The organism is Knoellia sp. p5-6-4, from assembly GCF_029222705.1.
Lineage (GTDB): Bacteria > Actinomycetota > Actinomycetes > Actinomycetales > Dermatophilaceae > Pedococcus_A.
In genome coordinates, this window is sequence record NZ_JARGZF010000001.1 from 2143040 (window position 1) to 2252191 (window position 109152).

At 72.0% G+C, this 109152-nt stretch carries 116 protein-coding genes, 2 tRNA genes and 2 riboswitches (2 of these 120 only partly in view); of the genes, 69 read left to right on the forward strand and 49 right to left on the reverse strand.

What is annotated here, in order from left to right; translation table 11 throughout:
• Window positions 1-970: the 5' portion of a pirin family protein gene (locus P2F65_RS10395; RefSeq protein WP_275806542.1), read on the reverse strand. 29 nt of this gene lie to the left of the window's left edge; the window shows 970 of its 999 coding nt (coding positions 1-970); its start codon is at window positions 968-970; the stop codon falls past the left edge of the window.
• 86 nt (window positions 971-1056) lie between these two features.
• Here P2F65_RS10395 and P2F65_RS10400 point away from each other — a divergent pair, with 86 nt between their 5' ends.
• Window positions 1057-1812, forward strand: coding sequence for a phosphodiesterase (locus P2F65_RS10400; protein ID WP_275806545.1), 756 nt, complete (start codon window positions 1057-1059; stop codon window positions 1810-1812).
• A gap of 42 nt (window positions 1813-1854) precedes the next feature.
• Here P2F65_RS10400 and P2F65_RS10405 read toward each other — a convergent pair whose 3' ends face one another.
• Window positions 1855-2508 carry a hypothetical protein gene (locus P2F65_RS10405; protein WP_275806548.1) on the reverse strand — a complete coding sequence of 218 codons (654 nt, stop codon included), beginning with the start codon at window positions 2506-2508 and terminating at the stop codon, window positions 1855-1857.
• Window positions 2509-2684: 176 nt separating this feature from the next.
• Here P2F65_RS10405 and P2F65_RS10410 point away from each other — a divergent pair, with 176 nt between their 5' ends.
• A complete protein-coding gene (locus tag P2F65_RS10410; protein ID WP_275806551.1) occupies window positions 2685-4847 on the forward strand; it encodes a sensor histidine kinase in 2163 nt (720 codons plus the stop codon).
• Window positions 4840-5496, forward strand: coding sequence for a response regulator transcription factor (locus tag P2F65_RS10415; protein WP_275806554.1), 657 nt, complete (start codon window positions 4840-4842; stop codon window positions 5494-5496). Before P2F65_RS10410 ends, P2F65_RS10415 begins: the two co-directional genes overlap by 8 nt.
• Before the next feature lie 13 nt (window positions 5497-5509).
• Here the strand turns inward: P2F65_RS10415 and P2F65_RS10420 are convergent, their stop codons facing one another.
• Window positions 5510-6424 carry a hypothetical protein gene (locus P2F65_RS10420; protein WP_275806557.1) on the reverse strand — a complete coding sequence of 305 codons (915 nt, stop codon included), beginning with the start codon at window positions 6422-6424 and terminating at the stop codon, window positions 5510-5512.
• Between the two features lie 88 nt (window positions 6425-6512).
• Here P2F65_RS10420 and P2F65_RS10425 point away from each other — a divergent pair, with 88 nt between their 5' ends.
• Complete coding sequence (locus tag P2F65_RS10425; protein WP_275806559.1) at window positions 6513-7307, forward strand: alpha/beta fold hydrolase; 795 nt, start codon at window positions 6513-6515, stop codon at window positions 7305-7307.
• On the opposite strand, the gene P2F65_RS10430 is transcribed toward P2F65_RS10425, so the two are convergent.
• Entirely contained in the window at window positions 7276-7704 is a 429-nt protein-coding gene (locus P2F65_RS10430; RefSeq protein ID WP_275806562.1) for a cyclic-phosphate processing receiver domain-containing protein, read from the reverse strand. The genes P2F65_RS10425 and P2F65_RS10430 overlap by 32 nt on opposite strands.
• A 38-nt stretch (window positions 7705-7742) precedes the next feature.
• Window positions 7743-7852, reverse strand: a riboswitch (SAM riboswitch).
• A gap of 100 nt (window positions 7853-7952) precedes the next feature.
• Here P2F65_RS10430 and P2F65_RS10435 point away from each other — a divergent pair.
• Window positions 7953-8711, forward strand: coding sequence for a class I SAM-dependent methyltransferase (locus tag P2F65_RS10435; RefSeq protein WP_275806565.1), 759 nt, complete (start codon window positions 7953-7955; stop codon window positions 8709-8711).
• Between the two features lie 199 nt (window positions 8712-8910).
• Complete coding sequence (locus tag P2F65_RS10440) at window positions 8911-9231, forward strand: GYD domain-containing protein (RefSeq protein WP_275806568.1); 321 nt, start codon at window positions 8911-8913, stop codon at window positions 9229-9231.
• A gap of 545 nt (window positions 9232-9776) precedes the next feature.
• Here P2F65_RS10440 and P2F65_RS10445 read toward each other — a convergent pair.
• Window positions 9777-9849, reverse strand: a tRNA-Lys gene (locus P2F65_RS10445).
• Between the two features lie 291 nt (window positions 9850-10140).
• Between P2F65_RS10445 and P2F65_RS10450 the strand changes: the two genes are divergently transcribed.
• Window positions 10141-10455, forward strand: coding sequence for a cupin domain-containing protein (locus P2F65_RS10450; RefSeq protein ID WP_275806571.1), 315 nt, complete (start codon window positions 10141-10143; stop codon window positions 10453-10455).
• A 192-nt stretch (window positions 10456-10647) separates the two neighbouring features.
• Here P2F65_RS10450 and P2F65_RS10455 read toward each other — a convergent pair whose 3' ends face one another.
• Both P2F65_RS10455 and P2F65_RS10460 read right to left on the reverse strand, forming a co-directional pair.
• Window positions 10648-11154 carry an SRPBCC domain-containing protein gene (locus tag P2F65_RS10455; RefSeq protein ID WP_275806575.1) on the reverse strand — a complete coding sequence of 169 codons (507 nt, stop codon included), beginning with the start codon at window positions 11152-11154 and terminating at the stop codon, window positions 10648-10650.
• On the reverse strand, window positions 11151-11501 hold the full coding sequence (locus tag P2F65_RS10460) for a metalloregulator ArsR/SmtB family transcription factor (RefSeq protein WP_275806578.1): 351 nt from the start codon (window positions 11499-11501) through the stop codon (window positions 11151-11153). The genes P2F65_RS10455 and P2F65_RS10460 overlap by 4 nt, the downstream gene beginning before the upstream one ends.
• Window positions 11502-11881: 380 nt before the next feature.
• Between P2F65_RS10460 and P2F65_RS10465 the strand changes: the two genes are divergently transcribed.
• The gene (locus P2F65_RS10465; protein ID WP_275806581.1) at window positions 11882-14542 is read left to right on the forward strand and encodes a SpoIIE family protein phosphatase; all 2661 of its coding nucleotides are present in this window, start codon (window positions 11882-11884) and stop codon (window positions 14540-14542) included.
• A gap of 25 nt (window positions 14543-14567) precedes the next feature.
• On the opposite strand, the gene P2F65_RS10470 is transcribed toward P2F65_RS10465, so the two are convergent.
• Entirely contained in the window at window positions 14568-15002 is a 435-nt protein-coding gene (locus tag P2F65_RS10470; RefSeq protein WP_275806584.1) for an SRPBCC family protein, read from the reverse strand.
• Window positions 14911-16386 carry a wax ester/triacylglycerol synthase family O-acyltransferase gene (locus P2F65_RS10475; RefSeq protein ID WP_275806587.1) on the reverse strand — a complete coding sequence of 492 codons (1476 nt, stop codon included), beginning with the start codon at window positions 16384-16386 and terminating at the stop codon, window positions 14911-14913. The genes P2F65_RS10470 and P2F65_RS10475 overlap by 92 nt, the downstream gene beginning before the upstream one ends.
• Before the next feature lie 160 nt (window positions 16387-16546).
• On the opposite strand from P2F65_RS10475, the gene P2F65_RS10480 reads away from it, so the two are divergent.
• The 3 genes from P2F65_RS10480 to P2F65_RS10490 all read left to right on the forward strand — a co-directional run bounded on the left by P2F65_RS10480 (window position 16547) and on the right by P2F65_RS10490 (window position 19142).
• Complete coding sequence (locus tag P2F65_RS10480; RefSeq protein WP_275806590.1) at window positions 16547-16978, forward strand: SRPBCC family protein; 432 nt, start codon at window positions 16547-16549, stop codon at window positions 16976-16978.
• 77 nt (window positions 16979-17055) lie between these two features.
• A complete protein-coding gene (locus P2F65_RS10485) occupies window positions 17056-17625 on the forward strand; it encodes a flavodoxin domain-containing protein (protein ID WP_275806594.1) in 570 nt (189 codons plus the stop codon).
• Window positions 17622-19142, forward strand: a complete 1521-nt coding sequence (locus P2F65_RS10490; protein WP_275806597.1) for a DUF4389 domain-containing protein — start codon at window positions 17622-17624, stop codon at window positions 19140-19142. The genes P2F65_RS10485 and P2F65_RS10490 overlap by 4 nt, the downstream gene beginning before the upstream one ends.
• Before the next feature lie 103 nt (window positions 19143-19245).
• On the opposite strand, the gene P2F65_RS10495 is transcribed toward P2F65_RS10490, so the two are convergent.
• The gene (locus P2F65_RS10495) at window positions 19246-19638 is read right to left on the reverse strand and encodes a hypothetical protein (protein ID WP_275806600.1); all 393 of its coding nucleotides are present in this window, start codon (window positions 19636-19638) and stop codon (window positions 19246-19248) included.
• Window positions 19639-19708: 70 nt separating this feature from the next.
• Here P2F65_RS10495 and P2F65_RS10500 point away from each other — a divergent pair, with 70 nt between their 5' ends.
• Together P2F65_RS10500 and P2F65_RS10505 are read left to right on the forward strand one after the other, a co-directional pair.
• Window positions 19709-20005: a zf-TFIIB domain-containing protein gene (locus P2F65_RS10500; protein WP_275806603.1), complete on the forward strand. Its 297-nt coding sequence runs from the start codon at window positions 19709-19711 to the stop codon at window positions 20003-20005.
• A gap of 144 nt (window positions 20006-20149) precedes the next feature.
• Complete coding sequence (locus P2F65_RS10505; RefSeq protein ID WP_275807384.1) at window positions 20150-20734, forward strand: hypothetical protein; 585 nt, start codon at window positions 20150-20152, stop codon at window positions 20732-20734.
• Between the two features lie 222 nt (window positions 20735-20956).
• Here the strand turns inward: P2F65_RS10505 and P2F65_RS10510 are convergent, their stop codons facing one another.
• The gene (locus P2F65_RS10510; RefSeq protein WP_275806606.1) at window positions 20957-21145 is read right to left on the reverse strand and encodes a hypothetical protein; all 189 of its coding nucleotides are present in this window, start codon (window positions 21143-21145) and stop codon (window positions 20957-20959) included.
• A 141-nt stretch (window positions 21146-21286) separates the two neighbouring features.
• On the opposite strand from P2F65_RS10510, the gene P2F65_RS10515 reads away from it, so the two are divergent.
• The 3 genes from P2F65_RS10515 (at window position 21287) to P2F65_RS10525 (ending at window position 23284) form a co-directional block, all read left to right on the forward strand.
• Window positions 21287-21499, forward strand: coding sequence for a hypothetical protein (locus tag P2F65_RS10515; protein ID WP_275806609.1), 213 nt, complete (start codon window positions 21287-21289; stop codon window positions 21497-21499).
• Between the two features lie 149 nt (window positions 21500-21648).
• Window positions 21649-22281 carry a DUF47 family protein gene (locus P2F65_RS10520; protein ID WP_275806612.1) on the forward strand — a complete coding sequence of 211 codons (633 nt, stop codon included), beginning with the start codon at window positions 21649-21651 and terminating at the stop codon, window positions 22279-22281.
• Window positions 22282-22285: 4 nt separating this feature from the next.
• Entirely contained in the window at window positions 22286-23284 is a 999-nt protein-coding gene (locus tag P2F65_RS10525; protein ID WP_275806615.1) for an inorganic phosphate transporter, read from the forward strand.
• 87 nt (window positions 23285-23371) lie between these two features.
• Here the strand turns inward: P2F65_RS10525 and P2F65_RS10530 are convergent, their stop codons facing one another.
• The 8 genes from P2F65_RS10530 to mshD form a co-directional block, all read right to left on the reverse strand.
• The gene (locus P2F65_RS10530) at window positions 23372-24415 is read right to left on the reverse strand and encodes a hypothetical protein (RefSeq protein WP_275806618.1); all 1044 of its coding nucleotides are present in this window, start codon (window positions 24413-24415) and stop codon (window positions 23372-23374) included.
• A 181-nt stretch (window positions 24416-24596) separates the two neighbouring features.
• Entirely contained in the window at window positions 24597-25373 is a 777-nt protein-coding gene (gene pstB, locus P2F65_RS10535) for a phosphate ABC transporter ATP-binding protein PstB (protein WP_275806621.1), read from the reverse strand.
• Window positions 25374-25416: 43 nt separating this feature from the next.
• On the reverse strand, window positions 25417-26349 hold the full coding sequence (gene pstA / locus P2F65_RS10540) for a phosphate ABC transporter permease PstA (protein ID WP_275806624.1): 933 nt from the start codon (window positions 26347-26349) through the stop codon (window positions 25417-25419).
• Window positions 26346-27353: a phosphate ABC transporter permease subunit PstC gene (gene pstC / locus P2F65_RS10545; RefSeq protein WP_275806627.1), complete on the reverse strand. Its 1008-nt coding sequence runs from the start codon at window positions 27351-27353 to the stop codon at window positions 26346-26348. The genes pstA and pstC overlap by 4 nt, the downstream gene beginning before the upstream one ends.
• Window positions 27354-27434: 81 nt before the next feature.
• Entirely contained in the window at window positions 27435-28556 is a 1122-nt protein-coding gene (pstS, locus tag P2F65_RS10550) for a phosphate ABC transporter substrate-binding protein PstS (protein ID WP_275806630.1), read from the reverse strand.
• Window positions 28557-28763: 207 nt separating this feature from the next.
• Window positions 28764-29714 (reverse strand): NUDIX hydrolase, encoded by a 951-nt coding sequence (locus P2F65_RS10555; RefSeq protein ID WP_275806633.1) that lies wholly within the window; start codon window positions 29712-29714, stop codon window positions 28764-28766.
• A gap of 28 nt (window positions 29715-29742) precedes the next feature.
• Window positions 29743-32016 carry an RNA degradosome polyphosphate kinase gene (locus P2F65_RS10560; RefSeq protein ID WP_275806638.1) on the reverse strand — a complete coding sequence of 758 codons (2274 nt, stop codon included), beginning with the start codon at window positions 32014-32016 and terminating at the stop codon, window positions 29743-29745.
• Between the two features lie 3 nt (window positions 32017-32019).
• Window positions 32020-32982 (reverse strand): mycothiol synthase, encoded by a 963-nt coding sequence (gene mshD / locus P2F65_RS10565; protein WP_275806641.1) that lies wholly within the window; start codon window positions 32980-32982, stop codon window positions 32020-32022.
• Window positions 32983-33087: 105 nt separating this feature from the next.
• Between mshD and P2F65_RS10570 the strand changes: the two genes are divergently transcribed.
• Entirely contained in the window at window positions 33088-34902 is a 1815-nt protein-coding gene (locus P2F65_RS10570; protein WP_275806645.1) for a bifunctional metallophosphatase/5'-nucleotidase, read from the forward strand.
• Window positions 34903-34980: 78 nt separating this feature from the next.
• Here the strand turns inward: P2F65_RS10570 and P2F65_RS10575 are convergent, their stop codons facing one another.
• Window positions 34981-35685, reverse strand: coding sequence for a response regulator transcription factor (locus tag P2F65_RS10575; RefSeq protein WP_275806648.1), 705 nt, complete (start codon window positions 35683-35685; stop codon window positions 34981-34983).
• A gap of 87 nt (window positions 35686-35772) precedes the next feature.
• On the opposite strand from P2F65_RS10575, the gene P2F65_RS10580 reads away from it, so the two are divergent.
• Window positions 35773-36033 (forward strand): MoaD/ThiS family protein, encoded by a 261-nt coding sequence (locus tag P2F65_RS10580; protein WP_275806650.1) that lies wholly within the window; start codon window positions 35773-35775, stop codon window positions 36031-36033.
• Between the two features lie 16 nt (window positions 36034-36049).
• Window positions 36050-36943 (forward strand): hypothetical protein, encoded by an 894-nt coding sequence (locus P2F65_RS10585; protein WP_275806653.1) that lies wholly within the window; start codon window positions 36050-36052, stop codon window positions 36941-36943.
• Between the two features lie 28 nt (window positions 36944-36971).
• On the opposite strand, the gene P2F65_RS10590 is transcribed toward P2F65_RS10585, so the two are convergent.
• Complete coding sequence (locus P2F65_RS10590; RefSeq protein ID WP_275806655.1) at window positions 36972-37343, reverse strand: DsrE family protein; 372 nt, start codon at window positions 37341-37343, stop codon at window positions 36972-36974.
• Window positions 37344-37468: 125 nt separating this feature from the next.
• Here P2F65_RS10590 and P2F65_RS10595 point away from each other — a divergent pair, with 125 nt between their 5' ends.
• The 5 genes from P2F65_RS10595 to P2F65_RS10615 are packed head-to-tail and all read left to right on the forward strand — an operon-like array spanning window position 37469 to window position 41053.
• On the forward strand, window positions 37469-37969 hold the full coding sequence (locus P2F65_RS10595) for an FABP family protein (RefSeq protein ID WP_275806658.1): 501 nt from the start codon (window positions 37469-37471) through the stop codon (window positions 37967-37969).
• A 20-nt stretch (window positions 37970-37989) separates the two neighbouring features.
• Entirely contained in the window at window positions 37990-38568 is a 579-nt protein-coding gene (locus P2F65_RS10600; protein WP_275806661.1) for a low molecular weight phosphatase family protein, read from the forward strand.
• Entirely contained in the window at window positions 38568-39542 is a 975-nt protein-coding gene (locus tag P2F65_RS10605; protein ID WP_275806664.1) for a hypothetical protein, read from the forward strand. The genes P2F65_RS10600 and P2F65_RS10605 overlap by 1 nt, the downstream gene beginning before the upstream one ends.
• 45 nt (window positions 39543-39587) lie before the next feature.
• Window positions 39588-40010, forward strand: coding sequence for a Fur family transcriptional regulator (locus P2F65_RS10610; protein WP_275806667.1), 423 nt, complete (start codon window positions 39588-39590; stop codon window positions 40008-40010).
• Complete coding sequence (locus P2F65_RS10615; RefSeq protein WP_275806669.1) at window positions 39992-41053, forward strand: glycine cleavage T C-terminal barrel domain-containing protein; 1062 nt, start codon at window positions 39992-39994, stop codon at window positions 41051-41053. The genes P2F65_RS10610 and P2F65_RS10615 overlap by 19 nt, the downstream gene beginning before the upstream one ends.
• A 73-nt stretch (window positions 41054-41126) precedes the next feature.
• Here P2F65_RS10615 and P2F65_RS10620 read toward each other — a convergent pair whose 3' ends face one another.
• On the reverse strand, window positions 41127-42545 hold the full coding sequence (locus tag P2F65_RS10620; RefSeq protein WP_275806672.1) for a polysaccharide biosynthesis tyrosine autokinase: 1419 nt from the start codon (window positions 42543-42545) through the stop codon (window positions 41127-41129).
• A 128-nt stretch (window positions 42546-42673) separates the two neighbouring features.
• Between P2F65_RS10620 and P2F65_RS10625 the strand changes: the two genes are divergently transcribed.
• The 7 genes from P2F65_RS10625 (at window position 42674) to P2F65_RS10655 (ending at window position 47345) form a co-directional block, all read left to right on the forward strand.
• Entirely contained in the window at window positions 42674-43525 is an 852-nt protein-coding gene (locus P2F65_RS10625) for a 3-keto-5-aminohexanoate cleavage protein (protein WP_275806675.1), read from the forward strand.
• Window positions 43526-43716: 191 nt separating this feature from the next.
• Window positions 43717-44268, forward strand: coding sequence for a helix-turn-helix transcriptional regulator (locus tag P2F65_RS10630; protein WP_275806678.1), 552 nt, complete (start codon window positions 43717-43719; stop codon window positions 44266-44268).
• Window positions 44269-44278: 10 nt separating this feature from the next.
• Complete coding sequence (locus P2F65_RS10635) at window positions 44279-44965, forward strand: hypothetical protein (protein ID WP_275806681.1); 687 nt, start codon at window positions 44279-44281, stop codon at window positions 44963-44965.
• A gap of 161 nt (window positions 44966-45126) precedes the next feature.
• Window positions 45127-46125 (forward strand): asparaginase, encoded by a 999-nt coding sequence (locus P2F65_RS10640; RefSeq protein WP_275806684.1) that lies wholly within the window; start codon window positions 45127-45129, stop codon window positions 46123-46125.
• Window positions 46126-46134: 9 nt separating this feature from the next.
• Window positions 46135-46560: a D-aminoacyl-tRNA deacylase gene (dtd, locus tag P2F65_RS10645; RefSeq protein WP_275806687.1), complete on the forward strand. Its 426-nt coding sequence runs from the start codon at window positions 46135-46137 to the stop codon at window positions 46558-46560.
• 29 nt (window positions 46561-46589) lie between these two features.
• Complete coding sequence (locus P2F65_RS10650) at window positions 46590-46916, forward strand: DUF2516 family protein (RefSeq protein WP_275806690.1); 327 nt, start codon at window positions 46590-46592, stop codon at window positions 46914-46916.
• A 63-nt stretch (window positions 46917-46979) separates the two neighbouring features.
• Window positions 46980-47345 carry a phosphomannose isomerase type II C-terminal cupin domain gene (locus tag P2F65_RS10655; RefSeq protein ID WP_275806692.1) on the forward strand — a complete coding sequence of 122 codons (366 nt, stop codon included), beginning with the start codon at window positions 46980-46982 and terminating at the stop codon, window positions 47343-47345.
• On the opposite strand, the gene P2F65_RS10660 is transcribed toward P2F65_RS10655, so the two are convergent.
• Complete coding sequence (locus tag P2F65_RS10660; RefSeq protein ID WP_275806695.1) at window positions 47333-48139, reverse strand: class I SAM-dependent methyltransferase; 807 nt, start codon at window positions 48137-48139, stop codon at window positions 47333-47335. The genes P2F65_RS10655 and P2F65_RS10660 overlap by 13 nt on opposite strands.
• Before the next feature lie 56 nt (window positions 48140-48195).
• Between P2F65_RS10660 and P2F65_RS10665 the strand changes: the two genes are divergently transcribed.
• The 4 genes from P2F65_RS10665 to P2F65_RS10680 all read left to right on the forward strand — a co-directional run bounded on the left by P2F65_RS10665 (window position 48196) and on the right by P2F65_RS10680 (window position 51624).
• Window positions 48196-48969: a hypothetical protein gene (locus P2F65_RS10665; RefSeq protein ID WP_275806698.1), complete on the forward strand. Its 774-nt coding sequence runs from the start codon at window positions 48196-48198 to the stop codon at window positions 48967-48969.
• 89 nt (window positions 48970-49058) lie between these two features.
• Complete coding sequence (gene mshA, locus P2F65_RS10670) at window positions 49059-50366, forward strand: D-inositol-3-phosphate glycosyltransferase (protein WP_275806702.1); 1308 nt, start codon at window positions 49059-49061, stop codon at window positions 50364-50366.
• The gene (locus P2F65_RS10675; RefSeq protein WP_275806705.1) at window positions 50363-50857 is read left to right on the forward strand and encodes a YbjN domain-containing protein; all 495 of its coding nucleotides are present in this window, start codon (window positions 50363-50365) and stop codon (window positions 50855-50857) included. Before mshA ends, P2F65_RS10675 begins: the two co-directional genes overlap by 4 nt.
• 23 nt (window positions 50858-50880) lie before the next feature.
• Window positions 50881-51624, forward strand: coding sequence for a phosphoglyceromutase (locus P2F65_RS10680; protein ID WP_275806708.1), 744 nt, complete (start codon window positions 50881-50883; stop codon window positions 51622-51624).
• A gap of 96 nt (window positions 51625-51720) precedes the next feature.
• Here the strand turns inward: P2F65_RS10680 and P2F65_RS10685 are convergent, their stop codons facing one another.
• The 3 genes from P2F65_RS10685 to phoU form a co-directional block, all read right to left on the reverse strand.
• On the reverse strand, window positions 51721-53136 hold the full coding sequence (locus P2F65_RS10685; RefSeq protein WP_275806711.1) for a hypothetical protein: 1416 nt from the start codon (window positions 53134-53136) through the stop codon (window positions 51721-51723).
• Window positions 53133-53654 carry a SigE family RNA polymerase sigma factor gene (locus tag P2F65_RS10690; RefSeq protein WP_275806715.1) on the reverse strand — a complete coding sequence of 174 codons (522 nt, stop codon included), beginning with the start codon at window positions 53652-53654 and terminating at the stop codon, window positions 53133-53135. Before P2F65_RS10690 ends, P2F65_RS10685 begins: the two co-directional genes overlap by 4 nt.
• Window positions 53655-53823: 169 nt before the next feature.
• The gene (phoU, locus tag P2F65_RS10695) at window positions 53824-54516 is read right to left on the reverse strand and encodes a phosphate signaling complex protein PhoU (protein WP_275806717.1); all 693 of its coding nucleotides are present in this window, start codon (window positions 54514-54516) and stop codon (window positions 53824-53826) included.
• Between the two features lie 183 nt (window positions 54517-54699).
• On the opposite strand from phoU, the gene P2F65_RS10700 reads away from it, so the two are divergent.
• The gene (locus P2F65_RS10700) at window positions 54700-55878 is read left to right on the forward strand and encodes an ATP-binding protein (protein WP_275806720.1); all 1179 of its coding nucleotides are present in this window, start codon (window positions 54700-54702) and stop codon (window positions 55876-55878) included.
• Window positions 55875-56558, forward strand: coding sequence for a response regulator transcription factor (locus tag P2F65_RS10705; protein ID WP_275806723.1), 684 nt, complete (start codon window positions 55875-55877; stop codon window positions 56556-56558). Before P2F65_RS10700 ends, P2F65_RS10705 begins: the two co-directional genes overlap by 4 nt.
• Before the next feature lie 31 nt (window positions 56559-56589).
• Here P2F65_RS10705 and P2F65_RS10710 read toward each other — a convergent pair whose 3' ends face one another.
• Complete coding sequence (locus P2F65_RS10710; protein ID WP_275806726.1) at window positions 56590-57066, reverse strand: hypothetical protein; 477 nt, start codon at window positions 57064-57066, stop codon at window positions 56590-56592.
• A gap of 196 nt (window positions 57067-57262) precedes the next feature.
• Between P2F65_RS10710 and P2F65_RS10715 the strand changes: the two genes are divergently transcribed.
• Window positions 57263-57745 carry a CarD family transcriptional regulator gene (locus P2F65_RS10715; protein ID WP_091758412.1) on the forward strand — a complete coding sequence of 161 codons (483 nt, stop codon included), beginning with the start codon at window positions 57263-57265 and terminating at the stop codon, window positions 57743-57745.
• Complete coding sequence (ispD, locus tag P2F65_RS10720) at window positions 57742-58425, forward strand: 2-C-methyl-D-erythritol 4-phosphate cytidylyltransferase (protein WP_275807387.1); 684 nt, start codon at window positions 57742-57744, stop codon at window positions 58423-58425. The genes P2F65_RS10715 and ispD overlap by 4 nt, the downstream gene beginning before the upstream one ends.
• On the opposite strand, the gene P2F65_RS10725 is transcribed toward ispD, so the two are convergent.
• Window positions 58422-59039 (reverse strand): GNAT family N-acetyltransferase, encoded by a 618-nt coding sequence (locus tag P2F65_RS10725; protein WP_275806732.1) that lies wholly within the window; start codon window positions 59037-59039, stop codon window positions 58422-58424. The two genes, ispD and P2F65_RS10725, sit on opposite strands and share 4 nt — an antisense overlap.
• Window positions 59040-59213: 174 nt before the next feature.
• Between P2F65_RS10725 and P2F65_RS10730 the strand changes: the two genes are divergently transcribed.
• Both P2F65_RS10730 and ispF read left to right on the forward strand, forming a co-directional pair.
• Window positions 59214-59684 carry a hypothetical protein gene (locus P2F65_RS10730; RefSeq protein WP_275806735.1) on the forward strand — a complete coding sequence of 157 codons (471 nt, stop codon included), beginning with the start codon at window positions 59214-59216 and terminating at the stop codon, window positions 59682-59684.
• Window positions 59685-59708: 24 nt separating this feature from the next.
• Window positions 59709-60203 (forward strand): 2-C-methyl-D-erythritol 2,4-cyclodiphosphate synthase, encoded by a 495-nt coding sequence (gene ispF, locus P2F65_RS10735; protein ID WP_275806738.1) that lies wholly within the window; start codon window positions 59709-59711, stop codon window positions 60201-60203.
• A gap of 69 nt (window positions 60204-60272) precedes the next feature.
• On the opposite strand, the gene P2F65_RS10740 is transcribed toward ispF, so the two are convergent.
• Window positions 60273-60668 (reverse strand): hypothetical protein, encoded by a 396-nt coding sequence (locus P2F65_RS10740; RefSeq protein WP_275806741.1) that lies wholly within the window; start codon window positions 60666-60668, stop codon window positions 60273-60275.
• Between the two features lie 220 nt (window positions 60669-60888).
• Between P2F65_RS10740 and P2F65_RS10745 the strand changes: the two genes are divergently transcribed.
• The 6 genes from P2F65_RS10745 (at window position 60889) to P2F65_RS10770 (ending at window position 66449) form a co-directional block, all read left to right on the forward strand.
• Entirely contained in the window at window positions 60889-61974 is a 1086-nt protein-coding gene (locus P2F65_RS10745; RefSeq protein ID WP_275806745.1) for an S-(hydroxymethyl)mycothiol dehydrogenase, read from the forward strand.
• Between the two features lie 14 nt (window positions 61975-61988).
• Window positions 61989-62642 (forward strand): MBL fold metallo-hydrolase, encoded by a 654-nt coding sequence (locus tag P2F65_RS10750; RefSeq protein WP_275807390.1) that lies wholly within the window; start codon window positions 61989-61991, stop codon window positions 62640-62642.
• Window positions 62643-62818: 176 nt separating this feature from the next.
• Window positions 62819-64261, forward strand: a complete 1443-nt coding sequence (gene cysS / locus P2F65_RS10755) for a cysteine--tRNA ligase (protein ID WP_275806748.1) — start codon at window positions 62819-62821, stop codon at window positions 64259-64261.
• Window positions 64262-64270: 9 nt separating this feature from the next.
• Window positions 64271-65260 carry a 23S rRNA (guanosine(2251)-2'-O)-methyltransferase RlmB gene (gene rlmB / locus P2F65_RS10760; RefSeq protein ID WP_275806751.1) on the forward strand — a complete coding sequence of 330 codons (990 nt, stop codon included), beginning with the start codon at window positions 64271-64273 and terminating at the stop codon, window positions 65258-65260.
• A gap of 66 nt (window positions 65261-65326) precedes the next feature.
• Window positions 65327-65722: a hypothetical protein gene (locus P2F65_RS10765; protein ID WP_275806754.1), complete on the forward strand. Its 396-nt coding sequence runs from the start codon at window positions 65327-65329 to the stop codon at window positions 65720-65722.
• A 136-nt stretch (window positions 65723-65858) separates the two neighbouring features.
• A complete protein-coding gene (locus P2F65_RS10770) occupies window positions 65859-66449 on the forward strand; it encodes a hypothetical protein (RefSeq protein ID WP_275806757.1) in 591 nt (196 codons plus the stop codon).
• Window positions 66450-66474: 25 nt separating this feature from the next.
• Here P2F65_RS10770 and P2F65_RS10775 read toward each other — a convergent pair whose 3' ends face one another.
• Both P2F65_RS10775 and ugpC read right to left on the reverse strand, forming a co-directional pair.
• Window positions 66475-67737, reverse strand: a complete 1263-nt coding sequence (locus P2F65_RS10775) for a DUF4032 domain-containing protein (protein ID WP_275806760.1) — start codon at window positions 67735-67737, stop codon at window positions 66475-66477.
• 115 nt (window positions 67738-67852) lie between these two features.
• Entirely contained in the window at window positions 67853-68971 is a 1119-nt protein-coding gene (gene ugpC / locus P2F65_RS10780; protein ID WP_275806763.1) for a sn-glycerol-3-phosphate ABC transporter ATP-binding protein UgpC, read from the reverse strand.
• A gap of 306 nt (window positions 68972-69277) precedes the next feature.
• On the opposite strand from ugpC, the gene P2F65_RS10785 reads away from it, so the two are divergent.
• The 5 genes from P2F65_RS10785 (at window position 69278) to P2F65_RS10805 (ending at window position 76169) form a co-directional block, all read left to right on the forward strand.
• Window positions 69278-70597, forward strand: a complete 1320-nt coding sequence (locus P2F65_RS10785; RefSeq protein WP_275806766.1) for a maltose ABC transporter substrate-binding protein — start codon at window positions 69278-69280, stop codon at window positions 70595-70597.
• Window positions 70598-70779: 182 nt separating this feature from the next.
• Window positions 70780-72363 carry an ABC transporter permease subunit gene (locus P2F65_RS10790; protein ID WP_275806769.1) on the forward strand — a complete coding sequence of 528 codons (1584 nt, stop codon included), beginning with the start codon at window positions 70780-70782 and terminating at the stop codon, window positions 72361-72363.
• 1 nt (window position 72364) lies between these two features.
• Window positions 72365-73291, forward strand: coding sequence for a sugar ABC transporter permease (locus tag P2F65_RS10795; RefSeq protein WP_275806771.1), 927 nt, complete (start codon window positions 72365-72367; stop codon window positions 73289-73291).
• The gene (locus P2F65_RS10800) at window positions 73288-75156 is read left to right on the forward strand and encodes a glycoside hydrolase family 13 protein (protein WP_275806774.1); all 1869 of its coding nucleotides are present in this window, start codon (window positions 73288-73290) and stop codon (window positions 75154-75156) included. Before P2F65_RS10795 ends, P2F65_RS10800 begins: the two co-directional genes overlap by 4 nt.
• A complete protein-coding gene (locus P2F65_RS10805; protein ID WP_275806777.1) occupies window positions 75153-76169 on the forward strand; it encodes a LacI family DNA-binding transcriptional regulator in 1017 nt (338 codons plus the stop codon). The genes P2F65_RS10800 and P2F65_RS10805 overlap by 4 nt, the downstream gene beginning before the upstream one ends.
• A gap of 4 nt (window positions 76170-76173) precedes the next feature.
• Here P2F65_RS10805 and otsB read toward each other — a convergent pair whose 3' ends face one another.
• A complete protein-coding gene (gene otsB / locus P2F65_RS10810; protein ID WP_275806780.1) occupies window positions 76174-76953 on the reverse strand; it encodes a trehalose-phosphatase in 780 nt (259 codons plus the stop codon).
• Complete coding sequence (locus tag P2F65_RS10815; protein WP_275806783.1) at window positions 76953-78476, reverse strand: trehalose-6-phosphate synthase; 1524 nt, start codon at window positions 78474-78476, stop codon at window positions 76953-76955. Before P2F65_RS10815 ends, otsB begins: the two co-directional genes overlap by 1 nt.
• A gap of 194 nt (window positions 78477-78670) precedes the next feature.
• On the opposite strand from P2F65_RS10815, the gene P2F65_RS10820 reads away from it, so the two are divergent.
• From P2F65_RS10820 to P2F65_RS10840, 5 genes are all read left to right on the forward strand, one after another.
• Window positions 78671-79099 carry a CBS domain-containing protein gene (locus P2F65_RS10820; protein WP_275806786.1) on the forward strand — a complete coding sequence of 143 codons (429 nt, stop codon included), beginning with the start codon at window positions 78671-78673 and terminating at the stop codon, window positions 79097-79099.
• 43 nt (window positions 79100-79142) lie between these two features.
• Window positions 79143-80843: a serine/threonine-protein kinase gene (locus P2F65_RS10825; RefSeq protein ID WP_275806789.1), complete on the forward strand. Its 1701-nt coding sequence runs from the start codon at window positions 79143-79145 to the stop codon at window positions 80841-80843.
• Between the two features lie 10 nt (window positions 80844-80853).
• Complete coding sequence (locus P2F65_RS10830) at window positions 80854-82362, forward strand: threonine/serine exporter family protein (RefSeq protein ID WP_275806793.1); 1509 nt, start codon at window positions 80854-80856, stop codon at window positions 82360-82362.
• Window positions 82363-82564: 202 nt separating this feature from the next.
• Window positions 82565-82744, forward strand: a riboswitch (cyclic di-AMP (ydaO/yuaA leader).
• 9 nt (window positions 82745-82753) lie between these two features.
• On the forward strand, window positions 82754-83479 hold the full coding sequence (locus tag P2F65_RS10835; RefSeq protein WP_275806796.1) for a transglycosylase family protein: 726 nt from the start codon (window positions 82754-82756) through the stop codon (window positions 83477-83479).
• A 147-nt stretch (window positions 83480-83626) separates the two neighbouring features.
• Window positions 83627-83699: transfer RNA gene (locus P2F65_RS10840), tRNA-Thr, on the forward strand.
• Window positions 83700-83793: 94 nt separating this feature from the next.
• Here the strand turns inward: P2F65_RS10840 and P2F65_RS10845 are convergent.
• The 4 genes from P2F65_RS10845 to P2F65_RS10860 form a co-directional block, all read right to left on the reverse strand.
• Window positions 83794-84501 carry a GAF and ANTAR domain-containing protein gene (locus P2F65_RS10845; RefSeq protein ID WP_275806798.1) on the reverse strand — a complete coding sequence of 236 codons (708 nt, stop codon included), beginning with the start codon at window positions 84499-84501 and terminating at the stop codon, window positions 83794-83796.
• Window positions 84502-84595: 94 nt separating this feature from the next.
• Window positions 84596-84829, reverse strand: a complete 234-nt coding sequence (locus P2F65_RS10850; protein ID WP_275806801.1) for a hypothetical protein — start codon at window positions 84827-84829, stop codon at window positions 84596-84598.
• Window positions 84830-84837: 8 nt separating this feature from the next.
• Window positions 84838-85239: a hypothetical protein gene (locus P2F65_RS10855; RefSeq protein ID WP_275806804.1), complete on the reverse strand. Its 402-nt coding sequence runs from the start codon at window positions 85237-85239 to the stop codon at window positions 84838-84840.
• Window positions 85240-85507: 268 nt separating this feature from the next.
• Window positions 85508-85771 (reverse strand): hypothetical protein, encoded by a 264-nt coding sequence (locus P2F65_RS10860; protein WP_275806807.1) that lies wholly within the window; start codon window positions 85769-85771, stop codon window positions 85508-85510.
• A 444-nt stretch (window positions 85772-86215) separates the two neighbouring features.
• On the opposite strand from P2F65_RS10860, the gene P2F65_RS10865 reads away from it, so the two are divergent.
• Window positions 86216-87346, forward strand: a complete 1131-nt coding sequence (locus tag P2F65_RS10865; RefSeq protein WP_275806809.1) for a CapA family protein — start codon at window positions 86216-86218, stop codon at window positions 87344-87346.
• A 63-nt stretch (window positions 87347-87409) separates the two neighbouring features.
• Window positions 87410-88426, forward strand: a complete 1017-nt coding sequence (locus P2F65_RS10870; protein WP_275806812.1) for an FUSC family protein — start codon at window positions 87410-87412, stop codon at window positions 88424-88426.
• 7 nt (window positions 88427-88433) lie between these two features.
• Here the strand turns inward: P2F65_RS10870 and P2F65_RS10875 are convergent, their stop codons facing one another.
• The 3 genes from P2F65_RS10875 to P2F65_RS10885 form a co-directional block, all read right to left on the reverse strand.
• Window positions 88434-88853 (reverse strand): GNAT family N-acetyltransferase, encoded by a 420-nt coding sequence (locus P2F65_RS10875; RefSeq protein ID WP_275806815.1) that lies wholly within the window; start codon window positions 88851-88853, stop codon window positions 88434-88436.
• A 25-nt stretch (window positions 88854-88878) separates the two neighbouring features.
• Window positions 88879-90333 carry an MATE family efflux transporter gene (locus P2F65_RS10880; protein WP_275806816.1) on the reverse strand — a complete coding sequence of 485 codons (1455 nt, stop codon included), beginning with the start codon at window positions 90331-90333 and terminating at the stop codon, window positions 88879-88881.
• 215 nt (window positions 90334-90548) lie between these two features.
• A complete protein-coding gene (locus P2F65_RS10885) occupies window positions 90549-91682 on the reverse strand; it encodes a helix-turn-helix transcriptional regulator (protein WP_275806819.1) in 1134 nt (377 codons plus the stop codon).
• Window positions 91683-91820: 138 nt separating this feature from the next.
• On the opposite strand from P2F65_RS10885, the gene P2F65_RS10890 reads away from it, so the two are divergent.
• Both P2F65_RS10890 and P2F65_RS10895 read left to right on the forward strand, forming a co-directional pair.
• Window positions 91821-92240, forward strand: coding sequence for a Rid family hydrolase (locus tag P2F65_RS10890; protein WP_275806822.1), 420 nt, complete (start codon window positions 91821-91823; stop codon window positions 92238-92240).
• A 39-nt stretch (window positions 92241-92279) separates the two neighbouring features.
• On the forward strand, window positions 92280-93695 hold the full coding sequence (locus P2F65_RS10895) for an FAD-binding oxidoreductase (RefSeq protein WP_275806825.1): 1416 nt from the start codon (window positions 92280-92282) through the stop codon (window positions 93693-93695).
• A 94-nt stretch (window positions 93696-93789) separates the two neighbouring features.
• On the opposite strand, the gene P2F65_RS10900 is transcribed toward P2F65_RS10895, so the two are convergent.
• Complete coding sequence (locus P2F65_RS10900) at window positions 93790-94332, reverse strand: DinB family protein (RefSeq protein WP_275806828.1); 543 nt, start codon at window positions 94330-94332, stop codon at window positions 93790-93792.
• A 225-nt stretch (window positions 94333-94557) separates the two neighbouring features.
• Between P2F65_RS10900 and P2F65_RS10905 the strand changes: the two genes are divergently transcribed.
• From P2F65_RS10905 to P2F65_RS10915, 3 genes are all read left to right on the forward strand, one after another.
• Window positions 94558-94977, forward strand: a complete 420-nt coding sequence (locus P2F65_RS10905; protein ID WP_275806832.1) for a YciI family protein — start codon at window positions 94558-94560, stop codon at window positions 94975-94977.
• A 114-nt stretch (window positions 94978-95091) separates the two neighbouring features.
• A complete protein-coding gene (locus P2F65_RS10910; protein WP_275806835.1) occupies window positions 95092-96402 on the forward strand; it encodes an RNA polymerase sigma factor in 1311 nt (436 codons plus the stop codon).
• 142 nt (window positions 96403-96544) lie between these two features.
• On the forward strand, window positions 96545-97858 hold the full coding sequence (locus P2F65_RS10915) for an HNH endonuclease signature motif containing protein (protein ID WP_275806838.1): 1314 nt from the start codon (window positions 96545-96547) through the stop codon (window positions 97856-97858).
• A 114-nt stretch (window positions 97859-97972) separates the two neighbouring features.
• On the opposite strand, the gene ligD is transcribed toward P2F65_RS10915, so the two are convergent.
• A complete protein-coding gene (ligD, locus tag P2F65_RS10920) occupies window positions 97973-98968 on the reverse strand; it encodes a non-homologous end-joining DNA ligase (protein WP_275806841.1) in 996 nt (331 codons plus the stop codon).
• 206 nt (window positions 98969-99174) lie between these two features.
• On the opposite strand from ligD, the gene P2F65_RS10925 reads away from it, so the two are divergent.
• The 3 genes from P2F65_RS10925 to P2F65_RS10935 all read left to right on the forward strand — a co-directional run bounded on the left by P2F65_RS10925 (window position 99175) and on the right by P2F65_RS10935 (window position 102351).
• Window positions 99175-100062: a glycerophosphodiester phosphodiesterase family protein gene (locus P2F65_RS10925; RefSeq protein ID WP_275806844.1), complete on the forward strand. Its 888-nt coding sequence runs from the start codon at window positions 99175-99177 to the stop codon at window positions 100060-100062.
• A 154-nt stretch (window positions 100063-100216) separates the two neighbouring features.
• Window positions 100217-101548, forward strand: coding sequence for a 4-aminobutyrate--2-oxoglutarate transaminase (gabT, locus tag P2F65_RS10930; protein WP_275806847.1), 1332 nt, complete (start codon window positions 100217-100219; stop codon window positions 101546-101548).
• A 5-nt stretch (window positions 101549-101553) separates the two neighbouring features.
• Window positions 101554-102351, forward strand: a complete 798-nt coding sequence (locus P2F65_RS10935) for an SDR family NAD(P)-dependent oxidoreductase (RefSeq protein ID WP_275806850.1) — start codon at window positions 101554-101556, stop codon at window positions 102349-102351.
• Window positions 102352-102384: 33 nt separating this feature from the next.
• Here P2F65_RS10935 and P2F65_RS10940 read toward each other — a convergent pair whose 3' ends face one another.
• The 7 genes from P2F65_RS10940 to P2F65_RS10970 all read right to left on the reverse strand — a co-directional run bounded on the left by P2F65_RS10940 (window position 102385) and on the right by P2F65_RS10970 (window position 107990).
• Window positions 102385-103149, reverse strand: a complete 765-nt coding sequence (locus P2F65_RS10940) for an SDR family NAD(P)-dependent oxidoreductase (RefSeq protein WP_275806853.1) — start codon at window positions 103147-103149, stop codon at window positions 102385-102387.
• 6 nt (window positions 103150-103155) lie between these two features.
• Complete coding sequence (locus tag P2F65_RS10945) at window positions 103156-104325, reverse strand: acyl-CoA dehydrogenase family protein (protein ID WP_275806856.1); 1170 nt, start codon at window positions 104323-104325, stop codon at window positions 103156-103158.
• Window positions 104326-104394: 69 nt separating this feature from the next.
• On the reverse strand, window positions 104395-105585 hold the full coding sequence (locus tag P2F65_RS10950; protein ID WP_275806860.1) for a molybdate transporter family protein: 1191 nt from the start codon (window positions 105583-105585) through the stop codon (window positions 104395-104397).
• Complete coding sequence (locus tag P2F65_RS10955; protein WP_275806863.1) at window positions 105582-105977, reverse strand: TOBE domain-containing protein; 396 nt, start codon at window positions 105975-105977, stop codon at window positions 105582-105584. The genes P2F65_RS10950 and P2F65_RS10955 overlap by 4 nt, the downstream gene beginning before the upstream one ends.
• A gap of 53 nt (window positions 105978-106030) precedes the next feature.
• Window positions 106031-106831 carry an SGNH/GDSL hydrolase family protein gene (locus P2F65_RS10960; protein WP_275807394.1) on the reverse strand — a complete coding sequence of 267 codons (801 nt, stop codon included), beginning with the start codon at window positions 106829-106831 and terminating at the stop codon, window positions 106031-106033.
• A 68-nt stretch (window positions 106832-106899) separates the two neighbouring features.
• Window positions 106900-107577, reverse strand: coding sequence for a uracil-DNA glycosylase (locus tag P2F65_RS10965; protein WP_275806866.1), 678 nt, complete (start codon window positions 107575-107577; stop codon window positions 106900-106902).
• A 98-nt stretch (window positions 107578-107675) separates the two neighbouring features.
• On the reverse strand, window positions 107676-107990 hold the full coding sequence (locus P2F65_RS10970; RefSeq protein WP_275806869.1) for a metalloregulator ArsR/SmtB family transcription factor: 315 nt from the start codon (window positions 107988-107990) through the stop codon (window positions 107676-107678).
• A 56-nt stretch (window positions 107991-108046) separates the two neighbouring features.
• Here P2F65_RS10970 and P2F65_RS10975 point away from each other — a divergent pair, with 56 nt between their 5' ends.
• Together P2F65_RS10975 and P2F65_RS10980 are read left to right on the forward strand one after the other, a co-directional pair.
• Window positions 108047-108721, forward strand: a complete 675-nt coding sequence (locus P2F65_RS10975) for an HAD-IA family hydrolase (RefSeq protein WP_275806872.1) — start codon at window positions 108047-108049, stop codon at window positions 108719-108721.
• 34 nt (window positions 108722-108755) lie between these two features.
• A protein-coding gene (locus tag P2F65_RS10980; protein ID WP_275806874.1) for an MFS transporter crosses the window boundary here: on the forward strand, window positions 108756-109152 show its beginning. It continues 1295 nt past the right edge of the window; 397 of the gene's 1692 nt are visible here — the first part of the coding sequence; the start codon lies at window positions 108756-108758; its stop codon lies beyond the right edge, outside the window.

The following is a 109152-nucleotide window of genomic DNA, read 5'->3' on the forward strand; positions in this document are numbered from 1 at the left end:
GCGGACGGATCCTCACCGGCGGCAGCTCCGGCGCGGGGAGCCGGGCAGTCCGGCCCTCGTAGCCGACCACCTCGCCGAACCGGTCGCTGCCGTCCTGCCACTCCTGCCGGAACCGCTCGATCTCCTCGTGGGAGCGCCCGACGAAGTTCCACCACATGAGGATGTCCTCCTCGAAGGGTGTGCCGCCGAGCAGCACGAGCCGGCCGGGCTCGGCCGAGTCGTTGCGCAGCGTCAGGGACCGCAGACCGCTGCCGATGAAGCCCAGCGCGGCCCGGGGGACGGGCACACCCTCGAGGCCGAGTCCCTCGGTGTCGGCCAGGACACCGTGCTCGAAGGCAGGGTCGACGCCGATGGTGAGGTGCGCGCCCGGGTCGAGCACGACTTCCGCCCCGAGGAGCGGCGTGAACGTGCGCACGGGCGAGGACTGCCCGAGCAGCGTGCCCAGGAAGACCCGCACGGTGGCGCCCCCGACGTGCACCGCCGGCGGCACGTGGTGCTGGAACATCCGGGGCTCGTCGCGGGCGTCATCGGGCAGCGCGACCCAGAGCTGCACGCCGTGCAGGACGCTGGTGCCGGGGGTGGAGACCTCCGAGTGCGCGATACCGTGGCCGCCGGTCATGAGGTTCATCTCGCCGGGCCGGACCATGGCGTGGTGGCCCCCGCTGTCGCGGTGCTCGATCTCGCCGGAGAACAGCCAGCTCACCGTCTGCAGCCCGGTGTGCGGGTGCGGCGGGACGTCCATCCCGCCCGAGCTGCTGACGTCGTCCGGTCCGTAGTGGTCGGCGAAGCACCAGGCCCCGATGAGCGAGCGCTGCCGCTGCGGGATGGTGCGGCGCACGGTCATGGCGCGGGGCCCACCGAGGGGCACCTCGCGTGCCTCGAGCACCTCGACGACCGGCCGCCCGCCGGCCTCCGGCGCCGGCTCGTGCTCGCACTCGGTCTCCACCGGCCGGGTCTCGAGGTTGCTCATGGCGCCCAGTCTCGCACCGGCCGCAAGCGGGACCGGCCGATCCTTGGCATGGTGGGTGGCCGGGTCACGACATGGAGGAGGAGCCGATGGCGCACGCACTCGTGAGCACGGCCGGACGCACCGCGGGCTTGGCAGCGGGTCTCGGACTCGGTGCGCTCTTCGGCGCGCTCGCGGTGCTGCGCCGGGGCCGTCCCCTGCACGCCCGGGGAGTGACACTGCGCGCGAGCCTGCGGTGCGACGGCTCCGGCAGGAGCGGGGTGCCACTGCTCGACGACGCGGGCGCGTGTGAGGTCACCGTGCGGGTGTCGCGGGCGGCGGGCCTGCCGGCGTGGCTGCCTGACGTCTACGGCCTCGCGCTGCGGCTTCCGGGGCCGTCCGCCGGCGAGGGGGCCCCGGCAGACCTGCTCTTCGCGTCCACCGGCGACTCCGGGCTGGGCCGCTTCGCCCTGCTGGTCCACTCGCAGCTCACCGACGGCCCCCTGACGACGCTCCTTCCGGTCAGGTCGCCGGCGGGGCCGCTGGTGCTCCGCCTGGCGACGCTGCCCGGGGCCTCCGAGCGCGAGGTCGGACCCAGCCTGTGCGTCCCCGAGCGGCTGTCCCTGTCGTATGCCGTGGGCACCGGTCCCTGGGTCGCCGTGGGCGAGGTGTCGCTGGCCGAGGGGGTCGAGGGAGAGGACGACCAGCGCCGCCACGACCCCGTGGTGCACAGGCTGCCGGGGACGTCGCAGTACCCGGTGGTGCGGGCGCTGCGCGAGCCGGCCTACGCCGCGGCCCGGCTCCAGGAGGTCGAGGGTGGGCAGACACGGGTTCGGGGTGTCACCGAGCGCCACAGCACTCGGTAACACCCCGAACCGCGAGGGAGGGGTCCCCCGAGGGTGACGGCGTCACTCCTCGGAGGCGCCGGTCAGCTCGGGGCGACGGGCGAGCAGGAGGCCCAGCGCGGCATACCCGATCACGAGGTGGGCGCCGCCGACCCAGCGGGCCACGCCGTCACCGAGGAGGAGGAACGTCGGCACGGTGACGACGGCCCAGGTCTCGGCCACCATCGGCCAGATGGACAGGGCGCCCTGCCAGCGACCGGCGACGGCGACCTTGATGCCGATGACGAACATGCCGAGCATCGACAGGGGCCAGAACACGTCGAGGACCAGCACCGGGGTGCTGTCGCCGATGCTGGCCGGCATCAGCCCGTGGATCAGGGACCACAGCGAGGCCAGGCCCAGCAGCACGTACTCGACGCGGATCATCGCGCGGGCCTTCCTCGTGACTCCGGTGGCGCCCGTCTTGAGCATCGCGGTCAGCAGCGCGAAGACGCCGACCTGGAAGAAGAAGCCGGTGATGTCGCCGACCCGGGAGCCGATGCCCTCGCCGTTCGGGCCGAAGACGAAGGTGCTGGCTGCCCAGAGCAGGGTGCCCGTCATCAGGGTCAGGCCCAGCCGGCGGATGGTCCGCGGGTCGACCGCGGGTGCGGCCGAGGACTGCGGCCGGTGGGTGTCGGTGCGGGCGAGGGCCGGCTGGGTGGTGAGGGTGTCGCTCATGGTCGTTCCTCTGCGTCTCGTCGCGGTGCCCCTTGCACCGCCTGGCACCACAGTCGAGGTCGGGCGTCCCGGCCCACAGGTGCCGGAGTCCGCAATCGAGTCCCCTGAGTTGTCCCGGGTGTCCCGGGACTGCGATCCCGGGACAGCGGGACTCCACGCTTGCGACCATGTCGCCTGTGACCACGCAGACCACCAGCAGCGCCCCCGCCGAGGCGGCGGCCGTCGCGGCCCGCGGCAGCCGGGCCGGAGCGGCGCTGGCCGCCGTCGCGGTGCTGCTCACGCTGGCGACCGTGGCGCTCGACATCGCCAACGCGCGCGCCGGCATCCCCGAGGTGGCTGAGCTCGAGCCAGGATGGGTCGGCTGCCTGACCGGGCTGGCCCAGGTGGTCCCGGGGGCCCTGCTGCTGCGCCAGCTGCCCCGACACCCGGTGGCCTGGTTGCTCGTCGGCTCGGGCCTCTTCTGGGTGGTCGACTCGTTCTGCAGCAGCTGGACCGCCTACGCCGTCTACACCGAGCCGGGGCTGCCCGGCGCGTCGGCGTCCTTCTACTTCTACCAGCGGCTCGGCGCCGGGCTGCTGCTCGGGCTCCCGCTCATCCTGCTCGTCTTCCCGCACGGCCGGCTGCCCCGGGAGCCGCTCTGGCGGCGCCTGTCGCTGGCGAGCATCGGGCTCACCGCCCTGCTGCCGGTGCTGCTCGCGGTGGTGCCGGCCGAGACGGCCGAGCGGATCGCCGGCGAGTCCCTGGACCCGGCTCTGGACGCCTTGAACCTCGACCCGTTCAGCATCCCGCTGCCCTACGGGGTCTGGCAGGTGCTGCTCACGGTCGCCTACGCAGGCATCTTCCTCAGCCTCGTCGTGCCGCTGATGGTGGTGGTGCGGCGCCACCGCGCCGCCGATCCGGTGGGCCGCGCCCAGACGCGGTGGCTGGTCTGGGCGGCGGTCGTCAACCTGGTCGTCATCGTGCTCGGGATGCTGACCGCCGACCCGGTTTCCGGGGTCCTCCTCGGCGTCGGCGTGGGTGTCACGTCGGCAGCGATCGTCGTCGCCGTCACCCGCCACAACCTGTATGCCGTGGACCGCCTGATCTCCGCGACGCTCGTCTACGCGCTGCTCGCCGCGGCCGTGGTGGTCATCGACGTGTTGGTCTTCGCTCTCGCGGGGGCCGTTCTGGGCCAACGTGACTCGGCTCTGGTGGCCATCGCGGTGGTGGCTGGGCTGTACGCGCCGCTGCGCGACCGGTTGGCCGCGGCGGTGCGTCGCCTGCGCCGCGGCTCCCGGGAGGACCCGTATGCCGTGGTGTCGGCGCTCGCCGAGCAGCTCGAGGTGTCGGCGTCGCCCGACCAGCAGCTCGTGGCGGTCGCCCGCGCGGTCGGTGAGGCGTTCCGCTCGCCCTACGTCAGGGTGGAGATCGACGGCCCGTCGGGCGAGAAGCAGGCGGTCGAGCACGGACGTCCAGCAGGCCGGTCGGTGGAGCTGCCGGTGGTCTACCGCGGCGAGCGGGTCGGCCTGCTGACGCTCTGCCCCGCCGGCAGCACCGAGCTGTCGGAGCACGACCAGCGGCTGCTCGGCGACGTGGTGCGCCAGGCAGCCGCGGCGGCGCGGGCGAGCGAGCTGAGCGCGAACCTGCAGGCCATCCGCGAGCAGCTCGTCACGGCGCGTGAGGAGGAGCGCCGTCGGCTGCGGCGCGACCTGCACGACAGCCTCGGTCCCAGTCTGGGGGCCGTCACGCTGCGCATCGAGACGGCGCGAAACCTGGCCTCCCGCAACGCCGCCGAGGCAGACCGCCTCCTCGAGCAGGCGACCGCGGACGTCGCCGCGGTGCTGGCCGACGTGCGCCGGCTGGTCCACGACCTGCGGCCGCCCGCCCTCGACGAGCTGGGCCTGCAGCGGGCGATCGCGCAGCTGGCCCGACGGCTCGAACCGCCGGACCTGTCGATCACCGTCGAGGGCGACGGAGTGGACGGCGCGTCCCTGCCGGCCGCTGTCGAGGTGGCGGCGTTCCGGATTGCCTCCGAGGCGGTCAACAACGTCGTGCGCCACTCGGGTGCCCGGCACTGCTCGGTGCGTCTCGGCCTCCACGGGAAGGGCCCGGGGGGCGGTGCTGCGCACCTGGGCAACGCGCTCGTGGTCGAGGTGCGCGACGACGGCCACGGCATCCCTGGTGATGTCGCGGCGGGGGTCGGGATGCTGTCCCTCCGGGAGCGGGCCGCCGAGCTGGGCGGGACCGTCGCGGTGGAGTGTCCGCCATCTGGCGGGACCGTCGTGCGGGCGGTCCTGCCCTGCACCGTGATTCCCGGCGCCGGAGCGCCGCAGACGACAGGAGCCGCTGCTGATGCCTGAGCCGATCCGGGTGCTGTTGGCCGACGACCACCCCGTCTACCGCGACGGGCTGGCCGCCCTGCTCGCCTCGGTCGACGGCCTCGAGGTCGTCGCCACGGCAGAGGACGGAACCGCCGCCGTGGCGCTGGCCACCGAGCTCCAGCCCGACGTCGTCGTCATGGACGTGCAGATGCCCGGGCTCGACGGCATCGAGGCGACTCGCCGACTCACGGCCGCGAGCCCGCACATCGGCGTGGTCATGCTCACCATGGCCGAGGAGGACGCCACCCTGTTCTCCGCGATGCAGGCCGGGGCCAGGGGATACCTGCTCAAGGGCGCCAACCAGGCTGAGATCACACGCGCCGTGACCGCCGTGGCGCGAGGAGAGGCGATCTTCGGCCCGGCCATCGCCCGTCGCATCGCCGACTTCTTCGCCGCGGGGCCAGCGGTGGGATCCGCTGCCGAGCAGGCCTTCCCGCAGCTGACGGCACGGGAGCGGGAGATCCTCGAGCTGGTCGCCGCAGGGAGGTCCAACGCCCAGATCGCCTCGACGCTGTTCCTGTCGCCGAAGACGGTGCGCAACAACGTCTCCAACATCTTCGCGAAGCTGCACGTGGCCGACCGGGCCGAGGCGATAGTGCGCGCGAGGGAGGCGGGCCTGGGCCTCTAGAGGTCCCGCCGCGTCACCGGTCCGGCAGGACCTGGGGAAGGAGTGGCCGACCTGAGGCGGCATCGAGCACCGGACGGTCGCCCAGCTCGGTCCTCAGCGGCACGGTGACCTCCTCGAGGCGCAGCATCGCGTTGCACGCCTGGTCCGGCGGTGGGGCGAGGGCCGTCCCGCCGACCACGACGACCTCGTCGGTCTCGAGCACGTGTTCTCTTCGCTCGGTGTCGCAGTCGCCGCTGCCAATCGTCACCGTCAGAGAGTCGGCGGTGTCCGAGACGACGTCCTGTCCGTAGAGCAGGCGGCGCCTGCCGTCGCTAGGCGCCTCGGAGAGGCTGCTCGGCTCGAAGTCGCCCGGCTCTGCGGCCTCCGCGACGGCGACGCGCACCAGCGAATCGGACAGGCCCTGCACCGTGAACGCCCACGCCGGCACCTGCGCCGGGCCCCGGGCCGTGGCGAGGGTGGTCCTGACCGCTCGCGCGCCGGTGATGGTGACCCACTCACAGCCCGTGCCGGATGCCGGGGTGGGGCAGGGGCCCGAGCGGGGGTTCACCATCGCCTCGTAGGCCGCTTGCGCGTCGAGCGTGTAGACCTCCACGGTCGTGCCGTCCAGGTGGCGCACCTGCCCGGTGCCCGGCGTGGTGGGCAGGGCGGTTGCGGTGCGGACCCAGCCCCCGTAGAACGCGGCCTTGAGGGTCTCACGCGGGGTCCAGTCGGGCTCGATGGTGAGGCCCTGTGCGGGGACGATGCTGGTGCGCCACCGCTCGAGGAGGTCACCCTCCGTCCAGACGGCCGCCACCTCTCGGGCGCGCCGGTCGAAGAGGGCGGAGGCATCGCCCGCCGGAGCGCCATCTCCGTTGCTGGAGCCGCACCCGGTGACCAGGCTCACCGCGAGGAGGGCGACGGCGGTGAGCACGATGGTCTGGCGCGGCATGCCGGTTGGACGTCGGCCGCACCTCAGGAGTTCCTTCGACCCGCGCTGAAGAGGTGGACGGCGCTGGTCACACCTACGCTGGCTGGCAATGAATGAAGCGACCGCGCCCCCCGAGGGCGAGACCCGGAAGCGGGAGACCTGGATCCGGGTGGGCGCGGCCTGGGTGCAGGCGATCGAGGTCGCCCCGATGACGCCGGCGCGCGCGACGGTGGTGCTCCTGCCCGGCTTGGGGCTGCCGCGCTACACCCTGCCGACCGTCGAGGTGCTGGCCCGGCGCGGGCTGCGCTGCGTCGTGCTCGACCTGCTGGCGTGGCGACGTCCCCGACTGAGGGTGCCACCGCTGGTCGAGCCGATGGGCGAGGCCGCAGCACGCTGGACCAGGGAGGCCGACCTCGCCGGTCCCGTTGTCGTCGTGGGGCACTCGACTGGCGCGCAGGTCGCCCTCGGCGCAGCCCTCCGCCTCCAGCACGACCGCCCCGACCTGTCTCTGGTGCTGGCAGGGCTGACCTTCCGGCCCGAGCACCGCTCATGGCCGGGGCTGCTGCGAGGCGCGGCCACGGCATACCGCAAGGACAGCCCGGCAGAGCTGGTGGTCGCGGCCAGGGACGTCGCGCGCCTGCGCGCCGACCTGGTCAGCGTCATCGGGTCGGGGCGGCGCGACCGCCCGGAGGAGCGGGTGCGCGACCTCGAGGTGCCGCTCGTGCTCACCGCCGGTGAGGCGGATTCGTTTGCGCCACAACAGTGGATGGCCGATGTCGCAGCGGCTGCGGGCAGTCCGTCGGCACGGGTGGAGGTGCTGCCGGGTTCGCACAACAACCTCTTCACCCACCCCGAGGAGGTCGCCGACGTGGTCAGCGCGGCGGCGCCTGCCACCGCACCCTGACCCACATGTTCGCGGCGTAGCTGCGCCGCGCGGGGTAGCCCGCTGCGACGAGCTCGGCGCAGATCCGGTGCCCGTGGTGGATATTGGAGCTGTGCACGCGGATGGTGCTGATCGACTGGGGGCTGCCGGCTGCGGCCAGCTCGACGAGGTGGTCGACGACGGGTTGGGCCGTGTCGCCGAGACCGAGGTCGTAGTCGAGCCAGAGGTCGTCGATGGGGGTGTCGACGAGCCCGCGGAGGAGGGCGAGCGCCTCCTCGGAGGTGCGAGCCGTCAGCGCCGGCCTGCCGTCCTTGAAGTCGCGCGTGTCGTCGACGAGAACGGTCAGTGGCCGCCGGGGTGGTCGGCGGTCGGCGGAGTGGTCGCCGGACGGCTGGGCGGATGCGTGGCTGGAAGGCACAGGACCTCCTGGTGACGGGGATCCCTTGGCGCGCTGCGGATCCGCTGTTACCGGCCGGGTTCGGCACGGTCCGCTCTTCCCCTGGGGCACCTCCGCGGTGGAGGTTGCCGGGCAACAAGCCAGGTACTTGTCGTTGCCTCTCCTGAGCTGTCTCCACTGTAGGAGAAAGCGCCGACAGGGCTCCTTCGTCGGGGACAAGGCCGCCTCGTGCCAGACTCTGCGAGTCGTCTGAGGCAGGAGGAATCCCGGTGCGCGTGACCACCTACGGCCAGCTGATGGAGCTGCTCGACAGTCTCTATGCCGACGGGGCCGAGCGGACCAGCGACGCGGCTTCGGCGTTCTGGGACGGGCTGTTCCAGCGAGAGGGGCACCCGCTGACCTCCGAGCTGCCCGACGCGGCGCTGCCCGCGTGGCAGGCGGAGGGCCTGCTGCCGGGTGGACGGGGGTCCTCCGCCCTGGACGTCGGGTGCGGATTGGGGCGCAACAGCACGTGGCTGGCGGCCCAGGGATTTGCCGTCACCGGCATCGACATCTCCCCGTATGCCGTGGAGACGGCTCGGTCGCGGAGGGAGAGGGCGGGTGCCGCCGGTCCGGGGGCGTCGAGGCCGGGGCCCGACTACCGGCTGGTGGACTTCGTGCGCGAGCCGGTGGCCGGCGGTCCCTTCGACTTCGTCTACGACTCGGGGTGCTTCCACCACCTTGCGCCGCACCGGCGGATCTCCTACATGGAAGGGCTGTCGGCTGCCCTGGCGCCGGACGGCGTGTACGGCATCTGCACCTTCACGGCCGGGGCGATGGGGAGCACGGCGTCGGACAAGGACCTGCTGCTCCACGGGCACCTCGAGGGCGGGGTCGGGTACACGCTGGATGAGCTGGCGGAGATGTTCGCCTGGCTGGAGCTGGTGGACGCCCGGCTCATGCCGCCCGGCCACACCCACGAGGAGCCGACCTTCTCGCACGACTTCCTGCAGGTGGCGCTCTTCCGGCGGCCGTCTACGTCTTCCTGACGGGTGAGCCGCCTTGCCGCCCGGCTGCCTTCGTGGTGAGCGGCGGCAGTACCGGTCATCGGACCGTCCTATCCGCGTGCTCGAAGCGCTCGCTTTCGCGTGGTCCCGGTTCACCCGTCGCTCACCACGATGGGGGTTGTTGCGCAGGTGTGGTGGTTGAAGCGTGGCTCCCATCCGTGGCGACCTGGAGGAGGACCACATGAGCCGTTACATGATCATTGCGCGCTACGACAGCGCTGGAGCCAAGGGAGTCCTGGCCAAGGGCGGCAGCGCCCGAGCGGCTGTCGTGGAGAAGCTCGCTTCTGACCTGGGCGGACGCATGGTGACCTTCGACTTCGCCTTCGGTGAGGACGACGTGTACACCCTCTGCGAGCTGCCGGACAACAAGGCCGCGGCCGCTGTCGCCCTGGCCGTGAACTCCAGCGGGCTGGCCCATGTCCGGACCGTCGTCCTGATGACTCCTGAGGAGGTTGACGAGGCGACCGAGCAGAGGGTCGACTACACGCCTCCGGGCCAGTGAGCTGGGAGCCCGGGCGACCAGGATCAGCCGCGGCCGGCTGCAATGCCGATAGAACACCGCGCACGATGTCTCTCTGCCAGGGCGGTCGTTGACGGGCGTCTGGTCATCAATGAGTCCTGATTCGATGGCCTCGAGGAGCCGGCCAGGCCGCAGGAGCTCCAACAGAGGATCGAGTGCGCCACGGAGGGTCGAGGTCATCCGGACGCAACCGACGCCGCCTGCTCGACTCCATCAACGGTCCAAGCGGCGTCGGATCTGCCTTTGCCTCCAGCGGGCGCTGAACGGATCCGGTACAAGCCATCCCACTCGCGAGCCCTGCCCTTCGGGCTGTCGCTGCCCCACGGGGTGTCACCAGCGCACTCATGAGTCCGTGCCCACCAGGCGGCCGGAACGATGGAAAGGTCGACGTGGAAGTCGCCGAAGCCACCTTCGTTGTACTGGCCTGACTGGATGTCGACTACCGCCACGTCGTCACCCTGCTGAAGCCGCCCTGTCGGACACGCGCCTCGGAGGCCAAGGCGGCGGCTTTCTGACCTGTGCGTTTGTGGGCCCCGTGGGGCTCGAACCCACAACCTACGGATTAAAAGTCCGCAGCTCTGCCAATTGAGCTAGAGGCCCGGGGGGTCAGGGTTTGTGGTCACTAGAACCTCGGATGACCATGGTGTAGTTCGACCGTCCTGACCGCGAGGAGACCATACCCCGTTGTGGCCTTCGGCCGGTGGGTCCGTCTGCTGCGTGGGGTGCGTGCCCCAGACCGACCCCGTCACAGGCGCCTTGACATTGCGTCGCGCTCGAGAGCAGCGTCGAAGGTGGGCAAGTCGCGGCAACAGGGAGCGCGCAATGGGCGACGAAAAGCGGGTGAAGCTGATCCGGCCAGCAGATCGCTCAGAGGGCCAGGTGACACCAGGCATGCACCGGGAGCAGGCCGCCAGCACGGATCGCAGCTGGGCAGGCCACGTCACGACCGAGGCCGGGATGGTGTCCGGGTGGCACCACCACGGAGACTACGAGAGTCACATCTACGTCCTCTCGGGGCTGTTGCGCATGGAGTCCGGACCTGGCGGGCAGGACGTGATCGACGCGCAACCCGGTGACTTTGTCTTCGTGCCGCCGCACACCGTGCACCGCGAGGGGAACCCGGCATCGGAAGAGGCCGCGGTGATCGTGGTGCGAGCCGGACGCGGGGAGGCAGTGGTCAACGTCGACGGACCCGACGAGGCCTGAAGCGGGATGCCGCGCCCAGGCGGACGGATCGTTTCCGACCCAGGCCCACGCCATGTGGTGCGGGAGCCGCGGGCGGCCCGTCGCGGCATACCGACTCTGTTGAAGCCCGGGGGACGATGGTGGTGTGTGTCGCGCCGGCGCGGGCCACACCCCGGAGCGTCGTGGCGCCCCGGGGTGGACCTGTGGTGGCCGTCAGGAACGGGCCCGGGCGGGCTCGCCGGCGAGGATCGCGTCGATCTGGCCCATGGCCTGCGTGAGGCCCTCCTCCATGCCCATCTGGAGCAGCTGCTCCATCGCCTCGAGCGAGGGGAATCGCGACGAGATGGTCACGGTGACCCCACCCGGCCGGTCGGTGATCTCCACCCGCATCACCATGGTGGGCATGTCGGAATTGGGTGCTCCGGACTCGTCGGCGAAGCCGTCCTCGACCACCAGCACGCGCGGCGCCTCGACCTCGCGCACGTTCCACCACCCGCGGTGCCGGTCGCCCTCGGGGCCGGTCATGTAGTAGTCCACGTGCCCGCCCTCGCGGAGGTCGTGCTGCTCCACGGTGGCGGGGTAGGTCGGTGGTCCCCACCAGCGCTCGAGCTGGCGGGGGTCGGCCCACAGCTGCCAGGCCCGATCCGCGGACACGTCGTAGTCCGCGGTCACGGTCATCGTGAGCTGGTCGGTGTCCTTGCTGATGCTGGTGATGCTCATGCGTTCTCTCCTTGCTTGTCCTCGTCCAACAGGTCGGCCATGCGCTCGAACCGGCCGCGCCACAGGTCCTCGTAAGCAGCAAGCAGCTCCTGGGCCCGTCGGATGGCGTCCGGCTGGCCCGAGACCCGCTGCTCTCGTCCGTGCCGGTGCTTGACCACGAGCCCCGCCTCCTCGAGGACGGCCACATGCTTCTGAACCGCCGTGAGGCTGAGGGGGTAGTTGCGCGCGAGGGCCGAGACCGAGTACTCGCCCACGAGCACCCGCCTCACGATGTCGCGGCGCGTACGGTCGGCCAGCGCGTGGAAGAGCCGGTCGACGTCGTCATCGGTGGACTGATCTACAACCATCAGGTTGTAAATACTCCTCCGGCTCGCCGCAATACGCAAGCCCCCGGCGGGGGCTGGGCTCGACAGTGGGCCGCTCCTGACGCCCTCAGGCCGCTATCGCCCGGTCTGGGTCGATATGGCGTACGGGGCACACCGCCCGGGGTATCAAAGAGGGTCCAACGGCCTAGCGAATGCCCCTGCCGCGACCACACACTGAGGAGGCAGATCGCGACGTCGACCTCACAGGCGGATGCCCCCGATCACCCAACCGGGGTGATGAGTCCGCCTGGCGTCAGCCCCCTGCAGGTGCACACCCCGGTGCGCCGGTCGAGGGGGGTGCACGTCGCCAGAGGAGTGCCGATGACCGCTCGCCCCGTCGCCGACCCGGCAGGCGATCCAGCATGAGCGTTCGCGACGCCACCCTCACGCGGCCGGCCACCTGGGAAGTCGACCCGCGCCGGCCGCGGCCGGAGCGCAGGCTCGACCTCTACGCCGCCGTGGCGGTGGCCGCCCTGGCCTCGGTGGCCTATGTGGTGGCCCTGCTGCTCGAGGCGGTGCCACCCCGCGGCCTCTCGGTCGTCTTCTTCGCTGCGGCGCCCATCAGCGCTGCCTTCGCGCTCGTGGTGCTTGCGGCCCGTTGGCGGGCCGAGCGCGACCCGGCCCTGAGCTGGGTGAGCACCGGCCTGGCAGTCGGGTGGCTGGCGATGGTCCTGCAGCTCATCTCGTTCCCGACGGTCAACCCCGGCGGGGGCCCCCTTGGCACGAACGACCAGAGCAACGCCGCGCTCTACCTGATGTTCCACCTGGCCCTCCCGCTGGGTGCACTTGCCGGAGCCCTCAGAGCACCTGTGGTGTGGCGCCTGCCCGCGGCGGGTCTCGGCGCCGGCCTCACGGTGCTTCTCGCCGTGAACGCAATCCCGCTTCCCACTCTCCTGCGGCCGGACACGTCGTTCACCCCACCCCTCCTCAGCATCGAGTACGCCATGGCGGCGTTCACCGCGATCGTCGCGGTGACGTGGATCAGGCGCTCCGGACGCGACGCCACCACGCTCCGGGGCTGGGTCGGGGTCGCCCTTTCGCTCGCGGTCTACGACCTGCTGTTCAACGCCTTCGCAGCCGAGCGGTTCAGTGCTGTGTGGTGGGCGAGCCTGTCCATGCGCGTGGCGACCTACTCCGTGCTCGCCATCGGCGCCGTGGCCAGCGTCCTGATCCGTCTCTCCGAGACCGAGTCCTACACCCAGAGCGAGCTGGACCGGCGCGAGGGCGAGCTGCGCACCTCCCTCGGCCTGACCAGCCAGCTCCTCGGCTGCGCCCAGGACCTGGCCAAGGCCGTAACCCCGCCCGAGGTGGCCGAGGCCCTGTGCCGCGACGCCGTGGCCGCCAGCGGCCTGCGCCGTGCCGTCGTCCTGGTCAGCCGGGAGGGCGAGCCGACCGCGGTCCTGGGCCACGCGGGCTATGGGTCCCGGCCGGGTGACGAGCTCGCGGGGAGCGGTTGGGACGCCCCGTACGCCTCGACCTTCGCACCACTGGCCAGAGAGCCGCTGTTCCTCGAGTCCACCGAGGCCGTGCGCGCCAGGGTCCCGGCTGTCGGGTCACCCCTGGAGGAGGCTTCCGTGCTCGTGGTGCTGCCCATCCGAGTGGCCGGCCAGCGGCTGGGGACCCTCCTCGTGTGGGACACCGAGCCCCGGACCCTCGAACCGCACCAGCGGGAGGTCCTGACCGGACAGGCCAGCCAGGGCGGTCAGGCCCTGCGGCGGGCGCTCGCGTTCGAGAGCGAGGCCAACGCAGCCTCCACGCTCCAGCGGTCGCTGCTCTCCCCGACGCTCCCGGCCCGCGACGACCTGGCCATGGCGGCCCGCTACGTCCCGGGTGAGGCCGGCCTGCGAGTCGGCGGTGACTGGTACGACTGCGTGCCGGTCGACGACCACAAGGTCGCCCTCGTCGTCGGCGACGTCATGGGTAAGGGGCTGCGTGCCGCCGCTGTGATGGGGCAGATGCGCACCGCCGTCCGCTCCCTCGCCAGCGCCGACCCCTCGCCGGCCGCCGTGCTCTCGGGCCTCGACCGCCTGCGCTCCATGCTCGACGTCGACGAGATCGCCACTGTCGTCTACGTGCTCCTCGACGCGGAGTCGGGGGTGGTGCGCATGGCCAGGGCGGGCCACCTCCCGCCCATCCTCGTCGACCGTGAGGGCCGGGCCACCCTGCTCGAGGAGGGTGGGTCACCACCCCTCGGCTCACCCACGCCGCAGCGGGTCGAGGCTGAGGTGAGGGTGCCGCCGGGCAGCGTGCTGGCGCTCTACACGGACGGCATCGTCGAGGACCGGGCCAGCGGCCTCGACGGCCTCGAGGCCTTCGTCGACCTCGTCGGCGAGACAGCCCGCCGCAAAGGCTCCGACGTCGAGGCCCTCGCCACCGAGCTCCTCGTGCTCACCTCCGCCAACCAGCGGGCGGACGACATCGCCCTGCTCGTCGCGCGGCTGCCGAGCGTCCCCACGGGTGGAGGGCAGGAGGCTGCCACCGAGCCGGCCCTGAGCCGGGCCGGTGCCGTTGCCGTCCTCGGAGCGGCAGGTCGTGAGCCGCTGAACCAGCCGCAGGGGCTCCAGCCCGTGCCGGCGGTGGCGCTCGCGCCCCACGAGTCCGCTCCCACCGGCGCCGGAGCGGTGCACGTCGGCCGGGTGCCGTCGCACAGCCTCGCCCCGTACGAGGCGACGTTCCCGCAGAGCCCCCAGACGGCCGCCAAGGTGCGCCGGTGGATCCGCCAGGGCTCGCACGGCGTCGACCGGGCCCTGCGCGAGGACACTGTGCTCTTGGCCACGGAGCTGGTCACCAACGCCGTCCGGCACGGCCACGGCGACGTCAGCGTGCGACTGTGGCCCCGGCCGGACGTGGTGCGGGTGGAGGTCAGTGACGCGAACCCGCACCGTCCGGAGCCCGGCGACCTCGACCTCGACGCCGAGGACGGACGCGGCCTGCTCATCGTCGGTGCCCTCAGCTCGCGGTGGGGCACGGCGCCGCGGCCCGGTGGCGCCGGCAAGACGGTCTGGTTCGAGCTCGACCGCTGACCAGCGGGTATGCCGGGTGGCCCGGTCAGCCGCCGAAGCGGCCCTGCAGCCCGGTGAGGGTGTCCGAGACGAGACCCTTGATGACCCGCGAGCGGAGGAACCCGGGTAGCGGCAGGTTGTGGTGGATCGTCAGCTGGTAGGTCACCTTCGTGCGGCCCCGGCCGGCCGACTCCAGCGTGTAGACACCCTCCTGCCCCGTCTGCAGCCGGCCCTTGACCATCGACCAGCGCAGGCCGTGCGGCGAGTGCTCGTAGGCGAGGATGTAGCGGTCTGTGCCCACGCTGCTCGAGGCGGCGAACCTGGCGGTCAGCGGCCGCCCGTGCCCGTCCGACGTCAGCACCTCGGCCTCCTTGATCTCGGGGATCCACTCAGGCTGGCTTGCGACGTCGCGCAACAGCGCCAGCACGTCGGCCTGGGTGGCTGGTACCTCGACGGACTGGGTTGCGGTGTCGGTGGGCATGCCGGCTCTCTTCCTCTCCATCACGGCCGAGGCGCACCAGCGCCTCCACCTCGTCCTCGAACGCCGCGAGCAGGGTCTGGGGCTCGGGGACGACGCCGGCGTCCACCATGAAGCCGACCCTGACGCTCCCGGCATACGTGAAGATGCACACCCCCACCGTCTGGGAGCCGGACCCGGGCACCCAGCCCAGCACGCCGGTGACCGGCACCCCCGCGAAGGTGCGCGGCTCGCGCGGGCCCATCACGTTGGTGGTGACACCGATCGCCTTGTCGGCGAAGAAGTCCACCACTGGGCGCTCCAGCGCGGGCGTGCTGAAACCGATGGCGGTGATGAGCCCGAAGGTCAGCACGGACTCGGGGGAGCTCTTGAGCCAGTCCATCCGCCGCTTGGTCTCGGCCAGGCGCTCCAGCAGCCCGGCGCTCGAGCTCGGGAAGGTGAAGAAGACGAGGGCGAACTGGTTGCCGAGCTCCCGGGGGAGCGGCTTGTCCAGCGGGCGGAGGTTGACCGGCACCATCGTGACGAGGTCGACCGGCGTGGCGTCGTGCTCGACCTGGTAACGGTGCAGGGCGCCGGCGACCGCGCTCATGAGCACGTCGTTGAGCGTGGCGCCCGCCAGACGGCCGACGTGCTTGAGCGGGGCGAGCGGCACCGGCTGGGTCCACACGACCCGCTTGTGCAGGCCGGGCGTCCCGGCGACGACGTTGGCCGGGTTGCCGAGGAAGAGCAGGTCGCGCACCACCTGGCCGGTCCGTGCGCCGGTGCCGACCGACCTCGCCAGGGCGGAGGGGTGGGTCAACCGAGCCGCCTGCTCCACCGCGCTGCGGGCGAGAGACACCCCCGTCGACGCCCTCGTCGACACCTCCTTCGACACCTTCGTCGACACCGCCGACGGCGCTGCGGGGCCGGCAGGGTCTCCGTGGAGCGGTGGGGTGTCGACGAAGGCCCCGTTGTCGGTCAGCGACATGAGCACCCGGGCCAGGGCGATGCCGTCGGCCAGGGCGTGGTGGATGCGGAAGAAGACGACCGCCCCGGTGCCGTAGCCCTCGATGAGGTGCACCTCCCACAGCGGGTGCCGGCGGTCGAAGGGCCGGTGGAGGTGGTCCTCGACGTGGGCCTGGAGGGCTGCGTCGTCGCCCGGCTCCGCGAGCGTCTCGCGCACGAGGTGGCGTGCGAGGTCGAAGCCGGGGTCGTACTCCCACGACGGCAGCCCGATCGGTAGCGGAGGGGCAACCGGCCGCTGGCTGAAGACCGGGTAGCGGTCGATGAAGCGCTCCTGGGCGATGCGCCGGACCTCGTCCCAGTCGGGCACCGACTCGAGGAACACCAGGCTCGTGATGACCATGAGGTTGTTGGGCCGGTCCATGTTGAGCCAGAGGGCGTCCACGGGCCCGATGCGACGCCTCCCGGTGATGGACACGTGCCCTCCCTCCCGGGACGCCGCCGCAGGGTGCAGCCGGGTGCCGTCCGGGCCTCTGCGCCCAGCGTGGTCCGCGCCTAGGCTGGGCAGGTAGGGGCGATGGTCCCCCACACCTCCAGGAGCCGCCGTGCACGCCAGCGTCACCATCGACATCGACGCCCCTCCCGAGCGTGTCTGGGCCGTGATGACCAACGTCGAGGCGTGGCCGCAGTGGACGGCGTCGGTCACCGAGGTCGAGCGCCTCGACACCGGTCGCTTCGACATCGGCTCGCGGGTGCGGATCCGACAGCCACGGCTGCCCGTGGCGGTCTGGACCGTCGACGGCCTCGAGTCGGGGAGGTCGTTCACCTGGGTCGCCGGCCTGCCCGGGTTTCGCAGCACGGCGAGGCACGTCGTGGAGCGTCGGCGCACCGGGTCCCGGGTGACACTCGAGATCGACCAGCGCGGCCTCGTCGGTGAGCTCGTCGGCCGCTGGATGGCCGGCCTCACCGAGCGCTACCTGAACCTCGAGGCGGTCGGCCTGAAGCGCCGCTCCGAGGAGGGCGCACCGGCGTCCTGAGCCTCCACGTAGGGCCATCCGGCCCTGTGCCCTGCCCTGCCTCGGTCGAAGACTGGCCGCGAGGACAGGAGGTTCTGATGACAGTCCTCGTCACTGCGGCGAGCCGTCACGGCGCCACCCAGGCGATCTCGCACGAGGTCGCCCGTCAGCTGCGGTCCGCCGGGCACATCGCCCACGTGCTCGACCCCGTGGAGGTCGACACCCTCGACGGAGTCGATGCCGTGGTGCTCGGCAGCGCCGTCTACCACGGCCGCTGGATGCCCGAGGCCCGCAACCTCGTCGCCCGTCTCGAGCAGCAGCTCGAGGGCCAGCCCGTCTGGCTGTTCTCCAGCGGACCGGTGGGTGAACCCGCCCGGCCACTCGGGGCGGTCACCGACGCCGACAGGGCCGCCCGGTCGACCCACGCCCGCGACCACCGCGTCTTCGCCGGGCGACTCGACCTGGCCTCACTCTCGCGCGGCGAGCGCCTGGCCGCCCGGCGACTCCGCGCCGGTGACGGCGACTACCGCGACTGGTACCAGATCCGTTGCTGGGCAACGGAGCTCGCGAGCCAGCTCGCCACGCACACCAGCACCGACAGCGGCCCCGAGGTCCGTCACGCAGGCGAGCCGGACCATGGGGCCGATAGAGGAATGACGCAGCAATGACCACTGCAACAGCCCCTCCGCGGCCCAGCTACCCCGTTCACCTTGACGCCGCCACCGAGCCAGTCGCCTCGCGCTGGCTCTGGCTGGTCAAGTGGCTGCTGGCGGTGCCGCACTACATCGTCCTGGCGTTCCTGTGGGTGGCTTTCGCCGTCCTCAGCGTCGTCGCCTTCTTCGCCATCCTGTTCACCGGCCACTACCCGCGCGCGATCTTCGAGTTCAACGTCGGTGTCCTGCGGTGGTCCTGGCGGGTGGCCTACTACGCCTACGGAGCGCTCGCGACCGACCGCTACCCGCCGTTCTCCCTCGCCGAGGTGCCCGACTACCCGACGCACCTCGAGATCGACTATCCCGAGCACCTCTCCCGCGGCCTCGTGCTCGTCAAGTGGTGGCTCCTGGCCATCCCGCACTACCTGGTGCTGGCCATCCTCATCGGCGGCGGTCGCTGGGTCTTCGAGGACCAGCGGTGGCAGTACGTCAGCAGTGGAGGCCTGGTCGGGCTGCTCGCCTTCATCGCTGCCGTCGTGCTCGCCTTCACGGGGTCCTACCCGCGCCCCATCTACGACCTCTTGCTCGGGCTCAACCGCTGGGTGCTGCGCGTGGCCGCCTATGTCGGCCTGATGACCGACCAGTACCCGCCGTTCCGCCTCGACATGGGTCCGCACGAGCCGGACCACGCCCTCGTGCTGACCAGCCAGGCGGGCACCCAGCCACCCGCGTCCCAGCCACAGGCGGGCCTCCAGCCCTACCCGGGTGCCCAGCCCTACCCGGGTGCCCAGCCCTACCCCGAGCAGCCGTATGCCGGCGGGGGAGGGGCACCGCCGCCTCCCGGCGCACCGGGGGCGCCACCGCGCTCGGGGTGGACGGCCGGACGGACCATAGCCGCGGTCGTCGGCGTCCTGGTCGGGCTGTTCTCCCTCGGTGGGGTGGCCGGGGGCGGCGCCATGATCATGGCCGACCGCGTCTGGCGCCAGGACGGCTTCGTGACGACACCGGCGGAGACCTGGCGTTCGGCCGGTCACGCCGTGCTCGGCGACATGCTCCTCGAGGCACCGGGAGCCGACCGGGGCCTGCCCGGACGGTTCTTCGGCGACCTGCGGATCGAGGCCACGTCGACCACAGCCGGCGTGCCGGTGTTCGTCGGCATCGGCCGGCAGGGCGACGTCGCGGCCTACCTCGCCGGTGTCGCCCGGTCGGACCGCAACGAAGCCGGCGGCGACGGGCAGGAACAGCCGGGCGGGTCGCCCGTGGCGGCGCCGACCGACCTCGACATCTGGGTGGCGCAGGCCAGTGGTGACGGCGCCCAGACGGTCGTGTGGACGCCGGAGGCCGGGAACTGGTCCGCCGTGGTGATGAACGCGGACGGCTCCCGAGGAGTCTCGGCGGCGATGCGGTTCGGTGCCGAGGTGCCTTGGCTGGACGAGGCCGGCGCCGGGCTGCTCATCGTCAGCCTGCTGTTCCTGGGTGGCGCCATCACCCTCGTGGCCTTCGCGGTGGCGCGAGCCTCGCGTCGGGCCTAGCTCCTGAGGCGGCGCACGGCCGGCTGCCGCAGCCAGCGGCAGCCGGCAGCGTCGCGGCTCGGCGTCTGCTCCCGCCATGGGAGGCCGTGCGGCGGGCACCGGCTCAGTGGCCCCGCTCCTCCTGGCACGTCGCGGTGGAGATGGTGCGCGGGCAGCCGTTCCAGTCGGCGCCGATGACCAGACCCACGAGGATGGCGCCCAGCGCGGCCGCCGCCACGGCGGCCAGGGCGAGGCGGGCGCGCCGCCGCCACACGGCATACAGCAGGACCGGCAGGGCGAGGGCGACCCCCGCTGCGACGATGAGCATGAGCGTCAGCGGCGGGTCGGTCGACCGGCCGAAGCCGCCCCCGGAGCAGCCCGAGATCCCGCACATGACGAACCGGGCCGCCAGGGCGAGGCCAACCGCGGCGGCGAGGCAGGCCCCCGAGAGCAGCGAGAAGAACACCGTCCCGGCCACGCGGGAGGCCCTGGTCGGCTGCTGCGTCACCTGCCCCACCAGTCCATCGTGCCCCACCCGCCCCCGGCCGCCGGGGGAACCGTCACCCGGCCGGGCGCGTTGCCCAGGCATGACGACCACGCTGACCTGTCCCAAGTGCGGCTCGGACATGCGCCAGTACGAGCGCAACCGCGTCCTCGTCGACCAGTGCACCGGCTGCGGCGGGCTCTTCCTCGACCGCGGTGAGCTCGAACGGCTGGTCGCCGCCGAGAACGAGTGGCACCAGCCGCCCGTGCAGCAGGCCCAGCAGGCGCCGCGGCAGCAGTACTCGCCGTACCCGCAGCAGCACGGCCAGCCCTACGGGCACGGCTACGGAAAGCCGCACAAGAAGCGGCGGTCCTTCCTCTCCGACCTCTTCGACGACTGACCACCCGTATGCCGCGGGCGGCCCGCCGCCCACACCCGCGAGCCGCGCGCGTGGCGAGGCTCCCGGTGGGAGACTGACGTGGTGAGGAACGAACCGAGCGGCCGCGGCGGTCCGCGCCGGCCTGCGTTCTTCAGCCCGGCCGCCATGGAGTCGCAGGGCGGCACCGTGCCCGACCCCGCGGAGGTCACCGAGGTCGCGCACGCGACCGCAGCCGTGCTCGTGGGGGCGGGCCGGGCCGCCGAGGACCCCGAGGTCACCGCCCGCCTCGTGGCCCTCGTCGACGAGCTCGGGCTCTCCACGCTGGCCGAGCTCTGGGCCGACCGGCCCGCCCGCAGCCTGCCCGGCGCTCTCTGGAGGCTGTACGCGCTGCACGAGTGGGTGCAGCGCAACCCCGAGGAGGCGAGCGCCGACTACACCGCGGGCGTGCGCTTCGCCGCGGTGAACCACGTGGTCGCCGGTGTCGCGGAGCCCCCGGGTCCGCAGGAGATCCGCAGCCTGGCCGACGCGATCCTGCGGGGGGTGTTCGAGGGCGACCTCGCCGTCGCCCTCGAGCGGGCCGGCGCCTTCTGCCGGGTGGTCTCCTCGGGTCGTGCCGACCGGGCGCACACCACCGACGCGCGCGACGCCGAGGAGGGGGCGCGGCAGACCCGCAGGGCCTCCTCGCTGCTGTCGACCGCCGAGGACCTCGATGCCTGCGCCCGGCTGTGGCGAGCCGACGAGCTGCTCTGAGCTCTCTGCCCCTGACCTGCGGATATCCACCGAAGTGCCCGCCACTGGAACATACGAGGGCGGGCTCCGGTTACAGTCAGACGTGCGCCGGGCTGCGGTAGCCCCGGGTCCCAACTGAAGCCGCTACGAGCGGCCACGCGCCGTGAGGCGCTCCCAGCCCGGCGCACACATCCCGGCGAGGACTCTGGACCCCTGTCCAGGCCATTGGGGTGCCGCGAGGCGCTAGTGGAGGCAGTCCCGGGACTGGTGGCCGACCACGTCCTTGCGGGCCCGTTCGCGCGAGCGGCGCCCCGGCCCCGACCAGCCGCACACGCGGCACACCGCATGGGTGAAGGAGCCGCGCTCCTCGAGCAGGGCGGCGGCTGCGGGGTCGTCGGCGGCGACGTCTGACTCCTCCTCCGGCGCCTGCACCGGACCATCATGAACGCCGTGGTCCGCCGTGACTAGGGCGGGGTGCAGCCGCATGATCCGCCCGAGTCATCTCTGCGCCGCGGCGTCAAGACATGGCAAAGAACTCTCGGCGTTTGCTGCGGGCTGGGCTAGCGTTGCGCTATGGCAGCAGACCCGATCGTCGGCGCCGACCTCACGGACGGCGCCCTCCAGGACGAGATCGAGCTCGTCGGTGACCTGGTCGTTGCAGCCTCCTCGAGCGAGCGACCGCTGACGGAGGCGGAGATCGACGAGGTGCTCGGCGTCATCCGCGCCCAGTCAACGGGCGAGGACCTCTCGAAGGCCGGCGCGGCGCGCAAGCCGCAGCACGCCTAGGAAGGCGCACGCCCGGGTCGCGCGGCCCCGACACCCCCGTCCCGAGGTGAACACTGCCGGTGGATTGGGTGAACTCCGGATTGCAGTTCTGTGACTACTAGGTCGTAGCATCGTCCCCGGCCATTTCCCCGCTTGACCGGAGATTGATCGTGGGCTTTCGCCTCACCCCGCAGGAAGACAGCTTCTACGACCTGTTCGCCAAGTCCGCGTCCTACCTGGTGGACGGCGCACGCGAGCTCACCACCATCCTCGGTGCCGCCCCCTCCGAGCGTGAGGCCATCGCGGCCCGCATGCGCGAGCTCGAGCACAACGCCGACATGGCGACGCACGAGATCATCCGCAAGGTGAACAGCTCGTTCATCACGCCCTTCGACCGCGAAGACATCCACGGCCTGGCCGCGGCCCTCGACGACTGCATGGACATGATGGACGCCGCGGTCGACCTGGTCGTGCTCTACCGGATCGGGGAGCTGCCGGCCGGCGTGGCCGAGCAGGTCGAGGTGCTCTCCCGCATGTCCGAGCTGACCGCCGAGGCCATGCCGCGGCTGCGCTCGATGAAGGACCTGACGGAGTACTGGATCGAGATCAACCGCCTCGAGAACCAGGCCGACCAGAGCTACCGCCGCCTGCTGGCCGAGCTGTTCAACGGCAACGGCGGTGGCCCCCTCGACGCGATCACGATCATGAAGCACAAGGAGGTCATCGACGAGCTCGAGGCCGCCGCGGACGCGTTCGAGCAGGTGGCCCACAAGGTCGAGGGCATCGCGGTCAAGGAGTCCTGACCTCGTGGACTGGCTTCCCGTAGCCGTCGTCGTCACCCTGGCGATGGGCTTCAACTACACCAACGGCTTCCATGACGCGGCCAACGCGATCGCCACGTCGGTCTCCACCCGGGCGCTGACCCCGCGGGTGGCGCTGGCCATGGCCGCCGTCGCGAACCTCGTCGGCGCCTTCTTCGGCACCAAGGTCGCCAAGACCATCGGCTCCGGCGTCATCGACGCCCCGCAGGGCAGCGTGGGCCTGCTCATCTGCGGCGCCGGACTCGTCGGCGCCATCGGGTGGAACATGCTCACCTGGTGGTACGGCCTGCCCTCGTCGTCCTCGCACGCCCTCATCGGCGGACTGGGCGGGGCGGCGCTCGCGGCCAGCGCGAGCGTGCACTGGGACAGCGTGCTGACCAAGATCATCATCCCGATGATCGCCTCGCCCATCGTGGGCATCATCGTCGGCTACCTCGTGATGGCCGCGATCCTGTGGCTGTTCCGCAGGGCCCAGCCAGGACGCGTGTCTCGCGGGTTCCGCTACGCCCAGACGGCGTCGGCTGCGGCGATGGCGTTCGGCCACGGCCTGCAGGACGCGTCCAAGACCGCCGGCGTCGTGGTCCTCGCGCTGACCGTGGGTGGCTACCAGGCCGTCGGCGACGACTCCATCCCGCTGTGGGTGCTCGTCATGAGCGCCGTGGTCATCTCCCTCGGCACGTATGCCGGCGGCTGGCGGATCATGCGCACCCTCGGCCGTCGCATCATCCACCTCGACCCGCCGCAGGGGTTCGCCGCGGAGACGACCGCCGCCGGCATCCTCTATGTCGCCGGCATGGGCTTCGGGGCCCCGATCTCGACGACGCACACCATCACCTCGGCGATCATGGGCGTCGGCTCGACCAAGCGCCTCTCGGCCGTCCGGTGGGGTGTGGCGGGCAACATCGTCGGCGCCTGGGTGCTGACCTTCCCCGGGGCCGGCCTTGCGGCCGCCCTCGCCTTCTGGGTCGGCAACCTGTTCCTCTGACCCCCCTCTCCCGACTTCTGGCCACTGGCTCGGCATACCCGCGTCATTTGACGGGGGTATGCCGCCTGGCTGGCCAGAAGTCGAAGGTCACCGACCGCGGGTGATCGGTGGAGGCCAGGCCCACTCTCGGAGGGGGTCGCCGAGGTCTTGCCGCCAGAGACAGCGGATCTGGCGGGGACGGGCCCTCGCCCTCGCCTTCGCGAGGTGGCGCGCCAAGCCACCTGCGGTGCCCCGCAGGTCCGCGGCGCCCCAACGGGCAACCGCAAAGCCCAGCGACGCCAAGCCGCGCTCACGGTCACGCTCGAGCAGCATGCGCTGACCGGTCGTGGAGGGTGAGGGGTCGTCGTCGAAGTCGCCGAGGTACTTGGCCATTCCGTCGGCCTCGCCCACCACACCCAGCTCGAACCACAGGAAGTCCACCCGTCCCACGAGCTGACCGTCGAGGCCGTGGACCCAGACCTGGCTCGCAGGCGTGGGGTAGCCCAGCTCGTGGGCTGCAGCCACCGAGGCCGACTCGAGCCAGCTCTCCCGTCGGCCGTCAACCAGGGCAATGGCGCGGTCTGCCCGTTGCACTCCGGGCCAACGGGTCTGGAACTCGCGCATGGCCTTGAGGTCTGCCACCGAGGCCAAGCCCTCTCGCACGGCGGTGTCTGCGATGGCCAGTGAGTCCTTCAGCCGGAGCTGGCGCAAGCAGTCGAGCACGGTGCGAGCGCCCTGTGTCACGGGCAGACCGGCACGGGCGGTCAGGTGTGCGGCGGGAGTCTCTGCCTGGAGGACTCGCCGCCAGTCGTCGGGGTAGCTGGTGCGGGACGTCTTCAGCGCCGTCAGGCTGACCTTTCCCAACGGGCCCACCGGGTGAGGCAGGCCAAGGACGACTGCGGCGCTGAGGTGGCTGAGCGTGACATCCGTGAGGGATGCAGCCGCCGCTCGGCAGAGGGCGCGGTGCGAGTCCGCGTGGCCGAGGGGCCGCCAACTGTCCGTCACGGCATACAGGGACGGCGCGATCTTGGTGAGCTCGCCACGGTCGCAAGCGCCGCGGAGCTGGTCAAAGGTCCGTCCGGCTGCCATGGCCTCGCTGGCGAGGAAGGGCTGGGGGAGGGCCTGCCAGACCTCGAGCCCCGTCCGTCGCATCCCCGCACCGTCGCGGCTGGTGGCGGCACTCGGTGAACACTCCTGCCAGCGTGTGGACGACGAGGTCGACGGCAGCCCACTGTGGACGGCACCTGAGCCGCACTTCTGGCCACCCGCTCGGCATACTCCCCGAGAATCGGGGGGTCTGTGCCGAGCGAGTGGCCAGAAGTCGGAAGGGGGGTTAGCCGAAGCGGCCGGAGATGTAGTCCTCGGTCGCCTTCACGCTGGGGTTGTTGAAGATGCGGTGCGTGTCGTCGATCTCGATGAGCTTGCCGGGCTTGCCCGTCGCCGCGAGGTTGAAGAACGCGGTGCGGTCCGAGACGCGTGCGGCCTGCTGCATGTTGTGGGTGACGATGACGATCGTGAACTTCGACTTCAGCTCGTTGATCAGGTCCTCGATCGCGAGGGTGGAGATCGGGTCGAGCGCCGAGCAGGGCTCGTCCATCAGCAGCACCTGCGGCTCGACGGCGATGGCCCGCGCGATGCACAGGCGCTGCTGCTGGCCGCCGGAGAGGCCGGCGCCGGGCTTGTTCAGCCGGTCCTTGACCTCGGTCCACAGGTTCGCGCCCCGCAGGGACTTCTCGACGACCTCGTCGAGCTTCTTCTTGCCCTTGACGCCGTTGAGCTTCAGGCCGGCCGCCACGTTGTCGTAGATCGACATCGTGGGGAAGGGGTTGGGTCGCTGGAAGACCATGCCGACGGTGCGCCGCACCGCGACGGGGTCGACCCCGGGGGCGTAGAGGTCCTGGTCGTCGAGCATGACCTTGCCCTCGACGCGACCGCCGGGGATCACCTCGTGCATGCGGTTGAGGGTCCGCAGGAAGGTCGACTTGCCGCAGCCGGAGGGCCCGATGAAGGCGGTCACGGAGCGGGGCTCGACCGTCATGGTGACGCCCTCCACGGCCTTGAAGGATCCGTAGTAGACGTTCAGGTCGCTGACGTCGATGCGCTTTGCCATCTGTGCTTTCCGTCTTTCGATGGGTATGCCGGGGGGCCCGGTCTTACTTCTTCACGGAGCCGAAGCGCGCCACGAGGCGGCCGGCGATGTTGAGGAGGAGGACGAGGAGGATCAGCGTCAGGGCCGCCCCCCACATGCGCTCGACGGCGGCAGCCTGGCCGAGCTCGGTGCGGTCCTGGTTGATCATGGTGGGCAGGGTCGGCATGAGGCCGTTGAAGAGGTCGACCGCGATCGACTTCGTGTAGGGGCCGAGGATCAGCAGCGGCGCCGTCTCGCCCATGACCCTGGCCAGGCCCAGGAGCACGCCGGTGACGATGCCGGAGAACGCGGTGGGCAGCACGACCTTGGCGATCGTCTTCCACTTCGGTACCCCGAGGGCGTAGGACGCCTCACGCAGCTCGTTGGGCACGAGCTTGAGCATCTCCTCGGTGGAGCGCACCACGACGGGGATCATGAGCAGCACCAGCGACAGGGAGACGGCGAAGCCGACCCGCTGGAACCCGAATGTCGTCACCCACAGGGCGTAGATGAACAGGGCTGCCACGATCGACGGGATGCCGGTGAGGATGTCGACCATGAAGCTGACCCATCGGGCGAGCTTCCCGCGGCCGTACTCCACGAGGTAGATCGCGGTCATCACGGCGATCGGCACGGCGATCAGGGCCGTCACGGCGGCCTGGATGAGGGTGCCCTGGATGGCGTGCACGGCCCCGCCGCCGGCGTAGCGGGACGTGATGCCACGCTGGGAGTGCGTCCACCACTTCGACTCGAGCAGCAGGTGGGCGCCCTGGCTGATGACGGTCCAGAGGATCCACACGAGCGGGATGACCGCGAGCAGGAACGCGAGCCACATGACGACACGGGCGAGCTGGTCGCGCACCGCCCTGCCACGGGACGGGTGACCGAGGCCGGAGCCGAGCAGGGGCGGACCCGAGCCGGCGGAGCGCCGGTTGACGGAGGTGCTGGTGGTCGTCATTCGGTGAAGGCCTTCCTGCGCTCGATGACGATGCGCGCGATCGCGTTCACGATGAAGGTGAGGACGAAGAGCACCAGGCCTGCGGCGATGAAGGCACCGGTCTTCTGCGGCGAGTCGAACTCGGCCGCGTTGTTGGCGATCCGGGAGGCGAAGGTCTCCCCGCCGTTGAACAGCGACCAGGTCCAGTCCGAGCCGCGGGCGAGCGTCGAGACGATGAACGTCACGGCGATGGTCTCGCCGAGGGCGCGGCCGAGGGCGAGCATGGCGGCGCTGATCACGCCGGGACGGCCGAACGGCAGCACTGCCGTGCGGATCATCTCCCAACGGGTGGCGCCGAGCGCGAGGGCACCCTCCTTGTGGGCGACGGGCGTCTGCGCGAAGACCTCGCGGGAGAGCGCGGTGACGATCGGCAGCACCATGATGGCGAGCACGATGCCGATGAAGAAGATGGTGCCGCCGGAGATGCCCGTCGCCGAGAACAGCGGGAACCAACCCAGCTTGTCCTGCAGGAACTCCTCCGCGGGCAGCACGGCGGCGCGGAAGGTCAGCACACCCCACAGGCCGTAGACGATCGACGGAACGGCAGCGAGCAGGTCGACGAGGCTCGCAGCCGGGCGCGAGAGCCAGCGCGGGGCGTACTGCGTGATGAAGAGCGCCACCCCCACCCCGACCGGCACCGCGATGGTCATCGCGATGAGCGAGGAGGCCACCGTGGTCCAGAACAGCTCGACGATGCCGAACCGCGGGGCGTCGCCGGCCACGGTCCACTCGCGGGAGGTCAGGAAGTTGGCCTCGTTGCGTGCGAGGGCGGGCACGGCCTGCCAGAGCAGGAACACCCCGATGAGGGTGACGAGACCGATGACGAGCACACCGGCCCCACGGGCCGCTCCGCCGAAGAGGCGGTCGCCGAGGCGGCCTGTGCTCGCCGCGTCGCCGCCCAGGGGGGATCCGGGGCTGGGGGGAGGTGTCTCGTCAGCAGCACTGACGCCGGTGATCGTGCTCACGTGGGACCTGTGTTTCCTTCGGGGGCTAACGGCAGTATGCCGCGCGGCGGGCTCGGAGCCCCGCCGCGCGGCATACAGGGGTCAGGACAGGGCGTCGATGGCAGCGTCGACCTTGGTGCGGACCTCGTCGGGAAGCGGGGCGTAGCCGATCTCCTCGAGCGAGCTCTGCGTCTTCTGCGAGGAGAAGTGCTTCAGGAACGCCTTGGTGAGGGCGGCCTGCTTGGGGTCATCGCTCTTGGAGCAGACGATCTCGTAGGTGACGAGGAGGATCGGGTAGGCCCCGGGCTCCTTGGTGGCGTAGTCGAGCTTCAAGCGCAGGTCGTTGCCCTCGCCCTCCTGCTCGGCGATGGCCACCGCGTTGCCGACGGACTCGCCGTTGAGCTGAACGGGACCGGAGCCGTTGTCGACCTCGGCGATGCCCAGCTTGTTGTCCTTGGCGTAGGACCACTCGGCGTAGGTGATGCCGCCCTCGGTGGCCTTGACCGCGCTCGCCACGCCGGAGGACTTCTCCTTGCCCTCGCCCTTGCCGGTCCAGCTCTTGCCGGGCTCGGCGGTCCACGCCTTCGGCGCGGCGGCGGCCAGGTACTTGGTGAAGTTCTCGGTGGTGCCCGACTCGTCGGAGCGGAAGAACACCTTGACCGGCGTGCTGGGCAGCTTGGCGCCAGGGTTGAGCGCGGCGATCGACGCGTCGTTCCAGGCCTTCACCTTGCCGTTGAAGATGTTGGCGATGACCTCGGGCGTGAGGATCAGCCGGTTCACGCCCGGCAGGTTGTAGGAGACGGCGATCGGGCCGGTCACCATGGGCAGGTTCCAGGCGGGCGAACCGCAGTGCTTCTCGGCCTCGACGGACTCGACCTTGCCGTCCTTCTCCTCCGTCTTCAGGGCGGAGTCGGAGCCGGCGAAGTCGACCTGGCCGGCGATGAACTGCTTGATGCCGGCGCCGGAGCCGGTCGGGTTGTAGTTGACGGTCGCGCCGTCGCACACGGTCTGGAAGCTTGCGATGGCCTCCTCGATCGCGTTCTTCTGGGCGGAGGAGCCCTCGGCGCTCAGGGTGCCCTCGGCGCACTCGACGGACGAGCCGTCGGTGCTGCCGCCACCCGCGGCGGCGATGTCGGCACTGTTGTCGTCGGAGCCGCAGGCCGACAGCACGAGTGAGCCGGCAAGGGCGATGGCCGCGACGGGGCCGAAACGCTGAATCTTCACTGTCGTGAACCTCTCCACAGCATCAAAAGTCAGGGCGGGCGGAACTGCCCGGCAACTGTGAAGGTAGGAGCGGTGGGTGACGCGCTGGGCGGTGCCGGGTGAACGGAGGGTGAACAGACCCGGGACTTTGCCCCACGTGTGCGCAGACGCCACCTGAGCCCCAGTTGAACAGCCCGTCAGGATCCGGTCAAGGGCCCCTCGGGGCGATCAGGGCAGGTGGCGCTCGACCGCCACGACCCGGGCGCCGCGGCCCCTGCCGACGAGGTGGGCCACGAGCACCTCACCCTTGACCATCTTCGCCTCGGCGGCCTCCTCGAGCTGCTTGAGGGCGTCGGGGCCGTCATCGCTGTCCGCGTCGACGAGGTGACCGAGGCGGTCGAGCAGCTCCGGGAGCACCGGGCCGTGGCTGCACAGCACCGCCGGGGTGCCGCGCTCGAGCAGGCGCCGCAGGTGGCGGCCGGCCCGCGAGGGGTCCTCCTCGTAGCCCTCCTCCGACAGGCCCTCCCGGAGGCGCAGCGGACGGCCGAGCCGAGCGGCATACGGCGCGATGGTGTCGGCGCACCGCACCGACGGCGAGCTGACCAGTCGGCGCACGCCGTAGGCGGCGAGCAGCGGCGCGATCGCCTCGGCGCGCCAGCGCCCCTGGCGGTCGAGCGGGCGGAGCTGGTCGTCCGGGTCCTTCCACTGCGAGCGTGGGAGAGCCTTGGCGTGCCGCACGAGCGCCAGCGGCCAGGTGGCCAGCGCTCCGGCGGCGTCGGCCCGCACCAGTGCCCGCAGCTGGTCGCGGTCGCGGGCGTAGTCGAGCAGGTCGTGTGCGGCCGCCACCTCCAGCCAGCGCACCTCGTCGACCTCGTTGGCCAGCCGGCCGTCGCCGCCCACCACCTCGGCCGCCCAGTAGCGCACCTCCTTGGTGGCCGGCTCGCCGTCGCGGTCGAGGACCGTGTAGGCCGCGCACGGCAGCGGGCGGCCCAGGCGGACCTCCAGCGCGGTCTCCTCGTGCGTCTCCCGCACGGCTGCCACCGCCCAGTCCTCGCCGGGGTCGAGCTTGCCCTTGGCCCACGCCCAGTCGTCGTACTTCGGGCGGTGCACCAGCGCCACCTGGAGCTGGCCGCGGCGGCGGCGCCACGGCACCGTGCCGGCAGCAGGGATCACCCCCATGACGGCCTCCGGGTGCTCCGCGCCCGGGTCAACGCCGGCGGGCCTTGCGACGGCGCTTGGAGTGCATCTCGATCAGGGCCGAATGCAGGTCGGGCAGCTGGCCCCCGTCGGCGTCGGTGGTGCGGCGGATCCAGCGGCCGTCGCCGGTGAGCTCCCAGTGGCTGTACTCGCTGCTCATGCCGCGCGCGACCAGCGAGCAGAGCTCCTCGAGGTGGCGCGGGTCGGTGATGCGCACCAGCGCCTCGACGCGGCGGTCGAGGTTGCGGTGCATCATGTCCGCGCTGCCGAGGTAGACCTCGGGCTCGCCGCCGCCACCGAAGATGAAGACGCGGGAGTGCTCGAGGAAGCGGCCGAGGTAGGAGTGCACCCGGATGTTCTCCGAGAGCCCCTCCACGCCGGGTCGCAGCGCGCAGATGCCGCGCACCCAGATATCGACCTTCACGCCCGCCTGGCTGGCCCGGTAGAGGGCGTCGATGACCTGCTCGTCGACGATGGAGTTGACCTTGATCTGCACCATGCCGCCGTTGCCCGCCGCCAGGTGGTCGATCTCCCCCTCGATCCGCTCGATGAGGCCGGAACGGATCGACCGGGGGGCCACCAGGAGCCGCTTGAACTTGCTGCGCGGGGCGATGCCGGACAGCTGGTTGAACAGCCGGGTGAGGTCCTCGCCGACCTGCGGGTCGGCGGTCAGCAGGCCGAAGTCCTCGTAGAGGCGGGCCGTCTTGGGGTTGTAGTTGCCGGTGCCGACGTGGCAGTAGCGCACCAGCCCGTCGGCCTCCTGCCGCACGACGAGCGAGAGCTTGCAGTGGGTCTTGAGCCCGACGATGCCGTAGACGACGTGCACACCCGAGTGCTCGAGCTTGCGGGCCCACTTGATGTTGGCCTGCTCGTCGAAGCGGGCCTTGATCTCGACGACCGCCAGCACCTGCTTGCCGGCCTCGGCGGCGTCGATGAGGGCGTCGACGATGGGGGAGTCGCCGCTGGTGCGGTAGAGCGTCTGCTTGATCGCCAGCACCTTGGGGTCGGCGGCCGCCTGCTCGATGAAGGCCTGCACCGAGGTCGAGAAGGAGTCGTAGGGGTGCTGGAGCAGCACGTCCTTGTCGCGGACGACCGAGAGCACGTCGCTGGCCTTGGCCGTCTCCGCCGGCGCGAGGTCGGCGTGGGTCTGCGGCCGGAACGGTGGGTACCTCAGGTCCGAGCGCTCGAGGTCGGCCACGACGTTGAGGCCGCGCAGGTCGAGGGGCTTGGGCAGCCGGTAGACGTCCTGCTGGGCGACGCCGAGCTCGCGGATCAGCATGTCGAGCACGTGGCCGTCCATGTCGTCGACCACCTCGAGGCGCACCGGCGGACCGAACCGCCGCCGCGTGAGCTCCTTCTCCAGCGCGGCCAAGAGGTTCTCGGCGTCGTCCTCCTCGACCTCGAGGTCCTCGTTGCGGGTGACCCGGAAGGTGAAGTGCTCGCGGACCTCCATGCCGGGGAACAGCATGTCGAGGTGGGCCGCGATGACCTCCTCGAGCGGCACGAACCGGGTGTGCACGTGGTCGGCCAGGGCCGACTCGCCGCCCGGTGGGTCGATGTGCAGCAGCCGCGGCAGCAGCGGCGGCACCTTGACCCGCGCGAAGTGCTCCTTGCCCGTCTTGGGGTTGGTCAGGGTGATGGCCAGGTTGAGCGACAGCCCGGAGATGTAGGGGAAGGGGTGGGCCGGGTCGACAGCCAGCGGGGTGAGCACGGGGAAGACCTGGTCGGTGAACATCCAGGTCAGGTTCTCCCGCTCCTCCTCCGTGAGCTCGTCCCAGCGGACGATGGAGATGCCCTCGTCCTCCAGGGCGGGCCGCACCCGGTCGCGGTAGATCGCCGACTGCATCGCGTGCAGCTCGTGCGCGACGAGGGAGATCTGCTCCAGCACCTCGCGCGGCTCCAGCCCCGAGGCCGACCGCACGGCCAGCCCGGCGGCGATGCGGCGCTTGAGCCCGGCGACGCGCACCATGAAGAACTCGTCGAGGTTCGAGGTGAAGATCGCCAGGAACCGCGCCCGCTCGAGCAGCGGCACCGACTCGTCGGCGGCGAGCTGCAGGACGCGCTCGTTGAACTGCAGCCACGAGATCTCGCGGTCGAGGAACCGGTCGGCCGGCAGCTCGCCCTCCTCGAGGGTGCCGGCCCCCTGCACCGCGCGCATGAACCGGCCGTTGGCCGCCCGCGGCTGGAAGCGGGTGTTGTCGAGCGGGCTCGCGCTCGCGATCGAGACCTCGGGCTCAGCGGCCCCGGTCTCCTCGGCGCCTGCGGTGCTCGTGCTCGCGGTCATACCTCATCCTGACACTCGGGCGTCGACGGTGCGCGAATACATCACGTCGACCATGGTGCTGCGAAACCCGAGGCTGGTGTAGGTCCGAAGGGCCCCGGCGTTGTCGCCGTCCACGTAGAGCACCACCTCCGGCAGGCCCAGGCCGGCGAGGTGGGCCAGGCCCAGGGCGGTGAGCGGCCGGGCCAGCCCACGACCCTGGTATGCCGGGTGCACCCCGACCACGTACACCTCACCGGCCGTGGCGGCCGGGTCGAGACTCGAGCGCTGCTCCGGGTCGACCTTGGTCCAGTGGAACGCGGCGACGCGCCCCGGCCCGTCCTCGGCCTCGACGATGATGAAGCCGGCCGGGTCGAACCACGGCTGCGCCATCCGCTCGCGCAGGTCGTCGTGGGTCAGGCGTCCCTGCTCGGGGTGGTCGGCGAAGGCGGCCGCGTTGGCTTCGAGCCACGCCTGCTCGTCCCGGCCCGGCACGAAGACCCGCGCGGTGAAGCCGGGCGGCAGTGCGGTCGCCGCCTCGGCGGCGGTGCCCGTGGCGTCGTCGGCGGTCAGGGGTCGCGACATCTTGTGCAGCTCGCGGACGGGCTCGAGCCCCAGCGCGGCGGCGAACCGCCGGGCGGAGTCGAGGTCGCCGTGGGCCCACACCCTCGCCCGCGGGTGGCGCCTCGCCACCTCCGCCCAGAGGGCCGACCCGACCCCGTCCCGTCGTGCCGCCGGGTCCACCACGAGCTCGACCGAGGCATCCTCGCCGCCCGCGGCCTGGGCGTACCCGGTCAGCCGGCCCGCGGCATACGCGAGCACGTGCTCGACCGTGCCCTCCCGTGCCGCCAGCGACAGCAGGGTCTGCTCCGAGAGGGCAGCCACGCCGTCGCCCTCGGCGGCCCGGGCCGCGAGGGCGCGGACCTCGTCGGCCTGCTGCGGCGAGAGCATCGCGACGGTGGACGGGGCGGGGCGCGCAGACGACGACACGGAAGCATTTCACCACGACTGTTCCCTTTGTCGGTTGGCGCCGTTACCGTGCGTTCCGGCCGGTAACCGCCCGGTCGTCGTCACTTCTTCACAAGGGAACGATCCATGACCTCAGCTCGAAGCCGGCGCCTCACGGGGGTGCTCGCCGTGGCCGCATTGTCGGCCACTGGTCTCGCATTGGCGTCGCCGTCCGTCTCGGCCGTGCAGAACGGCCCCACGATGGACATCCAGCTCCTGTCGTTCAACGACTTCCACGGCAACCTCGAGCCCCCGTCGGGCTCGAGCGGTCGCCTCGTCACGGGCCATGCCCTCGACGACGACGACGTCGACCGGGACGGTGTCACCAACGAGCCGATCGACGTCACCACGAACGTCGGTGGTGTGGAGTTCCTCGCCACGCACCTCAAGGAGCTCCGCGCCGGCCGTCCCTACACCGCCACCGTGGCCGCCGGGGACATCGTGGGCGCGAGCCCGCTGCTGTCCGCCGCGTTCCACGACGAGCCGACCATCGAGGCCATGAACGCCCTCGGCCTGGACGTCACCTCGGTGGGCAACCACGAGTTCGACGAGGGCTACAAGGAGCTGCAGCGCCTCGACGCCGGCGGGTGCCTCGACGACGGCGACGGCGCCGCCAACCAGGACTCGTGCCCGGGCGGCAAGAGCTTCGCCGGCGCGAACTTCCCGTTCCTCGCGGCCAACGTCACCTACGCCGGCACCGACGAGACGATTCTCCCGCCCTACTACGTGAAGAGCTTCAAGGGCGCCAAGATCGGCTTCATCGGCATGACGCTCGAGGCCACCCCCGACATCGTGACCCAGGCCGGAGTCGAGGGCCTGGAGTTCAAGGACGAGGTCGAGACGGCCAACGCGCTGGTGCCGATCCTCAAGGAGCAGGGCGTCAACGCCATCGTCGTGCTGGTCCACGAGGGCGGGTTCCCCACCAGCAAGCAGAGCTGGACCGACCGCAACGGCAAGACCTGGTCGGTCAACGCCGAGTACGACTACACCTGCGACAACGGCGGCTCCGTCAGCGGCCCCATCGTCGACATCTCCAAGAACCTGAGCCCGGCCATCGACATGGTCATCTCGGGCCACACGCACAGCCCGTACGTGTGCAACATCCCCGACCCGGCCGGCCAGCAGCGCATGGTGACCTCGGCGTCCTCCTTCGGCCGCCTCGTCACCGAGACCACGCTGACCTACGACCGGCGCACCCAGGACATCGTGCGCAGCTCGGTCGAGGGCTCGAACGTGATGGTGACCCGCGACAGGGCGCGCGACGCCGCGCAGACCGAGATCATCACCCGCTACAAGACGCTGGTGGCCCCGATCGCGAACCGGGTGATCGGCAACGTGGCCACCGACGTGACCCGCACCGCGAACGCGGCGGGTGAGTCGCAGCTCGGGGACCTCATCGCCGACGCCCAGCTGGCCGACCCCTCGGTCGTCACGGGCGGGCAGGAGCCGGTGATCGCCTTCATGAACCCCGGCGGCATCCGCGCCGACCTCGGCGCGGGCGAGGTCACCTACGAGGAGGCGTTCACGGTCCAGCCGTTCAACAACTACCTCGTCTCGATGGACCTCACGGGGGCGCAGATCAAGCAGCTGCTCAAGGAGCAGGTGACTGGCGCCAACGCGGCCTCCAACAAGATCCTGCAGGTCTCGCAGGGTTTCTCCTACACGTGGTCGGCCGACGGCACCATCAGCAACGTGATGCTGGACGGGGCCGCGGTGGCGGACGGCACGACCTACCGGATCGTGACGAACAACTTCCTCTCCGACGGCGGCGACGGGTTCCCGACCTTCAGGGGCGGCCAGGACAAGTACTTCGGTGGACTCGACATCGACGCCTTCGCGAACTACCTCGAGGCCAACAGCCCGTACACCCCCGGCGCGCTGACCCGTATCACCAAGCAGTAGCCGAGCACCCGGCACGCACGACAAGGGTCGCCTCCCGCTCCAGCGGGGGGCGACCCTTGCGTCGTCGGGGGGAGGGGGTCAGGCCTGCGCGAGCTCGTCGGTGTCCTGCTCGAGCGCGCCGGGCACGAACCGGTAGCCGACGTTGCGCACGGTGCCGATGAGCACCTCGTGCTCGGGGCCGAGCTTGGCCCGCAGGCGCCGCACGTGGACGTCGACGGTGCGCGTGCCGCCGTAGTAGTCGTAGCCCCACACCTCCTGCAGCAGCTGGGCGCGGGTGAAGACCCGGCCGGGGTGCTGCGCGAGGTACTTCAGCAGCTCGAACTCCTTGTAGGTGAGGTCGAGCAGGCGGCCGCGGACCCGGGCCGAGTAGGTGGCCTCGTCGATGCTGAGGTCACCGGAGGTGATGGTCACCTCGCCGGTGTCCTCGCCGTCCTGCAGGCGGCCGAGCGCGAGCCGGAGCCGGGCCTCGACCTCGGCGGGCCCTGCCGAGTCGAGCAGCACGTCGTCGACGCCCCACTCGGCCGAGAGAGCAGCGAGGCCGCCCTCGGTGAGGACGGCCATCAGGGGGACGGACATGCCGGTCGCGCGCAGCACCCGGCACAGCGACTTGGCCACCGCCAGCTCCCGCCTGGCGTCGACCAGCACCGCGTCTGCAGGCGGGGCGTCGACGAGCGCGGTGGGCTCGGCCGGGAGGATGCGCACCTGGTGGGCCAGCAGGCCCAACGCTGGCAGCACCTCGGCGCTGGGCGCCAGGGCGTTGGTCAGCAGCAGCAGGTGGGCCATACCAAGGCAGGATAGGTGGTGGCAGGGCCCACAATGGGCGCCACACACATCGTGAGACCTCGTCCCAGACCCAAGGAGAGAGCCGGTATGCCGCCTCAGGCCGCAGCCGCCACCGTCACCGTCCGCTACTGGGCGGGCGCCCGCGCCGCCGCCGGCGTCGACAGCGACACCGTCACCGGCTGCGCCACCGTCGGCGACGCCGTGGCCGCGGTGACCCGGCTGCGGCCGGCGCTCGAGCAGGTGACGGCGGTCAGCTCACTGCTGCTCGAGGGCGTGCCGGCCGGCCGCGACGCCGTGCTCCCGGCGGGTGCCGTCGTCGAGGTGCTGCCTCCCTTCGCCGGTGGGTGATGGGAGGATGGCCCGCGTGCCTGACGAACCCGAGACCTCCCACGCGGCTGGAACGGTGAGCCCTGCAGGGGCGTCGGACGCAGTCCCGATGACCCGGGCCCAGCGGCGCGCCCAGGCCGCCCAGGCAGCCCGGGCGACCCAGACCCTGGTGCTGCCGCCCATCACCTCGAGGCGGCCGTTGGCCGTGGCGTCGACGATCGCCTTCAGTGCCCTCATCGCCCTCACCGGCTACGCCCACCCCGTCCTCGTGGCCCTGGCGGTGGCCCTCGCGGGTCTCGTCATGGCCTGGGGGTGGCCCGCCCTGCTGGGCCTGCCCAGCCGGTTCGGCACGACGGTGGTGCTGGTCATCGGGGCGCTCAGCTGCACCCTGGCCGCTGCGCTGTCACCGGTCGAGCCGTTCCTGCGCTGGGTGCCGGCCGCACTCGCCGTCAGCCTCATCGCCGCGTTCCTCCACCAGCTGCTCCGCCGCGACGGGCGGCCGCGCCTGACCGAGTCGGTGGCCGCCTCGGGAGCGGGGCTGGCCGTCATCGCCAGCGGGGTCTCCTACATCCCCCTGCCCCACACGCTCGGCGGGCCCCAGACCCTGGCGGCCGCCATGGCCGGCCTGGGGCTGGCCGCCCTGGCCGACCTCGCGGTGCCCACGACCCGGCTGCGGGCCTGGGCGCTTCCCCTCGCCATGGTGCTCGGCGGGTTGGCGGGCCTGCTCGCCACGCTCCCGGCCGGTCGGCCCCAGCCGGCCACCGGTGCGCTCATCGGCGTGCTGGTCGCGGGGACCTCGCACGCCACCCGTCGGGTGCTCGCCGTGCTGCCGTCCATGGTGTCCGCGCGCTCGCAGCTCGTCTCGGGTGCCGCGTCGGTGCTGCTCTGCGGGGTGGTGGCCTACACCCTCGGGCGCCTCCTCGTCGCCTGACCCGCTCCCGCGGCATACAAAGTCGTGATCAGTAGACGAGGGCCCGCGCCTGCGGGGCCATGACCTCCTCGACGAACGCGGCGGCTCCGCGGATCTGCGCGCCGCGCACCAGGTCGGCGTCGGTGAGGTCTCGCCGCGCGGCGCACTGGCCACACACGCTCAGGCTGCCGACGGCGAGCACCGCGTCGCGCAGGTCGGACAGGGCAGCGGCGTGGGGGAGCGAGAGCTGCTCCGCCCGTCCGGGCACCGCCACCCACGACGCCTCGCCGGTCAGCCAGAGGCTCACCTCCACCCCGCTCGCGGCGGCCGTCGCCGCAACGGTCAGGCCCTGGTTGAGACGTTCGAGGGCCTCGGCACCGCAGGTGACCTTCACGACAAGACGCTGGGGAGGGGTCGGCATGGGGCTCAGGCTACGATCACCCTCGTGGAAGCCTTCTACATCTCCCTGCTGGTCCTCACGGTCATCGTGGTCACCTGGTTCGCCGGCTACGTCGTCTACCGACTGCTGAAGACGCCGCGCTGACGATGGGGACGTTCACCCTCGACACGGATCTTCCTCCTGCCCTCGCCCCGCTCGCCTGGCTGATCGGCGAGTGGGAGGGCGCGGGTGTCGTCGGCTACCCCACGATCGAGTCTGCCCACTTCGGGCAGGAGATCAGCGTGACCCACGACGGCCGGCCCTTCCTGGAGTGGCAGAGCCGCACCTGGCTCCTCGACGAGGAGGGCAACAAGGTGCGCCCGCTGGCCCGCGAGCTCGGGTTCTGGCGGCCGCTGGAGAACAACGAGGTCGAGCTCCTGCTGACCCACCCGACCGGGATCGTGGAGATGTACCACGGCACCACCTCCCCGGCGAAGATCGAGCTGCGCACCGACAGCGTGATCCGCAGCCCCCACGCCAAGGAGTACAACGCGGCGGCGCGCATGTACGGCCTGGTCAACTCCAACCTGATGTGGGTCATGGACATGGCGGCCGTGGGCCAACCCCTGCAGAGCCACGTCTCCGCCGAGCTGAAGCGCGTCGGCTGACCCAGAGGCATCGAGGTCGCATGACGGGGGGCGCGCGAATCCTGACGGTCTGCACCGGCAACATCTGCCGGTCGCCGTTCATGGAGCGTGCCCTGCAGGCCGAGCTCGACCGGTCCTGGGGGCCGGGTGTGGTCGAGGTGAGCAGCGCCGGCACCGGGGCGCTGGTGGGTGAGGCCATGAACCCGCCCGCCCTCCGGGTGCTCGAGGCGGCTGGCTACTCCGCCGACGGCTTCGTCGCCCGGGCCCTCAGCCCGCAGCTCGTCGCCGAGTCGGACCTGGTGCTCACCGCGACCCGACGCCACCGCGGACAGGTCGCCCAGCTGCACCCCCGCGCGCTGCGGTGCACCTTCACGCTGCGCGAGTTCGCCGACCTCGTGTCGGACCTGCCCCGCGAGGCGTATGCCGCGCCGGACGCGGGAGACCACGTGCGCGCCCTGGTGCAGGCGGCGGCCGCCCGCCGTGGCATGCGCCCTCCGCTCTCCGACGAAGACGCCGATATCGTCGATCCCTACCGCCGCGAGGCCGTAGTGTTCGACACCATGTCCGCCCAGGTGATGTCCGCGATGCCGCAGGTCGCCGCAGCACTCGGGGCCCGCTGATGGGGCGCCGGCTCTCGGGGCCGCTCGGCCTGGTGGCGCTCGGCGCCTTCCTCGTCGTCGACGTCGCGCTGGTGGGGCTCGCGCTGCGCAGCACCGCCGCCGAGCCGGAGCCCGCCGGGCCCACCAGCAGCTCGGCAAGGCCCGCGGCGGAGAGCGGGGTCTCCGCCGGCGGTGCGGCTACGGGTTCCCCGGCCTCCGGCACCTCCGACAGCGCTCCGGTCGGCACCGACGGGTCCGACGCCCTGGAGCCGGCTCCCCTCACCCTCGGCCTGGTCGCGGTGCGCGAGGACGAGGCGTGGCGCTTCACCGTGGGCTCGTGCGAGGTCGGTGGGTCCACCCTCGCGACCAGTGACGACGGCGCCCAGACCTGGCAGCCGAGGGTCGCTCCCTTCGACGCGACGGTGCGGGTGCGGGTGCGTGCCGACGGCAGCGCCTTCGCCATCGGCGGCGACGACGACTGCCGGGCGCAGTTCCGGCAGAGCCGGGACGCGGCCCAGACGTGGGGTCGGCCGACCGTGGTGCCGGGCGCCTGGTATCGCGACCTCGAGGACGCCACCGTGGTCGGCACGGAGGCCGGAACCCGCGCGCAGCCGTGTGACACCACCGCGGTGGTCGACCTCGCGGTGGGGGAGGCGTCGGCGCTGGCACTGTGCGGTGACGGGCGGCTGCGCTCGAGCGGCACGGGCAAGCAGTGGTCTGACGCGGGTTCGGTGGAGGGCGCCCTGGCGGTCGCCCTCGCGGGCGACCGCACGCTGGCGCTGCTCGCCCGGCAGGGCTGCGACGGCCTGGCCGTGGTCGACGTAGCCGACCCGCAGACGGACCTCGGGTGCGCACCGCTGGACCTCGCCGGGGTCGAGGCCGGCCAGGTGGCCATCGCCGGCACCAGCGACAGCGTGTGGGTGGCGGCCGGAGGTGCGACACTGCGCTCGTCCGGTGACCTCGCCGAGTGGACCGGCGGCGACCAGCAGGGCTGAGCGGCTGCCGACGGCCCGACCGCGAGATCGCCGTAGAGTGGCGCTGTGGTGCACGACATCGGCGAGAAGCTGCGGGCGCAGGGGCGTCGCATGACCCCCCAGCGCCAGCGCGTGCTCGACGCGGTGGCCTCACTCGGCCACGCCACGCCCGACGACGTGGTGGCCGCGGTCGCGGTCGACGGGGGGCCCAGGCTGGCCCCGTCGACGGTCTACCGGGCGCTCGACGCCCTGGAGTCGCTCGGGGCGGTGGGCCACACCCACCTCGACCACCGTGCCCCCACCTACCACCTCGCCGACCACGCCGACCACGTGCACCTGGTGTGCCGGGGTTGCGGCAAGGTCGACCAGTGCAGGCGAGAGACCGCCGAGGCCTTCGTGGGGAATGTTCTGCGCTCGACGGGCTTTGTGGCTGACGTGACCCACATGGCAATCCACGGATGGTGCAGCGAATGCGCGAGACAGCGGTGACCACCGCCCCCGACCAGACCTCGGACGCCGGGCGCTCGCCGTTGCTCGACCGCGCCGGCGCCGTCGAGGGCGAGGGCCCCGACGCTGGCGTGGCAGCCCACTACGGCGACCCGATGCGCGAGCAGCGCCTGCTCGCCGAGGGCCTGGCGGTCGTCGACCTCTCGCACCGCGGCGTCGTCACGGTGACCGGGCCCGACCGGCTGAGCTGGCTGCACTCCATCACCACCCAGATGCTCACCGGGCTGGAGCCGAGGCAGTCCCGCGAGTCGCTCGTGCTCAGCCCCAAGGGCCACATCGAGCACGACCTGCACCTCGTCGACGACGGCGAGACCACCTGGATCACCACCGAGCCCGGCACCGCCGCGCCCTTGGCGGCGTGGCTGGACTCCATGCGCTTCATGCTGCGGGTGGAGGTGGCCGACGCCACCGCCGACTGGGCGGTGCTGGGCGAGCCGTCGAGCGCCGAGTCGCTCCCCGGCGAGCCCGTGGCCTGGCGTGACCCGTGGCCGGACCTCGTCGGTGACACCGCGGCATACGGCCCCATCGAGGGGCACCCGGGCGCCGGCCGCACCTGGCGCGAGGTGCTCGTCCCCCGCGCCGAGCTGTCCGCAGCCGTGGGCGACCGGCCGCTCGCGGGGACGTGGGCCTCCGAGGCGCTGCGCGTGGCCGCCTGGCGCCCCCGGTTGGGCTTCGAGACCGACCACCGCACCATCGCCCACGAGGTCGACTGGCTGCGCACGGCCGTGCACCTGCACAAGGGCTGCTACCGCGGGCAGGAGACCATCGCCCGGGTGCACAACCTCGGCCGGCCGCCGCGCCGCGTGGTGTTCCTGCACCTCGACGGTTCGGGGCACACGCTCCCCGAGCGAGGGGAGGCGGTGTATGCCGGGGGCGAGCGTGCCGTGGGGCACCTGACCTCGGTCGCACGCCACTACGAGGACGGCCCGATCGCCCTCGCCCTGGTCAAGCGCAGCACCGACCCGGCGGCCGACCTGGTGGCCGGGGGAGTGAGCGCCGGCCAGGAGGTCATCGTCACCCCCTAGCCCCAACGCCGTGCGGGGTGCTGCCGAGCGCCACAGCTCTCGGCAGCACCCCGCACGGGACGTGGTGGCGCGCTCAGACCCCGGCGTGCTCCCCGCGGCGGTCCTTCGAGCGCTCCTTGCGCGACTGCGCCGGGAGCTGGGGCGCGTAGCCCTCGCGGTAGTAGTAGGACTCGGCGTCGGCGCCCTTGGTGGGGATGCGGTTGACGACCAGGCCGAGCACGTTGCCTCCCACGGCCCGCAGGGCCTCGAGCCCGCGGGTCAGCTGCTCCTTGTGCACGATGTCGCAGCCGACGATGACGACGGTGCCGCCGGTGATGGTGCTCAGCACGGCGGCGTCGGTCACCGGCAGCAGCGGCGGGGCGTCGATGATGACGTAGTCGAACTTCGCCTCGAGCTCGCGCACGGTGCGTGACATCGCCTCGGAGCCGAGCAGCTCGCTGGGGTTGGGCGGGATCTGCCCGGCGCCCAGCACCTGGATGTGGGAGTTGCCGAACGGCTGGAGCACGTCGTCGAGGTCGGCCTGGCCGATGAGCACGTTGGTGAGGCCGACCGAGTTCTCCAGGCCCATGTACTTCAGCATCCGCGGCCGGCGCAGGTCGCCCTCGACGAGGCAGACGCGCGAGCCGGCGGCGGCCATCGAGATGGCCAGGTTGACCGTGGTGGTGGTCTTGCCCTCGCCGGGCAGGGAGGACGTGAAGGTCATCGAGCGGGGGTGGGTGGCCGCGTCGATGAACTGCAGGTTGGTGCGCAGGGCGCGGAATGCCTCGGCGCGCGGGCCGTGCGGGTCGGCCTGCACGATGAGCGGGCGCTTGGAGCTGTCGGCGTCGAAGTGGACACCGCCGATGACCGTCTCCTCGGTGACGTCCTTGACGTCGCGCTCGGTGCGGATCGAGGTGTCGAGCAGGTCGCGCAGCAGGGCGGCGCCGAGGCCGAGCATCAGGCCGAGCACCACGCCGAGGGCGACGTTGCGGGCCGGCTTCGGGCTGACCGGCGTGGAGGGGGTCGACGGCGGCCGGACCACCGAGACCTTCACGGGGCTGGCCGACCGGTCCGAGACACGCTCGAGCTCGGCCACAGTCTGGGAGAACTGCTTGCCCACGGCGTCGGCGATCCGCGCGGCCTGCTGCGGGTCGGCGTCGTTGACCATGACGTCGATGAGCACCGTGTCGAGCGGGACGCTGGCCGAGATCTGCCGGCCCAGGCGGTCGGCGTCGGTCTGGAGGTCGAGCTCGTCGATGACCGGGTTGAGCACGGTCGGCGTGGTGATGACGTCGGAGTAGGACTTGACCCGCTGCTGGGTGAAGCTGCTGCCCTGGAGGAGCTGGCTCGAGTCGTCGCCGGCAGAGGTCGAGACGAAGAGCTGGGTGTGCGCCTGGTAGACCTTCGGGCTCCACAGGGTGACCAGCGCTGCGACGGCCACCAGGGCGAGGGTGACGGCCACGATGGTGCGCCAGCGCTTCCGGACGACCCGCAGGTAGTCGTGAAGGTCCACAGTCCCACTTTCTTTCGTGCGTCTCGCGCGTGTGGCGGGAAAGCCCTCGTGATCGCCCCCGCTCAAACTCGGCCCAGTGTCCCACAGATGGGACAAGTCGCCCACCAGTCGACTGCCATGATGGGGCCATGCCGACCGCTGCTGCCACGAGCACTCTCATCACCGTCGCGCCCACGGGCGCCGAGCTGGCCAAGCAGGACTTCCCCCAGCTGCCGACGACGCTCGAGGAGCTGGTCGAGACGGCCCGGTCGTGCGAGGCGGCCGGCGCGGCCATGATCCACCTGCACATCCGCGACGCCGATCACCGGCCGACCCTCGACCACGGACACCTCAAGGCGGCGGTCGACGCGCTGCGCGAGCAGACCTCGCTGGTGATCCAGCTGTCCACCGGCGGCAGCGTGCACGACCCGCTCGAGCAGCGCCTCACCGTGCTCGACGCCGAGCCCGACTCGTGCAGCCTCACCTGCGGCACCACCAACTTCGGCGACGACGTCTTCCTCAACCCCTGGGGCTTCATGTCCGACCTCTACGTCCAGGCCCAGGAGCGCGAGGTCGTCCCGGAGTTCGAGCTGTTCGACCTCGGGCACGTGCACGCCCTGCGCCGGCTCATCGACACCCACGGGCTGCCGTTCGGGGGCAGGGTGCACGTCGATTTCGTGACCAACGTGCCGGGCGGTATGCCGGGCAGCCCGGCCGCGCTGATGGCGGCGGTGCAGATGCTGCCCGCGGAGGTGACGAGCTGGTCGGCCACCGGGATCGGGCGGGCACACCTGCCCGTCATGGCGGCCGCGCTGGCTGCGGGCGGGCACCTGCGGGTCGGGATGGAGGACAACGTCGTATTCGCGCGGGGCCGGCAGGTGCAGCACAACCGCGAGCTCGTCGAGCGTGCGGCGCACCTGGCCGAGGTGATGCAGCGTCCGGCGATGGGCGCCGACGACGCCCGTGCCCTGCTCGGGGTGAAGGACCGCCGCACCCGGTAGGCGGCCACGCGGCACACCGCGCCGGCGCTGTCCCTTTATCGGGTGGCCCGATAAAGGGACCCTTCACCCCGGGTGCCACCTCGGGTGGAGCGCACGTTTATCGGGTGACCCGATAAAAGTGCGGCAGGTGTGAGGGGGCTCACGCTGTCTTCGGTTTGCATTCTGCTAACTCCAGCAAGCATGATGGAGGCATGAGGCAGCTACCCCTGGGTAACCACCTGGGTGACTACCTGCGCGAGCAGAGGCAGTCGGCCCGGCTGTCGCTGCGCCAGCTCGCCGACCTGGCCGGTATCTCCAACCCCTACCTGTCGCAGATCGAGCGCGGGCTCAAGAAGCCGAGCGCAGAGATCCTCCAGCAGCTCGCCAAAGGCCTGCAGGTCTCCGCCGAGTCGCTCTACGTGCGCGCCGGCATCCTCGACGAACGGCCCCAGGCCGAGCCGCCGGCGACCGACACCCGCAGCGTCATCCAGGCCGATCCCCGGCTGACCGAGCGGCAGAAGGCCGCGCTGCTCGACATCTACGACTCGTTCGTCGGTGCCGAGGCGGCGCAGGGGAAGGCCGCGGGCGACACGACCCGCCGGCGCGGCTCGCGCTCCGGCGCGACGGGCAAGGGCGCGAGATCCGCGACCGCCAAGCCGGGCACCGCCAGGACGACCCGCAAGGCCGCGGTCACCACCGCCCGCAAGTCCACCACCACAGACAGCACCACCAAGCGCACCACGACCCCTAACGAAAAGGAATGAGGAGATCGCCATGACACTCGTGGCCGACATCACCAGGACCGTCACCGAGTCCACCCCCGTCTACGCCGCCGTCGGTGCCACCGACCTCGCTGTGGAGAAGGTGCGCGACGCCCGCGTCCGCGCCGCCGCAGCCCGCGCCGAGCTCACGGCCGACAGGATCTCGGCCCGGGTCACCAAGCGCGCCACCGAGGTGACCGAGCAGGCGCAGCACGTGCCGGTGCTCGCCCTGAACCGCAGCCTCGAGCTGGCCAGCAAGGCCGTCGACGGCTACGAGTCGCTGGCCGCCCGCGGTGAGGGCCTGGTCAAGCGCGTGCGCAACCAGAAGGCCACCAAGGACCTCGTCGCGCAGGCCGAGACCACCCTCGCGCTCGGCAAGGGCGCCGTCACCACCGTCCGCAAGGCCGCCGGCGACATCGAGCGCTCGGCCAAGGCCACGCTCACCACCGGCCGCCACCAGGCTGCCTCCGTGGCCGACGTCGCCGTCGACGCCGCCGCCGAGGAGGCCCGCGAGGTCTCGACCGCCGCGACCGCGTCGGCCAAGCGCACCCGCACCGCTGCCAAGCGGACCGCCACCACCGCGAAGAAGAGCGCGTCGGCCACCCGGTCCTCCGCGAAGCGCACCACCACCAGCGCCCGCAAGACCGCCTCGGCCGCGAAGAAGGCCGGCGAGGCCGCAGCCAAGAAGGTCGGCGACTGACCTGAGCAGCCGCCCGGGAGACCGGGCCACAGGGCCGGCGCCGCCCACCCCCTCCGGGCGACGCCGGCCGGGCCGGACCCCTCCGGCCCCGGAAGGGCCCGCCCACCCAGACCCCGTGGGCGGGCCCTTCGCCGTTGTCGGCGGCTCGTTAGGGTGGCGCCGTGACCTCGCAGACGCCCCTCGCCGCCACGCAGCTCCCCACGCCGGCCGCCCTGGCCGACGCGCCCGTCCTGGCCCACGTGGTGCGCGGCGGGTTCGTCGAGTCGGCCCACCGCGCCAGCCTCGCGGCCGTCGACGCCGACGGTTCGACCACCCTCGCGCTCGGAGGTGTCGACGACCCGGTCTTCCCGCGGTCGTCCAACAAGCCGGTGCAGGCCCTCGCGATGGTGCGCAGCGGGCTGCGGCTCGACCCCGAGCTGCTCGCGCTCGCGTGCTCCAGCCACTCCGGTGAGGACTTCCACCTCGAGGGCGTGCGCCGCATCCTCGCCGGCGCGGGCCTCACCGACGCCGACCTGCAGAACACCCCGGACCTGCCCTACGACGCGCAGGAGCAGGACCGCTGGCGTCGCGAGGGCCGCGAGAAGAGCCCCCTCGCCCAGAACTGCTCCGGCAAGCACGCCGCCATGCTGGCCACCTGTGTCGTCAACGGCTGGGACACCGCCACCTACCGCGACCCGGCGCACCCGCTCCAACAGGCCATGGAGCAGGCCCTGGCCGACCTGAGCGGTGAGCCGGTGGCGGCGATGGCGGTCGACGGCTGTGGCGCCCCCGTCATGGCGGTGAGCGTGGCCGGGCTCGCACGCGCGTTCGGCCGCCTCGCCTCGGCGGAGGCGGGCACCCACGAGCGCACGGTCGCCGACGCGATCCGCAGCCACCCGGCATACCTCGGCGGCAGCCGCCGTGACGTCAGCGCCCTCGTCGAGGGCACCCCCGGCCTCATCGCCAAGGACGGCGCCGAGGCCGTGTATGCCGTGGGGCTGGCCGACGGGCGCGGCGTCGCGCTCAAGGTCGCCGACGGGGGGCAGCGCGCCCGCCCGGTCATCCTCGCCGCCGCCCTGCGCCGGCTGGGTGTCGAGTCACCGGCACTCGACGCGCTCGAGAAGGCCCCGGTGCTCGGGCACGGCGAGCCGGTGGGCGCCGTCGTCGCGGTCGGGCTGTAGGGCCGTCCGATGAGGGCAGTGCTCCAGCGGGTCACCCGTGCGTCGGTGACCGTCGACGGCGAGACCGTTGGCGCGATCGAGCGGCCCGGGCTGGTGGCGCTGGTCGGGGTGACCCACGACGACGGGCCCGAGCAGGTCGCAGCCATGGCCCGCAAGATCAGCGAGCTGCGCATCCTGCGCGACGAGCGGTCGGTGCTCGACGAGGGCGCCCCGGTGCTCGTGGTCAGCCAGTTCACCCTCTACGCCGACACGAAGAAGGGGCGACGGCCGTCGTGGAACGGCGCGGCGCCGGGTGACGTCGCCGAACCGGTGGTGGACGCCGTCGTCGCGGCCCTGCGCGAGCGGGGCGTCGAGGTCGCCACCGGGAGCTTCGGGGCGATGATGGAGGTCAGCCTCGTGGGCGACGGGCCGGTCACGCTCGTGGTGGACGTCTGAGCTCGTGCTGACACCGTAGGCTTTGCCGTATGAACTTCATCGGCTCCGCGCAGAGCACCGTGGCGCTCCTCCTCGGCCTCGCCGCCCTGGCCCTCGAGGTGTTCGCGTTCATCGACGCCCTGCGCCACCGCCCGGACGCCTATGTCGCTGCGGGTAAGCGCACCAAGCAGTTCTGGCTGATCGTCACCGGGGTCAGCGCGCTGGTGGGCTTCGTCACCTTCTTCTCACCGCTCAACCTCTTCGGCATCCTCGCAGTCGTCGGCGCCGGCATCTACCTCGCCGACGTGCGCCCCGCGCTGCAGCAGGTGAGCGGCCGCGGGCGTGGCTCGTCCCAGGGCCCCTACGGCCCGTGGTGACGCCCGGCGGGGGACATCGGGCACAATCAGCGGCCGTTGCCGCACCGGCCATCAAGGGGAGTCATGTCTGACCGTCAGGACCCGCGCGGGGAGATCTTCACCGTCGAGCGCCCGTGGGGGCAGTTCCAGCAGTTCGTCTCGAACGAGCCGGTGACCGTCAAGGTCATCACCGTCGAGCCGGGGCACCGCCTGTCGCTGCAGACGCACGAGCACCGCGGCGAGATGTGGCAGGTCCTTGACGTGCCGATCGAGGTCACTGTGGGTGAGCGCACCTGGGCGGCCGAGCCCGGCGAGACGGTCTGGGTCCCGGCGCACACCGTGCACCGCATGGCCAACAAGAGCGACCAGCCCGGCCGGCTGCTCGAGATCGCCTTCGGCGACTTCGACGAGGCAGACATCGTCCGGCTCGAGGACGACTACGCACGCTGACCCCTTGGCGCGACCGCGTCCCAGGCGACGGTGAGCTCCCCGAGCCGCCAGCGGCTCGCGCCGTCGAGCAGCGGCCAGCCCTCCTCACGCAGCGCGTTCGCCATGGCGAGGAAGCGCTGCCGCACCCCGAACGAGCCATGGTGGGCGCTGTGGGACCAGGCCCGGTCGAGCGCCGCCAGGTAGCCGTGCACGCCCTCGCCCTCGACGTTGCGGTGGATCAGCGCCTTCGGCAGCCGCTCGGCGATCTCGGACGGCGCTTCGAGGCCGCGCAGCCGCCACGAGAAGGTCAGTGAGCGCGGGCCCGAGCGGTCGACCGCGACCCACGTGCTGCGCCGCCCCAGCTCGTCACAGGTGCCGTCGACAAGGAGCCCGTCCTCGGCCAGCCGCTGCTGCACCTGCGCCCAGGCTGCGTGCACGTCAGCCTCGTCGTACTGCCGCAGCACGTTGAAGGCGCGCACCACCGTGGGCCGGACGCCCGCCTCGAGCGGCACCTCGAAGCCGCCGAGCCCGAAGCGGAGCCCCGGTCGCGTGAGCGGCCGCGCAGCCGCCACCCGCTCGGGGTCGATCTCGATGCCGACGACCTGCACGTCGGGTCTCACCCGGCGCAGCCGGTCGTGGAGCTCGACGGCGGTCACAGGCGAGGCGCCGTAGCCGAGGTCGACGACCACCGGGGCGTGCCGGTGCCGGCGCAGCCGCCAGGCTTGCGGCCCCGCGAGCCACCGGTCGACCCGGCGCAGGCGGTTGGGGTTGGTGGTGCCGCGGGTGATGGTGCCCACCGGCCGCTGCCTCGCCACGCCCGCAGGGTACGGGGCGCCCTGCTGAGGGCGCGTCCCGGTCCTAGGGTTGGACCGTGGCCCGGCCCAAGCGTGACATCAGCAAGAGCATGCTCGCGCTCGTGCTGTCGCTGAGCGCGCTCGCGGCCCTCGGCCTCAGCTCGTGGGTTCCCGGCTGGCTCGGGCGCGACAGCGGCATGGCCGATGTCGAGCCCGGGATGCTGCAGATCGACGAGCAGGCCCGCGGCATCGCGACGCTGGGCGGCGGCGTCACCGCGTCGCTCTACGAATCAGGGCTGCGGCTCAGCCACGGCGACGACATCCTCAGCGAGACCGTGCTGCGCGGGTCGCTCGTCTCCGCCGTCGTCGGGACCGTCGAGGGCAGTGGCAACGACACCACGGAGAGGATCGAGCGCGAGTACAACCACCTGCGCATCACCGACCTGCGCTTCCTCCCCGGTCGGGCGACCTACCTCGGCGAGGTCTCTGACGGGGAGGTGAGCCTGCCGATGGAGCTGCGCATCGAGCTCGCTGGACCGGTGGTGCGCGTCGGCGTGAGCGTGCCGCAGGCAAGTGGTGTCGTGGTCCACCTCGCCCACAAACCCGCGACCACCGGCCTGCCGCCTGTGCTGCCGTTCCGCAACCTGCGCCGCAACGCCTACTGGCTGCCCGCGGAGACCGGCCGCAGCGACCCCGCCTTCACCACGGTGCTGGGCACGGACGTCGCGATCGGGCCGGCAGGTGTGGTCCGTGGGGTGGACCAGCGATCGACGGGTCGCCTCGACGTGCACGTCTGGTCCGAGGCCGCGGTCCTGACGGTGTCGTCCCGTCCCGACCCGCGCCCGCAGTGACTCGTGCCCGCAGTGGACCATGTCCGCAGTGACCCATGACGCAGGCGCAGGCGGCAGGCCGGCCCCTGCTCCCGTGGGACAATCGGGAGATGCCCCTGTGTGACACCCTCGGCCGGGTCGCCATGCTCAGCGTGCACACCTCGCCCCTCGAGCAGCCGGGCACCGGCGATGCGGGGGGACTCAACGTCTACGTCGTCGAGGTCGCCCGCCAGCTCGCCCGCCGCGGCGTCGAGGTGGAGGTCTTCACCCGCACCACCACCGCAGAGCTCGACCCCGTGGTGGAGCTGACCCCGGGGGTGCTGGTGCGGCACGTCCCCGCGGGCCCCTACGAGGGCCTGGGCAAGGAGGACCTGCCCGGCCAGCTCTGCGCCTTCGCTGCCGGTGTCATGCGCACGGCTGCCCACGCCCCCGAGGGCTACTACGACCTGGTGCACTCCCACTACTGGCTCTCCGGCCAGGTGGGGTGGCTCGCGCACGACCGCTGGAACGTGCCGCTCGTGCACACGATGCACACCATGGCGCGGGTCAAGAACGCCCACCTCGCCGAGGGCGACAGCCCCGAGCCGCCGGGGCGCGAGATCGGGGAGGCGCAGGTGGTCGAGGCCGCCGACCGCCTCATCGCGAACACCGACAAGGAGGCCGACGAGCTGGTCGGCCTCTACGGCGCCGACCCCGACAAGGTCGTCGTCGTCCCGCCCGGCGTGGACCTGTCGCTCTTCACCCCCGGCGACCAGCGCGAGGCACGGGCCCGGGTGGGCCTGACCCAGGACGCCAAGCTGCTCCTGTTCGTCGGGCGCATCCAGCCGCTGAAGGCGCCCGAGGTGCTCGTCAAGGCGGCAGCCGAGCTGCTGGGACGCCACCCGCAGTGGCGCGGCCAGCTCGTCGTGGCGGTCCTGGGCGGCCCGAGCGGCTCCGGCCTGGCACACCCGCACTCCCTCGAGGACCTCGCCCGCGACCTCGGGATCGCCGCCGACGTGCGGTTCGTCAAGCCCGTGCCGCGCGCCGAGCTGGCCTGGTGGTACCGCGCCGCAGACCTCGTCGCGGTGCCCTCGCACAGCGAGTCGTTCGGCCTCGTCGCCGTCGAGGCGCAGGCGTGCGGCACGCCGGTCGTCGCGGCCGACGTGGGTGGCCTGCCGACGGCTGTCGGCGACGCGGGGGTGCTGGTCGACGGACACGACCCGCGGCGCTGGGCGGACAGCCTCGAGGCCCTGCTGCTCGACCCCGACCGGCGCGCCGAGCTCTCCGAGCAGGCCGTGCGCCACGCCGGGCAGTTCGGCTGGGAGCGCACGACCGACCGCCTCCTCGACGTCTACCACCAGGCCTGCCGGGAACGCACTCCTTCGCCCATCGGCGACGCGGCCGCCCTGCACGGGATCCCCGCGGCGGTGGTCCCGTGAGCACCGCCGCCTCCCTGGCGCAGGTCGTCGAGGACCACCTCGCCGAGTCGGACATCCCGTGGGAGCAGGGCGCGCGCGAGGGCGAGTTCGTGGTGACCCTCCCTGGCGAGAAGAAGCTCAAGACCGTGGCCTCGCTGGTCGTCACCGAGTCGACGCTCTCGGTCTCGGCGTTCGTCATCCGCAACCCGGACGAGAACCACGAGCAGTTCTACCGCTACCTGCTCCGCAAGAACCTGCGGCTGCCCGGCCTGGCCTACGCCATCGACAAGTCCGGCGACGTCTACGTCACCGGGCGCGTCCCGGCCGCCGGTGTCGACGCCCACTACCTCGACCAGCTGCTCGGCGCCCTGCTGCAGGCCGCAGACGCCCACTTCAACGAGCTGCTCGCCATCGGCTTCCTCAGCTCCATGAAGAAGGAGTGGGCCTGGCGCGTCTCGCGCGGCGAGTCCACCCGCAACCTCGAGGCGTTCCGGCACCTGCTCGAGGGCTGAGGGGCCCCGCTAGCCTTGGCGCCATGACGGCATACACCCTCGTCCTGCTGCGCCACGGCCACTCCGACTGGAACGCCAAGAACCTCTTCACCGGCTGGGTCGACGTCGACCTCAACGACCTGGGCCGCGCGGAGGCGGTCCGCGGCGGCGAGCTGCTCAAGGAGAAGGGCGTCCTGCCGGACATCGTGCACACGTCCGTGCTGCGCCGGGCGATCAACACCGCCAACCTCGCCCTCGACGCCTGTGACCGCCACTGGATCCCGGTGCGCCGCGACTGGCGTCTCAACGAGCGGCACTACGGCGCGCTGCAGGGCCTCGACAAGGCGGCGACCCGCGAGAAGTACGGCGACGAGCAGTTCATGCTGTGGCGCCGCTCGTTCGACACCCCGCCGCCGCCCATCGAGGTCGGCGCCGAGTACGACCAGTCCGGCGACCCGCGCTACGCCGGCATCGAGGTCCCGCGCACCGAGTGCCTCAAGGACGTCATCACCCGGTTCATGCCCTACTGGGAGGGCCCGCTCCAGGACGACCTGCGCACCGGCCAGACCGTGCTCGTCGTCGCCCACGGCAACAGCCTGCGCGGCCTGGTCAAGCACCTCGACGGCATCAGCGACGAGGACATCGCGGCGCTCAACATCCCGACCGGCCAGCCGCTGGTCTACACCCTCGGCGAGGACTTCATGCCGACCAAGCCCGGTGAGTACCTCGACCCCGAGGCCGCCGCCGAGGCCGCCGCCGCAGTGGCCGCCCAGGGTCAGCGCCGCTGAGGCGCCCACCCCCACAACGGGACAGGCCCGGTATGCCGCGCACGCGGCATACCGGGCCAGCTCGTCTTCCCGGGGCCCGGACCGGGGGGCTGTCGGCTACCCGCCGGGCTGGAGGTCGAACGGGTCACCCGCGTTCGGCAGCTCGATCGGGAACGTGCCCAGCGAGCGGCCCGACGCGTCGTAGGGCTCGACGGAGTAGTGCTGCCTCCACTGCGCGTCGGCGAGGTCGACCCGCGCCCGGCCCGCGCTGAGCACCGCGCCGGAGTCCGGCCACAGGCTGGGGGCCGAGGACACCAGCGCCACTGAACCCGCTCCCGGCGCGAAGATCTCGAGCACCGCGCCGGAGCCCGGGGCGCGGAGGCCTCCGACGACCACCGGCCGGTTCGCCGCCGTGGAGGCGTCGATAGGGACCGCGCTGGCGAGCTCGGTCGCGGAGCCGGACCCACCGGCGTACGACGACACGAGGAGCACCGACCGCAGGACGCCGCCACCGGGGAGGGTGGTGTCGCCGACGTAGAGGGTGTGGGTCGTGCCGGCCGCCGTGGCGTCGGTGACTCCCGACGCCCCCGCGACCACGGCGTCGAGCGGGCCCGAGTAGCGCGTGGTCGTGGCCACCTGGTCGGCGTCCAGCCCGAGGCGCTGGCCCACCGACTCGCTCACCCCCTGCTCAGCCCGCTGCCGGAACACCTTGCCAGCGCAGTTCATGCAGATCCCCGCCCCCTCGGGCATCGGCTGCCCCGTGGGCACGGTGCCCGCCGTGAGGGTGACCGGGCCGTCGTGCCCCGCCACCTGCACGCGGTTGAGCGACAGGGGTGCCCGGGGCTGAGCCGTGCCCAGGCCGCCGGTCAGGCGCAGTGGCTCCCAGGTCCGCGAGACGGTGCCGTCGGGGCTGATCTCCACCCCGTCGGACAGCTGGGCCTCGCGCTCGCTGGGCCGGGTCAGCACGACGAGCCGTCCGCCGCCGTCCGCCCCCTCGCGGAAGACCACCGCGTCCGGCGAGGCTGCGGGCTCCTCGTGCTGCAGCGCGAGCTGGTCGGCTGCCGCGCCGCGCGGGCCGGAGGCGACCTTGAGCATGCCCTCGGGCATCGCCGGGTCCTGCGACGGCGCCCAGAAGACGACGACCCGGTTGCGGGTCAGGTCCTCGGCGTAGAGCGCGTTGCCCTCGGGTGCGACCGCCGTCGTGACCGCCTCCACGAAGGCGGCGTCGCCGGCGAGCCCCCCGCGAGTGGGCCACGTCCGCATCGACCGCCACAGGGCCGGGTCCTTCGGCACCGGGGCGACGGTCTCGTCGCGCCCCGCCGGGGGAGCCGTGCGGTCCTGGCCGTGACTGAGCAGCGGCACGGCCACCGCCACGGCGGCCACGGCGGCCACGGCGCCGGCAGCGACGCTGCGGCGACGGCGCCGGCCGGCCGCGATGGCTCGGGCCACCCGTTCGTAGGGGTCGTCGGCGCCCACCGCGACATCGTCGGCGCGGACCGCGAGGGCCTCGCGCAGCTGGCTCTCGATGCTCATGACAGGCTCCTCTCGCCCAGGCTGCGGGTCCCGGTGAGGACCGAGCGCAGCCGGGCCAGGCCGCGCGAGGCCTGGCTCTTCACCGAGCCGGTCGACATCCCGAGTGCCGATGCCGTCTCGGCCTCGGACAGGTCGTCGAAGTACCGCAGCACGATCACGGCCCGCATCCGCGGAGGGAGCTGGAGCACCGCGCGGGCGAGCTCGTCGCGCGTGTCAACGGCGTCGAAGCGGTCGGCGGGGTCGCGGTCGACGTGGGCCGGGATCTCGCCCAGGATCTCCGCGACCCGGCGACGCCGCCACCACGAGGTGGACTCGTTGACGAGCGCCGCCCGGGTGTAGGCGTAGGGCGACTCCGCGCTCGCGATGTGCGACCAGCGCCGGTGCACCTTCACCAGCGTCTGCTGCACGAGGTCCTCGGCTCGACCGCGGTCGCCCGTGAGGAGGTAGGCGGTCCGCACCAGCGCGGGCCACCGCGCCTGCACGAACCGGCGGAACTCCTCTTCCGCTCCCGCATCCATCCGCTGCCTTCCCGCCGGTGTGGTCCCTGTGACTGAAGAGACGACGGCAAGCATGGCGGAGGTTGAGAGCGCGCAGCGCCTTTCCCGGAACACGCGACAGGCCCGGTATGCCGTGTGCACGGCATACCGGACCTGTCCACCTCCGCGAGGCGGTGACGGCGCGACCGGGTCAGTCGGTCGCGTCGTCCTCCTGCTCCTCGTGGTCCATGCTCGTGATTCCCTCGTCCCACTCGCCGGTGACGAGGTAGATGACGCGGTGGGAGACCGTGACCGCCCAGTCGGCGAAGCGCTCGTAGTAGCGGCTGATCAGGGCGAGGTCGACGGCGGACTGCACGCCGTACTTCCACGGGCCCTCCATGAGCCGGTTCAGCAGCTCGCGGTGCAGGTCGTCCATGGCGTCGTCGTCGCGGTCGAGCTCCGCAGCGGCCTTGACGTCCTTGGACGCGATCACCGAGCCGGCCTTGGCGACGATCTCGCCGGCGACGTTGCCCATCTGCACGATCTCGGAGCGCACCTCCGCGGGCACGGCCGTGTCCGGGTAGCGCAGGCGGGCCACCTTGGCGATGTGGCGGGCCAGGTCGCCCATGCGCTCGAGGTCGGAGCTCATCCGCATGCCCGTGACGATGATGCGCAGGTCGGTGGCGACGGGGTTCTGCCGGGCGAGCAGGTCGATGGCGAGCTCGTCGATCGCCTCGCGCATCGCGTCGACGGCCTTGTCGCCGTCGATGACCGTCTGGGCCAGCTGGATGTCGGCATCCAGCAGGGCGGTGGTGGCGCGCGACATGGCGGAGCCGACCAGTCTGGTCATCTCGACGAGCTGGTCGGAGATCTTGTCGAGGTCCTCGTGGAACGCGTGGCGCATGGGTGCTTGTCGTCCTTGGGTCGCAGGGTCGTCGCCAGGTGGTGGCAGCCGGGGTTCGTCGGTGCGAGGGTTGCACGGGGCCGTGAACGTGTGGGGGCCCCGAGATGAACATATGGGAACCCCGCAGCAGGGGACACCCCGCCGTGCTCATTCATGCAGTTTTCTCTGCGTACATTGAGTCTCGTGGACGTGGGAACCGCCGCCGTGCTGTCCGGCTTCGCCGGGCTCGTCATCGGCGTGTTCGCCGTCCTCGCCGTCCGGTACTCCGAGCGGCAGATGCACGAGGTGCCCGAGCCGGAACAGCCACCGGCACTGCCCGCAGGTGTCGGCGCCGTTCTCGCGGTGCTGCGCTCGAGCGCCATCGTCGTCGACTCCTCCGACGCCGTGATCACCACTTCGCCGGCCGCGGTGTCCTACGGGCTGGTCCGCGGGCAGGAGCTCGCGCACGCCGAGCTGCGGGAGCTGGCCAGGCAGGTGCGCCGTGACGGAGTGATCCGCGAGGCCGAGCTCGAGCTGTCGCGCGGACCGCTCGGCCGCGGTCGCGTCTTCATGCAGGCTCGGGTGGCGCCGCTCGGGAGCAGCCAGGTGCTCCTGCTGCTCGACGACCGCAGCGAGGCACACCGCCTCGAGGAGGTCAGGCGTGACTTCGTGGTCAACGTCAGCCATGAGCTGAAGACCCCCGTGGGCGGGATCGGGCTGCTCGCCGAGGCGGTGGCCGATGCCAAGGACGACCCCGAGGCGGTGGAGCGGTTCGCGCGGCGGATGCAGGTCGAGGCGGCCCGGCTGAGCCAGCTGGTCAAGGAGATCGTCGACCTCTCGCGCCTGCAGGTCGCCGACGTGCTGCACGAGCCCCGCCTGGTCGACATCAGCTCCGCCGTGCACGAGGCGCTCGAGCGTTCGCGCGTGGAGGCCGACGCCCAGAAGATCGAGCTGGCCGAGGCCGCCGAGCCCGACCTCAAGGTCTTCGGTGACGAGGAGCTGCTGGTCACCGCGGTGCGCAACCTCATCGGCAACGCCATCGCCTACTCCGACCAGGGGACCCGGGTGGCCGTGGGGGTCCGCCGGGCCGGGAATGCCGTCGAGATCAGCGTGGCCGACCGTGGGCACGGCATCCCCGAGAGCGAGCAGGACCGCATCTTCGAGCGCTTCTACCGGGTGGACGCGGCACGGTCGCGGACGACCGGTGGCACTGGGCTCGGCCTGGCGATCGTCAAGCACATCTGCGCCAACCACGGCGGTGACGTCACCGTCTGGAGCCGCGAGGGCCGCGGCTCCACCTTCACCATCCGCCTCCCCGCGGCTGTCGACCGCTCTGGGGAGAACGGCCCGACCCACGACCCGCAACGAGAGGCCGCCGAATGACCCGCATCCTGGTGGTGGAGGACGAGGTCTCGTACTCCGACCCGCTGTCCTACCTGCTGAAGAAGGAGGGCTACGAGGTCTCGGTCGCGGAGACCGGCACCGAGGCGCTCGAGGAGTTCGACCGGGCCGGAGCCGACCTGGTGCTGCTCGACCTGATGCTCCCGGGGCTCACCGGCACCGACGTGTGCCGGGCGCTGCGGCAGCGCTCGGCCGTGCCGGTCATCATGCTCACCGCCAAGGACAGCGAGATCGACAAGGTCGTCGGCCTGGAGATCGGCGCCGACGACTACGTCACCAAGCCGTACTCGTCCCGCGAGCTGCTGGCCCGGATCAAGGCGGTCCTGCGCCGGCGCGCCGAGCCCGAGGAGCTCCTGCCGGCGACGCTGGAGGCCGGCCCGGTGCGGATGGACGTCGAACGCCACGTGGTGACGGTCAACGGCGAGCAGGCCTCCATGCCGCTGAAGGAGTTCGAGCTGCTGGAGATGCTCCTGCGCAACACCGGGCGGGTGCTGACCCGGATGCAGCTCATCGACCGGGTCTGGGGCAGCGACTACGTCGGCGACACCAAGACCCTCGACGTCCACGTGAAGCGGCTGCGGGCCAAGATCGAGCCGGACCCCGGGAACCCGCGGCACATCGTGACCGTGCGCGGGCTGGGCTACAAGTTCGAGGCGGACTGAACCGAGGCCGACTGAGCCGGCGAGGGGACGGTTAGGGGGCGAGGGTCTCGTAGTAGCCCTCGGGCGTGACCACCGGCACCTCCACGATGTTGCTGCCGGCGGCCTGGGTGCTCACCTGCAGCGTGGCCACCGCGCCCGGCTTGGCCGTCACGGGCGTCAGCGTGACCGGAGTCTGCGTGGACAGGGACTCGTCGGCGTAGGCCGGCACCTGGATGCTCGCGTTCGCGCCTCCCTCGCCGGCGAAGGTGACGGTCACCGGCTCACCGGCACGGTTGACCACATGACCCGAGAGGGTGCCCGCGCCGCCCTCGGTCTCCGACACGACCACGAGGTTGCGGATCTGCACCTGCTCGAGGTCGACCGGCACGCCGTCGCCGGGGATGTACGGCTCGTCGGTCTGGATCGGGTTGGTCACCTGGCACCCGGCCAGCCCGAGCGCGGCCGCGGCAGCTGCCAAGGGCACGAGACGGCGGGCGGCACGGGCGGGAGAAAGGGTTCGGCGCATCACGGGTGACAGCGTACCGGGGACCGCTTTCGCTGCGCGCACCCGTGCGCGTTGCACGACACGGTCGCGTCTGTCAAGAGCGTCCCACGAAGGAAATTCCAGCGAAAAGAGGCTCTGACCTGCGGAAACGTCGAAGGCTCAAGTTCCTCTGGAGGGCGCGTCGTGTTATTCTGGAGGTCGCGAAAGGGGAAAACAGCACATGGTTTTCAAGGTCGGCGAAACGGTCGTGTACCCGCACCACGGGGCTGCACTGATCGAAGAAATCAACACCCGCACGATCAAGGGCGAGGACAAGCTCTACCTGAAGCTCAAGGTGGCTCAGGGTGATCTGACCATCGAGGTCCCTGCCGAGAACTGCGATCTCGTGGGCGTCCGCGACGTCGTCGGCCAGGACGGGCTCGACAAGGTCTTCGAGGTCCTCCGCGCTCCGCACACCGAGGAGCCCACCAACTGGTCGCGCCGCTACAAGGCGAACCTCGAGAAGCTGGCCTCCGGCGATGTCATCAAGGTGGCCGAGGTCGTCCGCGACCTGTGGCGCCGTGACAAGGACCGCGGCCTGTCCGCCGGTGAGAAGCGCATGCTGGCCAAGGCTCGCCAGATCCTCGTCTCCGAGCTGGCCCTGGCGGAGAAGACCAACGAGGACAAGGCCGAGGCCATCCTCGACGAGGTCCTCGCCTCCTGAGCGTCGCTGTCGTCCTCGTGGCAGGAGGACAGGGCACTCGGCTCGGCGCTGCTGAGCCCAAGGTATTTGTCACGCTGAACGGCGAGCCGCTGCTCGGGCATGCCCTGAGCCGCGCGCTCGCCGTTCGTGCTGTCGGCCACGTGGTGGTGGTCGCGCCGCAGACCCACCTCCAGGCGGCCCGGGCGGTCGCCGACGGCACGACCCGGCCCGAGGCCGTCGACGTCGTGGTGGGGGGCGCCGAGCGCACGGCCTCGGTCGCCGCGGGTCTGGCGGCGCTGCGCCCTGACGACGACGTCGTCCTGGTGCACGACGCGGCCCGGGCGCTCGCGCCGGCCGAGCTCTTCGAGTCGGTCATCGCCGCGGTCGAGGCGGGCAACCCGGCCGTGGTGCCAGGACTCCCGGTCGCCGACACGGTCAAGACGGTCGACGGCGACGGCCGGGTGCGCGGAACGCCCGATCGTGACCACCTGCGGGCGGTGCAGACGCCCCAAGGGTTCACGCGCACGCTGCTCCAGAGGGCGCACGCCGGCGGCGCGTCGGCCAGCGACGACGCCGGGCTGGTCGAACGTCTCGGCGAGCCCGTCGTCGTCGTGCCCGGCGACCCCCGCGCCATGAAGGTGACCACGCCCCACGACCTGGCGGTCGCGGCGGTCTACCTGCGCGAGGAGCTCCGGGGCTAACCGGGGCGGCGGGCCGTGCGCTCGTGCTCCTTCAGCACGGCGCACACCTCGTCCCACGGGGCCACGGGGTCGCGAGGCAGGTCGGGCTCGAGCACCGAGTGCCAGCCGTCGAGCATGCGGCCCTTGTGGTCGAGCAGGGCCGGGACGAGCTGCGGCACCGGGAAGCCGTTGCGCCAGGCGGCCTTGTAGCTCGCGTAGTTGCCCACATTGGCCTGCCAGGCCACGAGCTCCCACCCGAGGTCGGTGAAGGCGTGGTCGACGACCAGGCCCACGGCCTCCGACATCACGCCGAGGCCGCGCACGCGCGGGTGGGTGACGAACCCGATGTTGCCGCTGCTGTGGCCCGGCTCGCGGCTCCACGCCCGGAGGTCGATGGTGCCCGCGTAGGCGCCTTCGCGCTCGATGGCCCAGGAGACCTGCTTCTGGGACGGCTGCATGATCTCGGCGAGGTACTCCCGGCCCATGTCCTCGGTGTAGGGCGTGGGCACGGTCGTCCACCGGATGCTGTCGGGGTCGGCGCAGCGCTCGAGGATCGGCCCGAGGTCGGCGTCCACGTGCGGGCGCAGGGTCACGGTGGGGCCGGTGAGGACGGGGATCGCCATGGGCTCGCTCATGCGGCTGCAGGCTACGGCGTGGCGCTGGGTGGTGCGACCAGGTTTCCTACTGTCTGCCGGAAACCCGGCCGGCCCGGTCGCCAGCCGCCATGCTGTGCTCTGTGTGCGCGGCGGGGGCCTGACCAGGCGGGTGTGCTTCACCCTCGCCCTGGCGACCCTGTGCGCCCTCACCGGGTGCGCCGACGGGCCTTCGCCCGCCGAGAAGGGCGCTGCGGCGCTCGCCGCCCTCGGGGCGCCCTCCGCGTCCTGCGGCTCGGTCGTGTCGTCGTGCACCTCGACCCGGCGAAGGACCCCACCTCGGCGACGGTCGCATGGCGCCGCACGGTGCCGGCTGGGGAGCTCCCTCAGGCCTGTGCCGAGGTGCGGGCCTGGGCCGAGCAGGCCCAGACCCGCTTCGGCCTGGCCGTCGCGGGCCGCGAGGTCGAGCAGTCCTGCCTCGAGGGTGTGCCGCAGGCACCCGTGGACGACGACCTGCGCATCGTTGGCTCGGGCGCCAGTGCGTATGCCGCCGTGCCCGGCGCGCCGGGTCGGCAGCGCCACATGTTCTGGGCCTACGCCCGCTCGGAAGGCCCCACGGCGTCGGCTGCGGAGCTGCGACGGGACTCCCTGCTGACCTCGGTCACGTACGACCACGCAGCCGACTGATCGGCTGGTGGTTGGATGACGCCCATGAGGCACACCGGTATGCCGCGGGTGGGCGTGGGCGTCGACGTGCACGCCTTCGCACCAGAGGGCAGCGCGCGCGAGCTGTGGGTGGCCGGGCTGCTCTGGCCTGGGGAGCGCGGGCTCGAGGGCCACTCGGACGCCGACGTGGCCGCGCACGCCGCCTGTGACGCACTGTTCTCGGCCGCCGGCATCGGTGATCTCGGCGCGCACTTCGGGACCTCGCGGCCGGAGCTGGTCGGGGCATCAGGTGTCGCGCTGCTCGCGGAGGCGGCTCGTCTGGTCCGTGAGGCCGGCTTCGAGATCGGGAACGTCGCGGTTCAGGTCGTCGGCAACCGCCCCAAGATCGGCACGCGTCGCGAGGAAGCCCAAGCCGCCCTCGAGGCGGCGTGCGGCGCACCGGTGTCGGTCAGCGGCACCACCACCGACGGGCTCGGCCTCACCGGCCGTGGTGAGGGAGCCGCGGCGATCGCGACCGCCCTGGTCCACCCGGTCGGCTGACGACCGCCAGGGAGAGGGGCCGGTGCGGTGCACCGGCCCCTCGTGGCGCAGGGCCGCGTCGCCTGGGCCTCAGTGGGCGTGGGGCCCGGCGTGGGCGTGGGGCCCGGCGTGGGCGTGGACCAGCCCGGCGTGGTCGGCGACCTCGAAGGCGTAGACCAGCAGGATCGAGCCCATGAAGACCGCGAGGAGGAGCTCGGCGGCGGCCGTCTCGGCCAACAGCAGCGCGGCCAGGCCCAGGCCCATCGACACGATCGCTGCCACACCCTCACCGGCCCCGACGCGGTCGTCGGCGTTGCCGCTCTGGAGCACCAGGAAGGCGATGGCTCCCAGCACGAGGCCGACCGCGGACATGCCGCGCGCGTCCTCGATGAAGGGCATCTCGTCGTACACCAGGTAGCCGACGTACGGCACCGCGATGGCCACGATGAGCAGGGAGGCAATGGCGTCCCGGAATGTCAGCTTCATCAGTACACCTCCTTCCAACGGCCTCAGGCTGCACCCACCCCGTGCCGCCGGGGAGAGCCGAAGGGCCCCTCTCCGGGCGTTGTGTTGGTTCCGCGGGTGGAGCAGGTGTTCCGAGCCCCGAGAGGCGGTCGGCCTCGGCCCCGCTGCGTCCGCGCCGGGGCTCGGCACGGGCCGTAGGGTGGCGGCATACCGACCCCTGGCCCCGCCCGAGGAGGACCGCATGCCCCAGACCGTCAAGGGAGTCATCGCCCGCAGCAAGGACGCCGACGTCGAGGTGGTCGACGTCGTGGTGCCCGACCCGGGCCCGGGTGAGGCCGTCGTCAAGGTGCACACCTGCGGGGTGTGCCACACCGACCTGCACTACAGGCAGGGCGGTATCAACGACGAGTTCCCCTTCCTGCTCGGCCACGAGGCGGCCGGCATCGTCGAGGCGGTCGGCGAGGGCGTGACCGACGTGGCGCCCGGCGACTTCGTCATCCTCAACTGGCGAGCGGTCTGCGGCCAGTGCCGCGCCTGCCAGAAGGGCAAGCCGTGGTACTGCTTCGCCACGCACAACGCGAAGCAGAAGATGACCCTCACCGACGGCACCGAGCTGAGCCCGGCGCTGGGCATCGGGGCGTTCATCGAGAAGACCCTCGTCGCCGCGGGCCAGTGCACCAAGGTCGACCCCGAGGCCGACGCCGCCGCGGTCGGCCTGCTCGGCTGCGGCGTGATGGCCGGCTTCGGCGCGGCCGTCAACACCGGCGGCGTGGGCATGGGCGACTCGGTCGCGGTCATCGGCTGTGGCGGCGTGGGCAACGCGGCCATCGCGGGCGCCCGGCTCGCGGGAGCGACGACCATCGTGGCTGTGGACATCGACGACGAGAAGCTCGACGCCGCAAGGCGTTTCGGCGCCACCCACACGGTCAACAGCGCCAGGACCGACCCGGTGGAGGCCATCAAGGCGGCGACCGGGGGGTTCGGCGCCGACGTCGTGGTCGAGGCGGTCGGACGGCCCGAGACCTACGAGCAGGCGTTCTACGCCCGCGACCTCGCCGGCACCGTGGTGCTGGTCGGCGTCCCGACGCCCGAAAAGCAGGTCACCCTGCCGATGCTCGAGATCTTCGGCCGCGGCGGCGCGCTGAAGTCGAGCTGGTACGGCGACTGCCTGCCCAGCCGCGACTTCCCGATGCTGGTCGACCTCTACCGCCAGGGCCGCTTCGACCTCGACGCGTTCGTCACCGAGCGCATCGCCCTCGGTGACGTCGAGAAGGCCTTCGAGAAGATGGAGCGCGGCGAGGTGCTCCGCTCGGTGGTGGTCCTGTGAGCGGTACCGTCGGTATGCCGGACCTCGCACCCTCCAAGGGCGGCGTGCGGGTCGACCGGCTGGTCACCTCGGGCACCTTCGAGCTCGACGGCGGCTCCTGGGAGGTCGACAACAACGTCTGGATCGTGGGCGACGACAAGGAGTGCGTGGTCATCGACCCGGCACACGACGCCCGCCGGATCGTGAAGTCGATCCCGCGTGAGCGGAAGGTGGTGGGGGTGCTGTGCACCCACGCGCACAACGACCACATCAACGGCGTCGGTGAGGTCTGCGACGCCACCCGTGCGCCGGCATACCTGCACCCGGAGGACCGGGTGCTGTGGGACCAGCTCTACCCGGTGACCCCCGACCGCGAGCTTCGCGACGGCGATGTCATCACTGTCGGCGACGTCGACCTGCACGTCATCCACACCCCGGGGCACTCCCCGGGGGCCTGCTGCTTCTACGCGCCAGCGCTCGGCGTGCTCTTCAGCGGGGACACCCTGTTCAGCGGCGGACCCGGCGCGACGGGGCGCTCCTACAGCGACTTCCCCACGATCATCGACTCGATCCGCGACAAGCTGCTGAGCCTGCCCGACGAGACGGTGGTGCTGACGGGTCACGGCGACTCGACCGTGATCGCGGCGGAGGCGCCACACCTGCAGGAGTGGGTCGACCGCGGCCACTGAGCCCGAGCCTTCCTGCAGCAACCTCTGCTAGCAGGAGTTGCTGCCGGGCGCCCACGTTGCTGCATGCCCCTGCGGCAGCAACGTCTGCTGAGCCAGCGCCGAGCGATGGGCTTGGGGCCGGGTGCGCCTGCTGCTCGTTTAGTCCGGGGAAGGCACCCGCGGGTAACCTTGCGCGCGTGAGCCTCCGCCTGTTCGACACCGCCGCGCGCGAGCTGCGCGACTTCACCCCCCTGGTGCCCGGTCAGGTGGGGATCTACATCTGTGGGCTCACGACCCAGAGCGCCCCGCACATCGGTCACGTCCGCTTCGCCGTCGCCTTCGACGTGCTGCGCCGGTGGCTCGAGGGCCGTTACGACTACCGGGTCACCCTGGTGCGCAACGTCACCGACATCGACGACAAGATCCTGGCCAAGTCCGCGGAGGCCGGCGAGCCGTGGTTCGCGCTGTCGTACCGCAACGAGATCGAGACGGCCCGGGCGCTCGACCTGCTCGGCGTGCTGCCTCCCACCTACGAGCCCCGCGCCACCGGTCATGTGCCCGAGATGGTCGAGCTCATGCAGGTGCTCATCGAGAAGGGCCACGCCTACCCGGCTCCCGACGGCAGCGGTGACGTCTACTTCGACGTGCGCAGCTTCCCGGAGTACGGCTCGCTGACCCACCAGAAGATCGAGGACATGGCGGCGGCCGAGGACGCGGACCCGCGTGGCAAGCGCGACCCCCGCGACTTCGCCCTGTGGAAGGGCCGCAAGGAGACCGAGCCGGTGAGCGCCTCCTGGCCCACCCCCTTCGGTGTGGGACGTCCGGGCTGGCACCTCGAGTGCTCGGCGATGGCCCGCAAGTACCTCGGCGACGCCTTCGACATCCACGGCGGCGGCGTCGACCTGCGCTTCCCCCACCACGAGAACGAGCAGGCCCAGTCGCGCGCCGCGGGGCTGGACTTCGCGAACTTCTGGCTCCACAACGCCTGGGTCACCGTCGCCGGCGAGAAGATGAGCAAGTCGCTCGGCAACTCGCTCGTCGTCAGCGAGGTCACGAAGGTCGCCCGCCCGCTGGCGGTCCGCTACTACCTCACGGCGGCGCACTACCGATCGACGATCGAGTACCACGAGGGCTCCCTCCAGGAGGCCGACACCGCGGTCGAGCGCATCGACGGCTTCCTGCGCCGGGCGATCCGCTCGCTGAACGGCAGCGCCGACAACACCCCCGACCACAGCCGCGTCCCGGAGGCCTTCGCGGAGGCGATGGACGACGACCTCAACGTCTCGGGTGCGCTCGCGGTGGTGCACGAGACAGTGCGCGCGGGCAACACGGCGCTCGACGACGGCGACGACGAGGGCGTGGCGGAGGCCTTCGCCCAAGTCGTGGCGATGACCGACCTGCTCGGCGTCAACCCCCTCGACCCGCGCTGGGAAGGTGGCGCCTCCAACGGCGGCAACGAGGCCCAGTTGGCCCTCGACGCCCTCGTCGGGGCGCAGCTCGAGGCGCGCGCCGCGGCCCGGGCGGCCCGCGACTTCGCGACCGCCGACGCCATCCGCGACCAGCTGAACGCGGTCGGCATCCACATCGAAGACACCGCCTCGGGTGCGACCTGGTCGCTCGCCCGGCGCACCGAAGGCTGAGAGGCACACATGGCAGGCAACTCCCAGCGCCGAGGGGCGATCCGCAAGGGCGCCTCCAAGAAGGGCGCCACCGTCGGCTCGGGCGGTCAGCGCCGCCGCGGGCTCGAGGGCAAGGGCCCCACGCCCAAGGCCACCGAACGGCCGCACCACAAGGCGCACAAGATGGCCAAGGCCGCGGCCAAGCGCGGCGCACCCGCCCCGGGCCGGGCCGGGCAGGGTCGTCCGTCGGGCGGCCGCCGCTCCAAGGGCTCCAGCGAGATGGTGGCCGGGCGCAACGCGGTCGTCGAGGCGCTGCGGGCGAACGTCCCGGTGACCACGCTCTACGTCGCCGGCCGGATCGACGCCGACGACCGCGTCCGCGAGGCCCTCAAGACGGCGACCGAGCGCAGCATCCCCATCCTCGAGACGCCCCGCGGGGAGCTCGACCGGCTCACCGACGGAGCCGTGCACCAGGGCCTGGCCGTCCAGGTCCCGCCGTACGAGTACGCGCACCCGTCGGACCTGGTCGACCCCGAGGCGCCTGGCATCCCGCTGGTCGTGGCCCTCGACGGCATCACCGACCCGCGCAACCTCGGCGCGATCATCCGCTCGGTCGCGGCCTTCGGCGGTCACGGGGTCGTCGTCCCCGAGCGGCGGTCGGTGGGCATGACCGCCAGTGCCTGGAAGACCTCGGCGGGTGCCGCCGCGCGGGTGCCGGTCGCCTTGGCCTCCAACCTCACCCGCAGCCTCGAGGACTTCCGCAAGGCCGGATTCTTCATCCTCGGTCTCGACATGGACGGCGACGTGACTCTGCCGGAGCTGGCGCTCGCCACCGAGCCGCTCGTGGTCGTGGTGGGCTCGGAGGGCAAGGGCCTGTCGCGCCTGGTGGGCGAGACGTGTGACCAGATCGTCTCGATCCCCATGTCGTCGGCCGTCGAGTCGCTCAACGCGGGCATCGCGACGGGCGTCACCCTCTACGAGATCGCCCGGCGACGCGCGGCCGGGGCAACCCGCTCATAAGGGGAGAATTCCGCTAGCGTTCGGTGCAGTCGCGCCCAAGGGGGAGCGCCAGCGAAAGGGAACCGCATGTCCGACTCCGGCTCCACGCCGCCTCCGCCGCCCGGTGGCGGGGGTTACCCGCCGCCTCCCGGTGGTGGCGGCTACTCCGCACCGCCGCCCGCCCCGGGCTACGTCGAGGGATCCGGCCCGATGGGTCCCCGCGAGCACCCCAAGGGCACTCTGATCCTCATCCTCGGCATCCTGTCGATCGTCTGCGTCCAGCTGCTCGGCCCGGTCGCGTGGATCATGGGCAACAACGCGATCCGCGAGATCGACGCTAACCCTGGCGCCTACTCCAACCGTGGCACGGTCAACGCGGGCCGGATCTGCGGCATCATCGGCACCATCTTCCTGGTGCTCGGCCTCATCACGTGGGTCATCCTCATCGCCACCGGCGCGATGACGGCGAACTCCAACGCCTGACGCCCGGCGCAGCCCCAGGGCTGTTGCCACCGGCCGCGTCGATCGCGCCCCGCGCCCGCCTCACGAGGCGGTCACGCGGGGCGCGATCGTCTCCGGGGCCTGACGTCCTCGCCACCGACATCGACCAAGGAGAGTCATGAGCACTCCGTACCCGCCGCCCCCCGGGCACCAGGGCCACCCCGGCATGCCCGGGGGCTACCCCGGTATGCCGCCCGCGTCCGGGCCGATGCCGACCTCGCCACCGCCGGCCGGCCAAGCGAACCTCGCGCGCCCGCAGTCGGCCACCAACGCCGTGCGGCTGATGTGGGCCGGTGCAGGCCTGAGCGTCGTCAGCCTTCTCCTGACGCCGGCAAGCGACGACGTGATGCGGCGGTCCATCGAGGACGCCATGGCCGGGCAGCCGGAAAGCCTCACGCCCCAACAGATCGACGGGTTCGTCACCCTGGGCGTGGCGATGGGCATCGTCTTCGGCATCATCGCTCTGGCTCTGTGGCTGTTCATGGCATGGGCCAACGGGAAGGGCCGCAGCTGGGCCCGGATCGTGGCGACGGTGCTGTTCGCCCTCAACGCGGTCTTCCTGCTCGCCAGCCTGCCCCAGGTGGGCGCCATGCCACTGGCCTTCGCGGTGTCCGCGCTGACGACCCTCGTGGGGGCGCTGGCGGTCTACTTCCTGTGGCGCAAGGACTCGAGCGACTGGTTCGAGGCCCAGTCGATGCCGCGCTACTGAGGGGCGGCCCGAGCGCGCAGGCGGTTCAGCCCTCTCCGATCTCGTCGCCGAGCATGGCCACGACCGGCATCTCGACGGTGTCGACGCCGAGCACCGACTTCTCGTCCGGCTTGCCCGGCAGCACCGTCGCGACGTAGTCCTTGATGGCATCCTCGATGGGCACGTCGTGGTTGGCCTTCTCCGACATGTACCAGCGGTGCTCGAGCACCTCGTGGAAGATCTCGGCGGGCTCCAGCTTGGCGGTGTACTCGCGCGGGACGGTGCGCGTGACCGGCTCGTAGATCTTGGCCAGCCAGTCGTGGGCGACGATCTCCTCGTCCTCTCCCTGGCGGTCCTGGGAGGCACGGAAGGAGTCGAGGTCGTTGAGTAGCCGCCGGGCCTGGTTCTCCTCGACATCGAGGCCGGTGAGGCGCAGCAGGCGGCGGGAGTGGTGGCCGGCGTCGACGACCTTCGGCTGGATCTGGATCGTGGTGCCGCCGATGTCGGTCGAGATGGCCAGTTCGTCGACGTCGAAGCCCAGCTCGTTGAGCCGGCGGATCCGCTCGTCGACGCGCCAGCGGTCACCCTTCTCGAAGCGCTCGAGGCCGGTGAGCTCCTCCCACAGGTCGGTGTAGCGCGTCACGATCCGGTTCGACGTCTCGATCGGGTCGGCGGCCTCGTGGAGCAGCCCCCCGGCCTCGAGGTCCATCAGCTCGCCGGCGATGTTGACCCGGGCGATCTCGAGGTCGTGCGCGCGCTGCCCCGCGGTCAGGCTGGGGTGCAGCTCGCCCGTCTCGGCGTCGACCAGGTATGCCGCGAACGCGCCGGCGTCGCGCCGGAACAGGGTGTTTGACAGGGAGACGTCTCCCCACCAGAACCCCTCGAGGTGGAGGCGCACGAGCAGCACGGCAAGCGCGTCGATGAGGCGCTTGGCGGTGTCGGGGCGCAGGGTCTGGCTGAACAGCGCGCGGTAGGGGAGCGAGAACTGCAGGTGGCGGGTGATGAGGCAGCCGTCGAGGGCCGTGCCGTCCTCCTGCTCGCGGCCGCTGACGATGCCGAACGGCTCCACGCAGGGAAGGTCGAGGCGGCCGAGCGCCCGGAGCAGGTGGTACTCGCGGAAGGCGATGTCGGTCTTGATCTCCTTGACCGCCAGCACCCGGTGCGAGAGTCGGACGAAGCGCACCACGTGCCGGGAGATGCCCCGAGGCAGGGCGGCGAGGTGCTTCTCCGGCCACGTCTCGAGGGGCAGGTGCCACGGCAGGTCGAGCAGGGCCGGATCGGGACGGGCTGCGGAGATCTCGAGTGCCACGCAGCCATCGTGGCAGATGCGAGGAGGGCGGCACCCCTCACGGGTGCCGCCCTCCCACGATGCGGTCGGTGGTCAGTCGCCGGTTGTGCGAGCGCCTGGCCACCGGGCGGTCGTGTCAGTCGCCGAGGCGGTTGCCGTTCTCCACGTCGAACATGTGGACGTGGCCCTCCTTGGGGGCGAGGTAGACGGTCTCACCCTTCTGCGGGGGGCGACGGCCGTCGACGCGGGCGATGAACGGCCGCTGCGGCAGGTCGGCGCCGGACTCGTCGTAGTCCTGGTGCTGCTTGGCCTCGTGGGCGGTGCCGTAGATGTAGGCGTCAGCGCCCAGCTCCTCCACGACGTCGACGACGACGGGGATGCCCTGGCCCTCGGTGGTGAGGTTGAGGTCCTCGGGGCGCACGCCCATGGTGACGCTCTGGCCGTGGGCCTCCTTGAGGTGCTCGCGCGCGACCGGGTAGGTGCCGGTGCCGAGCTTCACGCCGCCGTCGACCACCGGCACGTCGAGCAGGTTCATGGCGGGGGAGCCGATGAAACCGGCCACGAAGACGTTGTTCGGGTGGTCGTACATGCGGCGCGGGGTGTCGCACTGCTGCAGGATGCCGTCCTTGAGCACCGCGACGCGGTCGCCCATGGTCATGGCCTCGATCTGGTCGTGGGTGACGTAGACCGTGGTGACGCCGAGGCGGCGCTGCAGCGAGGCGATCTGGGTGCGGGTCTGCACGCGGAGCTTGGCGTCGAGGTTCGACAGCGGCTCGTCCATGAGGAACACCTGCGGCTGGCGCACGATGGCCCGGCCCATGGCGACGCGCTGGCGCTGGCCGCCGGAGAGGGCCTTCGGCTTGCGCTCGAGGTAGGGCTCGAGGTCGAGGATCTTCGCCGCCTCCTGGACGCGCTTGTTGATCTCGCTCTTGTCGACGCCGGCGATCTTCAGGGCGAAGCCCATGTTGTCGGCGACGGACATGTGCGGGTAGAGCGCGTAGTTCTGGAAGACCATGGCGACGTCACGGTCCTTCGGGGAGAGGTTGGTGACGTCGCGGTCACCGATCCAGATCTTGCCCTCGTTGACCTCTTCGAGGCCGGCGAGCATGCGCAGGGACGTCGACTTGCCGCACCCGGAGGGGCCGACCAGGACGAGGAACTCCCCGTCCTCGATGTCGATGTTGAGCTTGTCGACCGAGGGGGTGTCGTTGCCCGGGTAGATCCGGGTCGCTTCGTCGAACTTGACTGTGGCCATGGCGTCGTTGCCTTCCTTCACCGGCAGGAACGTGCCGGACGATCCGTTGTAAAGGGTGGTGCACCTGCGGGCGTCGGTGCCCGCGGGTGGCGTCAGTCTGTCCTACGACGCGACATTTGGCCACAACCGGTCCACCATGGGGCGGCGGAGCCGGGGCACGGGTCGGCGGCTGCTGCGGAGCGCAGGAGTTACCGAATCGTGTGCAAGAACTTGCAGCACTAGGGCCAGTCTTGCTGAAAGTTCTTGCTATCTTCCTGCCACCGTCAGGGCCGCAAGGACGCGCCCTGCGCACACCAAGGAGAATTCATGCACAAGCGTGCCTTCGGCGCAGCGGCCGTGACGGGTGTCGCCGCGCTGCTCATGAGCGCCTGCGGCGGTGGCGGCGAGGCCGCCTCCCCCTCGGCCTCGACCAGCTCGGCCTCCGAGACCACCACCGCTGCCCCGGCGCCCACCCCGACCGGCACCGAGGCCCCCGTCCGTGACGCCGCGGCCGACCTCGTGATCTGGACCGACGCCGACCGTGCGCCGATCCTGACGAAGTACGCCCAGGAGTTCGGGGCGGAGAACGGCGTCAAGGTCGCCGTCCAGATCTCGGTCGACCTGCGTGAGCAGTTCAAGGACGCCACCAAGGTCGGCAAGGGCCCGGACGTCATCGTGGGCGCCCACGACTGGCTGGGTGAGCTCGTGCAGAACGGTGCCGTCGCCCCGATCCAGGTCTCCGCCGACGTCGCCGGCAAGTTCTCCGAGAACTCCATCGCCGCGACCAAGTTCAACGGCCAGACCTACGGCGTGCCCTACGCCGTGGAGAACATCGGCCTCATGCGCAACACCGAGCTGGCCCCCACCGCCCCGAAGACGATGGACGAGCTCGTCAAGATGGGCAACGACGCCAAGGCCAAGTCCGGCGGCAAGGTCACCAACGTGCTCATCCAGGCCGTCGGCAAGACCGGCAACGCCTACTACAGCTACCCCTACCTGAGCGCGTTCGACGGTGGCATCTTCGCCACCAAGGCCAACGGCGACTACGACGCCAACAAGGTGATCGTCAACAGCCTCGGCTCGGTCAAGGGCGCCCAGGTCCTTGCGGACCTCGGCAAGAAGAAGATCCTGTCGACCAACGTCGGCGACGACAACGCCGAGGGCCTGTTCACCAGCGGCAAGGCGCCGTTCTTCATCACCGGCCCCTGGTCGGTGCCGAACGCCAAAAAGGCCGGCATCAAGTACGAGATCACCAGCCTGCCCTCGCTGGCCGGCGGTGGCCAGATGCAGCCGTTCCTCGGCGTCCAGATGTTCTACGTCTCGGCCAAGGCCAAGAACGCCGTGCTGGCGCAGGAGTTCGTCACCAACTACGTCCCCCGCAAGGACGTCCAGCTCGCGCTCTTCGAGCAGGGTGGCCGCCCGCCGGCCCTGAAGGAGGCCTACGACGAGGTCGCCGCCAAGGACAAGGACGTCAAGGCGTGGTTCGAGGCCGGCAAGGACGGCAAGCCCATGCCGAACATCCCCGCCATGAACTCGGTCTGGGGCCCGCTCGGCCAGGCTGCTGCCGACGTCATCTCCGGCAAGGACGCCAAGGCCCGCTTCGACGCGGCCCAGAAGGAGATCGTGGCGAACATCGCCAAGGGCTGATGCTCTCCCGAGCAGTTCCCGCATGACGTATGCCGGGTGGTCACCACCCGTGGTGACCACCCGGCATGCCGCTTCACCACCGCACCACCGCACCACCGCACCACCTCGGGCCCCGCGCCCGTCCGCCACCAACGCCGCTGGCCCACCACCGGAGCAGCGGCCGCCGTCCCAGGAGAGCGCCCATGGCTGCTGACACCACGTTCCGCGGAGACCCCTCCGCCCGCTCCGGCCCGGCGCCGGTGTGGGTGGTCGTCGTCAGGTGGGCGGCCATCGCCCTGGTCGTCGCCTTCGCGACCCTCGTCTCCTGGAGGCTGGTCGAGCAGGGGAACTCGCTGTTCGTCGTGCTCATCGCCTTCGTGGTCATGGCGGTCGTCGCGGTCTACGCCACCCGCCGGGCGGTGCCCCTGAAGTACCTGCTGCCGGGCATGCTCCTGCTCGTCGCGTTCCAGATCTGGCCGATCGCCTACACCGCGGCGACGGCCTTCACCAACTACGGCGACGGCCACCTCCTGAGCAAGGAGGACGCGACGGCGAACATCGTCGCCAACTCGGTGCAGGAGGTCCCGGGCTCGCCGCGCTACCGGCTGAGCGTTGCCGTCCCCGAGGGCCAGGACCCCGCCACCGGCGACCTCACGTTCCTGCTCACCGACCCGGACGGGAAGTACCTCGAGGGGACCGCAGAGGGCCTCGAGGACCTGCCCGCCGACGGGGTCGAGGCGACCACCACCGGCAAGATCACCGCTGCCCCGGGGTTCGTCATCCTCGACGCCAGGCAGGTCAACCAGCGCGGCAAGGACCTCGGCGAGTTCGCCGTGCCGAAGGGCGACGGCGGCATCAAGGCCATCGGCCTCAGCGAGGCCTTCGAGGGCCGTGCGACGGTCACCTACGACGAGTCCGCCGACAAGCTCACCGACACCTCGACCGGCAAGACCTACGTGCCGCGCGACGCCTCCTGGGTGCCCGAGGACGGCCAGGGCGAGGCCTTCCCGCAGGGCTGGAAGGAGAACGTGGGCTGGGAGAACTTCGAGACCCTCGTGACCAACGAGACCATTCGCGCCGGCTTCGTGAAGATCTTCACCTGGAACGTCGCCTTCGCGCTGATCTCGGTGATGTCGACGTTCGTGATGGGCATGCTGCTCGCGCTGCTCTTCAACGACGACCGGCTGCGCGGCAAGGGTTTCTACCGGTCGATCCTGATCCTCCCGTACGCGATCCCGGGCTTCGTCACGGCGCTGCTGTGGATGTCGATGTTCAACCAGGACTACGGGCTCATCAACAACATCACCGGCCTCAACGTCGACTGGCTCGGCAACCCGTGGGCGGCCAAGGCGGCGATCCTCATCGCCAACCTGTGGCTCGGCTTCCCCTACATGTTCCTCGTGTGCACCGGCGCCCTGCAGTCGATCCCGGGTGACGTCCGCGAGGCGGCCCGCATCGACGGGGCCGGTCCAGTGCGCACGGTCCGGTCGATCATCATGCCGCTGCTGCTCGTGGCGGTCGGCCCGCTGCTGATCGCGTCGTTCGCGTTCAACTTCAACAACTTCACGCTGATCTTCCTCATGACCGAGGGTGGTCCGTTCACCTCGGGCGACACCAGCATCGGGTCCACCGACCTGCTGATCACCTACGCCTTCCGCATCGCCTTCAGCGGTGTCAACCCCAACTACGGTCTGGCGTCGGCGATCTCGATCTTCATCTTCCTGATCGTCGGCGTCATGAGCTACGCCGGATTCCGCCGCACCAAGTCCCTGGAAGAGGTCAACTGACATGTCGACCGGAGTGCAGACCACCGTCCCGACCGTCACGCCGGAGGCCCGGCGCCGTCCGGAGCGGTCCGGTACCCGCACCGTCGGCGGTGGCAGCATGTGGTGGCGCTACGTGCTCGTGGCCGTCGTCCTGGTGTGGGCGCTGTTCCCCGTCATGTTCCTCATCTCCGCCGCGCTGAACCCGGCCGGCACGCTGTCGACGAGCTCGCTCATCCCGACGGAGTTCTCGCTGGCCAACCTCGAGACGCTGTTCAACGACGCGTCGCGCCCCTACGCGACCTGGTACCGCAACTCGCTGGTCATCGGCCTCGTCGGGGCCTTTGCCCAGACCTTCATCGGCGCCTGCGCCGCCTACGCGTTCTCGCGCATGCGCTTCGCGGGCCGACGTCCCGGCCTGCTGGCGCTGCTGCTGCTCCAGCTGTTCCCGGCCTTCCTGGCCTTCGTGGCGATCTACGTCACCTTCGCGGCCATCGGCGACATCATCCCCGCCATCGGCCTCAACACTGTCTGGGGCCTGCTGCTCGTCTACCTCGGCGGCGCGATGGGCGCCAACGTGTGGCTCCTCAAGGGCTACTTCGACACCGTGCCCCGCGAGCTCGACGAGGCCGCCAAGGTCGACGGTGCCAGCCACGCACGCATCTTCTTCACCATGACGCTGCGCCTGGTCATGCCGATCCTCGTCACCGTCTTCATGCTCGGGTTCGTCGGCCTCTACAGCGAGTTCATCCTCGCGAGCATCTTCCTGCGCGACGTCGACAGCCAGACCCTCAGTGTCGGGCTCTACAGCATGACCGTGGGCAACGAGCGCAACCGCCTCTTCGGCCAGTTCGCCACCGGCGCCCTGCTGGCCTCGCTGCCGGTGGTGCTGCTCTACCTCGGGGCGCAGCGCTACCTCGTCGGCGGTCTCACCCAGGGCTCGGTGAAGTGAGCGCCTCCGACGCAGCCCTCGACCCTCGCTCCAACGCACGCCACGACCTGCTCGCCCAGCCGCACCACGACGGCTCGGCGCTCTACGTCTCCAACCCGCACCCGGCGCTCGGCGAGACCGTCACCGTCCGCGTCCGCGTGCCGAAGGAGGCGGACGTCACGGCCGTCCACGTGCGGCTCACGCCCGACGCCGAGCCGTTCTTCGTCGACGCGGTCATCGAGCGCGAGACTGCGAGCGACACCTGGTGGGTGGCCGACATCGTCGTGCACAACCCCGTCACCAACTACCGGTTCATCCTCGAGGGCGGCCCCACGGCATACCAGTGGTTGAACGGCACGGGGGTGCACCACCGCGACGTGCCGGATGCCGCGGACTTCCGTCTCACCGCCTTCGGTGCCCCGCCCGCCTGGGCGAGCGGAGCCGTCGTCTACCAGATCTTCCCCGACCGGTTCGGCCGCTCGGCCGGCCAGGACGAGCGCGAGGTGCCCGACTGGGCCGTGCCGCGCGGCTGGGACGAGCCGGTGCTGCTCGAGCAGGACGTCATCGCGACCCAGCTCTACGGGGGTGACCTCGACGGCATCGTCGAGCACCTCGACCACCTCGAGCGGCTCGGGGTCAACGTCGTCTACCTGACGCCGTTCTTCCCCGCACGCTCCAACCACCGCTACGACGCGTCGAGCTTCGACCACGTCGACCCGGTGCTCGGCGGCGACGAGGCCCTCGCCCGGCTCGTCGACGCCTGCCACGCGCGGGGGATGCGCGTGCTCGGCGACTTCACCACCAACCACACCGGCGACGCGCACCAGTGGTTCGTCACGGCCCAGCAGGACCCCGAGAGCGAGGAGCACGGCTACTACTTCTGGGAGGACGGCGACTACGTCGCCTGGCTCGGCGTGAAGTCGCTGCCGAAGCTCAACTACGACAGCGACGCCCTGCGCCACCGCGTCTTCGAGGACGAGGCCGGGGTGGTGCGCCGCTGGATCACCGGTGACAGCCCGCTCGACGGCTGGCGGGTAGACGTGGCCAACATGACCGGCCGCTACCGCGGGCAGGACCGCAACGCCGAGATCGCCCGGCAGATGCGGCTGGCCATGGAGGAGGCTGCCCCCGACGCGCTGCTGGTCGGCGAGCACTGCCACGACTACACGCAGGACGCCCAGGGCGACGGCTGGCACGGCGTGATGAACTACGCCGGCTTCACGCGGCCGGTCTGGACGTGGCTGCGGGCGCGCGGCCACGCGCCGAAGTTCCTCGGCTCCCCGCTGATGGTGCCGCGGCTCGGCGGCCACTCGGTGATGGAGACGATGCGCGAGTTCACGGCGATGGTGCCGTGGAGCACGGTGCGGCACAGCTTCAACCTCGTCGGCTCGCACGACACCACCCGCATCCGCACCCTCGTCGACGACGTCCGCCATGTCGAGGTGGCAGCGGGGCTGCTCTTCACCCTGCCGGGCATCCCGATGTTCACGTACGGCGATGAGATCGGCATGGAGGGGGAGTTCGGCGAGGACGGCCGTCGTCCCATGCCGTGGGACGAGCAGCATTGGGACGCAGCGCTGCTGGGGGCCTACCGCGGCCTCATCGCCGCTCGCAACGAGTCGGTGGCCCTGCGCGAGGGTGGTATGCGCTGGGTGCACGCCGACGACGACGCGCTCGTGTTCCTGCGCGAGTCGCCCACCGAGGTGGCGCTGGTGCACTGCGCCCGTCACGCACACGACGCCGTCCACATCACCACGTCCCGCCTGCCGGGCATCGAGGCCGGAGTTGCCAGATACGGTGACGCCCCGGTTTTCGGTGAGGGCAGAATGAGCCTGCAGGCAGACGGCCCGCAGGTCTCGGTGTGGACATGGCAGGTGAGTGAGTGAAGGCACGGCTGGCTGACATCGCCGCGCACGCGGATGTCAGCGAGGCGACCGTCAGCCGGGTGCTCAACGGCAAGCCCGGCGTGGCGGAGTCGACCCGGCAGGCCGTGCTGACCGCACTCGACGTCCTGGGCTACGACCGGCCCTCCCGCCTGCGGCGCAAGAGTGCGGGGCTCGTCGGGCTCATCGTGCCCGAGCTGACCAACCCGATCTTCCCGATGTTCGCCCAGATCATCGAGACGGCGTTGGCCCGGCTGCGGTTCACCCCCGTGCTCTGCACGCAGACGCCGGGCGGGGTGCACGAGGACGAGTACGTGCAGATGCTGCTCGACCGCGGAGTCGCCGGGATCATCTACGTCAGCGGCCAGCACGCCGACACCACAACGGATCCCGAGCGCTACGAGAAGCTCCGCGAACGCGGGCTGCCCATCGTGCTCGTCAACGGCTACCACGAGGGCATCGACGCGCCGTTCATCTCGAACGACGACGTGGCCTCGATGGAGCTGGCCCTCACCCATCTGGTGGCTCTGGGGCACAAGGAGATCGGCCTGGCCATCGGCCCCGACCGCTACGTGCCCGTCATCCGCAAGATCACCGGCTACCGCAACTCGATGAAGTCGTTGCTCGGTCGCGACGACGCCGAGCCCCTCATCGAGAAGACGATGTTCTCGGTCGAGGGCGGCGACACCGCGGCCACCCGCCTGATCGAGAAGGGCTGCACCGCAGTGGTCTGCGGCTCCGACCTCATGGCGCTCGGCGCGATCCGGGCGGCCCGGCGGATGGGCCTCGAGGTGCCCGACGACTTCTCGGTCGTCGGCTACGACGACTCGCCGCTCATCGCGTTCACCGACCCACCGCTGACGACGATCCGCCAGAGCGTGCAGGCCATGAGCGAGGCCGCGGTGCGGGCCCTGCTCGACGAGATCGCGGGGGAGCCGGCCCCGCGGGCGGAGTACATCTTCCGTCCCGAGCTGGTGGTGCGCGGTTCGACCGGCGCGGCCCGCCCACGCTCCTGACCGGTCAGCTCGACGTGGCCTCGCGGCGGAGCGCGAGGAGCAGGCGCAGGGCCTCGGCGACCTGCTCGGAGGTCTCGACCCGGTGGCGCGCCGCCGTGTCGCCCTCACCGACCTTGACGCTCACGTCGGGCCCGCGCATGACCTCGAAGGCGTGCTCGTCGGTGACGTCGTCCCCGAAGTAGAGGACGGCCTCGGCGCCCACCTTCTCCTGCAGCGCCAGCAGCGCGGTGCCCTTGTCGGCGGTGACGACCGACATCTCCACGACGTTCTTCCCCTGGAGCACCTTCACCCCGGTATGCCGCCCGGCCACCTCCAGCGCGGACCGCACCGCCGCTTCGGCGACGGCCTCCTCCTCGCCGCGGGTGTGCAGGACGGTGGCCGCAGGCTTGTGCTCGAGCCGCACCCCGGGGTGCTCCTCGACCACGCCGTGCAGGTCGCCGGTCAGACGCTCGAGGAGCTTCCGCTGGTCGGTCGTCAGGTCGTGCGGGTCGTCGTCGTGGCTGCTCTGGGCGCCGTGGCTCCCGATGCGCGTGACCGGGCTGCCGTCCTCCAGGCCGGTCAGCTCGGTCAGCGCGTCGAGGTCGCGCCCGGACACCACGGCGGTGTGGGTGCGGGGGAGGCCCGCGAGGGCGACGAGGTCGTCGATGGTGCCCGGGAGCGGGCGGGCGTCCATCGGGTTCTTCACGAAGGGCGCGAGCACGCCGTCGAAGTCGGTGGCGACCAGCACCTCCGGAAGCCGGGCGAAGGCATGGAGGGCTGCGCTCAGCTCGGCGGGCACCGACATCAGCGGGAGACCCCTGCGTGCTCGGCGTGGTGCCGCTGCTCGGCCACGCTGTCGGCGGCGGCGTGCGCGTCGTCGGCCCGCTGCTCGCGGGTCGTGCGTGCCGGCCTGGCCGGGGCGTACTCGAGCGCCTCGAGGAACCGGGCAGCCCAGCGCTGCACGTCGTGGTCGGCGACGCGCCGACGCATGGCCTTCATGCGGCGGCGGCGCTCCGAGTCCGGGGCGGTCAGGGCGGTCATGATCGTCTGCTTGAGCCCGGCGATGTCGTGCGGGTTGCAGACGTAGGCCTGGTGCAGCTCGTGCCACGCACCGGTGAACTCCGAGAGCACCAGTGCGCCACCCCCGTCGTGACGGCAGGCCACGTACTCCTTGGCCACGAGGTTCATCCCGTCGCGCAGGGGCGTGACCAGAAGGACGTCGGCGGCGAGGAACATCGCCGCCATCTCGTCGCGGGGATAGGAGTGGTGCAGGTAGTGGACCGCGGCGGAACCGATGTCGCCGAACTCGCCGTTGACCCGGCCGACCTCCTTCTCGACCTCCTCGCGCAGCTCGCGGTAGGCGTCGACCCGCTCGCGGCTGGGGGTGGCCACCTGCACGAAGACCTGGTCGGGGGGCGCGACGGCGCCGTCCTCGAGCAGCTCGGCGTAGGCCTTGAGCCGGTGCCGGATGCCCTTGGTGTAGTCGAGCCGGTCGACGCCGAGGAAGATCGTCTCGGGGTTGCCGAGCGACTCGCGGATCTCCTTGGCCCGCTGGACGACCTCGGGGGTGCGCGCCAGCTCCTCGAGGCCGCGGAAGTCGACCGAGATGGGGATGGCGCTGGCCCGCACGACACGGGTCGCACCGTCGTCGAAGGTCGCGGTGACGGTGTCGCCCCTGGTGTTCAGGCCCAGCAGCTGACGGCAGGCGCGCAGGAAGTTGTGCGCGTCAGCGACGCGCTGGAAGCCGAGGAAGTCCGCCCCCAGCAGCCCCTCGACGAGCCGGCGACGCCACGGCAGCTGGGCGAACAGCTCGACCGGCGGGAAGGGGATGTGGTTGAACCAGCCGATCTTCACGTCCGGCCGCATCTCGCGGACCATCGAGGGGACGAGCTGCAGCTGGTAGTCGTGGACCCACACGGTGGCGTTCTCGGCGGCGACCTCGCAGACCGCCTCGGCGAAGCGCCGGTTGACCCGTTCGTAGGCGTGCCACCAGTAGCGGTGGAAGCTGGCCGGCACGATCACGTCGTGGTAGATCGGCCACAGGGTGTCGTTGCTGAAGCCCTCGTAGTAGTCGGCCACCTCCTCCTCGGACAGGGGCACCGGCCGCAGGTACATGCCGTCCTCGTCGAACGGCTCGGGGGCGTCGCCGGACTCCCCGGCCCAGCCCACCCAGGCGCCGTCGCGGCCGCGCATGACCGACTCCATGGCGGTCACGAGACCCCCCGGGCTGCGGCGCCACTCGATGCCGCCGTCAGGCAGGACCACGCGGTCGACGGGCAGGCGGTTGGCGGCGACGACCAGGTCGAAGGTGCGGGTGCTGCCGGACACAGGATCATCTCCAAGGTGCTGCGGGTGCGGGCACGCGCTGAGGTCCCCAGGCACGTGCGAAGGTTTCCTCAACCCTATGCCGAGCCTTCCTGACCTGCACCAACGACAGATGTCCTAGCCGTCCCCCGCGTGCTGCCTCCCGTCCTGCCACAGTTTCCCTAGCGCCGTCCCCCGGTGCGGTCTACCGTCGGACCATGAAGATCTCGGATGTTGTGCGCCGCAAGGGCGACACGGTGGTCACGGTGCGACCCGACGACACGGTCCAGCAGCTGCTCGCGCTGCTCGGCGAGCATCGCATCGGTGCGCTGGTGGTCAGCGAGGACGGCGAGCACGTCGCCGGCATCGTCAGCGAGCGGGACGTCGTCTGGCGGCTGGCGTCCGACGGCGCCAGCATCCTGGAGGCGACGGTCAGTGACATCATGACCACCGACGTCAAGACCTGCGACTTCGAGGACCACCTCGAGGACCTCGCCCTCACCATGACCGAGATGCGCATCCGGCACGTGCCCGTGGTGGTCGATGGCAAGCTGCGCGCCATCGTCAGCATCGGCGACATCGTCAAGAACCGCATCGACGAGCTCCAGTCCGAGCGCGACCAGCTGGTCGGCTACATCCAGCAGTGAGCCGCTCTGACGGCTGACAGGGAGTCGGCCTAACGTAGGCGCCATGACGACGGAGGCGATCGGCGGCGGCGACGGCTCAGTCGGCCTGCCCGGGAGCGGGCGCGTGGGCCCCTACCGCCTCGTGCAGCAGCTGGGCGAGGGCGGCATGGGCGTCGTCCACCTCGCGCTCGACCGCAGCGGCCGCGCCGTCGCGCTGAAGCTGCTGCGTCCGCACATCGCCCACGACTCCGACGCGCGGTCCAGGCTCGCGCGCGAGGTGGAGGTGCTGGGCCGCGTGCAGGACCCGCGGGTGGCGGCGGTCATCGACGCCGACCTCGACGGCGAGCGGCCCTACGTCGTGACCCGCTACGTGCCCGGGCCCTCGCTCGACGAGGTGGTCAAGGAGCAGGGGCCGCTCACCGGCCAGGACCTGTTGCGCCTGGGCCGGGGGCTCGCTGCGGCGCTCGACGCCATCCACGCCGCGGGCGTCGTGCACCGCGACCTCAAGCCGGCCAACGTCCTGCTGCTCGACGGCGACCCCGTCGTCATCGACTTCGGCATCGCCCACATCGCCGACGACGTGCGCCTCACCATGACCGGCCTGGTCATGGGCACGCCGGGCTACCTCAGCCCCGAGGTGGTCGAGGGTGCGCAGGTCACCGAGGCCACGGACTGGTGGGGCTGGGCAGCCACCCTCGCCTTCGCAGCCTCGGGCACGCCACCGTTCGGGCGCGGCCCCATGGACGTCGTGCTGAGCCGGGTCAGCCGCGGGGAGGCCGACCTCTCCGGCGTCGACCCGCGGCTTTCGCCGCTGCTGTATGCCGCGCTGTCCCCGGACCCGCGCCGGCGCCCCGACGCCGACGAGGTCGTCGAGGGGCTGGAGCGCTACGCCGCCGGCAAGCCGGCCACGAGGGCGCTGCCCGCGGCGGCGCCTGCGCGGCATACCCAGGTCATCGACCAGCGGGCGACCCGGGCGTGGGAGGAGCCGCCCGCACTGGGCCCGCTGTCCCTGCCCGTCGACCACGAGCCCTACGAGTGGCAGGCGCCGGTGGACGACCGCAGCGTGCTCGCCCACTGGGACCCACCGCAGGCGCAGTCCGACGAGGTCTCCGACTGGCAGGCGGCGTGGGACGCCGACCCCAGCGAGCCCGACCCGCGCATCGGGCGCCCGCAGCGCAGCGGCACGCTGCTCGCGCTGCTGCTCGGCGTCGTCGCCGTCACGGCCACCTGGCCCGTCGTCGGTGCGGTCCTGGTCGTGCTCTGGTGCTGGACCGCCCGCACGGCGGAGCGCTCGGTGACGTCTCTGGTGATGCGGCGCCACCACCGGGGCCGGCGGCGCAGCGACGTGCCGCTGGCCGTGGCGGCCAGCCCCTGGCACCTGGTCGTGGGGGCCCTGGGGACGCTCGGCGGCCTCCTGCTGCCGCTCCTGGTCGGGGTCTCTGCGGTCTTCAGCACCGCGCTCGCGACCGTTGCCGTGACCGGGGGCTCGCCGGAGCCCAACGCCGCCGTGCCCATCGCCGTGGGTGGCCTGCTCGCTGCCCTCGTGGCGTGGTGGGGACCAGGGGGAGCAGCCCTGCGTCGTGGCACCCGCAGCGCCGTGCGCGGCCTCGCCCCGGGCGCCCGGGGCGCGCAGGTGGCGGTGCTGCTCGGCCTGGTCGTGGCGGCCGGGCTCGCCCTGTGGTCCTACCAGCGCGCCGGCGCTCCGTTCTGGTGGCCGTGGCAGGCGCCCTCGGAGATCTGGGCAGGGGTGGGCCCGCCCCGATGACGAGCCGCCGATGACGGATGTTGCCGAGGGCCCTGCCAGCCAGTCGAGCCTGCCGGAGCGGCGGGCCCTGCCGCGCCGTCCGCGGGTGCCGCGGGGCCTGTGGCGGGGCGAGGAGCTCACCGAGACCCTGCCGATCGCCGACTCCCTGCGCCTGACGCCCTACCGCAACCCCCGCGTGCTCGCCGCCGCCGCGGAGGAGCGGGAGGCCCGGGCCTCGCTCGACCTGGCGCTGCGGGTGGGGGAACTGATGCTGCGCTGTGGGGCGGGCGCGCCGCAGGTCGAGTCGAGCGTCACCGCCGTCGCCGCCGCGGCCGGCCTCGACAACCTCGAGGTCGACATCACCCTGCAGTCGCTGCTCGTGCAGTGCACGACCAGCTCGGGCGGCCAGATCACCATGCTGCGCGTCGTGCGCTCGGCGACGCGCGACTTCGCCCGGCTCGTCGCCGTGCACGAGTTCGTCGAGAACCTCGTGGCCGGCAGCTACGACCGTGAGGCGGCCGCGGCGCGGTTGCGGGAGATCCGGCGGATGCCACGGTTCTGGCCGCGCTGGGTGGTGCACGGCTCGATGGGGGTGCTGTCCGCCGCGGTCGCGATCATGCTCGGCGCCTCGCTGTCCGCCTCGCTCGTCGCAGGCGTCTCGGCCGTCTTCGTCGACAGCACAGCCCGCAGGCTGGGGGCGCGGGGCCTGCCCGAGTTCTACCAGTGCGCGATCGGCGGGTTCATCGCCACGGCCATCGCGTGGGGCGCGTTCTCCGTGGGGGCGGCCGGCGCGCTGCCGGTGAGCTCTGCGGACTTCGCCTACATCGTGGCGGGCGGCATCGTGGTGCTCCTGCCCGGGCGGACGGTCGCCTCGGCATTCGAGGACGTCATCTCGGGCTACTCGGTGACAGGAGCCGGCCGCATGTTCGGCGTGCTCCTCACCACGGCGGGCATCATCCTGGGCGTCGCCGCCGCGCTGTCGATGACGCTGAAGCTGACGGCTGCCCTCGACCTGTCGCTGGCCTCGCCCAGCATCCTCGAGCTGAGGGCGACCGACGCGCCGGTGGTGCTCGGTGTGCTCGGTGCCATCGTCGTCGGCCTGGCGGGCGCCGTCTCGCTGCGCTCGCGGCGCGAGCTGGTCCTGCCGACAGGCCTGCTCTGCGGGGCAGGGGTGGGACTGTCGCTGGTCGTGAGCCTCGTGCCCGGCCTCGGAGCGCTGACGGCAGCAGGCCTGGCCAGCATCGCCCTCGGGTTCGTCGGGCGGCTGGTGGCGCTGCGGATGGGGGCACCGGCCATGGTGCTCGTCGTGCCCGCGTCCTACGGCCTCCTGCCGGGTCTGGCCATATTCCGGGGTCTCTACGAGATGGTGACGCACGCGTCGGCAGACGCCGGCAGCCTCTCCCTCCAGGGCGGCATCACGACGCTGTTGGGGGCGTTCGCGGTCCTGCTGGCCATCGCCACCGGGACCACGCTCGGTGAGCTCCTCGGCGCGCCGTTCGACCACCGGATGGTCCAGAAGCGCCGGGCCCGACGGCGGTGACGTCGCGGCGCGACACCGCGCCCGCGGCATACCCGGTCAAAACCTGCCGAGGCGGGCCGCCAAAAGATCACGAACGGATTACGGCGAACTGCTTGTCGCGATTCGACAACCCCCGGTACCGTCTTCGCTTGGCACCGATTGCCGCCGGGTTCAGCGCCTTTCTCCCGGGTCTCACAACTTCACACAGCACACCCAAGCACGCACACCCGCAGCGCCTAACCTCGTCCGGCGGGTGTTTCGCCGGGAGATCCCCGGGCAGGACGAGGGTGGGGGAACCAACTCGGCCCGCTCCGGCGGGCCTTGGGGTGAAGCCGGTCCGCCGGCCGGGCGCCTGACAGCCCGAACCCGACAGCTCACCTCTTCGGCGCACGTCAGGAGAGGATCCCCGCGCATGTTCTATGCCCCGAAGCACTCCGCTCGGAAGCAGAGCCCCGTCCGCCGGCGCATGGCCGGCGTCGCTGTTGCCGGAGTCGCCACCGTCGGCGCCGGCCTCGCCACCGCCTCCGGCGCCCAGGCCGGCACCGTCTGGGACCGCCTCGCCAGCTGCGAGAGCGGCGGCCGGTGGAACATCAACACCGGCAACGGCTACTACGGCGGCCTTCAGTTCTCGTACAGCACGTGGAAGGCGTTCGGCGGCCAGCGCTACGCCTACACCGCCGACCGCGCGAGCAAGGCCCAGCAGATCATGGTCGCCCAGAAGGTCCTCCAGGTGCAGGGCCCCGGCGCCTGGCCGCACTGCAGCGTCGTCGCGGGCCTCACCCGCACCAACGGCGGTGCCGTCAACGCGGGCTCGACCGTGGCTGCCTCGCGGTCGAGCGCACGCACCGCGGTCCCGGCCCGCTCCACCAGCTCGACGGGGAAGCTGGCCGTCGACGGCATCCGCGGCCCCCTCACCAACGCCGCCATCGAGCGCTGGGTCGGCGGCTCGGTCAACGGCAGCCTCTCGCGCACCGACATCCAGCGCCTGCAGCGCCGGGTCGGCTCGGCTCCCGACGGCATCATCGGCCCCAAGACGGTGCGCGCCCTGCAGACCACGATCGGCGCACCCCGCACCGGCGCCCGCTACCTCGACCGCGACACCGTCCGCGCCCTGCAGCGCTACCTGAACGCTCGCTGACGCCTCGCGCGCTGGCCGAACGGGGTCCTGCCCACCTCATCGTGGGCAGGACCCCGTTCGTATGCCGTGCGCCGACCCTGTGGGTTGCGGGCACCGGCGGGTGTGCCGGGTACGATTTCGGCGATCCCGCGGCATCGGTGCGGGCTCGCCGGCGTGGCGCAATTGGCAGCGCACCTGTCTTGTAAACAGGTGGTTAGGGGTTCGAGTCCCCTCGTCGGCTCTCTGGCCAGCGACGAGGTGCCTCCCCGCGCCCGCTGGGACCGGCCCACCGGGCTCCCCCGGATGCTGGTGCAGCACGGGACGGGCGATGAAACTCAGCCGAGCTGCTGCCGGTGGGCGGTGTTGATCCGCTCGGCGAGGGCAGCGAGCTTGGTGTTGGTCCGGCTCGAGGCGCTGCGCAGGATGGCGAAGGCCTCCTCGTCATCGACCGAGTGGGCGGCCATCAGCAGCCCGACCGCCTTCCCGATCTCACGGTTGCTGTCCAGTCCCCGGCGCAGGCTCTCGACACTGGACAGGTGCTCGGCGGCCGCGAGCGCCACCGAGGTGAAGGCCGCCAGCATGGCGCCGACACCGACCGACTCCTCGGTCAGGGCTCCCGGGGTGTCGGAGAAGATGTTCAGGGCTGAGCGTCCGCCGGCTCCCTGCTGGAGCCTGAACCCGAGCATGCCGCGGATCGGCGTCCTGCTCAGCGTGAGCTCGGCGAGGACGGGCCACGTCGATGACGAGGCGATGTCCTCGTCGCGTTGGACGGAGTCCCCGACGATGCTGTCGAGGCACGGCCCCTCCTGTGCCTCGCTCTCCAGGCTGTCCATGAGGCGCGCCACGGCATCACTGGCCGCGAGCGTGCGCAGCCGCATGCCCTTCTCCAAGGTGGAGATGCAGGCGTGATCGGCTCCCGGCACGATGTCGAGCGCTGCGCGGCAGATGGCGTCCAGGACCTCTTGGGAGCTGGATCCGGTGTAGACGAGCTCGGCGAGGGAGGCGAACGCCTCAGTGGACTCGCGGGGGATGGGCTCCTGCATGCGTCCAGTATCTCCGGCCAGCACGGTCGAACTGCGCGGAACCACCCCTTGGACCCGGACCGTCGAGGACGGCCCGGGTCCAAGGGGGCAGGTACTAGGCAGCCCCGGGCCGGGGCGCGACCGCGGCTCCTCCGCAGGGCTCCGCCGGCCCGCTGCCGTCGTGCCCGCTGCCGTCGTGCCCGCTGCCGTCGTGCCCGTGAGACGTCTTCTCGGCATGGGCCTCGATGGACACCTGGGCCGTCCAGACGTGACCGTGGTTGCAGGCGAACAGCACCTCCCCGCCGCTGACGAAGATGCTCAGGTCGCCATCGTCGTCGGTGTGCTTCATCCGCGTGGTCATGGCGCGGCCGCGGCGTGTGCGCCGTGGGAGCGCGACAACCCGAACGCGTCCGGGTAGAGCGTCTGGGCCTTGCTCAGCAGGTCCTGCTCGCGGCTGGTGCTCAGCACGCCCTCGAGCTTCTGCTGGGTCCGCTTGACCTCGGTCATGGCCTGGGCGGCCTTGGCCTCGGCGTGCTCGCGACCGGCGGCTCCGAACCAGTAGCCGAGCGCGGTGGTGAGCAGCGGCAGGACGACCAGCAGGACGTCCTTGGCCCGCTGGTAGGTGTCGAGCACGTGCCCTTGGCCGTCCCACGTGGGGACCGACGAGATCTGGCCTGCGACGGCCAGGAGCCAGTAGGCGGTGATGACGAAGAGGATTCCCGTGATCATCGCCCTGATGTACATCGCTGTTCTTTCCATGGCACCCCCCTGGTTGCACGCTCAAGGCTGCACCCACTTCAGTAGGCCGTAACTCATGCAAATGCATGAGGGACGGTCAATTTTTGGTATCAGTGCCTTCGTTTGAGTTTCTTCCTGTCCCTTTGAGGGCTCTTGTGTCGAGAGTCTGCCCGGTGGTCGCGGTCGCGCTGAGACGCGGCGCGCGGTGCGGCACGGGTGCGCGGCGCGGCATACACGCAGCCCTTCGACGAGAAGGCGGGTCCCCCTGGACGGTGTGCTCGGACGTGCGTCAGTCGAAGCCCAGCGCCCTCGGCAGGGCCGGGCCGAAGCGGCGGACCAGCTCGGCATAGCGCTCGTGCTCCACGGACAGCTCCTCGAGCTCGTCCTCGGTCTCACCCACGTCGGTGTCCGGGTGCCGCGTCGGCCCCACGCCGGGCTCGATGGAGACCGGCGCGGTCCACGCGTGGCCCCTGTCGCAGGCGAACAGCACGAGGTCCCCGCTGACGAACACGCTCAGCTCGCCGTCGTCGTCGGTGTGCTTCATCGGGGACACCACAGAAGACTGCTCCGCACCACCTCCTGCGCGCACCCAGCAAAATGCGCAGGCACTGTCGCCGCGAGGCGAGCCGGTCTACCCTTGGTCCTGCGGGCGCATGGCCCGTTCGGTCGAGGCGTACTAGGCCTAAGCGCGCAGAACAGGGGAGGTCGTCATGGCGGAGGCAGCCGCGGAAGCCGCTCCCCAGCCTCGCTCCCGACTCCACGACCGTCTGGCCGGATGGTGGTCGCACTGGCTGGGCCGGCACGCGCCGCTGATGGACGACCCGGGGCTGGGTCGCCTCGACCGCTTCGACGGGGTCGCGCCCGGCAGCGAGAGCCCCGCGCGACGCGACCGTCTCGGCGGGTCCGGCGCTTCCCCGGACCTCCCGGGCAGGAGCACCCGCTAGCCGCATGACCTCTGGCCCTGCGCAGATCCGCCCGGGGCACGTAGTCAGGAGGCATGGCGGCAGGAGGCATGGCGGCGGAGCTCCGACTCGTCCTGGCCGGCGACGTCATGACGGGCCGGGGGATCGACCAGGTGCTGCCTCACCCCGTACCGCCCGAGCTGCACGAGGACTACGTGCACGATGCCCGGACCTACGTCGCCCTCGCCGAGCGCGTCAACGGCGCGATCCCGCGGGCCGTCGAGCCCACCTGGCCCTGGGGTGAGGCCCTGGCGGCCATGGACGGTTTCGGCCCGGCGGTGCGGATCCTGAACCTCGAGACCAGCGTCACCGAGAGCGCGGACTGGGCCCGCGGCAAGGCCGTCACCTACCGGATGAGCCCGGCCAACCTCGACGTCGTCGCCGTCGCCCGAGCGGACGTGTGGGCGCTGGCCAACAACCACGTGCTGGACTACGGCCGGTCCGGCCTGCTGGAGACCCTGCGCGTCCTGGCCGGCGCCGGCCTGCGCACGGCCGGTGCCGGGCAGGACGAGCGCGACGCCTGGCGGCCGGCCGTCGTCGAGTGCGGCGGAGGCCAGCGGGTGGTCGTGGTCTCGGTCGGCGACACCTCCAGCGGGGTGCCCCCGCAGTGGGCTGCCGGGCCGGGACGGCCGGGTGTGGCGCTGCTGCCCGACCTCGGCCGGGGGACGGCTCACCGGGTGGCCGAGCGGCTGCTCGAGGGCGGCCGCCCCGGCGACCTGCGCGTCGTGTCGATCCACTGGGGAGGCAACTGGGGCTACGAGGTCCTGCACGAGCACCGTCGTTTCGCCCACGCCCTGGTGGACGCCGGGGTGCACGTCGTCCACGGGCACTCCTCGCACCACCCGCGGCCCATCGAGGTCTACCGGGGAGGGCTGGTGCTCTACGGGTGCGGTGACCTGGTCAACGACTACGAGGGCATCGGCGGCTTCGAGGCCTACCGCGACGACCTGCGGGCGCTGTACCTCGCCCGCCTCGACCCGGGCGCCGCCGGGGTGCTCGGGCTGAGGCTCGTGCCCCTGGTCGTGCGGCGGTTCCGGCTCGAGCGGGCGTCCCCCGACGACACCCGCTGGCTCGGCGACACCCTCAGCCGGGCCGGGCGCTCTGTGGGGACCGCCCTCGGCGTGGCCGAGGAGGCGGACGGCCCGGTCCTGGACGTGCGCTGGTGACCGAGGCCGTCTGCTTCTGGACACCTGTGCGACCCTTGAGCTGCCCCCACAGGGAGGAATGCCGTGCCGCGCACAGGTCAGCTCGCGGGCCTCGACCTGCTCCACTTCCGTCCGCACGCCGGCGCGCACCGGGTGGCCCTGCGGGCCGGCACCTGCGTCTTCGTTCCGCTCCTCACCGTGGCACTGGTCGGGCGCCCGGAGTGGTCGATGTATGCCGCGTTCGGCGCCTTCACGTCGCTGTACGGGCGCAACCACGTCCACCTGTCGCGCGCTGCGATGCAGGCGTCCGCCGGAGCGGTGCTGGTGGGCGCCGTGGTGCTCGGGGTGGCCGTGGGGACCCTGCCCAACGCGGCGTGGGTGGCCGTGCCGGTCGCGGCAGCGGTGGCCGCACTCGCCTCGGTGCTCGCTCGAGCCCAGGACTGGCACCCGCCGGGCTCGCTCTTCGTGGTGTTCGCCTTCGGGGGATGCGCCTCGGTGCCCCACACGTCGGCCGACTCGCGGCCCGCCCTGCTGGTGTCGGGGCTCTCTGCGCTCTTCGCCCTCGCCGTCGGGGCGGTCGGGGGACTCGCCCGCGGTGACCGCGCGCAGCCGTCGCGCGTGCGGCTGCACCGGTCGTGGCTGCCGCTGCAGGACGCCGTGGCCGCAGGGGTCGCTGGTGGCCTCGCCACCGCCTCGGGGATCGGCCACCCCTACTGGGCCACCGTCGCTGCCGTGGCTCCGCTGTCGGCGCGGGGCCTGCGGGGGCAGCTGGCCAGGGGGATCCAGCGGGTCGTGGGCACCCTCCTCGGGCTCGTCACGAGCGCGGTCCTGCTGAGCCTTCACCTGTCGGGGATGGCGCTGCTCACGGTCATCGCGGCGCTCCAGGTGGGGGCCGAGCTGCTCGTGGGCCGCAACTACGGGGTGGCGATGCTGGTCATCACCCCGCTCGCCCTGCTGATGGGGCAGGCAGCCGACGAGCAGCCCGTCGCCCAGCTCCTGTTCGACCGCGGGGTGGAGACCGTGATCGGCAGCGCGGTCGGTCTGGCCCTCGTCCTTGGCCTCCACCTCCACCGTCGGCGCCGCGGCGCCGCGCGCAGGTGAGGCCGACTCAGCCCCGGCCCGGACGCAGCACCTGCCACATCCCGACGGTGTTCTCCGCGACGAACCCCTCGCTGGCGTACAGGCCCTGGCCGTCGGGGGTGGCGAAGAGGCCGACGAAGCAGTCCGCGCCGGCGATCTGCATCACCTGGTCGCGCAGCCGGGCGACGACCTGCCGCCCGAGGCCGCGGCGCTGGTGGTCGGGGTGCACCGCGACGTCCTGGATGTAGAAGTAGAAGGCGCCGTCACCGACGACCCGGCCCATCGCGACGGGACCGCCGTCGGGGTCGTAGGCGACCACGCCGCACACCGAGCCGGCCAGGGACGCCGGCACCGACTCCCAGTGGAAGTCGTCGTGCCAGCCCACGGCGATCGCGAGCGCGCCGTGCTCCTCCACCGTCGGCACGGCGTCGACGAACCGGTAGCCCATGTCTCCTCCTCGGGTCCAGGCGGTCTCAGACGCCCGCGGGCATCTCGGCCGGCGGCGTCGGGAGGACGCCCTCTGCTGGTGCGGCCACGCTGTCCTCGTCGTGACCGGTGCGGGCGAGCACGTCCCAGCGCAGGCGGCGGGCCCGCCACGTGAAGACGGCCAGTTTGGCGACCTCCTCGACGACCCGGGCGACGAACACGCCGAGCACGCCAAGCGGGGTGTGCAACCCGAGCAGCACCGCGAGGGGCAGGCCCACCACGAAGGCGCCGACGACGTCGCCGATGATCACCCCGCGCACGTCGTTGCCGCTGGGCAGCACGCCGGCGCCGAGGATCATGTTGCGCACCTTGACGACCTGGAACACCGCGTTGACGGCGATGCCGAGCATGGCCATCGCGCGCACGTCGTCCCCGGCGTCGCGGAACAGCGGCTCGAGCAGGAGCACGCTGGCACCGAAGAGCACACCGAAGAGGGCTCCGGTGCCGATTCCCGCGCGCGTCAGCCGGTTCACCCACCGGGCCGCCCCGGCGGCGTCGCCCTGGCCGACCGCCCGGCCGACCAGTGTCGTGGTGGCACTCATCAGCCCGATGCTGCCGACGATGAAGACCCCCTCGAGCGTGTGCACGATCTGAGCGGCGGCCAGGGCCTCGTCACCGAGCTGCTGGAACACCACGTTGTAGAGGAACGTGCCGCCGGTCCAGAACAGCTCGGTCACCCCGAGCGGCAGGGCCAGCACGAACAGGGGCACGACCACCCGACGCCACTCGGCACGGTCGACCGGCAGGCGCCACGACACGACCCCGCGCGAGCCGTAGGCCATCGACACGAGGATGCCGGCCTTGGCCGTGGCGGTCACCAGCGTGGCCCACCCGGCGCCGGCGGCACCGAGGGCCGGAGCCGGCCCGGCACCGGTGACGAGCGTCCAGGCGAGGGCCGAGTTGGCCAGCACCGTGACCGTCGTGGCGACCATCGGGCTGGCCGGCCGCCCCACCGAGCGCAGGACGCCGCTGAGGATGGCGCTCAGCATGGTCGGCAGGGTCGCGAGGGCGATGAGCCGGAAGTAGTCGGTGCCCGCTGCGGCCACCGTCGGCGACGCGCCGGTCAGCGTGAGCAGGTGGTCGGCCCACAGGAACGGCAGCACGGAGGCGACCAGGCCGAGGGCACCGGCGACGAGCACGGCGGCGGTGACGGTGTGGTTCACCTCGGTGCGGCGCCCGGCGCCGAAGGCCCGCGCCACCAGGATGCTCACCGACGTCCCCAGGCACCCCAGGGTGATGATGAGGATGAAGGACAGGCTGTTCGCGAAGCCGACCGCCGCGATCGCGGTGGCGCCGAGGGTGCCGACCACGACCTGGTTGACGAAGTTCAGCACCAGCATCAGCACGAACTCCGCGCTCACCGGCACCGCGATCTGCACGATCTCCCGCCGCGGCGTGACCACGGCCGGGGAGCGGCGCGCGGACAGGGTGGGGCGGCGCATGGCAGTGCCTTTCAGAGAGGAGAGGGGAGAGGCCCGGGACGGACGCCGCCGTTGGCGCCGCGGGCAGGAGAGATGTTACGACCCGGAACCGACGGCCCGACACCGCTTTTCTTTGGGAGGCACGGTCGGGGCGCGGTGGGCAAGGCAGCGGTATGCCGCGGGAGCACGGCGCGCACACGGCATACCGCTCGTGGGTGGTGTGCGTCCCGCGCGGGTCAGCCGCCGCAGAACCACCCGGAGGGGCCGAGGTCGGCGCCCATGCGCGGGACGTACTGGTCGAAGTAGATGCGGGCGATGAGCTCGCGGCGGCTGCGCACGTCGGCCTTGTCGAAGACGGACTTCAGGTGGTCCTGCACGGTGTAGGTCGACACGTGCATCGTCGCGGCGATCTCCTTGGTGTCGACGCCCTGCAGCACCAGCTGGGTCACGTCGCGCTCGCGCTGGGTGAGGTCGAAGGCGGAGACCACGAGCGGCACGATCTCCGGCGGCCTGGCCTCCTCGATCGTGACGACCACGTCGCCGCTCACGCCGTCAGGGCCCATGAGCGGCGTCGCGTGGAGCACCAGCCACATGCCGCTGCGAGAGCGGACCCGGCTGCGCGGGGGCACTCTGGTCTCGCCGCGGGCGTAGCGCCGGGCCGCGGCCACGAGCGAGGTGATGATGCCGGTCCAGGTGGCGTTGTGGGTCGGGCTCTCGAGCTCGACGAGCCGCTCCTCGGCGCCGAGGCTGGTCTGCCGCACTTGGTCGTCGGCGCCGATGATGAGCACGGCGGGGCCGGCCGAGGCCGGCGGCGGGCCGGCGGTGGCGAGCCGGGCGAGCAGACCGGTGCGCACGCCGGCGGCGAAGGCCGCCGAGAGCGAACCGGCGAAGTCGACCTCGTCCTGCGTGAAGGGGTCGCTGCCGGGGTCGCGGAACAGCGCGGCGCCACCCCAGACCGAGCCGCCGTCGCGGAAGACGACCCGCAGCTCATCGGTGTAGCCGAAGTTCGGTTGCATGAACTCGCGCATGCGCTGCGACCGACTCACGTCGCCACCAGTGGCCGCGTGCACCCCGACCGACCGGGTGCCGGCGCGGGAGAGCTCGGTGAAGGTCGTCTCCTCGACGGAGCCGTACTCGATCAGGCCCCACTCGTGGTCATGGCTGTCGCGGCCCTGCAGGTCGCCGAACTTCCGCGTCCCGGTGAGCAGCTCGGTGCTCGGGTCGACCGTCGCGAGGCAGGCGGCCACGTGGGGCACGGCGCGGTGGAGGGACTCCACGGCCTCGGAGAGGAAGGTGTCGAGGTCGAGGCCCGCGCGGGCGACCACTTCGACGTCACGCCGCACGCGCTCAGCGGTCAGTGCGCGGCGCATGGCGCGAGTCTGACGGATCGTCCCCGTCGCGGGAATCCCACAAAAGTGGGGGATCCGCGATCCCAGATGCCGGGGGAGGGGAACTCCCCCCGGAACAGGGATGGCCGGGCGGCCCGCCGAGCCGCGACCGTGGTGGGCGTGAACAGCCCGACCACCGCGATGACGCCCGTCACGCCGAGCACCTGGACCGCCTGGTCCCGGGCGCTCGGCTACGACCAGGGGCAGCTGCGCGCTGCCCCGCGGGCAGTCCTCACGGTGGCAGCGCAGGGACCGTCGGACTCCGTGGGCCGCCTGGTCCACGACGGCGACCCTGCCGCGCAGCTGGCCCTGGCCCTGGCCAACCTCGAGGCCGTGCTCGCGGCTGGAGGCATGGCGCCGGCCGACCTGGCTCAGCTGCGGGTCTACACCACCGACATGGACGCCACGCTCGACGTCTGGGACACCCTCGCCGAGCGACTCGCGGAGGTGGGGGCGAGCCCGCCCACCACCCTCGTGGGCGTCTGCGCCCTGCCGGTGCCCGGCATGACGGTCTCGATCGAAGCCGTCGCCATCCGCTGACCACCCAGCAACACGACACCACCACACGAAGGAAGCACGATGAGCATCGAGACGACCCTCGATCACCCTGCACCCTCCCTGCGAGCCGAGGCCCTGCGCGGCCTCTGCGGCGGGGCCGTCCACCTGCCCGGCGACCCCGGCTACGAGATGGCCCGTATGCCGTGGAACGTCGCCGTCGACCAGCGGCCGGCTGCCGTCGCCTTCCCGCGCAGCGCGACCGAGGCGGCCGAGCTCGTGGTCTGCGCTGCACGAGCCGGCCTGCGGGTGGCCCCCCAGAGCACCGGCCACGCGGCTGGCCCGCTCGCCGAGGGCTCGCTCGAGGACGTCGTCATCGCGCGCACCTCCGAGATGACGGAGGTGACCGTCGACCCCTCCGCACAGACGGTCCGGGTGGGCGGCGGTGTCCTGTGGCAGCAGGTCGTGGAGGCGGCCGCACCGCACGGGCTCGCCGCGCTGCACGGCAGCTCGCCGGACGTGGCGGTGGCCGGCTACGCGCTCGGCGGCGGCATCGGCTGGTACGCCCGCAAGCTCGGCCTCGCCACCAACAGCATCCTCGCCGTGGAGATCGTCACGGCTGACGGGCAGGTCAGCCGGGTCGACCACGACAGCGACCACGACCTCTTCTGGGCCGTCCGCGGGGGCGGCGGCAACTTCGGCCTCGTCACCGCGCTCGAGCTGCGGCTGTACCCCATCGCCGACGCCTACGCCGGCATGCTCCTGTGGGACCGCCAGCACGCCGACGTGGTCGTCCGCGAGTGGGCCCGCTGGTCGGCGTCTGCCCCCGACGAAGTGACCACCTCGCTACGGGTGATGAGCTTCCCGCCCATGCCGGAGCTCCCGGACTTCATCCGCGGCCGGCAGCTGGTCGTCATCGACGGTGCGGTGCTCTCCGACGACGGCGCCGCGGAAGAGCTGCTCGCGCCCCTGCGGGACCTGGCTCCGGAGATGGACACCTTCGCGCGGGTGCCGGCCGCGGCCCTGTCGCGGCTGCACATGGACCCGGAGGGCCCGACCCCCGCCGTCTCCGGGTCGATCATGCTCGACGGGCTCCCCGCGGAGGCCATCGACGCGTTCCTCGCCGAGGTGGGCCCGGGCTCGACGTCGACGCTGCTCGCCGCCGAGCTGCGCCAGCTCGGCGGAGCCCTGGGCCGTGTCCACCACGGCGCGGGCGCGCTGCCGCGACTCGACGCGGCATACGCCGGCTTCTTCGTGGCCATCGCCGCCACGCCCGAGATGGCGGCTCAGGGGCTCCTCGACGCCAAGCGGCTCGAGGCGGTCCTGGCGCCCTGGTCGCGCGGGCGGTCGTTCCTCAACTTCAGCGAGGGGCGGGTCGACACGAGCACGGCCTTCGACCACGACGTCTGGGTGCGCCTCGGCAACGTGCGGGCCAAGGTCGACCCCGACGGCGTTTTCGTGGCCAACCACCAGATCCCGGCCGCGCGCGGGGGTCGCTGACGGGTGGGGCAGGCCGGGGCGCGCGGGGGCGCGTCCCGGCCACCTCGGTGTCGCGGCCTCCCTCGCGGCCCTGGCCGTGGCGGCTGTCGGGGTCTCAGGCGCTGGGAGTCGCGAACGACAGCTGCGCCCGGTGGAACCCGTAGTGCTGGGTCGGGTAGTGGAAGACGTCCGCGACCGTCATCCACGGCGTGAAGAACGGGTCCCACTGAGGGGGGAAGGGCATGCCGCGGTGCAACGTCGACACCGGCAGGGCGTCGAGCGAGCGGTGCAGCGAGGCGAGCGTGCGGTCGAGCTGGCCCAGCATGCGCCGCCGGTTGAAGACCAGCGCAGCCGCACACGTGCCGAGGTAGTTGACGACGTGGAAGGGGCGAGCGGCCGCGTCGAGGGCCGTGGAGAAGCCGGTGCCGACAGGCCTCGGCAGGCGGCTCACCACCCGCACCAGCGGAAGCAGCGCGCGCACCACCATGTAGCCGAAGACCATGTGGAAGAGCAGCTGCTCGTTGGTCCACCTCGTGCCGGTCGAGCCGCGCTCCAGGTCTGCGCTCGAGGCCGCCGCCAGAAGGCGTGCCAGGTCGTCGCGCGCCCACTGCATCTCGGCGTGCAGGCCGGCCCGGTCGACTGCGGGAACCGACTGCATCGGCCACCTCCCTCGGCGTCTTCGACCGCGTGTCCCGGGCTCGTCTGGGGTCCCAGGCTCGTCTGGGCTCGCCTTCCGGGCTCGTCTCCAGTCTGCGGCGCGGTGCCGGAGAGAATCCTGAGAAAGTCTTGGGGTCGGGCTGTCGATTCGCGGCTGCGCCGTTCGACGTGAGGGTAGAGGCTGGGCCGGACGGGCACCGGCCACCACACGAGAGGAACGGACGACATGCGCTACATGGTTCTGGTGAAGGCGACCCCCGAGTCCGAGTCGGGCGCCATGCCCTCGGAGGAGATCTTCGAGGCGATGAACACCTACAACCAGGAGCTCGCCAAGGCGGGCGTGCTGGTGGCGGGGGAGGGCCTGCACCCCTCGACGGAGGGCGCGCGGGTGCGCTTCGACGGCAAGGACCGCACCGTGCTCGACGGCCCGTTCGCCGAGACCAAGGAGCTCATCGCCGGCTTCTGGATCTTCGACGTGAAGTCGAAGGAGGAGGCCGTCGAGTGGGTGCGCCGAGCGCCGATGCAGGAGGGTGAGCTCGAGATCCGCCGGGTCTTCGAGGCCGAGGACTTCGGTGACGCGCTGCCCGAGCACATCAAGGAGTGGGAGGCGCAGGAGCGGGCCCGGCAGGAGGCTCGCCAGTCCTGACACCACCTCTGGTATGCCGGTGGGTCGCCTGTCGTGGGCGGCCCACCGGCACGTTGTCCCCGGGCGATGACCGGTCGGTTGCCACGGCGCGGGCGGGGCTGGTTGGTTGGTGGCGTGGAGGAGCCCCGTGACCTGGAGCCCCGTGACGAGAAGGCCTGTGAGGTCCGCCGCAGGGTGGAGGCGGTGTGGCGCATCGAGTCTGCGCGGGTGGTGGCCGGTCTGGCCCGGGTCACCCGCGACGTCGGGCTCGCCGAGGACTTCGCGCAGGACGCGCTCGTGGCGGCGATGGAGCAGTGGCCTGCGGAGGGTGTGCCCGACAACCCGGGGGCCTGGCTGCTGTCGGTGGGCCGGCGCAGGGCGGTCGACTGGTTCCGACGACAGGAGACCCTGGCGCGCAAGGAGGTCGAGCTCGGCAGGGTGCTCGCGCTGTCGCTCGCGTCAGGTGATCTCCCTGGGGTCGCCGCCTTCGCGGCGGTCGAGGAGGACATCGAGGACGACCTCCTGCGGCTCGTCTTCACGACGTGCCACCCCGTGCTCGCTCCCGAGGCGAGGGTCGCGCTGACGCTCCGGTTGCTCGGCGGGCTCACGACAGGGGAGATCGCGCGGGCCTTCCTCGTGCCGGAACCGACTGTCGCGCAGCGGATCGTGCGCGCGAAGAAGAAGCTCGCGGCGGCCGATGTGGGGTTCTCGGCGCCGGTGCCGTCGGAGTTCGCCGAGCGCCTGGGGTCCGTGCTGGAGGTGGTCTACCTCATCTTCAACGAGGGGTATTCGGCGACGGCTGGGTCGGACTGGCTGCGGCCGGAGCTGTGCCACGACGCCCTGCGGCTCGGGCGGGTGCTGACCGGACTCCTCCCGCGCGAGTCCGAAGTGTGGGGCCTGTTGGCACTCATGGAGATCCAGGCCTCGCGGGCGCGTGCCCGGTTGGGCCGTGACGGTGCACCGGTGCTGCTGATGGACCAGGACCGTGGGCGGTGGGACTGGGCGGCTGTAGGGCGTGGGCTCGCGGCTCTGGGAAAGGCGGAGTCGCTCACGGACTCCCTTGGCCCGTATGGCATCCAAGCGGCGATCGCCGCCTGTCACGCGCGTGCCCGCACGGCTGAGGAGACGGAATGGGCGCGCATTGCAGCGCTGTACGGGCTGCTGGCCCAGATGACCAAGTCGCCTGTCGTGGAGCTGAACCGCGCTGTTGCCGTCTCCATGGCGTCGGGTCCGGAAGCGGGTCTGGCTGTGCTGGAGGGGCTTTCGAGTGAGAAGTCGCTCGAGGGGTACCACCTGGTGCCCGGGGTGCGGGGTGACCTCCTTGCGCGGCTGGGGCGTTCGGTGGAGGCGAGAGTCGAGTTCGAGCGGGCGGCCGGGTTGACGCAGAACGAGGTGGAGCGGCAGGTGTACCTGAGTCGGGCGGAGGCCTTGTCCACAGCGCCGTAGCCGTCGTCACGCCGTCCACAGGTCGTCGGTCTGCGGTTGCGCTCATCGAGGTCGTATTCCGTCGAATTCCGTTGCGCGGCAATGGCTTCCGATGACGTCGCGCTCGGTTGGGCTGTCGGCGGTCCCCTCTACTGTTGTCGTCATGGAGGGGAGCCCGGCTCAGCCGCTGAGCATCTCTGAGCACCGCGAGCGGATCGCGGCGGCTCACTCCTCGCTGTCCGCGCTGGGTGACGTGCTGTGGCAGGTGCCCTCGGGCGGCGGTCCCGACGGCCTGGCCGGTCTGCTGTCGGAGGTCGATGCGCTCAGTGTGGCCTGCGGCACCGCGATGGTGGCGGTGGTCGGTGAGGCCATGGACCGGGGTGAGACCTCCGGGGGTCCGGCGGCGATGTCGATGACCCAGTGGGTGCGCCACCACGCGCCGTCGACGAGGGCCGGTGGCGCGGGGACCATCGTCAGCGTCGCGCAGGCGTTCCACAAGCAGGTCAACGCCCCCGTGAAGGAGGCCCTCGACGCGGGCCGGCTGCCGGTGACGTCCGCGGCGGCGGTGGTGTCCGAGTTCGAGAAGCTGCGGCCGCTGCTCGCCGAAGGCGCCGAGCCGCACGTGCTGGAGGGGCTCGTCGGCCTGGCCGCCGAACAGGGCCCACGGGCCTGCCGGCAGCTGCGCCCGGCGATGCTGGCCCGCTACGGGCTGAACGATGTCCTGCAGGACCAGCAGAACCTGGGCAAGGCGTTCGTCTCGCTGTCCCAGCCGCGGGACGCCGGCGCCGACACCTTCGAGTACCGGCTGACCCTCGACGTCGAGGGCAAGGCAGTCCTGGAGGCGGCGTTGGGGCCGTTGTCGGCGCCGAAGCCGGTCGACGGGGAACGCGACCTGCGCTCCTCGGACCGGCGCCGCGGCGACGCCCTGGTGACGTTGGTGAGGCGGGCGGTCGCGGCCGGGGACGAGGTCGGCAGGACCAACAAGACGACCCTGCTGCTGACCATGGACTGGGAGTCCCTGCGCGACGGGCTCGGGGCGGCGACCACCCTGGGCGGGCTCGACGCCGGCACCCACCTCGCCCCCGAGACGGTCCGGCGGCTGTGCTGTGACGGGTCGGTCGTCCCGATCGTGCTCGGCGGCAAGGGTGAGGTCGTGGACTGGGGCCTGGAGAAGCGGTACTTCACCGATGCCCAGACCAAACGGCTCTGGCTGCGCGACGGGGGCTGCACCTACCCGGGTTGCGACGCGCCGCCGCAGTGGACCGACGCCCACCACCTTGTCCACTGGGCAGACCTCGGCCCCTCGGACCTCTCGAACGCTGCACTGCTGTGCGAGCGGCACCACACGATCGTGCACACCCGCCGCCACGCCGGTCGGGTCGTCAACGACACCGACGGGGAACGGGTCGAGTGGGACCTCACCCGCGGCTCCTACGACGCGCTCCTCGCGAGACGCGCCGCGCAGGAGCCAGCGTGACCCCGCCCCACACCTCGCCGGAGACGGCGGGGCCACAGGCATGTCCAGCGGTTGCCGCTGACGGCTGGCCCGGCGCAGCCCGGCGCCATACCCCGCGGCGAGCGAGGGGAGCCCTCAGCGCTTCGCCGAGTCGTTGCCCGTCTCGTTCGGGCCGCCGGGGTCCTCGACGCCCTCCCGCTCGTCGCGGTCGGCCCACTCCAGCAGCGGCCTGATGTCGAAGACGGCCTCGTCGATCCCGGCGTGGAGGTCGCCGAGGGCGGCATACCGCTCGGGCACCGTCGCGATGGTGAGGTCGCGCGGGTTGGCGTCGTCGACCTCGTCCCAGCGGATGGGCGTCGAGACCGTGCCCTCGGGGTTGCCGCGCACGGAGTAGGCGCTGGCGATCGTGTGGTCGCGGGCGTTCTGGTTGTAGTCGACGAACACCAGCGACGGGTCGCGGTCCTTGCGCCACCAGGTGGTGGTGACGTCGTCGGGGGCGCGACGCTCGACCTCGCGGGCAAACGCCAGCGCCGCGCGCCGCACGTCCTTGAACCCCCACTCGGGCCTGATCCGCACGTAGACGTGCAGGCCGTTGCCGCCCGACGTCTTCGGCCAGCCGGTGGCACCGAGCTCGTCGAGCACCTCGTGGGCGACGTGGGCGACCCGGCGTACGCGGTCGAAGGGCGCCTCCGGCATCGGGTCGAGGTCGATGCGCCACTCGTCCGGCTTCTCGGTGTCCGCGCGCCGGCTGTTCCACGGGTGGAACTCCACCGTCGACATCTGCACGGCCCAGATCACGTGCGCCAGCTCGGTGACGCAGAGCTCGTCGGCGGTGCGGTTGTACCGCGGAAAGTGCACTCGCACCGTCTCGAGCCAGGGTGGGGCGCCGTGCGGCACGCGCTTCTGGTGCACCTTCTCGCCGGCGATCCCCTCCGGGAACCGGTGGAGCATGCACGGCCGCTCGCGCAGCGCGTTGACGATGCCGTCGCCGACCGACAGGTAGTAGTTGACGAGGTCGAGCTTGGTCTCACCACGGGCAGGGAAGTAGACGCGGTCGGGGTTCGAGATGCGCACGTCGCGGTCGCCGACCTCGATCTCGATGGCAGGCGACGAAGCCTTGGAGGGCGCCATGCGCCCCAACCTAGACCGCGGATGCCGTGCCGGCACCCGATCCCTCCTGGTTCCGGGCGCATCGACCGGACCCCAAAGCCCTCGACCCGACTGGTCGCCGACCCCCTGCCGCCGCGTCACCCCGTGGTCACCTCGGCGCAAGGTGCGCACGGCAGCGTGCGAGGTGCAGGACCAACCGAATCGCCCTCACCTTCAGGAGACCGACCGTGCGCCATCCGCGCCTGCACGTCCTTGCAACCACCGCCGCCGTCGTCACCCTCACCGTGTCCGCCGCTCCCGCGTCGGCGGCTTCGGTGTCGGAGGAGCCCGACATGGTCCGTGTCGTCAACGTCGCCCACCGCGGCTCCAGCGCCGAGGCCCCGGAGAACACGCTGGCCGCCTTCCGTCTCGGCATCGAGCAGGGCAGCGACCTCATCGAGAGCGACGTCCAGCGCTCCAAGGACGGCGCCCTCGTGCTGATGCACGACACCACGTTGACCCGCACGACCGACGTCGAGCAAGTCTTCCCCGACCGCTCACCGTGGCGGGTCAGCGACTTCACCCTGACCGAGATCAGGCGGCTCGACGCCGGCTCGTGGAAGTCGCCGGAGTTCGCCGGTGAGCCGGTGCCGACCCTGGCCGAGATGGTCGAGGTGGTGCGCCCGAGCCGCTCCGGCATCCTCATGGAGATCAAGGCGCCGCACCTCTACCCTGGCATCGAGGCCGAGGTGGCGGACGAGTTCGACCGGTTCCCCGGCTACGTCGCTTCGGCCACGGCGGCCGACCGGCTCGTGGTGCAGAGCTTCGACTGGGAGTCGATGCGGCGCTACAAGCAGGAGCAGCCGGAGGTCCCCGTGGGCCTGCTCGGTACCCCGAGCCCGTCACAGCTGCCCGAGCTCGCGCTCTGGGCAGACCAGATCAACCCCAACTTCCGCAGCTTCGACGCCGCCTACGTCGCACGGGTGCACCAGCTGGGCATGGACGTGCTCACCTGGACCGTCGACGGGGAGGCCGACATGGGGGCCGTCGTCGACCGCGGCGTGGACGGCGTCATCACGAACCGCCCGAGCGTCCTCGAGGACGTGCTGCGCGACCGGCTGGCCAGCACCGCCTGACCCGTCCGATCACGCCTGACCCCGCGCCGGCGCTTCCCAGCGGGCAGGCGATTCCCGGACATCACGGACACGCCTCGCCGGCAACGCTCGACAGGGTGGCAGTGACGTTCCTGCCGCCCTGTCGACGCGTCTCGCTGCCGCCTATGATCGAGCGGTGATCGAGCAGAAGCGTGTCCTCACCACCGCCATCCCCGGCCCCAGGTCGCAGGCCCTGCACGAGCGCAAGCTCGCCGCGGTCTCCGCGGGTGTCGGCACCGGGCTCCCGGTGTACATCGAGAAGGCCGCCGGCGGCATCCTCGTCGACGCGGACGGCAACCAGCTCATCGACTTCGGGTCGGGCATCGCCGTCACCACGGTGGGCAACGGCAACCCGCGGGTCGTCGAGGCGGTGCAGCGCCAGATCCAGGACTTCACGCACACCTGCTTCATGGTCACGCCCTACGAGGAGTACGTCCTCGTGGCAGAGGCGCTCGCCGAGCTGACCCCCGGCGACCACGCCAAACGCTCGGCGCTGTTCAACTCCGGGTCCGAGGCCGTCGAGAACGCCGTCAAGGTGGCCCGTCACTTCACCGGCCGCCAGGCCGTGGTCGCGTTCGACCACGCCTACCACGGGCGCACCAACCTCACCATGGCGCTGACCGCGAAGAACATGCCCTACAAGCACCGCTTCGGGCCGTTCGCCAGCGAGGTCTACCGCGTGCAGATGGCCTACCCCTACCGCTGGCCCACCGGCGCGGAGCGCTGCGCCGACGAGGCGTTCGAGACGTTCGTCTCCGACGTGCACGCCCAGGTCGGCGAGGACAACACCGCGGCCGTGATCCTCGAGCCGATCCAGGGAGAGGGCGGCTTCATCGTCCCGGCTCCCGGCTTCGTGAAGAAGGTCGCCGACTGGTGCCGCGAGCACGGCATCCTCTTCATCGCCGACGAGGTGCAGACCGGCTTCTGCCGCACCGGCGACTGGTTCGCCTCCGAGCACGAGGACGTCGTGCCCGACCTCATCACCACCGCCAAGGGCATTGCCGGCGGTATGCCGCTCGCGGCGCTCACGGGGCGCGCGGACGTCATGGACGCCATCCACACCGGTGGCCTGGGCGGCACCTACGGCGGCAACCCCGTGGCCTGCGCCTCGGCGCTCGCGGCGATCGAGACGATGAAGGCCGACGACCTGTGCGGCCGGGCCAAGGCGGTCGAGGCGCTCTTCGTGCCGCGACTGCAGGCCCTCGCCGAGAAGTACGGCGTCATCGGCGACATCCGTGGCCGTGGAGCGATGCTCGCCGTCGAGCTGGTCAGCGACCGGGAGAAGAAGACGCCGGATGCCGACCTCACCGGGCGGATCAACAGGTACTGCCACGGCGAAGGCCTGGTGACCCTGACCTGCGGCACCTTCGGCAACGTCTTCCGTTTCCTGCCCCCTCTCGCGGCCTCCGACGAACTGCTCTCCGAGGGCCTCGACATCCTCGAGGACGCCTTCGCGAACTGCGTCTGACGAGGGTGTTGCTGCCCGCGTCGTTCGACCTCACCGGCCGCGTCGCGGTCGTCACCGGGGCGGGCAGCCCCACCGGCATCGGGTATGCCGCCGCACGCCACCTCGGCCTCCTCGGCGCCACCGTGGTGCTCGGCGCCACGACCGACCGGGCGCACGAGCGGGTGGCCGAGCTGGTGGCCGAGGGCATCGCGGCGCACGGCTTCGTCGGTGACCTGACCGACCCCGCGACCGCCGAGCGGTCGGTGCGACAGGCCCACGAGGCCCACGGACGCGTCGACGTCGTGGTCAACAACGCGGGCATGGTCTCGACCACGGACCCCGACTATCTCGAGGGCGACCTGCTCGTCACGACCCCGCAGCGCTGGGCGGAGTCGCTGCGGCGCAACCTCGACACCGCCTACCTCGTCACCCGCGCGGCCCTGCCCCTCCTGCGCGAGAGCGGCCGGGGCCGCGTCATCACGGTCGCCAGCGTCACCGGCGCGGTGATGGCCATGCGGGGTGAGGTGGCGTATGCCGCGGCCAAGGCGGCGCTGGTCGGTCTCACCAGAGCTCTCGCCGTGGACGAGGCGCGGCACGGCATCACGGTGAACGCCGTTGCGCCGGGCTGGATCTCGACAGGCTCGCAGACCGAGCACGAGATGGCCGAGGGGCTGGTGACACCCAGCGGTCGCTCGGGCACGGCCGACGAGGTCGCCTCCGCCATCGCGTGGCTGGCCACCCCGGGCGCCGCCTACGTCAACGGCCAGGTGATCGTCGTCGACGGCGGCAACTCGGTGGCAGAAGAGCGCGCCCTGCCCCGCTGAGGCGGGACAGGGCGCGGTGGAGGGGATGGGCCGTCAGCGCGGCGGCATCCGCAGGGCGCCGTCGAGGCGGATGACCTCACCGTTGAGCATGGGGTTGTCGACGATGTGGGCCACGAGGCTGGCGTACTCGTCGGGCGAGCCCAGGCGCGACGGATGCGGCACCTGCGCCTCGAGCACGGCCTTCACGTCACCCGGCAGGCCCGAGAGCATCGGCGTCTCGAACGTGCCCGGCGCCACGGTCATCACGCGAATCGCCTTGTCCGCCAAGTCGCGAGCGGCGCTCAGGGTGAGGCCGACGACGCCACCCTTGCTCGCGGCATACGCGGCCTGGCCGATCTGGCCGTCGTAGGCGGCGATCGACGCGGTCATGACGATGACACCGCGGTCTCCGTCGACGGGCTCGTTGTCGAGCATCGCGGCGGCGGCGAGGCGAGCGACGTTGAACGTGCCCACGAGGTTGATGTCGATGACCGTCTTGAAGTCCTCCAGCGGCAGGGGTCCCCGCTTGCCGACGACCCGGCCGGGGGTGCCGACGCCGGCGCAGTTGACCGCGATCCGCAGGGTGCCCAGCTCGCGCGCGGCGTCGACGGCCGCCTGCACCTGCGCCTCGTCGCGCACGTCGGCCGGCACGAAGCGCACCCGGTCACCCAGCTCCTCGGCGAGGTCCTTGCCGGGTGAGGACGGGAGGTCGAGGATGACGACCGCTGCTCCGAAGGCGTGCAGGCGGCGGGTCGTCGCCCCGCCGAGGCCTGACGCTCCACCGGTGACGAGTGCGACGGTGTTTTCGTTGATCTGCAAGAAGATTCAGCCTTTCAGGAGCTGGCGGCTGATGACGAGCCGCTGGATCTGGTTGGTGCCCTCGAAGATCTGGGTGACCTTCGCCTCGCGCATGAAGCGCTCGAGGGGGAAGTCCTGGGTGTAGCCGTAGCCGCCGAGCACCTGGACCGCGTCGGTGGTCACCTTCATGGCGGCGTCGGTGCAGATGAGCTTGGCGACGGCCGCCTCCTTGGAGAAGGTGCGTCCGGCGTCGCGCAGCCGCGCTGCGTGCAGGTAGGTCGCCCGAGCTGAGGTGACGGCGGCCTCCATGTCGGCCAGCAGGAACGCCAGCCCCTGGTGCTGGCCGATGGGCTTGCCGAACTGCTCGCGTTCGTTGGCGTAGGTGGCTGCTGCATCGAGCGCTGACTGTGCGAGACCCGTTGCAGCAGCGGCGATTCCGAGCCGCCCGGAGTCCAGTGCGGAGAGGGCGATGGCCATGCCCTGCCCGCGCTGCCCGACGAGCCGGTCGGCGCCGACGGTGACGCCGTCGAAGTGCACCTCGCTCACGGTGTCGCAGTGCAGGCCCATCTTCCGTTCCGGCGTGCCGAAGGCCAGGCCCTGCGCGTCGCCGGGGACCACGAAGCAGGACAGCCCGCGCCCGCCGTCGTCCGACGTCCGCACGAACGAGGTGTAGAAGTCCGCGTGGCCGGCGTGCGAGATCCACGACTTGGTGCCCTTGATCCGGTATGCCGTGGGGCTGGCCTCGTCGTCCGGCGTCGCCCGGGTGGTCATCGCTGCGACGTCGGAGCCGGCCGACCGCTCGGAGAGGCAGTAGGCGCCGAGCTGCTCGCCGGAGAGCATGCCCGGCAGCAGGGCCGCCTTCTGCTCGTCGGTGCCGAAGGTGGCGACCGGGTAGCAGGTGAGGCCGTGCACCGAGACGCCGACGGCCACGCTCATCCAGGCGGAGGCGATCTCCTCCACGACCTGGAGGTAGACCTCGTAGGGCTGGTCACCGCCGCCGAGCTCCTCGGGGTAGGGGAGCGAGAGGAGGCCGGCCCGGCCGAGGGTGCGGAACACCTCCGTCGGCAGGGCGGGCGTGGTGGCGGCCGCGCGCTCGGCCTCGTCGACCCGCGGCCGGAGCTCCTTGTCACAGATCTCACGGGTCAGGTCGATGAGGTCCTGGCCGTCCTCGGTGGGCATGATCCGTGTGGCTGGCATGGCGTCAAGGGTAGTAGTAGGACGTCCTAGTTCCTGACGTCGGCGTGGACCGGGCGGCGCAGCCGGCGCCTAGACGCCGCGGCCGAAGCGCCGCCGGTAGTAGGAGTCGGCCCCGTAGAGGAAGAGGGCCGTGCCGACCGCCCATGCCAGGTTGGTCGTGAAGCCGATGAGGCCCGTGCCCAGGGCGAGGGCCCAGTTGAACTGACCCCGCAGGTCGCGCAGCAGCGCGATGTGCGCGACGGCGGCGACGACGAGCAGGGCGGACAGCACGCCGAGGGGGAACGCCGTCAGGACGGCCGCGGCCCCGGCGCCCAGGCCGAGCGCTACGACCAGCAGGACCCCGCCGAGCAGGGCAGGAGCCCGCCAGGTGCGGGCACCGAACGACACGTGGGCGCTCATGCCCCCGGCGCCGTGGCACACCGGCATCCCGGAGACCGCTCCCGCGAGCAGGTTGGTGGCCCCGAGGGTGCGCGCCAACCTCCCGGGTGTGACCTTCGCAGCCGCGTCGCCGAAGTAGCGGCGTGCGGCGTCGGCCGGTGCCAGGCAGGAGTTCGCGAAGGTCAGGGGCAGCTGGGGCAGCACGAGCAGCGTCGTGGCCGTCGCCAGGTCGGCCCAGCTGATGTCGGGCACCGTGATCGGGGATGGCCCGAGCTCGAGGGTCGTGTGCCGGGTCGCGACGACCGTGGCCACCACGAGCGCGAGCACGACGGAGGGGAGGATGAGGCGCTGTCGCCACAGCAGCAACCCGGCGCCGAGGGCGACGGCCAGGACGGCGGTCCACCCCGTCGGCAGCTGGTCGGCGAAGGAGGCGGGTGGGTGCACCACCAGCTCCCAGGCGATCCTCAGGAAGGTGAGTCCGACCGCGAGCTGAACCCCGCGGATCACCGGGGTGGGGAACACCCGCGCCACCCGGTCGAGCAGGCCGCTGAGCCCGAGCACCAGGAAGACCGCGCCCATGACGAGCGCGCCGGCCGCGATCACGTCGGCCCCCGCCCCTGCGGCGATCGCGGCGGCGCCGAAGGCCTTGAGCGGCTGGACGGCCACGGGCAGGCGGTAGACGGTGGCGACGACGAGGTAGCCGACGGCGGCGGGCAGGAGCACCGCGGTGGCGGAGAGGTGGTTCGCCACGACCAGGGTCACCGCGATGGGCACGAGCACGCCGAGGTCGGCCACCGCGCCCGACGCCTCACGCCACCAGGGGCTGCGGCCCCGCAGGCCGGTGGGGCCGGCCCCCGCCGGCGTCGACGGCAACGCGCTCACGCGGGGACCCCGACGATGACGTGGGTCGACTTGATGCTCGCCACCGCGACCTTGCCCACCTCGAGCCCGAGCTCGTCGACGGCCTCGGCCGACATGAGCGACACGATCCGGAACGGCCCGGCCTGCAGCTCCACCTGCGCCATCACCCGGTCCTTGACGACGCGCGTGACGATGCCGCGCATCCGGTTGCGGGCCGACTCGTCGGCGACGCTCCCCACCGGCGCCGGGGTGGCGATCTCCTGCGCCACCGCGGCGAGCTCGGCCCCCTCGACGACCAAGCGGCCCGAGGTGTCGCGCTGCGCGGCGAGGCGGCCGGAGTCGACCATGCGGCGCACGGTGTCGTCTGAGACGCCCAGCAGGGCGGCGGCGTCGGAGATCCGCAGATGCGTCATGGATCGATCATAGACGCCGCAGATGCGTCAAACCGCGGGTCGTCGCGGAAGGGTCAGCGGGGCTGGACCGGCTCCAGCCGAGGGCGCTTGGCCACCACAGCGTCGCCCGACGACTCGCCCCTCAGCCGGCGCTGCACCCAGGGTGCGAGGTGCTGTCGGGCCCAGGCGGCGTTCGCGGCGGCCCACTCACGGCGGCTCAGCACCGGCGCGTCGGGCAGCGGCGTCGTCCAGTCGGCCCGGTCGGTGCGGTGCCCCAGCGCCGACAGCGCGCTCAGGGCGACCCGGCGGTGGCCCTCGCTGGTCATGTGGATCCGGTCCTCGGCCCACATCCGCCAGTCGCGCAGCGCGTGCATCCCCCACTGGTTGATGACGTAGCACCCGCGCCGCTGGGCGATGCTGAAGATATTGGCCGTGTGGATGGCGTGCCGTCCGCGCAGGTGCCGGATCAGGGGCGCGTCGGCAGGGTCGACCGGCGTCGCCAGCAGCACGTCGGCACCGGCCTCCTGGATGCGCACGACGGCGTCCTCGAGCCGTGCTGCGATGGCGTCGAGGTCGGCCCTCGGGCGCAGGATGTCGTTGCCGCCGCCGACCATCGAGACCAGGTCCGGGCCGAGCGCGAGGGCGGCGTCGAGCTGGGGCCCGGTCACGTCCGCGAGCAGCCGTCCCCGGACGGCGAGGTTGGCATAGGCGAAGTCGTGCCCGGCCTCCCGGGCCAGCAGGGCCAGGTGCTCCGCCAGCCGGTCGGCCCAGCCGATGTAGCGACCCGCCTCCGCAGGGTTCGGGTCGGACATCCCCTCGGTGAACGAGTCGCCGATCGCGATGTAGCGCCGCCACGTCCGCCCGGCCTCGGGCAGGTGGGTGGCCTCGGGCAGCTCGGTGCCGGTGCCGGCAGGCTCGTCGCGGCGCGCGTCGGTCCGGTCGGTCACGGCAGGCTCCAGTCGATCGGGTCGGCCCCCTGGAGGCGGAGCAGCTCGTTGGCCCGGCTGAAGGGCCGGGAGCCGAAGAAGCCCGAGCGCGCCGACAGCGGCGACGGGTGGGGGCTCTCGATGCACGGGATCCCACCGAGGTGGGGCACCAGGTTGCGGGCATCGCGTCCCCACAGGATGGCGACCAGGGGGCCGCCCCGCTCCACCAGGGCGGAGATCGCCCGCGCGGTCACCGACTCCCAGCCCCTGCCGCGGTGGCTGGCGGGCGCGCCGGGGCGCACGGTCAGGACCCGGTTGAGCAACAGCACGCCGCGGTCCGCCCAGGGCGAGAGGTCACCGGTCGTCGGCTGGGGGACGTCGAGGTCGGTGGACAGCTCGGTGTAGATGTTCTGCAGGCTGCGGGGGAGGGGGCGCACGTCCGGCGCGACCGAGAACGACAGCCCGACCGCGTGGCCCGGGGTGGGGTAGGGGTCCTGGCCCACGATGAGCACCCGCACGTCCTCGAGCGGCTTCTCGAAGGCGCGCAGCACATGTCCTCCCGCCGGGAGGTAGCTGCGTCCCGCGGCGAGCTCCTCTCGCAGGAACGCGCCGAGCCCGGCGATGGTCTGGGCCACCGGCTCCAGCGCGGTTGCCCAGCTCGGGTGCACGGTGTCGGCCAGGGTGGGGGTGGGCATGGCACCAAGTTAGACCGCCCGCGTGCGCCGCCACCGGGGGGTGTGCCATGTGGCCGGCCACGCGGCACACCGCCCGTCGGGAGGCGGGCGGGGGCGGGTCAGCGGAAGATCGCGGCCACGTCGTCGAGGCGCTCGGGCACCAGGCGGAACCAGGCCCAGGTGCCCCGGCGCTCGCGGTGGAGCAGCCCCGCGTCGGTGAGGACTCTCAGGTGGTGGCTGACCGTGGGCTGCGAGAGCCCCACTGCGGCGGTCAGGTCACAGACGCACGCCTCGCTGCCCTCGGCGCTGCGGATGATGCTCAGCAGCTGCAGGCGCACCGGGTCGGCCACGGCCTTGAGCAGGGCTGCCGTCGCCTCGGCCTCCGCCCGCTGCAACGGGCGGTCGAGGGGGTGGTCGACGGAGGTGGTGGCCATTGCATCGAGGCTAGTCGATGAGCGGTGGCCGGGTGCCTCGATCTAGGGTTCACGGCGTGAGCTCCCTGCGCTGGCCGGTCGTCCTCTTCGACCTCGACGGCACCCTCGCCGACACCATCGGCCTCATCGTCGCGTCCTACAACCACGCGTTCCGCACCGTGATGGGCACCGAGCGCGACGAGGCGGAGATTCGCTCGTGGATCGGGCGACCGCTGGTCGAGAGCTTCGCCGCCGTTGCGCCGGAGCACGCCGAGGAGCTCGACCGGGTGTACCGCGAGTGGAACATCGCCAACACCGAGCGGCTCCTGCGGGCCTACCCCGGAGTGAGCGCGCTGCTCACCGACCTCGACCACGCCGGTGCTCGCACCGGCGTGGTGACGTCGAAGCGCCGCGAGACCGCCCTGCTGGCGATGCGCGGCGTGGGCATCGAGGGACTGGTGCCCCTGCTGGCGACCCTCGAGGACACCGAGCGGCACAAGCCGCTGCCGGACCCGCTCCTGCACGGGATGCGTGCGCTCGGTGCCGAGCCGGCGGAGTGCGTCTACGTCGGCGACGCCGCCGTGGACGTGGCCGCGGCCCGGGCGGCGGGCATGGCGGCCATCGGGGTCTCGTGGGGAGCGGTCGACGCGGCGGCGCTGGAGGCCGCCGGGCCCGATGCCGTGGTCGACACGGTGGAGGGGCTGCGCGCGGTGGTCGGGCTGCCCGCTTCCGCGCTCATCCCGCGGGGGTGATCCCCGGCGCCGGACAGGCACCCACTGTGGTGGGGTGAGCTCCGCGAGCGCGCCTTCACCGGCTCCCTCCGTGGCGGCCGCCGCCGCCGGGACGGTGCTGCTCACCCTGTCGTCGGCCCAGTTCCTCATGACCCTCGACAGCTCGGTCATGAACGTGTCCATCTCCACCGTGGCCGAAGATGTCGGCACGACGGTGACCGGCATCCAGACCGCCATCACCCTCTACACGCTGGTCATGGCCTCCCTGATGATCACGGGCGGCAAGATCGGCGAGATCCTCGGCCGCAAGAAGGCGTTCGCGATCGGCTGTGTCGTCTACGGCGCCGGGTCACTCACGACCTCCCTCGCGCCCAGCCTGACCGTGCTGATCATCGGGTGGTCGCTGCTGGAGGGCATGGGTGCAGCGCTCATCATGCCTGCGATCGTCGCGC

What these genes read in the sequence shown, in the direction of transcription:
- P2F65_RS10400 (WP_275806545.1), top strand. Translation starts at nt 1,057, where the DNA reads ATGGCGCACGCACTCGTGAGCACGGCCGGACGCACCGCGGGCTTGGCA.
- P2F65_RS10405 (WP_275806548.1), bottom strand. Translation starts at nt 2,508, where the DNA reads ATGAGCGACACCCTCACCACCCAGCCGGCCCTCGCCCGCACCGACACC.
- P2F65_RS10415 (WP_275806554.1), top strand. Translation starts at nt 4,840, where the DNA reads ATGCCTGAGCCGATCCGGGTGCTGTTGGCCGACGACCACCCCGTCTAC.
- P2F65_RS10420 (WP_275806557.1), bottom strand. Translation starts at nt 6,424, where the DNA reads ATGCCGCGCCAGACCATCGTGCTCACCGCCGTCGCCCTCCTCGCGGTG.
- P2F65_RS10425 (WP_275806559.1), top strand. Translation starts at nt 6,513, where the DNA reads ATGAATGAAGCGACCGCGCCCCCCGAGGGCGAGACCCGGAAGCGGGAG.
- P2F65_RS10440 (WP_275806568.1), top strand. Translation starts at nt 8,911, where the DNA reads ATGAGCCGTTACATGATCATTGCGCGCTACGACAGCGCTGGAGCCAAG.
- P2F65_RS10450 (WP_275806571.1), top strand. Translation starts at nt 10,141, where the DNA reads ATGCACCGGGAGCAGGCCGCCAGCACGGATCGCAGCTGGGCAGGCCAC.
- P2F65_RS10455 (WP_275806575.1), bottom strand. Translation starts at nt 11,154, where the DNA reads ATGAGCATCACCAGCATCAGCAAGGACACCGACCAGCTCACGATGACC.
- P2F65_RS10460 (WP_275806578.1), bottom strand. Translation starts at nt 11,501, where the DNA reads ATGGTTGTAGATCAGTCCACCGATGACGACGTCGACCGGCTCTTCCAC.
- P2F65_RS10465 (WP_275806581.1), top strand. Translation starts at nt 11,882, where the DNA reads ATGAGCGTTCGCGACGCCACCCTCACGCGGCCGGCCACCTGGGAAGTC.
- P2F65_RS10470 (WP_275806584.1), bottom strand. Translation starts at nt 15,002, where the DNA reads ATGCCCACCGACACCGCAACCCAGTCCGTCGAGGTACCAGCCACCCAG.
- P2F65_RS10485 (WP_275806594.1), top strand. Translation starts at nt 17,056, where the DNA reads ATGACAGTCCTCGTCACTGCGGCGAGCCGTCACGGCGCCACCCAGGCG.
- P2F65_RS10490 (WP_275806597.1), top strand. Translation starts at nt 17,622, where the DNA reads ATGACCACTGCAACAGCCCCTCCGCGGCCCAGCTACCCCGTTCACCTT.
- P2F65_RS10500 (WP_275806603.1), top strand. Translation starts at nt 19,709, where the DNA reads ATGACGACCACGCTGACCTGTCCCAAGTGCGGCTCGGACATGCGCCAG.
- P2F65_RS10505 (WP_275807384.1), top strand. Translation starts at nt 20,150, where the DNA reads ATGGAGTCGCAGGGCGGCACCGTGCCCGACCCCGCGGAGGTCACCGAG.
- P2F65_RS10515 (WP_275806609.1), top strand. Translation starts at nt 21,287, where the DNA reads ATGGCAGCAGACCCGATCGTCGGCGCCGACCTCACGGACGGCGCCCTC.
- P2F65_RS10530 (WP_275806618.1), bottom strand. Translation starts at nt 24,415, where the DNA reads ATGCGACGGACGGGGCTCGAGGTCTGGCAGGCCCTCCCCCAGCCCTTC.
- pstB (WP_275806621.1), bottom strand. Translation starts at nt 25,373, where the DNA reads ATGGCAAAGCGCATCGACGTCAGCGACCTGAACGTCTACTACGGATCC.
- pstA (WP_275806624.1), bottom strand. Translation starts at nt 26,349, where the DNA reads ATGACGACCACCAGCACCTCCGTCAACCGGCGCTCCGCCGGCTCGGGT.
- P2F65_RS10555 (WP_275806633.1), bottom strand. Translation starts at nt 29,714, where the DNA reads ATGGGGGTGATCCCTGCTGCCGGCACGGTGCCGTGGCGCCGCCGCCGC.
- P2F65_RS10560 (WP_275806638.1), bottom strand. Translation starts at nt 32,016, where the DNA reads ATGACCGCGAGCACGAGCACCGCAGGCGCCGAGGAGACCGGGGCCGCT.
- P2F65_RS10570 (WP_275806645.1), top strand. Translation starts at nt 33,088, where the DNA reads ATGACCTCAGCTCGAAGCCGGCGCCTCACGGGGGTGCTCGCCGTGGCC.
- P2F65_RS10575 (WP_275806648.1), bottom strand. Translation starts at nt 35,685, where the DNA reads ATGGCCCACCTGCTGCTGCTGACCAACGCCCTGGCGCCCAGCGCCGAG.
- P2F65_RS10580 (WP_275806650.1), top strand. Translation starts at nt 35,773, where the DNA reads ATGCCGCCTCAGGCCGCAGCCGCCACCGTCACCGTCCGCTACTGGGCG.
- P2F65_RS10590 (WP_275806655.1), bottom strand. Translation starts at nt 37,343, where the DNA reads ATGCCGACCCCTCCCCAGCGTCTTGTCGTGAAGGTCACCTGCGGTGCC.
- P2F65_RS10595 (WP_275806658.1), top strand. Translation starts at nt 37,469, where the DNA reads ATGGGGACGTTCACCCTCGACACGGATCTTCCTCCTGCCCTCGCCCCG.
- P2F65_RS10600 (WP_275806661.1), top strand. Translation starts at nt 37,990, where the DNA reads ATGACGGGGGGCGCGCGAATCCTGACGGTCTGCACCGGCAACATCTGC.
- P2F65_RS10605 (WP_275806664.1), top strand. Translation starts at nt 38,568, where the DNA reads ATGGGGCGCCGGCTCTCGGGGCCGCTCGGCCTGGTGGCGCTCGGCGCC.
- P2F65_RS10615 (WP_275806669.1), top strand. Translation starts at nt 39,992, where the DNA reads ATGCGCGAGACAGCGGTGACCACCGCCCCCGACCAGACCTCGGACGCC.
- P2F65_RS10625 (WP_275806675.1), top strand. Translation starts at nt 42,674, where the DNA reads ATGCCGACCGCTGCTGCCACGAGCACTCTCATCACCGTCGCGCCCACG.
- P2F65_RS10630 (WP_275806678.1), top strand. Translation starts at nt 43,717, where the DNA reads ATGAGGCAGCTACCCCTGGGTAACCACCTGGGTGACTACCTGCGCGAG.
- P2F65_RS10635 (WP_275806681.1), top strand. Translation starts at nt 44,279, where the DNA reads ATGACACTCGTGGCCGACATCACCAGGACCGTCACCGAGTCCACCCCC.
- dtd (WP_275806687.1), top strand. Translation starts at nt 46,135, where the DNA reads ATGAGGGCAGTGCTCCAGCGGGTCACCCGTGCGTCGGTGACCGTCGAC.
- P2F65_RS10650 (WP_275806690.1), top strand. Translation starts at nt 46,590, where the DNA reads ATGAACTTCATCGGCTCCGCGCAGAGCACCGTGGCGCTCCTCCTCGGC.
- P2F65_RS10655 (WP_275806692.1), top strand. Translation starts at nt 46,980, where the DNA reads ATGTCTGACCGTCAGGACCCGCGCGGGGAGATCTTCACCGTCGAGCGC.
- mshA (WP_275806702.1), top strand. Translation starts at nt 49,059, where the DNA reads ATGCCCCTGTGTGACACCCTCGGCCGGGTCGCCATGCTCAGCGTGCAC.
- P2F65_RS10680 (WP_275806708.1), top strand. Translation starts at nt 50,881, where the DNA reads ATGACGGCATACACCCTCGTCCTGCTGCGCCACGGCCACTCCGACTGG.
- P2F65_RS10685 (WP_275806711.1), bottom strand. Translation starts at nt 53,136, where the DNA reads ATGAGCATCGAGAGCCAGCTGCGCGAGGCCCTCGCGGTCCGCGCCGAC.
- P2F65_RS10690 (WP_275806715.1), bottom strand. Translation starts at nt 53,654, where the DNA reads ATGGATGCGGGAGCGGAAGAGGAGTTCCGCCGGTTCGTGCAGGCGCGG.
- phoU (WP_275806717.1), bottom strand. Translation starts at nt 54,516, where the DNA reads ATGCGCCACGCGTTCCACGAGGACCTCGACAAGATCTCCGACCAGCTC.
- P2F65_RS10705 (WP_275806723.1), top strand. Translation starts at nt 55,875, where the DNA reads ATGACCCGCATCCTGGTGGTGGAGGACGAGGTCTCGTACTCCGACCCG.
- P2F65_RS10715 (WP_091758412.1), top strand. Translation starts at nt 57,263, where the DNA reads ATGGTTTTCAAGGTCGGCGAAACGGTCGTGTACCCGCACCACGGGGCT.
- P2F65_RS10725 (WP_275806732.1), bottom strand. Translation starts at nt 59,039, where the DNA reads ATGAGCGAGCCCATGGCGATCCCCGTCCTCACCGGCCCCACCGTGACC.
- ispF (WP_275806738.1), top strand. Translation starts at nt 59,709, where the DNA reads ATGAGGCACACCGGTATGCCGCGGGTGGGCGTGGGCGTCGACGTGCAC.
- P2F65_RS10740 (WP_275806741.1), bottom strand. Translation starts at nt 60,668, where the DNA reads ATGAAGCTGACATTCCGGGACGCCATTGCCTCCCTGCTCATCGTGGCC.
- P2F65_RS10745 (WP_275806745.1), top strand. Translation starts at nt 60,889, where the DNA reads ATGCCCCAGACCGTCAAGGGAGTCATCGCCCGCAGCAAGGACGCCGAC.
- P2F65_RS10750 (WP_275807390.1), top strand. Translation starts at nt 61,989, where the DNA reads ATGCCGGACCTCGCACCCTCCAAGGGCGGCGTGCGGGTCGACCGGCTG.
- rlmB (WP_275806751.1), top strand. Translation starts at nt 64,271, where the DNA reads ATGGCAGGCAACTCCCAGCGCCGAGGGGCGATCCGCAAGGGCGCCTCC.
- P2F65_RS10765 (WP_275806754.1), top strand. Translation starts at nt 65,327, where the DNA reads ATGTCCGACTCCGGCTCCACGCCGCCTCCGCCGCCCGGTGGCGGGGGT.
- P2F65_RS10770 (WP_275806757.1), top strand. Translation starts at nt 65,859, where the DNA reads ATGAGCACTCCGTACCCGCCGCCCCCCGGGCACCAGGGCCACCCCGGC.
- ugpC (WP_275806763.1), bottom strand. Translation starts at nt 68,971, where the DNA reads ATGGCCACAGTCAAGTTCGACGAAGCGACCCGGATCTACCCGGGCAAC.
- P2F65_RS10785 (WP_275806766.1), top strand. Translation starts at nt 69,278, where the DNA reads ATGCACAAGCGTGCCTTCGGCGCAGCGGCCGTGACGGGTGTCGCCGCG.
- P2F65_RS10790 (WP_275806769.1), top strand. Translation starts at nt 70,780, where the DNA reads ATGGCTGCTGACACCACGTTCCGCGGAGACCCCTCCGCCCGCTCCGGC.
- P2F65_RS10795 (WP_275806771.1), top strand. Translation starts at nt 72,365, where the DNA reads ATGTCGACCGGAGTGCAGACCACCGTCCCGACCGTCACGCCGGAGGCC.
- otsB (WP_275806780.1), bottom strand. Translation starts at nt 76,953, where the DNA reads ATGTCGGTGCCCGCCGAGCTGAGCGCAGCCCTCCATGCCTTCGCCCGG.
- P2F65_RS10820 (WP_275806786.1), top strand. Translation starts at nt 78,671, where the DNA reads ATGAAGATCTCGGATGTTGTGCGCCGCAAGGGCGACACGGTGGTCACG.
- P2F65_RS10825 (WP_275806789.1), top strand. Translation starts at nt 79,143, where the DNA reads ATGACGACGGAGGCGATCGGCGGCGGCGACGGCTCAGTCGGCCTGCCC.
- P2F65_RS10830 (WP_275806793.1), top strand. Translation starts at nt 80,854, where the DNA reads ATGACGGATGTTGCCGAGGGCCCTGCCAGCCAGTCGAGCCTGCCGGAG.
- P2F65_RS10835 (WP_275806796.1), top strand. Translation starts at nt 82,754, where the DNA reads ATGTTCTATGCCCCGAAGCACTCCGCTCGGAAGCAGAGCCCCGTCCGC.
- P2F65_RS10845 (WP_275806798.1), bottom strand. Translation starts at nt 84,501, where the DNA reads ATGCAGGAGCCCATCCCCCGCGAGTCCACTGAGGCGTTCGCCTCCCTC.
- P2F65_RS10850 (WP_275806801.1), bottom strand. Translation starts at nt 84,829, where the DNA reads ATGAAGCACACCGACGACGATGGCGACCTGAGCATCTTCGTCAGCGGC.
- P2F65_RS10855 (WP_275806804.1), bottom strand. Translation starts at nt 85,239, where the DNA reads ATGGAAAGAACAGCGATGTACATCAGGGCGATGATCACGGGAATCCTC.
- P2F65_RS10865 (WP_275806809.1), top strand. Translation starts at nt 86,216, where the DNA reads ATGGCGGCAGGAGGCATGGCGGCGGAGCTCCGACTCGTCCTGGCCGGC.
- P2F65_RS10875 (WP_275806815.1), bottom strand. Translation starts at nt 88,853, where the DNA reads ATGGGCTACCGGTTCGTCGACGCCGTGCCGACGGTGGAGGAGCACGGC.
- P2F65_RS10880 (WP_275806816.1), bottom strand. Translation starts at nt 90,333, where the DNA reads ATGCGCCGCCCCACCCTGTCCGCGCGCCGCTCCCCGGCCGTGGTCACG.
- P2F65_RS10885 (WP_275806819.1), bottom strand. Translation starts at nt 91,682, where the DNA reads ATGCGCCGCGCACTGACCGCTGAGCGCGTGCGGCGTGACGTCGAAGTG.
- P2F65_RS10895 (WP_275806825.1), top strand. Translation starts at nt 92,280, where the DNA reads ATGAGCATCGAGACGACCCTCGATCACCCTGCACCCTCCCTGCGAGCC.
- P2F65_RS10900 (WP_275806828.1), bottom strand. Translation starts at nt 94,332, where the DNA reads ATGCAGTCGGTTCCCGCAGTCGACCGGGCCGGCCTGCACGCCGAGATG.
- P2F65_RS10905 (WP_275806832.1), top strand. Translation starts at nt 94,558, where the DNA reads ATGCGCTACATGGTTCTGGTGAAGGCGACCCCCGAGTCCGAGTCGGGC.
- P2F65_RS10915 (WP_275806838.1), top strand. Translation starts at nt 96,545, where the DNA reads ATGGAGGGGAGCCCGGCTCAGCCGCTGAGCATCTCTGAGCACCGCGAG.
- ligD (WP_275806841.1), bottom strand. Translation starts at nt 98,968, where the DNA reads ATGGCGCCCTCCAAGGCTTCGTCGCCTGCCATCGAGATCGAGGTCGGC.
- P2F65_RS10945 (WP_275806856.1), bottom strand. Translation starts at nt 104,325, where the DNA reads ATGCCAGCCACACGGATCATGCCCACCGAGGACGGCCAGGACCTCATC.
- P2F65_RS10955 (WP_275806863.1), bottom strand. Translation starts at nt 105,977, where the DNA reads ATGACGCATCTGCGGATCTCCGACGCCGCCGCCCTGCTGGGCGTCTCA.
- P2F65_RS10965 (WP_275806866.1), bottom strand. Translation starts at nt 107,577, where the DNA reads ATGCCCACCCCCACCCTGGCCGACACCGTGCACCCGAGCTGGGCAACC.
- P2F65_RS10970 (WP_275806869.1), bottom strand. Translation starts at nt 107,990, where the DNA reads ATGGCCACCACCTCCGTCGACCACCCCCTCGACCGCCCGTTGCAGCGG.